The sequence below is a fragment of the Qipengyuania sp. NPDC077410 genome, from assembly GCF_044543405.1.
In the GTDB taxonomy this organism is placed as follows: Bacteria; Pseudomonadota; Alphaproteobacteria; order Sphingomonadales; family Sphingomonadaceae; genus Qipengyuania; species Qipengyuania pacifica.
The window spans coordinates 215,552-327,237 of record NZ_JBITWB010000002.1; the positions used below are offsets into that span (position 1 = coordinate 215,552).

Sequence of the window (111,686 nt, forward strand, 5' to 3'; positions counted from 1 at the left end):
CATCGGCGGTGATGATCGTCCCGACCGGGAGCGCACGTTGTGCAACAAGGACCTTGGGTCCCTGCGGTTCGACCTGCGCGGCAGCCTCGGCCTGCGGTGCGCCTGCACCCGCAAACATGCTCCGTGCGACAAGTGCCGTACCGACCGCGATGATCAGTGCAGCAACCAGCAGAACCAGCTTCTTCCTATCCATGGCTTTGTAGCCCCCTAGTTCAGCCCGCGAAATCCCAGTGCGGGCAAGTATGGTTTCAAGCTTTACGGGCGAATTGGTTAAAATCGCGTTGTCAGCCCGCGGCTATCGCGCCGACCGGCCGGAACATCTGGCCGCTTGCCATTACCCACAGAGCGGCGAGCGAAATCGCGGGACCGTAAGGGACCCATAAGTCGCGATCGTGCCGCCGGATGATGCGGATCGAACCAAGCGTTACGACAAGCAGGATGATGAAGGGTGCCAGCATCAGGCCGATAACCGCGATAGGGCTATTCGTTACGGAGCCGAGCAGATCGGCCGGAACTGAAAGTCGTGGTCCACCCAGAACGGCGCTTGCGAACAACGCAGCAATGGCCGTGCCCAGACCCAACAGTATGGCATCGCGCAAAGGGCGGGTCCGGACGGTAGTGGAATGGGCTACGCGCCAGGCGCCAATCGCCATGGTCAGCACCCAGCCGAGCATCGCCATGGCAACCAGCAGCAGAGTGAACTGCGAGGGCGGTACCCACAATGCTAGCGCCGAGAGCAGCTTCACATCGCCGCCGCCCATCTGACGGATAGCGAACAATATGCAGCACACGGCGAACACAATGGCGGCCAAACCGATCTGAAGGGCGACGCCCGGCCAGAGCGGCAAACCAGTCGATAGCCAGAATACCGGCGCGCCCAAGGCGACCGCCATCGTCAGCCGGTTGCTGATCGTACGACTCTTCAGATCCGTTACGATTACCCAGAGCAGTGCGATTGCCAATCCGGCGAGCAATACGTAGGTGGAAATTTCGCTTTGCATGTCGCCCCCGAGGCTTTCTTCGGGCCCGGTGCTACAGGAACGTGCTTACCAAACAGTAACCATACGAGGATGTCCGGTCACCGTTATGCAGGCAGAAAGGCAATCCATCGATCGGCGCGCGATGCCGGCCGGGGCTGTAGAGAGCGGGTTTGCGTTAGCGGATGGCCATGAAATCCGCCGGATCGATTTACCGGCTTGGGATGAGGGCAAGCGCGGGGCGATCCTTTTCATGCCCGGCCGCGGCGACTTCTACGAAAAGTATCTCGAAACCCTCGTCGAGTGGAGTCGCGCTGGCTGGCACGTGACCGCGGCGGACTGGCGCGGGCAGGCTGGATCGGGGCGTTTGGGCGACGATGCAATCACAGGACATGTCGGGGACTTTTCCGACTGGGTCGATGACCTGGCCTTTCTCTGGAAGACTTGGAAAACAGAGACGCGCGGGCCGCATATAGTCGTCGGTCACTCGATGGGGGGGCACCTCGTCACGCGTGCGCTGGTGGATGGGCAGATCGATCCCGACGCAGCGATACTCAGCGCGCCGATGCTCGGCATGTCGGGTCCTCCGCTGCCGCTGGGGGTATCGCACTTCGTCGCTTGGTTCATGACCAAGATCGGCAAGCCCACGCGGCCCGCATGGAAGTGGAGCGAGAAACCCGGCGAAATGCCGGCGAATCGCTCCGACCTGCTGACACACGATGCCGGTCGGTATGCGGACGAATTATGGTGGCGGGAGAGGCGACCCGAACTGGTCATGGGGCCGGGAAGCTGGGGCTGGGTCGAGCGGGCCTATGCCTCGACGCGCCAGTTGGAAAAGCGCGGCGCGATGGAGAACGTGGAGGTGCCTGTCCTCATCATCAGCACATCTGCAGACAAGCTCGTTCGTCATCCGTCCGCGGTGCGCGCCGCACAGCGATTTCCCAATGGAGAGTTGCTGGCGTTCGGCAATGAAGCGCGCCATGAAATCCTTCGGGAAGTTCAGCCCGTACGAGGGCGTGCAATGGCAGGCATCGCCGAATTTCTCGACCGGGTGGCTCCGCCAGAGGTTTCGTGAGTACATACGATTTCGCATTGATCGGCGCCGGGATCGCAGGCGCCAGCCTGGCCGCCGAACTCTCGCTAGGCGGTGCACGGGTCCTGCTGCTGGAAGCGGAGGACCGGCCGGGATATCATGCCACGGGGCGTTCTGCTGCATTCTGGGAGGAGTGCTATGGCGGCCCGGACATCGTTCCGCTTACGCTGGCATCCGGGGAATATCTGCGCAGCGGCGGCTTTCTGCGGCAACGGGGGGCCTTGTACGTTGCGCGCGATGAGGATGCGGCACTTGTCAGTGATTTTCTCGAGCGGTTCCAGGCAACGGGGGCGGTGCTGGAGCGGCTGGGGGCCGCCGAGGTGCAGCGCCGCGTTCCGGGGATACGTCCGGCATGGTCGGCTGCGGTTTGGGAACCGGCCTGCGCTGATATCGATGTAGCAGCGCTCCACGCCCATTACCTTCGACAAGCGCTCGATACCGGCGTGAACCTGCAATGCCGGGCGCGGGTCACCGGTCTCCAGCGGATATCGGGGTGTTGGCGTATCACCGATGTCCGCGGGCAAGACTATCACACCGATTGCGTCGTAAACGCGGCGGGGGCGTGGGCAGACGGACTGGCTGCGATGGCGGGAGCGCGGCAAGCGGGAATTACGCCCTATCGTCGTACGGTGGCCCAGCTCCGCCTCGGCAGAAACGTGCCGGAAGATTTGCCTCTCGTGCTCGACATTGAGGGCAAGTTTTATTTCAAGCCCGAAGCGGGAGGGCGGCTCTGGGTGAGTCCCCAAGACGAAGAACCGAGCGTGCCTTGCGATGCGGCACCGGAGGAATTGGCAGTTGCTCAAGCGATTGCGCGGCTTGAACAAGTGGTCGACTGGCAGATCGAGGCGGTCGAGCACAAGTGGGCTGGCTTGCGCAGTTTTGCTGCCGACCGCAGGCCGGTTTACGGATTCGACCCGAAGATCGACGGATTCGCGTGGTTTGCTGGGCAAGGTGGCTTCGGGATACAAACGTCCCCCGCTGCGGCACGGTTAGCGCGGCAATTGTTGCTGGGCGAAGGCAGGGACGAGATGACAGCGAATCTCGATGCGAACCTTTACTCGCCGGATCGCTTCGGCTGAACTTCTTACGAGGTTAGTTCCGCCCGGCTATCCGATCGGCCTCGTCACTTGCCAAGCGATCGACCCGGTCGTTTTCCACGTGACCGGAATGGCCCTTGACCCAGTGCCAATCCACTTTGTGCCGCGCGGTCAAGTCGATCAGTTCATGCCATAGTTCGGCATTGCGTACCGGCTTCTTGCTGGCGTTGACCCAGCCGCGTTTCTTCCAGCCGTGCACCCACTTCGTAATACCATCGATGAGATACTTGCTGTCGGTATAGAGATCGACCTCGCACGGTTCGATGAGAGCACTCAGGCCCTTGATCGCAGCCGTCATCTCCATGCGGTTGTTGGTAGTATCGGCTTCGCTTCCCGACAGTTCCTTCTCATGCGCCCCCATGCGCAGGAGCGCGCCCCAACCGCCGGGCCCGGGGTTTCCCTTGCAGGCTCCGTCGGTAAAAAGTTCGACTTTCTTCATGAGAACGCGCTCTGCCCCTTGTCGCGATAGAATTCCAGTCGATGCACGAAATCCATCGGGTCCTTGCGGCGGACGAGGGCGTCGGCAGGCGTGTCCAGCCAATCCTGGGCGCGGCTGGCAATAAAGCGCAGGCAAGCTCCCTGTGCGAGCAACGGCAGGTGATCGCGCTCGCTCTTATTCAAGGGCCGGACCGAATCGTACCCTTCTACCAGCGCAGCGCCGAGCGCCTGGTTCAGGTGCATGCCCGACCGATCAAAACACCAAGCCGCATGCGTAACTGCAAGATCGTAGGCCATCGCGCCGGTGCAAGCGAAATAGAAATCTATCATGCCCGTGACTCGGTCACCCAGCATCAGCACATTGTCGGGAAACAGGTCCGAATGAATAATGGAAAGCGGCAGATCGTTGGGCCAGTTTCGCGCGATGCCAGTGGCGACATCGAGGATGTCGGGAAGACTGGGGTCTATCGAAGCGAGCGCATCGGCGCCGCACTCATGCAGGATGGCTGAGGTCTGTTGGGGGCCGAGATCGTTCGGCCGGCTCATCGCGAAACTCCCGGCGGCGAGATGTATCTGCGCGAGTGCAGAACCGACCGCGCGCGCCTGGTCGGGATCGGGAGTGGTCGGCGACACGCCGGGAAGAAATTCAATCAGCGCTGCGGCTTTTTCACCCACCATGCGGAAAGGCGCTCCGCTACGATCATGTATGGTGCGCGGCACGGGGCAGCCCGCTTCGGACAGGTGGTCCAGCAGGGCGAGAAAAAACGGCAGATCGGCTAGTTCGATCCGGCGTTCATACATCGTCAGAATATAACGTGCTTGGGTCGTTTCGATCAGCCAGTTCGAATTCGAAACGCCTTCGGCAATACCTTTGGCCGAAACCAGTCGACCGGCATCGTATTTCGCGATCAGGCGCGCCAGGTCTTCAGCGCCCAGATGGGTGTAGACCGCCACCTATTCAGTTAGCTGACGCGGCAGCTTGAAGATCATGTTCTCTTCCGCTGCCGTGACAATATCCTCTTCCACGGCGCGCCAGTCGGACAGCCGGTCGACGACTTCGCGAACCAGTTTTTCAGGTGCGGATGCACCGGCCGTCAGCCCGACCGTGCCGACGCCCTCCAGCCAGCTAGGGTCGATTTCATCGGCGCGCTGGATCAAACGGGCGTCAGTCCCCATCCTTTCCGATACTTCGACCAAACGAAGGGAATTGGAGGAATTCGGTGCGCCGATAACCAGTACCAGGTCGCAGCTTGCTGCAATCTGTTTAACGGCCGCCTGCCTGTTGCTTGTCGCGTAGCAGATGTCTTCTGCCTTCGGGGCGACGATCTGCGGGAAGCGTTCTTGCAGCGCGGCGATGATATCGTGGGTATCGTCGACCGAAAGGGTGGTCTGCGACAGATAGGACAAATTGTCTTCTGGTGTGAAATCGAGATCGGCAACGTCCTCGACCGTCTCGACCAGAGTGATCTGACCCGGCGGTACCTGGCCCATCGTCCCAATGACTTCGGGGTGTCCGGCATGCCCGATAAACAGGATGTGTTGGCCCTTTTCGACCTGCCGCTCCGCCTGCCGGTGAACCTTGCTGACGAGGGGACAGGTCGCATCGACATACAGCATGTTGCGGCGTTCGGCTTCGGCAGGCACCGTCTTGGGGACGCCGTGAGCACTGAAAACCACCGGCGCATCGTCGGGTACCTCGTCCAGCTCCTCGACAAATATGGCCCCCTTGGCTTTGAGACTGTCGACCACGTACTGATTGTGCACGATTTCGTGACGCACATAGACGGGCGCGCCGAACTTGAGCAGCGCCCTCTCGACTATCTCGATCGCACGATCGACGCCGGCACAGAATCCGCGAGGCGCTGCGACAATGAGCTTCAAAGGCAGACGCGGATCGCGTCCGGGTATGGCAGGCGTGGATGGAAAGGGGGCGTTCATGTCCCGCCCTCTAGCGCTTTCGTGCAGGCCAAGCTAGGGCAAGCGCAGTCCCGAGGGGCGACGAATTCGAATGACCGTAAAAGGGAAACTAGCCGCATGACCATCCGTACCCGCCTTCTTCCCGCGCTCGCCTTGGGCCTAGCGTTGGCCGGATGCGCCAAGGAAGGGGACCTGGTGATCGATCAGGGTGTCGGCATTACCGCGGTGAGGAGTACCTGTCCTGCCGTTGGGATTCCCGATTACACGGGCGATATCACGACGTTCCGTACTCCCGGTTCGACCACCAGCGCCGATCTGGACGTGACGGCAGCGATCACGAACCTGCGTTCGACCTGCAATGAAAGCGCAGATGATCGGGTTTACACCGAAGCGACCTTCGATGTCGTGGCACGTCGTGCGGACACCAGTGGCAGCCGGACCGTTACGCTGCCTTATTTCTCCACCGTCCTGCGTGGCGGTTCTTCGGTTGTGACCAAGCGCATCGGCAGCGTGACCCTTCAGTTTGCCGATGGGCAGGAACGCGCTCAGGCACGCGGCACGGCTGGCGCTTATGTAAATCGCGCCGAAGCCACGCTTCCTGCTGAAATTCGCGACCAGATCACCCGCAAACGCGAAGCTGGCGATCCCGACGCGGCGCTTGATCCACTGGCCGATCCGACGGTGCGTGCTGCACTCCAGCGGGCTACCTTCGAACTGCTGGTGGGCTTCCAACTGACCGAAGATCAGCTGCGTTACAACGCTACGCGATAGTCGCTGCTATCTTGCCATTTCGCGTCGATAGGCTAGGCGCGCGCCATGGCTGAAATGCAGACACTTCACGCGGCCTTCGCGGCCCGGATCGACGCGGTATTGGATGCTCTCGAAATGGAGGGCTCGCTGCCTGCCGACGCGGCACGCGGCAATGTTACCGTGGAACCGCCGCGAGACCCGTCCCATGGCGACCTCGCGACAAACGCGGCGATGGTTCTTGCCAAGCAGGCGAAAAGCAATCCGCGCGCACTGGCGGAAAAGATCGTCGAACATCTTCAGCGTGATCCGGCGATTGCCGAGGCCGAGATCGCAGGTCCCGGCTTCATCAACCTGCGGTTGGAAAGCGACGTATGGCGGCGTGAAATCCAGGCGATTGCTTCGCTGGGCGCCGATTACGGCAGGTCGGACATGGGCAAGGGCCTCACGGTCAACGTCGAATATGTTTCTGCAAACCCTACCGGCCCCATGCATATGGGTCACTGCCGCGGTGCGGTGGTGGGCGACGCGCTTTGTGGCCTGCTCGAATGGGCAGGCTATCGCGTCACCCGCGAATATTACGTCAACGATGCCGGCGGTCAGGTGGACGTGCTCGCCCGGTCCGCGCACCTGCGGTATCGGGAGGCGTTGGGTGAAGAGATCGGGGATATCCCTGAAGGGCTCTATCCCGGCGACTATCTGAAGCCGGTCGGGGAACGACTCGCACAGGAATTCGGGCCGGCGTACAGGGATGGTGATGAAAGCGAATGGCTTGCGCTGTTCCGCCAGCGTTCGGTCGCCGCGATGATGGAAATGATTCGCGAAGACCTGTCGCTTCTGGGCATTCATCACGACCTCTTTTCATCGGAAGCGGAGTTGCAGGCGGCGAAGAAGCCCGAAGCAGCGGAAGCATGGCTGCGCGAACATGGTTTCGTCTACGATGGCGTGCTCGAGGCGCCCAAGGGCAAGGCTCCGCCGGAGGATTGGGAACCTGTTGAACTACCTCTGTTCCGTTCGACAGAATTCGGCGATGATCAGGATCGCCCGATCAAGAAATCGAATGGGGCATGGACCTATTTCGGCGCCGATCTCGCCTATCACTTCCAGAAGGCGGAGAAGGCGGATGCGCTTATCGATATCTGGGGTGCGGACCATGCAGGCACCGTCAAGCGTATCAGGGCTGCGGTCGCAGCGCTCACCAGAGGCGCCGGGCGCGATGTACCTTTCGACGTCAAGCTGGTGCAGATGGTCAAGCTCCTGCGCGACGGCGAGCCGGTCAAGATGTCGAAGCGTTCGGGTACCTTCGTCACGCTGGCCGATGTCGTCAACGAAGTGGGCAAGGACGTGGTGCGTTTTACCATGCTTACCCGCAAACCCGATGCGCAGATGGAATTCGATTTCGCCAAGGTCGTTGAGGCGTCCAAGGACAATCCGGTTTTTTATCTCCAATACGCCCATGCACGAATGCGCTCGACGCTGCGCAAGGCCGGGGTCGAGCCGGACGATGCGCATCTGGACCGGTTGGACGACAGCGAGTTGGCACTGGTGCGCGAAGCGGCGCAATTCCCGCGCGTGGTAGAAGCTGCCGCGAAGGCGCGCGAACCGCATCGCATCGCATTCTTCCTGGGCGATCTGGCTGCGGCCTTTCACAGCTTTTGGAATGCGGGTAATGACGATCCCTCGAAGCGGATCATTCAGGATAGCGATCCCGAATTGACCGCCGCGCGCCTGTTTCTGGTGGCGCAGGTCGGGCAGGTGATCCGCAACGGCCTCGCCATTCTGGGGGTCGAGGCGGTCGAGGAGATGTGAGCATGATGGGGTCCACGCCGTACGACACGGACGACGATTGGGAGAGCGAGGACGAACTCGATCTCGCCGATGATGAGAGCCTGCCCTGGCTCGAGGCGGCAGACGATGAAGGCGATGCCGCGGGGTTCGATACGTCCCGGCTTATCATGCTCGGAACACTGGCGATTACATTGCTGGCCGCGGTGGTCGGGGGAATATGGTTCGTAACCAGTCAGGTTTCCAACGAGCCAGAGGCGGATGGCAGCCTGATTGAAGCGCCTGACGGACCGTACAAAACAAGACCCGAAAATCCCGGTGGCAAGACTTTCGCCGGAACCGGTGATACCAGTTTCGCCGTGGGCGAAGGGCAAACGCGTGAAGGCAAGCTGGCCGATCGGCCCGCTTCGGCACCGATGGACAGCGTGGCAGCGAGCCCATCCATCGCATCCACGGTCAGTGAGCCGCCGGTCGAAACGACGCAGTCTTCCGCAGGTGCCGTCCAGGTCGGTGCTTTCCCGCGGCGCGAGGATGCGGAAGCTGCATGGTCTAACCTTATCCGCCAGACGGAGGCGTTGAACGGAGTGCGGCATCGCGTCGTCGAAGCGCAGGTCGATATCGGGCGAGTTTTCCGGTTGCAGGCTATGACCGGCGACCGTGCCGCCGCCAACAGGCTATGCAATGCACTGAAGGCCGATGGTCTGGCATGCTTCGTCAAATAGGCGCGCAGTAAGGCTCAATTTCCACACCCGCCAACGGCACCGATCTTGCGGGAAATCTGCAAAGGCCTCACTTTCCAGCCATGACACCCGCCATCTTCGGCATTTCCGGCCTCGAATTGACGGCCGACGAACGCGCCTTCTTCAAGGATGCCGATCCCGCCGGATACATCCTTTTCGGGCGTAATTGCGACAGCAAGGATCAGTTGCGCAAACTGACGGACAACCTTCGCGAAATTCATGGTCGCGAACGCTTGATTGTCTCGATCGATCAGGAAGGCGGGCGGGTCGCCCGGATGAAGCCGCCGGTGTGGCAACGCTATCCTGCAGGAGAGGCCTTCGCTGCGCTATGGAATGTCGCGCCGGCTTCCGCGATCGAGGCAGCGCGCGCCAATGCAGAAGCCATGGGCCGCGAACTCGCAGAAATGGGAATTTCGGTCGATTACCATGCGCCCTTCGACGTGCGCCGGCCCGAGACCGACGATGTGATTGGCGACCGTGCTCTCGGGACCGAACCGATGCAGGTGGCCGCACTCGGCCGGGCGGTGCTGGATGGATTGGGCCGGGCAGGTATCGTCGGGTGCCTGAAACATATGCCGGGTCACGGCCGAGCGACCAGCGATTCGCACAAGGAACTTCCGCGCGTCGACGCCAGCGATGAGGAGCTCGAGGTCGATATCAAGCCTTTTCGCACCTTGTCGTCGCACCCGCTCGGCATGAGCGCGCACATGGTGTTCGAAGCCTGGGACGCGGACCACCCGGCAACATTGTCGGCAAAAGTTATTCGTGAGATCATCCGCGGCCGGATCGGTTTCAATGGCCTGCTGCTATCCGACGATATCGACATGCAGGCGCTGGATGGGACCATCGTCGAGCGATCTATCCGCGCGCTCGATGCGGGGTGCGATATCGTACTTAACTGCTGGGCCAGGATGGACGACCAAGTCGCGATAGCTGAAAGCGGCAAGGCCATGGGGCAGAAGACGATCGAGCGGCTCGACCGGGTGCTCGCGGCAATGCACGAACCGGATGATGGGCCGGAAACGGCGGAATTGCTGGCGAATCGGGATACCTTGCTGGCTATCGCCCAAGAACAGCCGGCATGAGCGCAAACGGCCTGCTCTTCAGCGAAAATAAGGCCACTGACCATGATGGGTGGGAAGGCATCGCCAGCGAAAATGCTGCCGATGAAAATTCCCTGTATCTTGAACTCGATGGGTGGGAAGGGCCGCTCGATCTGCTGCTCGATCTTGCGCGGCGCCAAAAGGTCGACTTGCGTTCGATTTCGATACTTTCGCTGGTCGACCAGTATCTCGATTACATCGATACAGCCGAAGCACTGAAACTGGAACTTGCCGCCGACTACCTCGTGATGGCGGCATGGCTGGCATACCTTAAATCGGCGATGCTCCTGCCCAAGGAAGAGCAGGAGGATCCGAGCCCCGAGGAACTGGCTCTGAAGCTTCAGTTGCGGCTTCAGCGCCTTGGCGCAATGCGCGATGCGGCCGCGCGCCTGATGGGGGGGGACCGGATCGGGCGCGATGTCTTCCTGCGCGGCAGTCCGGAGGGGTTGGAAATAGCGCGCAAGAACCTTTGGCAGTGCGATCAATTCTCGTTGATAGAAGCGTACGGGAAAGTGAAGGCACGTACTGCACCGGCCATTCACATGGTCCGCGAACGTCCCGTCATGACGCTGGAATCGGCACTCGACCGGGTTTCGAACATGCTGGGTGTTACGCTCGACTGGATGGAGCTGCGCGAATTCCTTCCTCCCCATGCAGAGCCACGCCTCAAACGATCCGCGCTCGCATCCAGTTTCGTTGCCGCGCTCGAACTGGCCAGGTTGGGCAAAGCCGAACTGCAGCAGGAAGATACGTTCGGTCCGCTTCACCTTCGCCGGGTTTCCACCTGATGAACGAACTGGACCGCGCTGTAGAAGCTGCCTTGTTTGCGGCAGAGGAACCGATGACTGCAGAAGCGCTCGCGGGCTTCCTCGGCGGCGCTGCGGTAGGCGATGTCCGCGACGCATTGCGGAGCGTCGCCGATCATTACGAGAAGAGAGGCGTGCATCTGGTCGAGCGGGGCAAGCGCTGGCACTTCGAAACCGCGCCCGATTTGGCGCATCTCTTGCGGCGTGAGAAAGAACGGGTTCGCAGGCTCAGCCGCGCGGCCACGGAGGTCTTGGCGATAATTGCCTACCACGAGCCGGTAAGCCGCGCCGAAATCGAATCAATTCGCGGCGTACAGACCAGCGGCGGTACGCTGGATGTGCTGATGGAAGCCGGTTGGGTAAAAATCGCCGGGCGGCGTGAGGTGCCCGGGCGGCCGACTATATACGCCACCACAGCGGAATTCCTCGAACATTTCGGCCTGTCGAGCCGTCGGGATTTACCGGGAATTGCCGAATTGCGGGCTACGGGTCTGCTCGATCCTGTCGAGGATGCCTATGATGAGCTCGTTGGCGAGAGCCACGCCGACCAACAAAGCGATAACACAGACGGGAATCGCGACCCTACCGGCGAGGACTGACTGGTACAAACGTCCCACAACGCCTATAATCGAAACTGCATAACCGAGAAAGAAGGTCCCATGGGTCTCAGTGTCTGGCAACTTGCCATCATCGCCGTCGTCATCCTCGTCCTGTTCGGCCGTGGCCGCATCTCCGAGATGATGGGCGATTTCGGAAAAGGTATCAAAAGCTTCAAGCAGGGCATGAATGAAGAAGAAAAGCCCGCCAAGCAGATATCTCATGACGCAAAACCTGCTGACGAAGGCCTGACCGCAGATCAGGTCAAGCAGACCACCGACCCGAAATAATCCGCTAGCGGGCGGAGGCAGCCATGTTCGATATCGGTGCCAGCGAATTGCTGGTGATCGTCATTGTGGCGATCCTGGTGATTGGGCCAAAAGACATGCCCAAGGCGCTTCGTACGGCTGGTCGCTGGATCGGCAAGCTGCGCCGCATGTCCAACCATTTCCGTGCCGGGATCGACGAAGTCGTTCGTCAGGCCGAGATCGAGGAAATGGAAGAGAAATGGGCGGCACGGAACAAGGAAATCATGGCAAAGTATCCCGACGGCGCGCAACCGGAAGGCGGTGGGCCCGAAAATCTGTTGCCGAATGAGATGGAGCCTCTGTCGGCGGCAGGTGAAGTCCCCGATGCCGATGCCGCGGCGGAAGCTGCGATCAGGCGCGCTGCACCGGTGAAGGCGCCGGAGCATTCGGACGAGCCGCCACTGCCTCTCAATCCTCCCGCTTCGGGGAAGGACAGCTGACATGGCGGTGATAAGGGACATCGACGAAAGCCAGGCACCGCTTCTCGATCATCTGATCGAACTACGCTCGCGGCTCGTAAAATGCGTCCTCGCGTTGGTGGTGGCCTTCGGGGTGTGCCTGTACTTCGCCGATCCCATTCTCGGGTTTCTGATCCAGCCGCTCAAGAATGCCTTTCCCGAAGGGGAAGGCCAGCTCATCTTCACGAAGCTCTACGAAGTGTTCTTTGTCGAGCTGAAGGTGGCGCTGTTCGCCGGGTTCTGTCTGAGCTTCCCGGTTATCGCCAATCAGCTTTGGGCGTTCGTGGCCCCAGGGCTATATGCGCGCGAGAAGAAAGCTTTCCTGCCATTTATTCTGGCCACGCCCATCCTTTTCCTGATGGGGGCGTCGCTCGCCTATTTCGTCGTCATGCCCACCGCGTTTCGCTGGTTTCTGGGCTTTCAGGGGACGGCGGGCGGTCTCAAAATCCAAGCGCTTCCGACCGCAAACGAATATCTCGGTCTGGTGATGCAGTTCATTCTCGCTTTCGGAATGAGCTTCCTCCTGCCTGTCTTGCTTTTGCTATTACATCGGGCAGGGATCGTAACCCGCGACCAGCTTGTGGCGGCAAGACGGTATGTGGTCGTGCTCGTGGTTGCGGTTGCGGCCATCATCACGCCGCCCGATCCCGGCTCGCAATTGCTGCTCGCAATTCCGCTTCTGCTCTTGTTCGAAGGCTCGCTGGTGCTGATGCGTCTGACCGAGAAACGCCGGAAAGCAGTCGTCGAAAAGCCCGAAGAGCCTCAGTCCGCGTCGTAGACCTTCCGTCCACCCACCCAGGTTTCGATCACCTTGGTGGCCCGCAACTCTCCCGGACTGGAGATCAGGGGATCGCGATCGATGAGAACGAAATCGGCGCGTTCGCCGGGTAGCAGCTTGCCGAAGCGGCCCTCTGCAAACCCTGCGTAGGCGGCTTCGCTGGTGAAGGCCGCCAGCGCCTGTTCACGGTTCACGCGTTCTTCGGGGTGCCAGCCGCCAAATGGCTCGCCATTCGCATCCATGCGCGTCGTCGCAGCGGCCAGCGCTGCAAACGGGTCAGGCGATTCGACCGGAGCATCGGACCCGAAAGCCAGCCGTCCACCCGCCTTCAGGATCGAGTTCCATGCATAGGCGCCGGCGAGGCGGTCGGGGCCGAGCCGGGCTTCTGCCATGACGCGATCGCTCGTCTGATGAACAGGTTGCATGGACGCGATAATGCCGTCCTGACCGAACTTGGGCAGGTCGACCGGATCGACGATCTGCGCATGCTCGATGCGCCAGCGCCGATCACCCGGGAAGCTTTCGGCAATCTCTATGATCGCGTCCAGTGCATCCTCATTCGCCGCGGTCCCGATGGCGTGGATCGCGGGCTGGAAATTCCCCTGGGCGGCGCGCACCAGTACGTTGCGCAGTTTGGCGGGGCCAGTGAGCGGAAGTCCGGTATTGCCCGGATCGTCGGCATAAGGCTGCTTCAGCCATGCGCCCCGGCTGCCGAGTGCGCCGTCGAGATAGATCTTGATCCCGTTCATGCGCAGCTTGTCGTCATAAAGCCATGGCGAAGGCCGGGCGCCGGCAATAAGTTCCATCTGCTCGGGACCGCCGGCATAGGACATGATCCTCACCGTAAGGGCGCCTTTGTCGCCTGCCCTGCGATATGCCTGCCAGTCCTCGATAGTCGTTCCCATGTCCGCGACTGCAGTGATCCCGTAACTGTTCAGGACCTTTTGTGCTTCTGCAAAGGCAAGGTCGCGCTCGTTCGGGCGCGGCGCCGGAATGGCGCGTGTCATCAGTTCTTCTGCGGCATCGACGAACACGCCCGAGGGCTGCTGTGATCCCGCCATCCGTTCCACGCGGCCACCTTCCGGACTCTTCGTTTCTGCAGTGATGCCAGCAGCCTGCATGGCTATGCTGTTCGCCCAGCCGGCATGGCCGTCCACGCGCTGCAGATAAACTGGCCGGTCGGAGACCGCACTGTCGAGTTCGGCAGCCGTTGGAAATCTGCCAAGGCCCCATTTCTCCTGGTTCCAGCCACGTCCGAGAATCCAGGGCCGCGACTCGTTCTCGGCAGCAAAGCGACGGATCTTGTCCAGCGCTTCCTCCAGCGAATTGGTCTCCGACAGATCCAGCGTCAGCGCACCGATGCCGATGCCCATTACGTGCGCGTGAGCATCGATCAGCCCGGGGATCATGACCGCGCCCCTGCCGTTCTCGCGGTAATCGGTCTGGGGCTTCTTGTCTTTCGATGACAGGATCTGCGCGACCTTGCCGTCATCATCGATGACCAGCGCATTGAACCGCTTGATCTTGCCATCTTCGTCGAAGGTAATCCCTTCCACATTGTCGACCAGCACGTCGGCCGCGGCTGGCATGGCGAGTGCAAAGGCAAAGGTGGTGGCAAGGAGTTTGAACTTCATTTCAGGCGATCCAGTGCTCGTTTCCAGCGGCATCCGATAAGGCATAGCTTGCTGCAGGCAAACCCTTTCGGACGTTGCGTCGCATGGCGCCTAGCCGTAGGGCCGCTAACATGAACGAAGCATCTTCCGTCCGTGCTGCCGCCAAGGCGACCGAGCTCCTTACCCTCGACGATGTGCGCGCTGCCGCTGCGCGTATCGAAGGTGCCGTGGTCCGGACGCCGATGTTGCGCTCGCAGACCCTGTCGGAAATTTCCGGGGCCGACATCTGGCTCAAGTTCGAAAATCACCAGTTCACAGCCGCATACAAGGAACGCGGCGCGCTCAATGCGCTGCTCCATCTCAACGAGGAACAGCGCGCGCGGGGCGTGATCGCGGCATCCGCCGGCAATCACTCCCAGGGGTTGAGCTATCATGGCCGGCGTCTGGGCGTTCCGGTCACCATCGTAATGCCGCAGACCACACCCAGCGTTAAGGTCATGCAGACCGAAAGCGTGGGCGGGAATGTCACGCTCTTCGGCGAGACCTTCGACGAGGCCTATGCCCATGCGCGCGAACTGGAAGAGGAACGCGGCCTAACCTTTGTCCACCCGTTCGACGATCCTCTGGTTGCGGCCGGGCAGGGCACGGTCGCGCTGGAGATGATCGAGGACAAGGACGACTTCGATTGTCTTGTCGTACCGATCGGCGGCGGCGGATTGATGAGCGGGATGGCCACCGTGGCCAGAGCGCTCAAGCCCGATATCGAAATGGTCGGTGTTCAGGCCGAACTCTACCCATCGATGTATTCGGCAGTCACGGGTGACGAGCGTCCCTGTGGCGGCGATACGCTGGCGGAAGGCATTGCCGTGAAGGCGCCCGGGCAGTTCACCCGCCAGATTATCGCCGAACTGGTCGATGATGTGCTTCTGGTGCCAGAAGCGGCTCTCGAACATGCGGTCGCGCTCCTGCTGCAGATCGAAAAGACCGTTGTCGAAGGCGCGGGGGCTGCGGGCCTTGCAGCGATCCTGTCGAACCCGGACAAGTTCAGGGGAAAGACCGTCGGCCTCGTCCTGTGCGGCGGCAATATCGACACGCGCCTGCTCGCCAATGTGCTCCTACGCGACCTTGCGCGATCCGGGCGTCTCGCTCGCTTGCAGATCGTGTTGCAGGATCGACCTGGCGCATTGTTCAAGGTCATGCGCGAGTTCAACGAACACAACGTCAACATCATCGAAATCTATCACCAGCGCATTTTCACCACACTGCCGGCCAAAGGCCTCACGGCGGAAATCGAATGCGAAGCGCGCGACGGTGAACAGATCGACCGGCTCGTGAACTCGCTGCGCGACAAGGGATATGTAGTCGAAATGGCCGAACTGGCCTGACTAGCGGGCGGCATGCCGCCCATTCGAGCCTACCATTTTTCCCTCCGTTTCGAGTAATTCGACGGATGGCCTGTGCTTTTCATGGTTAAGAGGGTTTTAACGCTGGATCGCGTCTGGCATTGATGCGTCTAACAGGTAAGGATTTCTTAACCTCTGAAAGGATGCAGCCGAAAGTGACCGCACCGATTCGCTTCCCGCGCTTTTTCGTGACCAGCCCTGCGCCGTGTCCGTATCTGCCGGGCAAGAGCGAACGCAAGGTGTTCACCGAACTGCGCGGCGACAATGCCGACGAGCTGAACGAAGCGCTGGGCCGCATCGGTTTTCGCCGCAGTCAGACGGTGGCCTATCGCCCATCCTGTCTTGACTGCCAGGCTTGCGTCTCGGTGCGTGTCGTGGCGGATGAATTCCAGCCATCGTCGACACAGAAACGCACGCTGAAAGCCCATGACGATCTGATCGCCACGGAATGCCGCCCATGGGCCACGGCGGAACAGTTCGAATTGCTGCAGAAATATCTCGCTGCACGTCACCCCGGTGGCGGGATGACGCAGATGGAAGAAACCGATTTCGCAGATATGGTGGAACACACCAGCGTATCTAGCTATGTGATCGAATATCGTGAGCCGGGGATCGGTGCCGAGCAGGGGCGCTTGGTCGGAGCTTGCCTCACGGATTATCAGGGTGACGGGCTGTCGATGATCTACAGCTTCTACGATCCTGACCACGAGGGACGCGCCGGGCTTGGGAACTACATCATTCTCGACCACATCCGCAGAGCGGCGGAACGAGACCTGCCCTATGTCTATCTCGGCTATTGGGTCGAAGGGGCAGAGCGGATGCAGTACAAAGTCCGTTATCGGCCGCTCGAACGCCTTACCCGCGGTGGATGGGAACGCATGCCAGAAAGGGAGCAGAAGCGACTTATCGCCAATGCAACCGCTCCACGGGGCCGGCGCCGCGAAGAAGCTCTCCCCGCAAAGGACGGGCTCGCAGCGGAATATCGCATTACCGACTGATATTGCGGGGTCCGTTATCGGAACCTGTCTGGCAGCAATCGCGCTGGCGGGCGCCACTCCCTTGGCTGCGCAGGATAGTCCTGCCACCTCTTCGCTCGACGAGCTCATACCGGACAGCGCCGTCGAAAGCCCCGATGACTGGGCGCAGCAGGGCACGGACGAACAGGTCATCTCGCAAGCCGAGGCAGGATCTCAGCTCGATGCGGAAACTCCGATTTCCGAAGCGCCCGACATGTCGATCGCCTGGCCGGAAGATGTCGATCTCGATCCGCTGGTTCCGCTCGAGCCGGAAGAGGATATCGAATTCGTTCAGTTGCTCGACGATGCACCGCGGCTGGCATTCGACGAAACCGATGTAGAGGAACTGTCGGGCTCGCTGGTGCTCGGATTCCCGCAGAAGGAGCCGCCCTTCAGCGAGCGCGAGGATTTCGTCGACAGGTTCGAAGCACTTTCAACCATCGAGGAACTGGGCGACGGCGACGAAAATGTCGCACAGCTTGCCGCCCGTGCCCGAAAGGATGAGGAACTCCTTGAAACGCTGCTTCGGGTGTATGGCTATTACGAAGGCGAGGTCATCCGCACGATCGGTACCCGCCGGGCCGGAGAGGATTCGGCGGATCGGCGCCCTCGGGTGCGGTTCGATGTCATTCCGGGTGCACGATATACATATGGTGCGATCGATCTCGGCGATCTCGACACGGCAGTAGATGCCGGAACTCTGCGTCAGTCTTTCGATATCAAGGTTGGCGACTATCTTCAGTCGGACACGATTGTCACGCAGCGTTTCAACCTCGATCGGGCATTGGGCGAAACCGGATACGCCTTTGCCGAAATCGACGAACCCGAACTGCTGATCGATCACGAACGGGTGCAGGGCGACCTGACCATGCATGTGCGGCCCAAGGGCAAGTATGTGTTCGGGGATGTAGTCAGCAACGACGAGGAATTTCTTTCCGGCCGCCACCTCGCCACGATCGCCCGTTTCGACCCGGGGGATGTGTACAAGCGCAGTATCGAACTCGACCTGCGCCGTGCAATTACGGCTACCAGCCTTGTATCTACCGTCGATGTGCAGGCCCGCGAAGTCGTGCCTCCCCGTGGGGACGAGCCCGGTGTGGTCGCCATGGATGTCACGATGGAGCGGGCCAAACTGCGCACCATATCGGGCGCTGTCGGCTACGGTTCGGAAGAAGGTATCCGGCTTCAGGCAAGCTGGGAACATCGCAACCTGTTCCCGCCTGAAGGTTCTCTGCGCTTGCGCGGGATTATCGGAACGCGCGAACAGCTCGCCGGTGTAACCTTCCGCAAGAACAATCTGGGTGGCAGGGACAAGGTTCTTACCGCGGATGTCTATGCATCCAGTATCGACACCATTGCTTACGATGCCGACACGGTGGCGCTGACCGGCACATACGAACGCACATCCACCCTATTGTTCCAGAAGCCGCTGGCTTGGGGCATCGGCATGGAAATCCTCGCGACCGATGAACGCAACCGGGTGATTGGCGGCATTCCGCGCCCCCGTCAGACCTATTTCATCGCCTCGCTTTTTGGCAGGGCCACCATCGACACCAGCGATTCACTCCTCGATCCCACGCGTGGCTTTCGCCTGACCGGGTTCCTCGGTCCGGAAACCTCTCGCACGGGCGGCCAGCAATATTATTATCTGAGGAATCAGGCGGACGCGTCCTTCTATCAGTCCGTAGGCCAGAGGACGGTGATCGCCGCTCGCGCACGGTTTGCCAGCATTCAGGGTGCCGAACTGGCTGGCATCGCACCGTCACGCAGGCTTTACGCAGGTGGCGGCGGTTCTGTCCGTGGCTATGGTTTCCAGGCGATCGGACCGAAGAACGATCTGCTTGAACCGACGGGCGGGCGCAGCCTCGTCGAAGCATCCCTGGAAGCGCGTGTCGGCACCGGTCTGTTCGACGGCGCGCTCTCCGTCGTGCCCTTCATCGATGCCGGTAGCGTCTCGATCGACACAGTGCCCGACTTCCGCTTCATCAAGTTCGGCGCCGGTGTAGGTGTGCGATACACCACCGGTTTCGGCCCGATCCGGCTCGATGTGGGCATTCCGCTAAACCCCGAGCCAGAAGATTCGCCCGTTGGGGTCTACATTTCGCTGGGTCAGGCTTTCTGATGGCCACCGATCAACCGGCCGCTGACATCGAGGAGCGTCCTGTCCGGCGGCGCCTTCGCGTTGGGCGCGTTGGCAAGTGGCTGCTCAGCATTGCGGCCGCTTTCGTACTTCTGATCGTTGGGGCGCTTGTCGTTCTCAACACGCCGCTTGGTGAACGCTTCATCGCCAGCCGCATTGCGGAACGCACTTTCCCCAACGGCCTCAACATCCGGATCGGACGAATAGAGGGTAATCTCTACGGGGCGGCGGTCCTTCACGATGTGCGCCTGTCCGATCCCAAGGGCGTCTTTCTCACCATACCTCGCGCCGAAATCGACTGGAATCCGGGGGGCTGGCTTTCCAACCGGCTGGAAATCGACAGCTTCGCCGCTCGCCGGGCTACTCTCGCGCGCACTCCGGAATTCTTGCCAAGCGAAGAAGACAATCCCGTACTGCCCGGGTTCGACATCTCGATCGACCGGCTCGAAATAGACAATCTGACCCTTGCTCCCGGTATCGCCGGCAACCGTCCGCAGCGCGTCGATATCACCGGCGGTGCCGATGTCACCGACAGTCGCCTCATGGTCGATATCGATGGCCGTCTGGGCGAACGGGACCGGCTCGCGCTGCTGCTGGATGCCGAACCGGACGGCGATACCTTCGACCTGTCTCTGGATGTCGATGCATCGGCAGATGGTCCGATCACAGCCATGGCCGGTCTCGATGCCCCCTACACCGCACGCATTCGCGGGGATGGCACATGGTCGCAATGGTCCGGCAGCCTGCTGGTCCGTAGCGAGGACGCTCGCATCGCCGCGATGCGGATAACCAATGCATCGGGACGTTTGGGCCTTCTTGGAAAGTTCGATCCGTCGGATTTCCTCAGCGGCATCCCCGCGCGTGCGCTGGGCGATGATGTCGCGCTTAAAGCGGATATCGCGATAGACCAGCGCCGCTTTAATGGCCGTGTGATGATGGCCGGGCGCGGATTGATACTGGATGCCAACGGCCTGCTCGACCTTGCGGACAACAGGGCAGAAAATATCGAACTCGCCGCTTCCGTGCGCGACCCGGCCCTGCTCGGCGAAGGTATCGCCCTGCGCAACGGGCGGATCGATGCGACGGTCGACGGGGCCTTTTCAGATCTCGCGATCCGCCACGATCTGACGGTGGGCGAAGTCGACATCGGCGGTACGAAGTTGGCTGGCATCCGGCAGCAGGGCACTGCCCGGTACGATGGCACACGGTGGACGCTGCCCCTGGGGCTTGCGGTTTCACGGGTGACGAGCGGCAATGCCATGCTCGATCCGCGCCTGGTGAACGGCACCGGGCGCGGCACGCTTGTGCTGAGCGGGTCGACCCTTCTGTCGGACGATCTGTGTCTTGCGTTCCCCGGCACCTCGGCCAATCTGGCTCTTCGTGGCGACCTGTCCGCGGGCCGATACCAGATCCGCGGACCGATCCGCGCAGAACGGCTGGCCCTCGACAATGTCGGCACGTTGAACGGGACCGCGGTCATCCAGCTTGCCCTCGCACCGCAAGCGCCGTGGCGTCTCTCGGCCGATCTCGATGCGCGCATTGCCCCTGTTACCAACGCGACGCTGGCCAACCTCGCCGGCACACCCATCCGCGTGCGCGGCGGGGTCGCGGTGGGCGGCAATGCCCCGCTCGATTTCAATCGTCTGCGCATCGATGCAAGCAAGGTGCAGATGGCGCTCGATGGCAGCGTTCGGGACGGGACTACCAAGCTTGCAGGGGAGGGCACGCATACCGATTTCGGCCCCTTCACCGTAGAAGCCAGCCTCACCGACGCCGGGCCGAGCGCCGCGCTGGTTTTCGCACGGCCTGCGACCGGCCTCGACAACGTCCGCGTGGCGATCGCTCCGTCAGAAGAGGGTTTTGCCATCGATACCGAAGGCAATTCGGTGCTCGGACCCTTTGCCGGCCAGCTTGGCCTTATCGCACCGTCCGGCGGTCCGACCCGCATCACGATCGAGACCATGCGCGTGTCCGATACCAGTGTCACCGGCGCCATTGCGCTGGTGGATGGCGGCGCGGACGGCACGCTCGCTTTCGCCGGTGGCGGTCTCGACGGGACCGTGGCGCTGACGCCGCGCGGCGGCGGACAGGGCCTGCAGGTCGACCTGCGAGCCCGCAATGCGCGCTTCGGCGGCGATACGCCCTTGCGCATCACCCGCGCGGATATCGATGCGACGGGCCTCATTCGCGATGGCAACACGAGCTTTTCCGGCTCGGGTACGGCAGCCGGATTGTCTTACGGCACGCTGTTCATTTCCCAGCTTGCAGCCCGCGGCGAGGTCGAGAACGGCGTCGGGCGAGTGGATGCCTCGCTCTCGGGCAGGCGCAGCGGGCGCTTCGTGCTGGATGCAAATGCGACCATCCGGCCCGATCGCATCGCGCTCGCCGCACAGGGTCGGTTTGCCGGTCGCCGCATTTCCATGCCGCGCCGCGCCGTGCTCACAAGTCTGGACGGCGGGGGCTGGCGCCTCGCACCGACGCAATTCTCCTATGGCGACGGCGGGATGATCGTGTCCGGCGATTTCGGCGGCAGGGATCTCGATTTCGATTTCAAGCTCGCCCGCATGCCGCTCTCCCTCATCGATGTCGCGAAAGCCGATACCGGCCTTGGCGGGACGATTTCGGGCACGGTCCATTATCGCACCGGTGCCGACATGGTGCCGGTGGGCGAAGCCAAGGTGAAGATCGAAGGGCTGACGCGCTCCGGCCTCGTGCTGACGTCGCGCCCGGTGAACGTCTCGCTGGTTGCGGAACTGACCGAGAGCGATCTTCAGGCGCGTGCCCTGTTGCAGAACGAGGATATCCAGCGCGGGCGTGTGCAGGCGCGGATCACCGGTCTGCCGCAGCAGGGTATCCTTATCGAACGGCTGCGGGCAGGCCGCCTGTCGGGCCAGCTACGCTATCGCGGTGCGGCCGAAAGCCTGTGGCGGCTCGCCGCTCTCGATACGTTCGACATAACCGGCCCCATCGCCATCGCCGCAAATGCAACCGGCACGTTGCGCGATCCCACGGTGCGCGGCTCCATCTCGGGCGACAGCCTGCAATTGCGCAGTTCGCTGTCGGGCACCGACATTCGCGATATTGCCATGCGCGGCCGGTTCCAGGGGTCGCGCCTTCAGCTTACGCGCTTTGCTGGTACGGCGGTCAACGGCGGCAGCGTCAGCGGCAGCGGCATCGTCGATCTGCGGACCCTGGGCGAGACGGTTCAGGGCAGGGTACTGGAAATCCGCGGGCCGATCATCGATCTGCGCGCCTCGGCCAAGAATGCGCGCCTGCTCGATACGGGCGGCCTCAGCGCCACGGTCACCGGACCGCTGCGGATCGTCTCGGACGGGCTCGGCGGGACGATTGCAGGTAAGGTCCGCGTCAACCGGGCCAGCTGGACGCTGGGCACGGCGGCCGACGATCTGCGTGTCCCGCAAATCGCCACGCGCGAAATCAATACGCCCGCCAACCGCGATCCGCAGGTGGCGGCCGGCCGCCCCTGGCAATATCTCATCAATGCCAAGGCGAGCAGCCGCATCGATGTCGATGGCATGGGGCTGGACAGCGAATGGGCTGCGGACATCGTCCTGCGCGGCAATACGTCCGATCCGCGCATCGGCGGGCGTGCGGAAGTGGTTCGCGGCAATTACACCTTTGCCGGAACCCGCTTCGAACTGACCCGCGGCGAGATCGAATTCGATGTGGACGCGCCGATCGATCCCCTGCTCGACATTCGTGCGGAAACGGACCGGGATGGCCTCAACGTCGAAGCGAACGTCCGGGGCAGCGCAACACAGCCCGAAATCACCTTCACATCCAACCCCTCCCTGCCGGAAGAAGAACTGCTGGCCCGCCTGCTCTTCGGCGGTTCGGTCACCAGCCTCTCGGCGACCGACGCTCTGCAGCTTGGCGCGGCCGTGGCCAGTCTGCGCGGCGGGGGCGGCATGGACCCGATCAACCAGTTGCGCTCCGCAATCGGGCTCGATCGCCTGCGTATCGTCAGCGCCGATCCCGCATTGGGCCGCGGCACGGGCGTCGCATTGGGCAAGAATTTCGGGCGCCGCTTCTACGCGGAAATCATCACGGATGGACGCGGCTACAGCGCTACGGAAGTGGAATTCCGTGTGACCAGCTGGCTGTCGCTGCTCGCTGCCGTGTCGACGGTCGGGCGCGAAAGCGTCGTCGCCGAAATCAGCCGCGATTACTGACCCGCGCGGTCAGTCCTTCGGCGGCATCAGCACCTGGCTGATCGGTATGACGACACCGTTGTTGGTGGCGGTCGCCGTCCCGGCAAAACTGGCGCTGCCGCCATCTTCCAGCTCCGCCTTGATGCCGTCGCCTTCCCGGGAGAAGATGACATCCGTCTCGCCGAGTGTGGCCATCGTTACCGGGCCGCCCTTGCGGTCGATGGCTTCCCCAATCGATTCCGGCGTCAGATGGCCGGGCAACAGATGGTCGCGCAATAGCGCCACCAGAACCGGGCGTTGCTCGTCTTCGAGCAGCGTTTCGCCTTCCTTGCCCAGGGCTTCGAATGCGGCGTCGTCGGGCGCCAGAATTGTGTAGCTTGCCGGGCCGTCGAGCACGCCGGACAGTTCGGATTCGTCCATCGCCTCGCGCACGATATCCAGATCCTTCTCGGCCCCCAGGGCGGCCGCCAGCGTAAGGGTTCCATCGTCCCGCGTGGCGCCTTGTGCAGTATGTTCTTCCGTATCGCTGCATGCTGCAACCAGGGGAAGGGTAACGAGAGCGATTGCGGCAAGGCCGCTTTTCCATGCTTCGGTCATGTTCTGTCCCTTCAGACCAGCAGGTCGATGGCGGCGGAAATCAACTGGGTCTGGGGGTCGATCTGATAGACATAACCATCCGAATATCGATACCACGCGTCGTCACTGTCGTTGTACCGGTCCCGATACGGGTAGGGCACGTTATAGACGTCATAGCCTGACGGCATCGGCTCACCGATGGTAAAATCATCACCGGTCAACAGGGCAACCACCGACTGGATCGCTGAATCGCTCGGGTTCACCCGGTAAATGACGTTGTCGGCATAGCGGTAGGAATCTCTAGGCCCCAGATCGTAATAATCGACGTAATAGTCGGGCACCGAATGGCTCGAATAGCTCGACGGCCACTGATTGCCGATTGCCAGCGCTCCTCCCAGCAGGGGGATATATCCAGCTATTCCGCCATCGCTCGCCGGACGCAGAAGATAGCCCTCGTCGTAATAATACCGGCCCGAGCTGTAATTCTTCAGACCGAACAGGCGGGGCCGATAATCGTACCCGTTCCAGGTGCGGTAATTGTCGTACCGCTTCTTGGCCTGTCCCGGCGGCATGCAGCCATTGTACTTCTTCGCCAGACCCGGCGGACAGCCGGCGATTGCTCGCCGGTCCCTGTCGCGCACGAGAAAGGTCCGGTCCTGGTCGTACCGCACGCGGTCGACATAATTGATAAGGTTGCGATCGCCCCGCCGGACATCGCGGCGTCCGTCCCTTCGGTCCACGCGTCGCTCGACGGATCGCTCGATGCGACGCTCGGCCCGCTGCGACAGATCCCTGCGGTCATCGCGCCGGTCCACCCGCCGTTCGACAGCGCGCTCTTGAGGTCGCTGACTGACCCGGCGTTCGATTTCACGGGAGACATTCTGGCGGGCATCTCGTCTGTCGGGCTGCTGGGCCATGCGTTTGTCAGGCCTGGCATCCCTGTTGCCGTTGCCTGGACGCTGGGGACCGCGATCCGGCGGACCACGCTCGACCTTGGCGGCATTATTGTGCTTGCCGTTACCCGGGCCGTTGCCGTTGTCTCCGTTCTTGCCCGGTTGGGCATAGGCGCCACTTGCTGCCAAGGCGATCGCGGCTGCTCCTGCTAGCAGGATACGCATCATTAGAACTCCTTTGCCGGGCTAACGGGGGATGGAGGCTTCCGGTTCCGGTTAACCTACGCGCAAGAATTGGCAGAACTCTGCGGTTTTCAAGCTGCCCCATAAAGCGCAGCCTCGGCGCGCCGGCGGCGGATCAGGCCTTTCAGCACTCGTCCGGCCGCGTAAACCCAACGGTGGAATTCTTTGGCCGCGCCTGCATGATCGCCCGCCAGGTGCCGTTTGAGCAGTGTCGAACGGGCAATCGCGCCGGTGTTGTAATGGAAGCTCACCAGCGCATCGAATTGCGCCTGGCTGGTCGGCGCATCGCCGATGGCCTGCACCACATCGCGGGCATGGCGCTCGATATCGGCAGCAAGGCGCCGGTCGCATTCCTCCTGGGTCCACACCGTGCCGGGGCCGATATCGGTTCCCGTTGCCCCCCATCCGATCGTCCACGGATCGCCGCCGCTACCGGGATCGGGATAGGCCTCGACCATGCCATCGTCCCGCACGCGCGCACAGCCTTCGAACTCCTGAATCAGGCGTATGCCTGCCGGGCTGACCTCATGCGGTGCCCCGGCCACGCCGGTCATCGTGTCGATCGCCTTGTCCAGTGCGTCGACCTCTGATTGGCGCAAGCCGCGGCCAAGCAGGTTTCTCACGATGTCGAACAGGGGTTTGCGGTTCATCAGGGCCTCCATGAAAACGAGGCAACCTGATTAGGCATCGAATGGGCGTGTAGGAAAATGGTTTTTCACCGGGCGCGCGAAAAAGGCCGCCCGGTCGCCCGGACGGCCTTTCCTCGGTGAAATAACAGGGCCGATCAGGCGCTGTAATACATGTCGAATTCGGCGGGGCAGGGCGTCGTATCGACGCGCAGGACTTCTTCCCACTTCAGTTCGGCATAGGCCTCGATCTGGTCCTTGGTGAAGACGTCGCCCTTCAGCAGGAACTCGTGATCGGCTTCCAGCGCTTCCAGTGCTTCGCGCAGCGATCCGCAAACCGTCGGGACCTCGGCCAGCTCCGCCGGCGGCAGGTCGTACAGGTTCTTGTCCATGGCTTCGCCCGGGTGGATCTTGTTCTGGATCCCGTCGAGACCGGCCATCAGCAAGGCGGCATAGGCAAGGTAGGGGTTGGCCATGGCGTCGGGGAAACGGAATTCCACGCGCTTTGCCTTGTCGCCCGCACCGTAGGGGATGCGGCACGAAGCGGAACGGTTGCGCGCCGAATAGGCCAGCAGAACCGGTGCTTCGAAGCCGGGGACCAGCCGCTTGTAGCTGTTGGTCGTCGGGTTGGTGAAGGCGTTCAGGGCCTTGGCATGCTTGATGACGCCGCCGATGTAATAGAGGCAGTTTTCGCTCAGGCCGCCGTACTGGTTGCCGGCGAAGGTCGGCTTGCCGTCGTCCCAGATCGACATGTGCGTGTGCATGCCGCTGCCGTTATCCGCCTTGATCGGCTTGGGCATGAAGGTCGCGGTCTTGCCGTAGATGTGGGCCACCTGATGCACGACATACTTGTAGATCTGCATGTTGTCGGCGGTTTCGACCAGCGTGCCGAAGGTCAGGCCCAGTTCGTGCTGCGCCGCGGCCACTTCGTGGTGGTGCTTGTCGCAGTTCAATCCCATTTCGATCATGGTCGAAACCATTTCGCCGCGGATGTCGACGGCGCTGTCGACCGGGGCAACGGGGAAATATCCGCCCTTGGCGCGGGGGCGGTGCGCCATGTTGCCGCTTTCGTATTCCTTGCCGCTGTTGGTTGGCAGTTCGATGTCGTCGATCGCATATCCCGAACCGGCATAACCGTCTTCGAAACGCACATCGTCGAACATGAAGAATTCGGCTTCGGGACCGACATAGATCGTGTCGCCGATGCCCGTCGACTTCAGGAAGGCTTCGGCGCGCTTGGCGGTCGTGCGCGGATCGCGCGCATACCATTCGCCCGTCGAAGGTTCGACGATGTCGCAGAACAGGATCATCATCGGCTCGGCGCTGAACGGATCGATATAGACCCGTTCCAGGTCGGGCTTCAGGATCATGTCGCTTTCGTTGATGACCTTCCAGCCGGCGATGGACGAACCGTCGAACATCAGGCCGTCATCGAGTTCGTCTTCGGTCAGGATCCCGGCCACCATCGTCAGGTGCTGCCACTTGCCCTTGGGATCGGTGAAGCGCAGATCGACCCACTCGATGCTTTCGTCCTTGATCTGTTTCAGGACGTCGCTTGCACTTGCCATTGGTATTGCCTCCGTTTGAACTGAAAATTCCTGCGGGTTTTTCCCGCGCTAACTCAGATTGCGTCGTCGTCGCGCTCGCCTGTGCGGATGCGCAGGGCGCCTTCGATCGACGAAATGAAAATCTTGCCGTCGCCGATGCGGCCCGTCTGGGCGGCGGCGGCGATGGCTTCCACCGTGCGGTCCGCGATGCCGTCTGCCACCACGACCTCCAGCTTCACCTTGGGAAGGAAATCGACGACGTATTCGGCGCCGCGATACAGCTCGGTATGGCCTTTCTGCCGCCCGAAGCCTTTCGCCTCGGTCACGGTGATTCCCGACACGCCGATTTCGTGCAGGGCTTCCTTCACCTCGTCGAGCTTGAATGGCTTGATGATCGCTTCGATCTTTTTCACGTCGTCTCCGAACCCCTGAGGAATGGTGTCGCTCCACCCTTCGCGCGTTTCTTTCCAAGAATCGTGCCAAGGCCTTGGCGGAGGGGCCTAACCGAAGAATCGATGCGCGCCAAACTGAGTTGGCGCAATTTTTGCGATGACTGGCGTGCAACTGGCGCAACTGCCTCGATGCGAGCGCAGAGTGCTGCTTACACGGCAGTCACGACTTGCCTAATTTTTGGGCAGGATGAGGCCGGCGGTCTCGGGCAGGCCGCACATCAGGTTGAGGTTCTGCACGGCTGCACCGCTCGCGCCTTTGCCCAGATTGTCGAGCCGGGCGATCAAGCGCGCATTCCATCCGCCTTCGTTTCCGAACACGAACAGTTCCAGCCCGTCGGACGGTGCGGCATCGGTGTCGAGCAGTAGCTCGCTCACCGGGGTGGCATCATGAACCGCGACGACGTCCGATCCCGCGTAGAATTCGGCCAGGGCCGTTCGCAGGTCGTCCGCATGACGCTCGCCGTCCATGGCACCGAGGTGCAGCGGCACCTCGACGATCATGCCGCGATAGGCCGGGACGACCGACGGTGCGAACAGCACGGGGTGTTCCAGTTCGGCATGCGCCTGCATTTCCGGCAGGTGTTTGTGCGCCAGATCGAGCGCATATGTCCGAAACGCTATGTTCGGCTCCTCGATCATACGTTTGATTAGCATGCTTCCGCCGCCGGAATATCCGCTCACGGCGTTGACCGTGTACGGCCAGTCGGCCGGCAACAGCCCCGCACGCACCAGCGGCGCGACCAGCGCGAGGAAGCCTGTGGGGTAGCATCCGGGGTTGCTCACCCGCCGCGCATCGGCCACCCGCTCGCTGCCGATCAGCTCGGGAAAACCATAGCACCAGCCCTCGCTCGTGCGGTGCGCGCTGGACGCGTCGATCACTCTCGTGCCGCCGGAAGTGTCAATCATTTCAACGGCTTCGCGCGCCGCATCGTCGGGCAGGCACAGGATGGCGATATCCGCTTCGTTCAGCGCTTCGCGCCGCGCAGCAGGGTCCTTGCGCTTCGCATCGTCCAGCCTCAGCAGCTCGAACTCGCTGCGTTCGGCCAGCCGGTCGGCAATCTCGAGGCCGGTCGTGCCTGCAGCGCCGTCGATGAAGATTTTATGCGTCACTCGCTCGCAGCCAGCATGCCCAGCCGGATATATCCGCTCGGCCCTTCCGGCCCGCACGCCACCCACGCCCAGTCGCCCGCGCAGTCCAGCACCTCGACTTCCTGTCCGGCATCCAGTGTAGCGCCCACTTCGGCATCGTCGCGCATAGCGAGCATCAGCGTTGCAGGCGTATCTCCGATATTGCGGAGCTGGGGGATGACATAATGGGCGGCCAGATAATGTTTCGCCAAGGCAATATGCGCGAGATCGCCGCGCAACGGCAAAGTGCCGGGCGCGGGCTTTTCCACCGGACCGGTAAGTCCGACGATACCTTCGGGAAGAGAGTAGCTGGCTTGAGCAGTCACGCTGAGGGCAGAATCCGGAAATGAACGTTGCGCGCGCTTAACGCCGCGGCTCACTTCAGGCAAGGCGGCGAGCCTCAGCCTCCACCGAAACGCGCCTGCAACATGTGCCATGCGGCCCTCAACCCATAGGCATCGCCGCCCTTGGGACGTCCCGGTTTTGCCTGCGGGCGCCAGGCAAAGGTATCGAAATGCGCCCAGTCGATCCCTTCGCCGACGAACTTGTCGAGGAACAGGCCTGCGACGCTCGCCCCTGCAAAGGCATTGCCGTGGGCATTGTTGGTGTCCGCAATTTCCGAGACCAGCCATTCACGATAGGCATCGGGAAGGGGCAGGCGCCAGGGTTCGTCGTCATGAGCCTTGCCTGCAGCGATCAGCGCCTCCGCGGTTGCATCCCTGCGCGTCATGAGCGCCGGATATTCAGGCCCGAGCGCCACCCGCGCAGCGCCGGTGAGCGTAGCGAAATCGATAATAAGGTCGGGCTTCTCTTCGCTTGCCCGCTGCAGCGCGTCGCCCAGGATGAGCCGGCCTTCGGCATCTGTATTGCCGATTTCGACAGTCAGTCCCTTGCGGCTCTTGAGGACATCGCCGGGGCGAAAGCTGTTGGAACTTATGGCATTTTCAACTGCCGGAACAAGCAGGTGCAAACGGACAGGAAGACCTGCATTCATAACAAGGCCTGCCAGCGCGATGGCGTGCGCCGCGCCGCCCATATCCTTTTTCATGAGCAGCATGCCGGTGGAGCTTTTTACATCCAGGCCGCCGCTGTCGAAACACACGCCCTTACCGACGATGGCCAGGACCGGATCGCTTTCCTTGCCCCATGTAAGATGCATGATACGCGGTGCATGATGGCGCGCGGCGGCGCGTCCCACGGCATGGACCATGGGATACTCCTGTTCGAGTGCATCGCCCTTAGTGACGCTCAATTTGGCGGAATGCTGCTTCGCCAGCTTTTCGCATTGCTCTTCAAGCGCTGCCGGCCCCATATCTTCTGCCGGTGTATTGACCAGATCGCGCACCAGGCACACGGCCTGCGCTTCTGCGACGGCGCTATCGATCGCTTTCACGTCCCTGGTCAGGAGCACCCGGGGGCCCGTCGGCCGTTCGGGTTTCTTGTAGCGATCGAATATATGCTGCGCCGTCTGCCATCCATGCAGGGCGGGGCCCGGTTCGCCCTCAGCCCTGCGATACGTCCCTTCGGGAAGGTTTTCCGCGAGCTTGGCCATGCACCAGCTGGAAAGTTCCTTCGGATCAGCAACCCCGCCGACGGCGAACCAACCGTCACCATCCGGTACGATGCCGACCTGATAGCCGCTCCCGTCGAATTTCTGGCCTTCCAGAGCCGCGCGTTGGCTGGTCGAGAGTTTTTTGCGCCAGTCCGAGTATCCGTCGCGGTTGACGAGATGAATGGAAATCGCTTCCTGTCCCTGGTCGGGCTGGATAAGCGTTTGCTTGTCGGCCATATTCAAGACGTACCCCTGACTATCGTTGTCGCAAAGGAAACCGTGATGCGCGCGCCCCTGTTCCTGATTTCGCTCGCCCTGTCGAGTGCAGCCTGCTCCGACGGAGCCGAGTACGCCGACAAGACGGGGACGTCCAATCCGTCCGCGCAGGCGAGTGCTTCGGCCAGTTCAAGCACCAAGGCGGAAGCGGTCAACATCGCGAAAACCGCCGAGAAAGATGGCGGAACCTGGGAGTTTTCCTACAAATGGCCCGCTGCAGTAAGCGCCATTCCAGAACTCGCAAAGCAGTTGGGGGCAGAGCGTGATCAGCGCGAGAAGGAAGACCGCGCCGAATGGGATGCAACACTGACCGAACTCGCCGGTGACGGCGATTGCGGTGGTTGCCGTAGCCGCAGCTTCGCAAAGGATTGGAAGGTCGTCGCCAGCCTGCCCGATTTCCTCAGTCTGTCGGCCGACTATTCCGATTATACCGGCGGCGCGCACGGAATGTATGGCAAGCAGTCGCTGGTATGGGACAAGCAGGCCAAGGCGTCTCTTGCCGGGGTCGAAATGTTCAATTCGCCGGTCGCCCTGGAGCAGGGGCTTGGCGCGCGGCTTTGCGATGCGCTCAACAAGGAGCGGGAAAAGCGGCGAGGCACGGCGGTCCAACCCGATAGCGACAGCATGTTCGATAATTGCCCTGGGCTCGACGAAGCCACGGTGCTGGTCGGATCGTCGAATGGCAACACCTTCGATCGGATCGGGATCTATTTCGGCCCGTATGTTGCCGGGCCCTATGCAGAAGGCGCCTATGAGCTGGATTTCGATGTTACAGCCAGTGTGATCGATGCAGTGAAGCCTGCATATGCGAGTACGTTCAGCGTTCGCCGATAGGCATCTCGCAATTCCGGCCCAAAGACACTATGTGCACGGCATGACGGAATATCAGGTAATCGAGGCGGACGAGACCGTCTATCGCGATGGGACAATCAAGCTGCATGGCCCGGACGGGTATGAAGGCATGCGCAAGGCAGGGCGTCTTGCGGCGAAAATCCTCGACGAGCTGACCACTTTCGTCCAGCCAGGTGTGACGACCGGCGAGATAGACGACAAGGCGCGCACCATGATGCTGGATGCAGGTGCTGTGCCTGCAACCATGGGTTATCGCGGTTATGCGCATAGCTGCTGCACGTCGATCAATCATGTGATCTGTCATGGCATACCGTCCGACAAGGCTCTCAAGGACGGCGACATCGTCAATATCGACGTCACGCCGCTGCTGGATGGCTGGCATGGCGATACAAGCCGGATGTATTTTGCCGGCGAACCTTCGCTCAAGGCGCGCAAGCTGGTCGATGTGACCTATGAATGCCTAATGTTGGGGATCGATGCTGCGTCGAAACCGGGCGCACGCCTTGGCGATATCGGGGCAGCGATCGAAGAACATGCGCGCCAGTTCCGTTATGGCGTCGTGCAGGAGTTCTGCGGTCACGGCCTTGGCCGGTTGTTCCATGATGCGCCGGAAGTGATCCATGCGGCGCGCGCCGGAACGGGGCCGGAACTGAAACCCGGGATGTTCTTCACCATCGAACCGATGATCAACGCGGGCCGACCGCACGCCAAGATCCTGCGCGACGGCTGGACTGCAGTGACGCGCGACAAGTCGCTATCGGCGCAGTTCGAACATTCCATCGCAGTCACCGACGATGGTGTGGAAATCTTTACCGAAAGTCCCAAGGGGCTGCACAAGCCGCCGTATTAGGTTTCGCGGGTTGCCTTCAGCGCAGCCCCGGCGCCGAAGGGTGCCACGGCGCACAACCCCAGACTGATCGCCCCGGCGAGCAATAGACCACCGGGATCGGGACGCGCGAGGGCGCCAGCGCCGAAAATGAGGATCGGCACCGCCAGGGGGATGACCATCAATCCTGCCAGTGCCGCGCCGCCGCGCATGCTTGCGGTAAGCGCGGCGACGATAAGGCCCACCGCCGCCAGTCCCGGAGTGCCTGCCACTAGTCCCAAGAGCACTGTCTGCGTGGTCTTGCCATCAAGGCCAAGCAAAGCGGCTGCCGGTAAGGTTGCGAGCAGAAGGAACGGCGCAAAGGCCAGCCAGTGTGCGAGCAATCTGACGGCCATCGCCGTTTCTTCGCTGATGCCGCGCAGACGCAGCTGATCGAAGATCCCGGCGTCGAGATCGCCCGACACCAGCTTTTCCAGCGGCAGGATCGCGGCGAGGAGCGCTGCGATCCAGATTACACCTCCGCCGGTCCGTGCGAGCAATTGCGCGTCGGGGCCGACGGCAAAGGGATATAGCATGGCGACGGCAAGAAAGAACAGCAGCGGCAGCAGCCCGCTGCCGCCGCGTCCGCCCGGCAGCAAGGTGGCCAGATCCCGTCTGAGCAGCGCAGCGATCATGCGGCAAAGTCCGCCAGAGCGATGGCTTGCGGCGCGGGTAGCGCGATTGGCTGGTGCGATGCGGCAATAGCGATCCCACCGGCACGGCAATGCTGATCTATCAGCGCTTCGAAAACCGTTTGCGCATGATGGTCCAACCCGTTCAGCGGTTCGTCCAGCAGCCAGATCGGGCAATTGGAGTTGATCAGGCGGGCAAGGGCAGCGCGCTTTTTCTGCCCGGTCGAGAGATATCGAACCGGAATGTCCAGCAACGGCGCGAGCTGGAGCAGGTCGCCCGCGCGTCCCATATCGGCATTGCCATCCAGTCGTTCCCAAAAGGCCAGGGCCTTGCCCAACGGCAGATTGGCGTCGAGTGCCAACCGTTCATCGACCAGGCCCCTTCCGCCGTAATGCTGCACATCCCCTGCATAGGGACGGAGCAAGCCGGCAAGAATACGGATCAAGCTGGATTTGCCGACGCCGTTGGGCCCCGTAACGTGCACGGCATCGCCGGCGACGCAGTCTATCGACAGCTTGCGGAAAAGCAGTCTTTCGCCCCGACGGCAGGCAATGTCCTTTGCGGCGAGGCGAGCTTGCATGGGCGGGAGCGATAGGCAAAAGGCGCCCACGCGACAAGCGAGAGGAGATTCGTGCGTTATGGCAGTAGAACAGTTGAGCGAGGAAGAACGCGATAGCTGGCTGAGGGCGCTGCCGAAGTGGTCGTCGTGCCGCGATGGCGCTGCGATCGAGCGCAAGTTCGAATTCTCCGATTTCTCCGAAGCGTTTTCGTTCATGACGCGGGTGGCCATGATTGCCGAAACGCGCGATCACCACCCCGAATGGTTCAATGTCTATAATCGGGTCGAAATCACACTGACGACGCATGATGCAGGCGGGTTGAGCCTGCGCGATGTGAAAATGGCGCGCAAGATCGACGCGCTGCTGGCCTGACCTTCGTTATTCGCCCATCGGCCTGGTCAGCGCGCGCGTCTGCTTGCGAACCCGGCCAGGCAGCCAGCGTGCGCCGAACGCCAGCGTTTTAGCGGTCTTGCCGACGACGGTATGCAATTTGTCGCCGTGGATGGCGGCCCATGCCGCAGCAGCGACATCCGCGACCGGTGTGATTTCGAGCCCTGCACCGGTCACCCGCTGGCGAATATCCTCGTTCGATCGCGCATTGGGGTTGTGATCGAGCAGGGGGGTGTCGATGAAACTGGGCATGAGAGAGCGGACATTGATCCCATCCACAGCCCATTCCCCATCCAGGCTTTCCGTCACGGCACGAACCCCGAACTTGGTCGCCGAATAGACGCTTGCCCCGGGTGTTCCGTACAAGCCCGCTGCACTCGCGGTATTAAGCAGGCACGAGCCGGGGGCCGTCTGCTTGAGGTAGGGGTAGGCCGCCTGTGCGCCGAATAGTACGCCCTTGAGATTGATGTCGAGCGTGCGTTCGATTTCCTCGGCGCTGTTTTCGGTCAGCGATCCGCCCAGTGGTACGCCTGCGTTGTTGAACAGCACATCGATGCGCCCGCCGGCAGCCACGGAAAATGCATCCAGCGCTTCGTCCCAAGCGGAGCGGTCACGCACATCGAGGGGGTGCGAATAGACAAAGCCGTTTCCGATCATTTCTTCGGTTTCGCGCATGCCCGCCTTGTCGATATCGCCAAGGCCGACAAACCAACCGCGCTGGCCGAAATAAACGGCAACTGCACGTCCGATTCCGGATCCACCGCCAGTAATGAAAATGGCCCTGCGATCACCCATGCTGTCTCTCCCTCACGCGCGTCTAAAGCGCGGCGTTATTATATGTGTGCCAGGTGAAGATGGCCATTGCGCCGCGATGGGGCCGCCATCTTTCCCCCAACTCACGCGTTTCCTTTTCGCCCGGTCTTGCCGGCAATTCGAGCATGCGTCCGACGGCTTCCTGCACCGCCAGGTCGCCCGCAGGCCAGATGTCCTGACGCCCTTCCGCAAACAGCAAATATATTTCCGCCGACCAGCGGCCAATACCCTTGATCCTGGTGAGTTCGGCAATGGCCGCTTCATCGTCTTCGGGCAGGTTGTCAAAGGCCAATTCTCCACTCGCCACCAATTCGCACAGGCTGCGGGCGTAGCCCTGTTTCTGACGGGACAGTCCGCAGGCGCGCAATGTATCGAAGTCGCGGGCCAGCAAATCCTGTGGAAGCATGTCCTCGCCAAGTTCCGCCTCCAGCTTGTTCCAGACTGCTGCAGCAGACGCGACGCTCACCTGCTGGCCTACGATCGTGCGCAGGAGCGTGCGGTAACCCGTGGAGCGAATGCGCTCCTCGGGATAGCCGCACCGCTCGATTGCGGCGGCGACGATGGCGTCATCTGCGGCTACAGCGTCGAGATGTTCGCGCAATTGTGCGTTGGTCAGGCCCATGGCGAGTGTGCTTGCCTTCCCTTTCCCGATTGAATAGCAGCGCGACGCATAGGTTGGGCCAGTGGCCCTTTGCAACCGAGGAAAGACGTAAAATGCCGAAACTGATCGTCACCACGCGCGAAGGCGAAACCAGCGAAATCGACGTATCCGACGGCCTGACCGTGATGGAAGCAATCCGCGATAACGGTTTCGACGAACTCCTGGCCTTGTGTGGTGGCTGTTGTTCCTGCGCAACCTGCCATGTTCACGTCGACGAATCCTTCGCCGGCAAATTGCCGGAAATGAGCGAGGACGAAGACGATCTGCTGGAATCGACCGATCATCGCAGCCCGACATCGCGCCTTTCCTGCCAGATACCCTTCACGCCGGAACTCGACGGATTGAAGGTTACTATCGCGCCTGAAGATTGATGTTGTTTGCGGGTTAAGGTGGCTGCGCCTACCTCGCCAGACATGACTTCAATTCCAGTACGCGAGCACACGCTCGATCTCATCGGCAACACGCCGCTCGTGCGCCTCGAAGGGCCGAGCGCGGAAGCCGGCTGCGACATCTTCGGGAAATGCGAATTCGCCAATCCAGGCGCAAGCGTGAAGGACCGGGCTGCCCTGTATATCATTCGCGATGCGGAAGCGCGCGGAGACCTGAAGCCTGGCGGCACTGTGGTCGAAGGAACCGCGGGCAATACCGGCATCGGTATCGCGCTGGTGGCCAATGCGCTGGGCTATCGGACCATCATCGTGATGCCCGACAACCAGAGCCACGAGAAGATGGACACGATCCGCGCGCTCGGGGCGGAACTGGTCACCGTGCCGCCGACCAAATATGCCGACTGCAACCATTTCCAGCACGTGTCGCGCCGGATGGCGGAGGAAATCGACGGTGCGATCTGGGCAGGCCAGTTCGACAACACCGCCAATCGCAAGGCGCACATCGAAACAACGGCCAAGGAACTGTGGGAGCAGCTCGAAGGCCGGATCGACGGCTTTACCTGTGCCGCAGGAACCGGCGGGACCATCGCCGGTGTCGGTATGGGCCTGAAAGAGTTCGACGAAAACATCGTCATTGCGCTGACCGACCCGCACGGCGCAGCTCTGTACAACTATTTCGCCAATGGCGAGCTTAAGGCTGAAGGGTCCTCTGTCGCCGAAGGGATCGGGCAGGGGCGTATAACCGGAAATCTGGAAGGCGCGCCGATCGATACGCAGTTCCGCGTTTCGGATGAAGAAGGCCTAGAATGGGTGGCCCGCCTGCTGCGCGAAGAAGGGCTGTGCCTCGGTCTGTCGAGCGGTATCAACGTTGCCGGTGCCATCGCCCTGGGCAAACAACTGGTCGAAGAGGGGCGCGAAAATCCGCGGGTGGCCACGATATTGTGCGATACCGGCTTCCGCTACCTCTCCACGCTCTACAATGCCGAATGGCTGGCGTCCAAAAAGTTGCCGGTTTTCGATTGGTTGCAATCCGGCGATTGACTGGCAGGCAGGGGTGCCTAGGCTAATGCGCGTGCCGCAATTTTTCGACATGAGCCGCAAGCCATCGGTGCGCGAGCTGCCCGACGTCAACGGGGGCGTAGACGCGCGCCGCGAGCGGACGGTGCAACGTCTGCAGATCGGCGCGACCGGGATCGTCATGATGATCCTGCTCGTCGGTCTGGCTAGCATCATCCAAGACCGTGCTGCCGAAACAGATGCGACGACGGTGCCCGAGGCTGCCCCTACTACCGAGCCGACGCAGACAGCTCCGAGGAACGATCCGTTGGTAGAGGCCGGTGTGGTTCCCGATCTCGCAGTCGAGCCGACGGCCGTTCCAGATACCGTTTTGACGCCGCCGCCACGGGTTGAGAGCAATGCTTCGCCTGCCGAGAACTAAAGGCGTTCTTACATTGCTGACGGTGCTGCTTGCAGCCTGTTCCACGGGCAAGGTCAGCGAAGAGGTCGCTCACAAACACCCTGTCGGTCTGTTCTCGACCCTGCCGATTTACTGGGGCGAGGGCGACATGGCGGCAATACTCGATGGCTCAAACCACAGCGACTGGGTCCGCGACCTTATCGAACAGCGATTCGACATCGAGCCGCTCGACACTGTGGAGCCCGATGCGATCGACGGGCTCGATCGCATAATTATGGCGCAACCGCGACCGCTTGCTCCGTCCGAGAATGTGGCACTCGACAATTGGTTGCGCGCGGGAGGTCGGCTGCTGATTTTCGCCGATCCGCTTCTTACACGTCACAGCGATTTCGCGCTCGGCGATCGTCGCCGCCCGCAAGATGTTGTGCTCCTTTCTCCCATCCTCACCCGCTGGGGACTCGAACTGCGCTTCGACGATGCCCAGCCAAGCGAGGAGCGCCTGATATCTGCTTCCGGCAATCAGTATCCCGTCAATCTTGCGGGCCAGTTCGTCGCGACGGGAGATGGCAAATGCACAATTTCGGAAGCGGGACTTTTCGCTTGGTGCAGTGTCGGGAACGGGCGCGTCACATTGATGGCGGATGCAGCGATATTGGATAGTGAAGAGACGGCGGCGATCTCAGCGCAAAGGCAAGTCTTGCTGGCGACCCTGATCGGCGATGCACTAAACTGATCCCAAGGGATTTTACGGGAAAGATTCGGGATCATGACGCGAGTCCATCGATGGACTCGCGCAAATCCGTGTTTTTGCTGACATCCAATGGGACGCTCGGTAATGAGATCAATTCTGCTCGAACGAATTATATATAGTTAATTCAATGCTTTACGAGCTTATCCCGTAAAATCCCGCAATTTTCCCTTCCATCCCGGCTCTGCCCGCGATAAACCAAACACACATCGGACAAGCACTGTCTATTTGCGCTCGGTCAACGGGGCGGGCGCCTCGCCCACCTGTGTGGGCGAACGGGGAAGTGTTGCCTGATGGGGAGGTAATCGAAACCGTATTTGGGGTTTGGGGACAGTGTCTTTCGGAGGGTATAGCGGACAGGCCTATTCGCCCGCGGGCGACAAGGGCCGCTTCGTGCTTCCCCCCCTTTTCCGTAAGGCTGTTAAGGAATCGAGCGACGGGCGCGTCCTGTGCCTGATGAAGCATCCGTCATGGAACTGCCTCGTCGGCTTCGGCCTGTCGCGCAAGCCCGAGCTCGAGGCCCAGCTCGATCGCGAAGAAGAACTTGCGGTTCGGCTTGGCAAGGAATTCGATCGCGATACCCGGTCCAGCCAGCTCTTCGGCTTCATCGAAATGCCGTTCGACGACAGCGGTCGCTTCGTCATGCCCGATCACCTGCGCACGCTCGGCAACATCGACGATGGCCTCTATTTCCAGGGTGGCGGGCGCTTCTTCACATTGTGGAATCCGGAAGAGCTTGCCCAGATGGGCGACGACTGGGCCGGCGCCAAGGCGGCATGCGAAAGCTTTCTGGCCGATGCGAAGGATAAGGGCGCTGCCAAAGGTGCTGGCAAGTGACCGGGGCGCCGCACATCCCCGTCCTTCTCGACGAAGTAATCGAAGCGCTTGACCCGCAGCCGGGCGACTTCGTGATCGACGCGACCTTCGGGGCGGGCGGTTATACGCGCGCGCTGCTGGAACGCGGTGCCATCGTCCATGCATTCGACCGGGATCCCGACGCAATCGCCGCAGGCCGCGGCTGGAGCGAAGCGGAAGAAAATCCACCCCGTCTGGTTCTGCATCCCCATCGCTTTTCCGAAATGGTCGACGTCATGGCGGCGGCGGGTATCGCGCGGGTCGACGGCGTGGTGATGGATATCGGCGTATCATCGATGCAGCTCGACCAGGCGCATCGCGGATTTGCCTTCTCGTCGGATGGTCCGCTGGACATGCGCATGAGCCAGGAAGGGGTGAGCGCGGCGGATTTTCTCAACGGTGCCGACGAGAAGGCGATCGCCGATGTTCTCTATACATATGGAGAAGAACGCCAGTCCCGCCGGGTTGCCCGCGCCATCGTAGCAGCACGTCCGCTCGAAACGACCGGCGAACTGGCGCGTGTCGTACGCAAGGCGCTGGGCCACAAACCGCACGATAAGAAAGACCCGGCCACCCGCACTTTTCAAGCCATCAGAATTCACGTGAACGGCGAGCTGGACGAACTGTCCCAAGCACTGTCCGCCGCCGAGCACGTGCTGCGTGAAGGGGGCCGCCTCGTGGTGGTCAGCTTCCACAGCCTCGAAGACCGGATCGTCAAGCGCTTCCTGCGCGAGGCGTCCTCAACCCCGAGCGCCTCGCGTCATGTCCCTTTGGCAGCGCAGGACGATCCGGTTTTTTCGAAAGTCAGCAAGGCCATCAAGCCGGGTGAGGCCGAGATCGAAGGCAATCCGCGCGCCCGTTCGTCTGTCCTGCGCGCTGCGACGCGGACCGCAACGCCCGCACGGGAGGCCGCGTGATGGTCGGAGGATCGCGTATTCGTCAGATCGGCTGGGCGCTTGTTCTCGCCGTTTGTTTCGCCCTGCTACTGGCGTTGACGTTCAAGGTGAACGCCGTGAAGAGCGACGTGCGCCTCGCCGAGCGCCAGATCATCGCCGCACAGCAGGCCAAGCTCATGCTCGAAACCGAATTCGAAACCCGCGCCAGCCAGCAGCAGTTGTCGGATTGGAACGCGGTCGAGTTCGGGTATTCCGCTCCACGTGCCGACCAATATCTCGAGAGTGAACGCCAGCTTGCGGCTTTGGGCACTCCGCGCGGTATCAACGCGCCATCTCCGGTGCGCGTGGCCTTGAACCGACCGGAACCTGAATCGGAAAGCCTCTTCGCCGACTGGATCGACGATGACGAGGAAAGCGCCGCCCATCGTCCGGACCGGCGCGAACTGGCAGCGGTAACAGCCGGGGGGCTCGCCGAGCGCCTGTCCAGCCCGGCGGTCGGCATCGCCGCCGTGGCGGAGGTCAGCCAGTGAACGCTTTTTCCGGCTTTGGCCCCGCCATTGCCGCGGGAAAAAGCGGGCATGGTGCAGTCAGCATGGCGGTGGCCTCCGGCCGGGTCCAGCTTGTCACCATTCGCCAGCAATCGCTCACACTCGCTCGTTGGCGGGTGTTGTGGGTGGTTCTGGGGTTTGCCTTCATCGCGATGCTGGCGCTGGTCCGCATCGCTTATCTCGGCATGTCGGACGAAGGCCTCAGGGGGACATCGCTTGAAGAAGCGCTCCTTCCGCCCCGGGGCGAGATTACGGACCGCAACGGTATTCCGCTGGCGCGTGCATTTCCGGCTTACGCTTTGTGGTTCAATCCCGAAGCGCTGGGCGAGGGCGGTACGCCGCTGGTGCGCGAACCGGCGGTCGTTGCTGCGAAACTCAAAGCGATTTTCCCCGATCTGAACGAAAAGGCCGTCGCTGCGCAATTTGCGGCCGGCAAGCAGGGCTACATTCGCCGTCGCGTGTTGCCCGAAGAGGCGAACCGGGTTCAGGAAATCGGTGAGCTGGCGCTCGAAATGCCGACGGAAACAGATCGCCATTACCCGCAAGGATCGATGGCGGCTCACGTCCTCGGCTATGTTGCCGCCGACGGTGACGGGCGCGTGGGGATGGAACAGGTCTTCAACAAACATCTGTCCGATCCGGCTACGCGCGGCACGCCCATCGCCCTGTCGATCGATTCCCGTGTTCAGGGCGCACTCGAAGATGAACTGCGCCGCGGGATGAAGCTCGTACAGGCGCAAGGCGGGGCCGGCATCGTTCTGGATGTGAATACCGGCGAGGTGCTGGCACTCGCATCTTTGCCCGAATTCGATCCCAACAAGATCGACGCGCGGGGCGAAAAGCTGATGTTCAACCGCGTTACAAACCAGGTCTACGAACTCGGATCGACATTCAAGCCGTTGTCGGTCGCCGCGGCGATCGACGCTGGCGTGGTCCGTGACCTTGGCCGACGGTGGGATGCAACCCCGGTCAAAGCGGGACGCTTCCGCATCAAGGACAGCCACGACATGGGCGCGACCCTGAATGTCGTGGAAACGCTGATCCATTCGTCCAATACTGTAACGGCCCGCGTCGTCGACGAGCTCGGACCTGAGCGGATGCGTCGTTACATGATGGATCTGGGCATGAACGAACGGCCCTATATCGAACTGCCGGCAAAAGGCTTCCCGATCTGGCCCGGTGAGAAATGGCCACGTCTGCGGTCGATGACCGTGGGATATGGGCATGGCATCGCCGTGACCCCCCTTCATCTGGCCAGTGCCTATGCGGCAATGGTCAACGGCGGCATCTGGCGCCCGGCCACGCTGAAGAAACTGGGCCCGGGCGAGGCGCCGAAGGGTCGCCGCGTGTTCAAGGCGTCCACGTCCAGCCGCATGCGCCAGTTGCTGCGCGCTATCTCGATCTACGGCACGGGACGCAATGCGGATGCACCCGGCTACCGCGTCGGCGGCAAAACGGGTTCGGCTGAAAAGCCGGGCGGTTCGGCGGGCTATCGTCGCACTGCACTGGTTTCGACCTTTGCGGCCGCGTTCCCGATGGATCGTCCGCGCTACGTGGTCATCGCCATGCTCGACGAACCGCGCGGGACGGTCGCTAGCTCCTATCAGCGCACCGCCGCATGGAACGCCGCGCCGATCGTGGGCCGTCTGGTGCCGCGTATCGGACCTCTCATTGGCGTGCGCCCCGACGATACGCGCGATGTCGACATCTCCGACATCAAGCCGCTTATCCCGGAGGCCAACCGGTGAAGCTGTCCAAGCTCTGTGCTGCTGCGGGGATCGCGTGCGATGCCGACGTCAATGTGACGGGTTTCGCGATCGACAATCGCAAGGTTGCCCCGGGAACGGTTTTCGGTGCGTTTCAAGGCGCGCAGGTCAATGGCGAGGATTTCATTGCCGCAGCGATAGAAAGCGGCGCGGTCGCCATTGTGGCTCGGCCCGAAGCTGTCGTGAATGGTGCCATCCACATTGCCGACGACACCCCCCGCCGTGCCTTTGCAGCGCTGGCGGCCCGGTACTTCACCCCGGTGCCGCAGCATATCGTCGCGGTAACAGGTACGAACGGCAAAACCTCGACTGTCGAAATGACTCGCCAGATCTGGCGTATGGCAGGTGAACGGGCCGCGAGCATCGGTACGTTGGGCGTCACCACCCCCGATGGTAGCGTCTCCACTGGCCTGACCACCCCGGATATCGTGACCTTCCTGTCGAACTTGAGCGGCCTGGCGCGTGAAGGTGTGACACACGTGGCTTTCGAAGCGTCGAGCCATGGTCTCTCGCAATTCCGCAACGAGGGCGTGTCCGTCGAAGCAGCGGGCTTCACCAATTTCAGCCGCGATCATCTCGATTACCACGCGGATATGGAAGACTATTTCGCCGCCAAGATGCGGCTCTTCGACGAGGTTGTGGCGGACGATGCGACCGCAGTCGTGTGGATGGGATCTGGCGATAGCGGCTGGAATGCCCGCGTGGTGAAGCATGCCGAGGCGCGCGGCTTGAAGATCATGACTGTCGGCGAACAGGGCGAAACGATCCGCCTTACGAAAAGAGAGCCGACCCAGCTTGGGCAGTCGCTGAGCGTTGAGCATGAGGGCAAGATCCGGACGATCAATCTGCCGCTGATCGGCGCCTATCAGGTTTCCAACGCGCTCACCGCAGCAGGACTTGCACTCGCGTCCGGTCTCGATGCGGGGTTGGTTTGGGATGCCGTTGCCCGTCTGCAACCCGTTCGCGGCAGGCTCGAACGCGCGGTCATCGCGCCTTCGGGCGCGCCGGTGTATGTCGATTACGCCCATACCGCCGATGCGCTCGAAGCGGCGATCCAGGCGCTCGAGCCGCATGTTTCGGGCCGGCTCATCACCGTGTTCGGCGCCGGCGGGGATCGGGATCACGGGAAGCGGGCACCCATGGGCGAGGCGGCGGCCAAGGCAAGCCATGTCGTAATCGTGACCGACGATAACCCCCGCGGTGAGGATCCTGCGGATATCCGCCGCCAGGTGCTTGAGGGAGCGCCGCAGGCACGCGAAATAGGCGACCGTCGCGAAGCCATCCTTGTAGCCATCGCCGAAGCAGGTGCGGACGATATCGTCCTCATCGCCGGCAAGGGACATGAAACGGGTCAGATCATCGGATCGGGAGAAAATATGCGGGTCCTGCCTTTCGACGATGTCGAGGTTGCGCGCGAGTGCGCTGCGCAGATCGCCAGAGGTGATGCATGAGCGCGGCCATCCTGCGACATCCGGCCTATATTGAGTGGCCTGCCGATCCGCGCGACCGCCTTCCGCTGACGCTGTGGACGGCAAAGGATATTGCCGACGCTGTAGGCGGTACGGCCAGCCATGACTTTCAGGTTGCCGGGGTCGAAATGGACAGCCGGGACGTGGTCAATGGCGATTTGTTCGTCGCGCTCAGGGGCGAAGCGATGGATGGCCATCGCTTCCTCGAAAAAGCCTTCGCCAACGGCGCTGCGGGCGCGATCGTCGATCGCCCGATCGACTGGCCCCACATCCTTGTCGATGACACGACTGAAGCGCTGAAGGCGCTTGCCCGTGCAGCGCGCAGCCGTGTGGAAGCGAAGATTATCGGCGTGACCGGATCGGTCGGCAAGACTGGCGTGAAGGAAGCCATCTTCGCCAGTCTCGAACGCGCGAGCCGCGGCGCGGCCCATCGTTCTACCCGCAGCTACAACAACCACGTTGGTGTGCCGCTGAGCCTGACGCGTATGCCTGCGCGCAGCCGCTTCGGCATTTTCGAAATGGGCATGAACCATGCTGGCGAGATCGAAGGGCTGACTACCCAGGTTCGCCCGCATGTAGCGGTTATCACCACGATAGCCCCGGCACATATCGAAAATCTCGGCAGCATGGAGGCGATCGCTGCAGCCAAGGCCGAGATCTTTGCCGGTCTGGAGCCAGGCGGCACCGCCGTCATCCCGGCCGACACCGAGCATTACGAACAACTCAAGCTGGCCGCCCTGCGCGCGGGCGCAAAGGTCGTCAGCTTCGGAAGGGCACGTTTCGCCGACGTTCGCTTGCTGGATGCCATTCCGAGCGCCAACGGCGGCAGCCTCGTGACGTGCGAATTCCCTGAAGGACGGCTGTGTTACACCGTTGCCGAACCCGGCGATCACTGGGTCGTGAACTCGCTAGCCGTGATGGCTGCTGTACGCGCTGCGGGCGGCGATATGGCGGCAGCCGGGCTGGCGCTTGCCGAGATGGGTGGGCTCAAGGGGCGGGGTGCGCGTCACGGCATCGATGTGCCCGGCGGCAAAGCGCTGCTGATTGACGAAAGTTACAACGCCAACCCGGCCAGTATGCGCGCCACTTTGGCGCAGCTAGGCCAGACGCCGTCGGGGCGCCGCATTGCCGTGCTTGGTGCGATGAAGGAACTGGGCGATTTCGGTCCCCAGTTTCATGCCGCTCTGTCCGAGCCGGTGCTGGCTGCCGATGTCGATTATGCCATTCTGGTTGGCGAAGAGATGTCCGCCCTCGCACGCGAACTGGGGAAACCGGAGAGTTCCGTCCTTGGCAAGCCCATTGCGTGGGCGCATTGCCGAACTGCCGACGAGGCGATCGAGCTGCTCGAAGACTTCGGTGTCGTCGCAGGCGATGCCGTGCTGGTCAAGGGCTCCAACTCGGTCGGTCTTGGCCGGCTCGTGGATCATTTCATCCGCGCCCGCTAGGCGCGACGAGAGGCCGATTTGCTATACCTCCTCGCCGAATGGTTGAATTTCGAAGGCATCTTCAACCTCGTGCGCTACCAGACGTTCCGCGCCGGGGCGACGCTGATGACCGCGCTCGTGATCGGGCTCGTCATCGGCCCGCGCTTCATCGACATGCTTCGGGTGCGGCAGGGCAAAGGGCAGCCGATCCGCGAAGATGGCCCGCAGAGCCATCTGGCCAAGCGCGGTACGCCGACAATGGGCGGCTTGATGATCCTGATCAGCCTGTCGCTGGCCGTTCTGATCTGGATGGATCTGCGCAATCCGTTCATCTGGGCCGTGCTCGCGGTGACGCTCGGCTTCGGCCTGATCGGATTCCTGGACGATTACGACAAGGTGACGAAGTCGAGCCACAAGGGGGTTTCCGCCCGGGTCCGGCTATTGATGGAATTCGCGGTTGCGGGCGTGGCGAGCTATCTCGCCGTCAGCCAGATCAACACGTTTCTGTACGTCCCGTTCTTCAATAATCTCGGCCTGGAAATGGGCCCGTTCTACTATGTCTTCGCGGCCATCGTGATCGTAGGGGCGGGCAATGCGGTCAACCTGACTGACGGGCTGGACGGGTTGGCGACGATGCCGGTCATTATCGCGGCCGGGACATTCGCCCTTATCTCCTATCTCGTAGGCCGCGTGGATTTTTCTAGCTATCTCGGCATCCCGCATGTTCCCGGTGCGGGCGAACTGGCGATATTCTGTGCCGCTATCATGGGCGCTGGCCTCGCTTTCCTCTGGTTTAATGCGCCGCCCGCTGCCGTGTTCATGGGCGATACGGGGTCGCTGGCGCTCGGCGGCGCACTCGGCGCAGTAGCGGTCTCCACACACCACGAGATCGTTCTCGCGGTGGTCGGCGGGCTGTTCGTGTTCGAGGCGCTGAGCGTCATCATCCAGGTCTTCTGGTTCAAGCGGACCGGCAAGCGGGTCTTCCGCATGGCGCCGATCCATCATCATTTCGAGCAGCTTGGCTGGTCGGAGAGCAAGGTCGTGATCCGGTTCTGGATCGTGGCGATCGTGCTTGCACTCATGGGGCTGGCGACGCTCAAGCTGCGATGATCACTTCATCCGCCTGGAAGGACAAGAAGTACGCCGTTCTCGGACTGGCGCGTTCCGGCCGGGCCACGGTCGAGGCGCTGCTGGCGGCAGGAGCCGAGGTGCTGGTATGGGACGACCGCATAGAGGCGCGCGAGCCTTTTGCCGGGCGCTGCGCCATCGGGGATCCGCTGGAGGCGGACCTAACCGGTTACGCGGGCGTCGTCGTCAGTCCCGGCGTTCCGCTCAACACGCACCCGATCAAGCCGCATGCGGACGGTTATGGCGTGCCGGTCATCGGCGACATCGAACTCTTTGCGCAGGCGCGGTCGGAATTGCCGTCGCACAAGGTTGTCGGCATAACCGGTACGAACGGGAAATCGACTACCACCGCGCTGGTTCATCACATCCTGAAGGCGGCGGGCGTGCCCACGGCGATGGGTGGGAATATCGGTCTGCCGATCCTCGAGCAGGAGCCGTTGCCCGAAGGCGGGGTCTATGTCCTGGAGCTGTCGAGCTATCAGATCGACCTGACCTTTTCGCTCGCTTGCGATGTGGCGATCCTGCTGAATATCACGCCGGACCATCTGGACCGGTATGACGGTTTCGACGCCTATGCGGCGAGCAAGTCACGGCTGTTTGCGATGCAGAAGCGAGGCCAGCATTCCATCGCGCGCTTTACCGATGCGCGCTCGCTCGGCCAGTTCGCGGAAGGATCGATCGCCAGCATTCTGGAGGACGTCTTCCAACATAGAGGGATTGCGCCGGACGAGCAGAATGGTTGGAAATCCCTGGCAGGATCCCACAACCGCGAGAACGCGGCGGCCGCGATCGAGGCGTGCGACATCCTTGGCATTCCGATCGATCAGATCCGCGAAGGCTTGCGCACGTATCCAGGCCTTCCGCACCGTATGGAGCGGGTCGCGGAGATCGGCGGGGTGGCGTATGTCAACGACAGCAAGGGCACAAATACGGCCGCTTCGGCCCCGGCGCTGGCGGCTTTCGAGAACATTCACTGGATCGTTGGCGGGCTGGCGAAAGAGCCGGGCCTGGGCGAGTGCGAGGCCGAACTGGGCCATGTGAAGGCCGCCTATACCATCGGCAAATCGGGCGACGAGTTCGCCCGACTGTTGGAAAAAAGGGTGTCGATCAAACGTTCAGTTACGCTCGAACAAGCGTTGTTCGACGCGTCGAACGCAGCCGTGTCGGGTGATACCGTCCTGCTGTCGCCCGCCTGCGCCAGTTTCGACCAGTATCGCGACTTCGAAGCGCGCGGCGAACATTTCCGCGAACTGGTGGAGGCGCTCAGATGAGCACCATGCAGCCCTATGTTCCCGGCAAGCGTCAACCGGCGCATATGCCGAAAGGCAAGTTGTCGCGCTGGTCCGAACTGAAGATCTGGTGGCGCGAGATCGATCGCGTGCTGCTGCTGCTCGTGCTGCTGCTGATGGGGCTGGGCACGGTGGCCGTTGCCGCGGCGAGCCCGGCGAGCGCCAACCGGCTGTCGACCAGCAGCGAGACGCTGAACCCGCTGTATTTCTTCTATCGCCATCTGGCCTGGCAGGTGCTGGCCATCGGAACCATGCTCGGCATATCGATGCTCACGCGGGAGAATGCGCGGCGCTTCGGCCTGCTGCTGGCCGCGGGAATGACGGCGCTGCTGTTCATCGTCCCCTTCGTCGGGGTCGAGATCAATGGCGCGCGGCGCTGGATAAGCCTGGGCATGCAATTCCAGCCGTCCGAGTTCCTCAAGCCCGGTTTCGCCATTGCGACCGCATGGATCCTGTCATGGCGGATGCGCGATCCGAACATGCCGGTGGCCGGCATCGCGACCGGATATGTGGCGCTGATCGCGGCGCTGATGATGATGCAGCCCGATTTCGGCGGCACGATCCTGTTCGGCGGCGTCTGGTTCGTCGCCATGATCCTGGCCGGGATCGACGTGAAGCGGCTGGGCGCGGTCATCGGCGGCGTGCTGGCCGTGCTGACGGCGACCTATTTCCTCTATGACAATGCGCGCCACCGTATCGACAGCTTCATCGGCGGCGGGACCGCATACGATCAGGTGGATCTAGGTGCGCGCACGATCGTGGCGGGCGGCTGGCTGGGCGCTGGTTATGGGCTGGGCATCCGCAAGATGAGCCTGCCCGAGGCCCATACCGACTATATCTTCAGCGTCATCGGCGAAGAATTCGGCCTGATCGCCTGCGGACTGATCGTCCTGCTGTATCTGGCAATCGTGGCGCGGGTGCTGCTGCGCCTGATCGACGAGGAAGACCTGTTCGCGCTTCTGGCCGGAGCGGGCCTGACGGCCCTGCTGGGCGGGCAGGCGTTCATCAACATACTGGTCAATCTGCAGCTGTTCCCGTCGAAGGGGATGACGCTGCCGCTGGTGAGCTATGGCGGGTCTTCCACGATCGCCATCTGTCTGAACATCGGATTGCTTCTGGCAATCACGCGGCGAAATCCGTTCCTGAAAAGCCGGACCAAGGGGCTTGGCGATTTGTTCGGCATGGGGCAGACGGCCCCGATGAAAGACCAGACGAACCCGATCAGAAGCCAGACGGGCAGTGTTCGCCGGGAGATCCACCCATGACCGGCGCCAATCGCCATTACGTCCTTGCCGCGGGCGGGACCGGCGGGCATCTGCTGCCCGCCTTCGCACTTGCCACCGAACTGGAACGGCGGGGCCACCACGTCGCGCTGATCACCGATACGCGCGGGGCGGAGATTCCCGGCAAGCCCGATTTCCTGCCCGCCCATGTCATCCCGGCCGGCCGGTTCGGCAAGAACCCGCTGACCTGGATCAAAGGGATCAAGGCGGTACTGGAAGGGCGGCGCATGGCGCTGCGCCTGTTCGAAAGCTTCGAGCCGAGCGCCGTCGTTGGCTTCGGCGGTTATCCTTCGCTGCCGACCATCCTTGCCGCGAGCAGTGCAGACGTGCCTATCGTGGTGCATGAACAGAATGCCGTTCTGGGCAGGGTGAACCGCCTGTTTGCCCGGCGGGTCAATGCGATCGCCACGGCCTATCCCGAAGTGCAGCGGCTGGATGCCAAGCACGCCGAGAAAGTGCATCTTGTCGGCAATCCGGTGCGCGCGGGCGTACTGTCGCTGCGTGAAGAACCTTTCCCGGCGTTCGGTGAAGACGGCCTGCTGCGCGTACTGGTGACCGGAGGAAGCCAGGGAGCGCGTGTGCTGTCCGAAGTTGTGCCCGATGGGCTGTCCATGCTTCCGCCCGCGCTGCGCCAGCGGTTGCAGGTGACGCAGCAGTGCCGCCCGGAAGATCTGGATGCCGTACGCGAACGCTATCGCAATCATGGCATACCGGCCGAACTGGCGACCTATTTCGAGGACATGGCCGCGCGGCTTGCCGATACGCATCTGTTTATCGGCCGGGCCGGGGCATCGACCATCGCGGAACTGACCGCTGTGGGGCGGCCCGCCATACTGGTGCCGCTGCCGATCGCGACCGACGATCATCAGGCGGCCAATGCGCGCGAACTGTCCAAATCGGGCGGGGCACGGATGATCCGCCAGGAACGCTTTACGGGCAAGGAACTGGCCAAGCAGATCAAGGCGCTGGCCGAAAATCCGCAGGGGCTGGCCAATGCCGCCCATGCGGCCTGGAATTGTGGGCGGCCCAAGGCCGTCGAAGACCTGGCCGATCTGGTCGAAAGCTTCGGCGGGGCAGAGATGATGGATGTCATCCGCGTGGGCGGAAACAATGCGCGCGGCGCATCGCAAGGCATCGCTGCCGGTCAGGCGATGAGGCAGGCCCATGGCAAGCGTGCGGCACGGGAGATGTCGGAATGAGAGGCGTCCCGACAGATATCGGCACGATCCACTTCGTCGGCATCGGCGGCATCGGCATGTCCGGCATCGCCGAGGTGATGGCGAACCTGGGCTATACGGTGCAGGGTTCCGACATGAAGGAGAGCGCGACCGTCGAACGGCTGCGCCAGCGCGGCGTAAAGATCGCCATCGGCCATGCCCCCGAAAACGTCGAAGGCGCTGCGGTCGTCGTAACATCTACCGCGGTGAAGCGTACCAACCCCGAAGTCGCCTTTGCGCTGGAAAACCGTATTCCCGTGGTGCGCCGTGCGGAAATGCTGGCCGAGCTGATGCGGTTGAAATCGACCGTCGCCGTGGCCGGTACGCATGGCAAGACGACCACGACCAGCATGATCGCGGCCCTGCTGGATGCAGGCAACATCGATCCGACCGTCATCAATGGCGGGATCATCGAACAATATGGTTCGAATGCACGGCTGGGCGACAGCGAATGGATGGTGGTCGAGGCCGACGAAAGCGACGGCAGCTTCCTGCGGCTGGACGGCACCATCGCGGTAGTCACCAATATCGATCCCGAGCATCTGGACCATTACGGCGATTTCGACGGGGTAAAGGACGCGTTCGTGGAGTTCATCCACAATGTCCCCTTCTATGGCGCGGCGATCCTGTGCATCGATCACGAGGAAGTGCAGGCCGTGATCGGCAAGGTCCGCGACCGTAACGTCGTGACCTATGGCTTCAATCTGCAGGCCGATATCTGCGGTGTGAACGTGCGCCCGGATGCCGGGGGCAATGTGTTCGACGTCATCGTGCGCCGGCGCGGCAAGGAAGACCGCCGGATCGAAGGCGTGCGACTGCCGATGCCCGGGCGCCACAATGTCCAGAATGCACTGGCTGCGATAGCCGTGTCGATCGAAATGGGCTGCCCCGACGAGATCATCTGCAATGGCTTTTCCGCATTCGGCGGTGTCCGGCGGCGGTTCACCAAGGTGGGCGAAGTTCCCAGCGGCGGCGGCGTTGCGACAATCATCGACGATTACGGCCACCACCCGGTGGAGATCAAGGCCGTGCTGGCCGCCGCACGCGAGAGCGCAGGCGAAGGCCGCGTCATCGCGGTGGTCCAGCCGCACCGTTACACCCGCCTGCGCGATCTGATGGATGACTTCCAGAGCTGCTTCAATGCGGCGGACGAAGTCTATGTCACCCCGGTCTATGCCGCGGGCGAGGATCCGATCGACGGCGTCGATGCGGACGCACTTGTCGCAGGGTTGAAGGCACGCGGCCACCGGGCGGCACGCACGGTGACGGACGAGACCGATCTGGCGGAAAAGCTGGTCGAGGATCTGCGCGCCGGCGATTTCGTGGTCTGCCTTGGTGCAGGCGATATCACCCAGTGGGCCGCCGGACTTGCCAATGGCATCGCGAAGGCGACGACATCGTGAGCGAGATGGAGCAGCCCGACGATGTGTGGAACTGGGATAGCGGCATGGCGCCCGACTGCGAAGTCGAAGGCAGCGTCATCGCGCCCATCGACACCTACGGTCTGCGCGGCAAGCTGACGCCCGATGCGCCGCTGGCCAAGCTGGTCTGGTTCAAGGCGGGTGGCCACGCCGACTGGCTGTTCGAGCCGGCCGATACGGACGATCTGAAGCTGTTCCTGGAACGGCTGGACGGCGATCTTCCGGTGATGGCGCTGGGGCTGGGGTCGAACCTGATCGTGCGCGACGGCGGCGTGCCGGGCGTGGTCGTAAAGCTGGGCAAGCCCTTTGCCAGTATCGAAGTGGGCGAGGACCATACGCTGACCTGCGGGGCCGGCGCGCACGGCATACTCGTCGCTTCCACCGCCCGCGATGCAGGAATTGCAGGCGTCGAGTTCATGCGCGGTATTCCCGGCACTGTCGGCGGGTTCGTGCGCATGAACGGCGGCGCCTATGGCCGCGAAGTCAGCGACGTGCTGATCGATTGCGACGTGATCCTGCCGGGCGGCCGGCTGGTGACGCTTCCCGCGGCCGATCTGCGCTATACCTATCGTCATTCGGCCTTGCCCGACGCGGCTGTGGTCGTCCGCGCGCGGTTCCAGGGCGAGCCCGGCGATCCTGCGACAATCGGCGCGAAGATGGACGAAATCGGCGAAGCGCGCGAAAATTCGCAGCCGCTGCGCACCAAGACCGGCGGATCCACTTTCAAGAACCCGCCGGGAAAGAAGGCGTGGGAGCTGGTGGATGCAGCCGGGTGCCGCGGGCTGAGGCTGGGCGGCGCGCAGGTGAGCGAGAAGCACACCAACTTCCTGCTCAATGTCGACAATGCCACCAGCGCCGACATCGAAGGGCTGGGCGAACTGGTGAAGCGCCGCGTCTACGAAGATTCGGGCGTGCTGCTGGAATGGGAAATTCAACGAGTGGGGCGACCGTGATCAGGTTTGTGTTCAGGAATCTGTTTGGATTGGGAATCGTAGCGTTTGGAACGCTGATCCTGTGTTTCACCGCGCTTGCGAGCGCGTTGGCCGACTTTCGCAATCTCGATCTGGTCGCTGCGTGGAAGGTTGGCAGTGGCTCCTTCCTCATGTCCTTGGGTTTCTACGCCGCAACCGTGTGGGGATTTTGGCTCGCTTACGTGGGCGTGGGGCTGATGGAGCGCGGGAATGACTAGCCTCCCTAAACTCCACGTCGCGGTTCTGATGGGTGGCTGGGCCAATGAACGGCCGGTCAGCCTGATGTCGGGCGAAGGCGTGGCCAAGGCACTGGAAGAGCGCGGCCACACGGTCACGCGCATCGACATGGATCGCAAGGTGGCCGCGCGCATCGCCGAGGTGGCGCCGGACGTCGTCTTCAACGCGCTGCACGGCGTGCCGGGCGAAGACGGGACGGTGCAGGGCATGCTCGACCTGATGGGCGTGCCCTATACGCATTCGGGCCTGGCGACATCGGTCATCGCGATCGACAAGCAGCTGACCAAGCAGGCACTGGTGCCGCATGGCATCCCCATGCCCGGCGGGCGGATCGTGAAAAGTGCGGAACTGCACGAGCGCGACCCCATGCCGCGCCCCTATGTGCTGAAGCCCGTCAACGAAGGCAGTTCGGTGGGTGTCGCCATCGTCACAGATGAAGGCAATTACGGCAATCCGATCATGCCCGATGCCAAGGGCCCGTGGCAGGAATTCGCCGAACTGCTGGCCGAACCCTATATCAAGGGGCGCGAGCTGACGTCGGCCGTGGTCGATTTCGAGGGCGGGCCGCGCGCGCTGGGCGTGACCGAGCTGAGGCCCAAGAGCGGGTTCTACGATTTCGAAGCCAAATATACCGATGGGATGACCGATCACATCTGCCCGGCGGAAATCCCCGAGCATATTACCGATCTGTGCCTCGAATATGCGCTGAAGGCGCACAAGGCGCTGGGGTGCCGGGGGACCAGCCGGACCGATTTCCGCTGGGACGAGGAGCAGGGCGAAGAGGGCCTGTTCGTCCTGGAAACCAATACGCAGCCCGGCATGACGCCGCTGAGCCTGGTGCCCGAACAGGCGCGCTTTGCCGGCATCGAATATGGCGAATTGTGCGAACTGGTGGTTGCCGCTGCATTGCGCGATCACGCGGTGAAGCCCGGGGGCGGCGATGGCTAAGGTCACGCGCAAACCCACCGGGGTGCGCCGTTCCGCAGCGGCGCGCAACCGCAGCCAGAAAGCCCGCGCTGCGCGCAGCCACACCAGCGGGCTGTTCGATCGCGCCATGGCCGCGCTGCCGTTTACCGAAGAGCAGTGGCACAGGTTCTTTCTGGGCGCGATCATCGTCGCCGGGCTGGCGATTGCCTGGACCATCGCCAGCTATGCCGGCGTGCCGGAACTGGCCAAGGCGGAACTGTCCAAATCGGCCGCGCGATCCGGATTCGAGGTCAGCCGGGTGCGGGTTTCGGGCGTGGAGCGCATGAACGAGCAGCTGGTCTACGAGCGGGTACTGGCGGAACAGGACCGCCCGATGCCGCTGGTCGATCTGGAAGATGTGCGCGCGCGCCTGCTGGAGCTTCCCTGGGTCGAGGACGCGCGCGTTTCGCGCCAGCTGCCCGATACGCTGAAGGTGGATATCGTCGAGCGGGTGCCGCATGCGGTGCTGCGCAAGCCCGACCGCCTGGTGCTGATCGATGCCGAGGGCCACGAGCTCGAGCCGATCAGCGCGAAGGCAGCCGAAGGCAAGCTGCTGATCGAAGGGCCGGGCGCGGCGCGCCAGGTGCAGGAACTGGGCCGGCTGCTCGATGCAGCGCCCGCGCTGAAGCCGCAGATCGCGTCTGCCCAGTGGGTCGGTAACCGGCGCTGGAACCTGACGTTCAAGACTGGGCAGTTGCTCGCGCTTCCCGAAGGCGATCTCGGCGCGCCGGCGCTGGTGAAATTCGCCCAGCTCGACGGGATGCACCGCCTGATCGGAGGCAAGCCGATCGCGATCGACATGCGCGTTCCCGACCGGGCCTATCTGCGCTGTGCGGACGGGCCGTGCCCGAAGCAGATGGCGTTGAACGGAAGGGCTCAATAGTGGCAACCCAGCAGCCGCGCATTACCCGGGTCTTCGGGGCGGTGAATATCGGTTCGTTCAGGGTTTCGGCCATGATCATGGGGCAGGCGGAGGGCGGCGAGATGGTCGTCCTCGGCTCCAGCCACCGGGCCAGCGAAGGCATCAAGCGCGGCTATGTCGCCGACATGCGCGCGGCAAGCCATGCGATCCGCACCGCGGTCGAGAAGGCGGAAGCCAATGCCAACACATCGGTCCAGAGCGTGTGGATCGGCTGTGCGGGCGCGGGCCTGTCGAGCAAGATATCCAGCGTCGAGATCGCCATCGGCGGGCGGCGCATCGAAGAAGACGATATCGAACACCTGCTGTATGCCGCGCGCGACCATCTCCATCCCGACGGGCGCATGGTGCTGCACGCGCAGCCGGCGCATTATACGCTGGACGGGGCGCATGGCGTGGCGAACCCCAAGGGCCTGCACGCCGAAGCGCTGGGCGTGGATGTCCATGTGACGCTGGCCGAAGGCGCGCCGGTGCGCAATCTGATCGAGGCGGTGCAGACCGCGCATCTCGATGTCGAGGGCGTGGTAGCGAGCCCGCTTGCCGCGGCCTATGCCTGCCTCACCCGCGAAGAGCGCGATCTGGGTGTGGCGCTGGTCGAGATCGGGGCGCAGGTGACCAATGTCTCGGTCCATGCGGCAGGCATGCTGCTGGGGCTGAAATCCATTCCGATCGGTTCGAACGACATCACCGATGCGATCGCATCGTCGCTGGGCATCCGGCGCAGCCAGGCGGAACGGCTGAAATGCGTATCGGGTTCGGCCATCGCTACCCCGACCGATCACCGCGAGATGATCCCTGTGAACGGCCCCGGCGAGGACCCCGGCGGGCGGCTGGCGCGCGGCGCGGACGAACACAACCGGATCGCCAGGGCGGAACTGGTGTCGATCGTCACCGACAGGCTGGGCATCATCACGACGGAAATCGGCAAGGCGCTCAAGTCGATGGGCTTTACCGGCGCGCAAGGCGGACAGGTGGTGCTGACCGGCGGGGGCGCGGAATTGCACGGCGTCGCAGAATTCATGCAGGGCGCGCTGGGGCGCCCGGTCCGGATCGGCAAGCCGCCGGCATTGCAGGGCCTGCCCGAAGCGCATGCGACGCCCGGATTCGCGACGCTGGCGGGCCTGTGCCTTTATGCCGCGGACGACCCGGTCGACATCCGATCGGTCGGCCCGCGCTATCAGCCGACCAACCGCTATCGCGGCATCGGTCTGGTCAACCGTGTGTTTCAAGCGGTGCGTGAGTATTTTTAAGGTTGTATCACAGCGTTACTGCGCCATTAGCCCTTGTGGATAAGGCAAGTATCGCTTCGACCTGCGATTAGCTTTATGCCAGAGTTGTGACATAACGCCCACGGGCGACTTTTGAATTCTACGGGGACTCTTGAATGAGCATCAATATCGGACCGGCATCGGACGACGACCTTCGTCCCAAGATCATGGTCGTGGGCGTCGGTGGTGCCGGCGGCAACGCGATCGCCAACATGATGCAGGCACAGATCGAAGGCGTCGAGTTCATCGTCGCCAATACCGACGCGCAGGCTCTGAGTACCTCGCCTTCCGACAAGCGGATCCAGCTCGGCCCCGACATCACGGGCGGCCTTGGTGCGGGCGCGCGCCCCGAAGTGGGCAAGGCCGCGGCTGAAGAAACGGTCGAAGAGATCGAAGACGCGATGGACGGCGTCAACATGGTCTTCATCGCAGCCGGCATGGGCGGCGGCACCGGGACAGGCGCCGCACCCGTCATCGCAGAAGCGGCGCGCAAGAAGGGCGTGCTGACCGTCGGCGTCGTGACCAAGCCGTTCCTGTTCGAAGGCACGCGCCGCATGCGCGCTGCCGAAGCAGGCATCGACGAGCTGCAGAAGCACGTCGATACGCTGATCGTCATCCCCAACCAGAACCTGTTCCTGGTGGCCAAGGCCGAAACGACCTTCAAGGAAGCGTTCATGCTTGCCGACGAGGTGCTGCAGCAGGGCGTGCGGTCGATTACCGACCTCATGGTCATGCCGGGCCTCATCAACCTCGACTTCGCCGACGTGCGTTCGGTGATGAGCGAAATGGGCAAGGCGATGATGGGCACCGGCGAAGGCGAAGGCGACAACCGCGCTCTCGAAGCTGCCGAGCGCGCCATCGCCAATCCGCTGCTCGACGGCGTGTCGATGACCGGTGCCAAGGGCGTCATCATCTCGATCATCGGCGGCGAGGACATGAAGCTGCTCGAAGTCGACGAGGCGGCCAATCACATCCGCGAACTGGTCGATGAAGATGCGAACATCATCTGGGGCTCGGCGTTCAATCCCGATCTCGATGGCAAGATTCGCGTATCGGTCGTTGCGACAGGTATCGAACATGACGGTTCGATCGCGGCAGCCCCTTCGCGTTCGTTCTCGATGCGTGAAAGCAGTGCGCCGAAGCGCCCCGTGCTCGACCTGCCGAACCGCAGCGAACCGGAAGACGAGCCGTTCGAACTGAACGAAGGCCTGTCCGCCGATCCGGAGCCGGCCGAAGCCGATGCTTTCGACCTTACGGACGAGGCCGATGACGATAGTGCACAGCCATTCGGCCTGTCGCCCGCTACGTCGCGCTCGCTGAACGACGACGCCGAAGACGAATATGACGATGTCGACGATATCGTCGATCCTCTCGCCGGGCTGCGTAACGAACGGACCGAGCGTTTCGACGACGAAGATTCCGTCCCTGCGCCGGCTGACGACAGCGGCTTCGGCGGTGCGCCGACCGACGATGGCTGGGGCGACGAGCGCGAACCGCTCAACCTTTCCGACCCGGCGGGCAATTCGCAGGACGAATTCGAACTCGGTGACGAACATGTCGCGGGCGAAAGCCCGTTGGCAACCAAGCCGGGACGCCGTCGTCCGCTGGTGCCCGGCGAATCCGGCGGGAACGAAGAAGGCGGTTCGGGCGGCGGTTCCGGCTCCGGCGAACGTGGCGGCGGCTCGCTGCCGGGCAATACGCTGTTCGAACGCATGGCCAATCTGTCGCGCGGAGCAACGCGTCCCGAAGACGATAGCGACGACGATGATGACGATGGCAATGGTTCGGGGCTCAACATCCCGCGTTTTCTCGGTCGCCAGAACAATCAGTAATTGCGACCGCGTCAGCGCTGGTTAACGCCTGGGCTGCCAAGGACAGGACATGATTTCGAAAGGGCAATTCGGTGCTGCTGTGGCGCTGCTGGCATTGGCAGCGCAGTCAGAGCGCGTGTCCGCTCAGCGCGAGATCGTCCAGCCGCTTCCGGCGCCTGCCGAAGGTCGGCTGGGTGATGCGCTGTCCCGCCTAGCGCAGGACGCCACGGACGTGTCCGCCCTGCTCGATGCGGGCGAGGCGTCGCTGGAGTTGGGGGACATAGAAGCTGCAATCGGCTTCTTCGGCCGTGCCAACGATCTGTCGCCCAACAATGCGCGAATGAAGCTGGGACTGGCGAAAGCCTATACTCGCTCGCGCAGACCGGTCGAAGCCTTGCGGCTCTTCGCAGAAGCCGAACAAGCGGGCGTGACGACGGCGCAGATGGCCGAAGACCGTGGACTCGCTTTCGATCTTGTGGGCGACGCAGCCAGTGCGCAGCAGCTTTATCGCGTCGCGCTGGCCAATGGTTCAGGCGACGAGATCACTCGGCGCCTTGCCTTGAGCCAGGCAATTTCCGGCGATCGCGAGGGATTCGAGGCGACCTTGCTGCCGCTGCTCCAAAAACGCGACGTATCCGCATATCGCACACGTGCTTTCGGCCTGGCGATCATGGGCAAGGCGCGCGAAGCGAAGGAAATCGCGAACACCATGCTGTCATCCGGCATGGGCGCGCGAATGGCGGCCTATTTCGAGTATATGCCGCGCCTTACCAAAGCCCAGCAGGCTGCGGCAGGCAATCTTGGCATATTCCCGCGCGCTGCTGCCATCGGCACGGACGACAGGCGTATCGCGAACTATTCCGGTACATCGGCACAAACGGCGCAGCCTGCGCCGCAACCGGCCAGAGTGGCGCAGGCCGATATGCGTCCGGCGACGGCATCACTTACGGCGCCTGCGCCCACGCCCACACCGACGCCAAGGTTCGTGCCTTCACCGGCACCCACACCGACGCCAGGTCCTGCGCCCACCCCAACGCCGTCGGGTGAATTGCCTCCTGCACTTTCGCCGCAACCGGCAACAGCAACGCTGAGCGGACAGCGGCCTTCGCTGGCGACGACGGTAACCGAACGTGATCCGCCCCGCGCAATGGAAGAGGCGGCTGGTTTGGCGCGTGCAGGCGAGGCCGGGGCGTTCCCCAATTCGCAATCCGCTTCGCCCTTGCCATCCGCGCAGGAGGAGCCCGATCTCGCTTCGGTCGAAGAGGCTTTCAGCAGCTTTTCGCTGGCGCCCGAAAGCAGGGTGCCTGCGGCAAACGGTGCGGTCGACATCACCAAGATCAAGATCCCGCGTGAGCGGGACGAACCCAAGCCACCACCGCCGCCCGCGCATCCTTCGCGACATTGGGTTCAGGTTGCCACTGGCAAGGATACCGATGCCCTGGGGTTCGACTGGCGGCGCATTTCACGCAAGGCGGAAGGCAAGCTCGAGGGCAAAGGGCCGTTCGTGACCCCGTGGGGCGAAGCGAACCGCCTCTTATCCGGTCCCTATGACAGTGCTGCCAAGGCCCGTGAAATGGTGAAGGAACTCAAGGAGTTGGGGGTCGATTCCTTTACGTTTACCAGCGCGGCCGGCGAAGCGATCGAAAAGCTGTGACACGGGCGCGGCAGGGGCCGCGCGAAGATTTGTTCACAGGCTTTGCACAGGCCTTAACGGTTCTCCCCAGCGTCGACGCCCGGTTCCATTGCCAAGGTGCCCATCGCTTCTGCATCCAGCCGTCATGACTTGGATGGAACAGTTTCGATGAGACCGTCGGAAGAACGCTACGAGGTAGACCAGGGCGCGGCACCTCTCGAAATGCTCATCGCCTTGTTCGAGGCCCGGGGCTGGCCCTGCGAATCGACGCAAACCGAAATGAGCGGCGAAATCCAGGGAAGCTGGACCAAATATCAGTTGCGCGGAATCTGGCGACCCGACGACATGGTCCTGCAGATCCTGTGCCTGCCGGACATTCGCATTTCCAAGGACAAGATGGCGTCGGCGCATGAACTGGTGTCGCTGGTCAACGAACAGATGTGGCTGGGACATTTCGACATCTGGTCCAACGGCGGGGTGCTGCTGTATCGGAACGGCACCATGCTGGGAGATGACGGATTGCTGAGCCTGGGCCAGGCGCAGGCGCTGGTGGAAATTGCGGTCGATGAGTGTGACCGGTTCTACCCCGCGTTCCAGTTCATTCTATGGGGCGGGCGCACGCCGGAAGAGGCGCTGGAAGATGCCATGGTGGATGCGGCAGGCGAAGCCTGAGAATATTCCCTGTAACCGTTAACCGGTATTAAGACTGGAATGTCCGGTTTCGCTTGAAATCGGGGAGCTAAATGTCGATATTCCCGTTGAGGAGTAGGGCGTATTTCCGCTCTGCCAGAAGGAGTTTTAAACAGATGGCCAATTGGAACGACACCGACCAGAGGCAGGGCTTCGGCTCGGTGCCGCGCGCTGGCGACGCCGTTGCCAGGCAGGAGACCTTCGACGCTGGGCTGCGCAAGCACATGCTGTCGATCTACAACTACATGACTTCGGGCGTTTTGCTGACCGGCGTCGTGGCCTTGCTGGCCGCGCAAAGCGGGCTGGCGGTGTCCTTCGCCAGCGGGCCGATGATGTGGATCGTCGCACTCGCACCGCTCGGCTTCGTTCTGGCCATGAGCTTCGGCCTGAACAAGATGAGCAAGGGAACGCTGCAGATTCTGTTCTGGTCGTTCGCGATCGTCATGGGTCTGTCCATGTCCACGATTTTCCTGCGCTTTACGGGTGAATCGATCGCCGCCACCTTCTTTGCGACCGCGGGTGCCTTCGCTGGTCTCAGCCTGTACGGCTATACTACGAAGAAGAACCTTCAGGGCTTTGGCACCTTCCTGGTGATGGGTGTGATCGGCCTGCTGATTGGGATGGTGATCAATATCTTCCTGCAGTCGAACACGATGGCGATGGCAATCAGCTTCATCGGCGTGCTGATCTTCGCGGGTCTTACGGCTTACGATACGCAGCGCCTGAAGATGGAATATCAGTATCTGCGCGGTACCGAATTCGCCGGCAAGGCGATCATCATGGGCGCGCTGAGCCTGTACCTCGATTTCATCAACATGTTCATGTTCCTGCTGCAGTTCATGGGCAATCGCGAATAGAGTTAACCTACTCGTCGCACACAGGAATCGCTTGAACGTGCCCGGGGTGTAATCGACACTCCGGGCATTTTCTTTGGCCGAACAACCGTCTACGGAAAGAACCGCTTCATCCCCCGTCAAGGCGTGACGGCGCAGGGTGAATGTCAGCTTTATCGAGGAGGGTCAGCGCGCCATGAGCCGCGGTTCAAATATCACCATTCGTATGGCAGCCGTGGCTGTCGGAATATCCGCTCTGGCTGCCTGCGCCACGCCTCCTCCTCCACCGCCCCCACCGCCGCCTCCGCCGCCGGTCGAAGCAGTGCCCATCAGGCCGCTGCCGCCGAGCCAGGCGTCCTATGTCATGGATATTCCTCAGGTGAACGCGCTGGGCATGCGCGAGACGGTCAATCTCGGCATTTCGGACGACGAGAAGGTCTGGCATTTCCGGTCGGCATGGAACGTTGCGGCGCTGAACTGCCTCGATCCGCAGTATCAAACCGTACTCGATAGCTACAGCAGCTATATAAAGGATCACGCGCGGACGCTGAAGCAGGTAAACGACCGCATCGATGCCCAGTATCGCAAGGAATATGGCAAGGGCCGTCCCGCCATCCAGGCTCGCGAAGGCCAGATGACGATGGTCTACAACTATTTCGCCCTGCCGCCGGCACGCGCGGATCTCTGTCGCACGGCGCTGGGCATTTCCCAGCAATATGCGGCAGCCGAAGATCTGGATGCGCAGGCCTTTGCCCTGGCAAATTTCGCGGCGCTCGAAGGGCCGTTCGAACGATTCTTCGTGGCGTACGAGCAGTATGAGAAAGACGCCGCTGCCTGGGATGCGAAATATGGCGAGCGTTACGGTGCCTCGCAGCCCGGTTATGTTGCCGTCAAGAACGCACGGGCGTTCGACCGGCCGAAGCCAGGGGCCGATCCCTCTACGCTGAGCGCGGCCCCTGTGGCCGAAACCAAGGTTATCGATCCGGATACCGGAGCGCAGATACCGGTGGCACCGGTTGACGAAACGCGGTCTTCCGTGCCGATCGTGCAGCCCATTCCCAACGATGCGGGCGACGACGACACGCCGCAGAACTGATCTCAACGATGCTTTTCAGGCGCGCCGTCATCCGCTAGACGGCGCGTCTAGCATCGCTTCATGTCGCGGTGCCGCAAACCTGGAACGGGGCCGTAGCTCAGTTGGGAGAGCGCGTCGTTCGCAATGACGAGGTCAGCGGTTCGATCCCGCTCGGCTCCACCAGGAAATCCGCCAGAGTGTCATATCGCGCCGAAGGTCCAGCCTTCGGTTCGGGCAAGGTCCAGGGTAAGGCTGGCAGGCTTCCATCGCGCGCTGTCATTGCCTGCCGTGCGCAGCCATGCGGCCGTCAACAGAGCGTCTGACGAGTGATCGTCGATCGGGCCGGTGCCCGCGACCTGTGCGCTGCCCAGCGATGCCAATGCTTCATTCAGAGCTTGGAAGCTGCGCATCTTGGCCTTTGAAGCGCTGCGCCCGGCCTCCAGCGCGGCAAGGCTGGTGTAGATCTCCGCAACAACCGAGCCGTTCGAAGGCAGGCTATCTATCGGCCACACCGGAAGATGGCCGCGAAGTCTGTGCAGCATGCGCATACCGGTGAGGCTCGACTTGCCGACCTGTGCGGCGCCGACGAGGTTGAAGTTTGAATAGGGTTTGCATCCCATAGCCGCCTGCGCATGTTCGGTGACGCGGAAGCGCCCGCGGCCATGCGCGGCCCCATCGCACGCGAAATGCATTCCGGTATGAACGCCGTCGCGAAAGTACGGTTTGAATTCGGGATGGTCGACGAAGGTCTGGGCTCCCAGATTGAGATCGCCTGCACAGATATCGTCGATCAGCGCCCACAGCGACGGTGCATCGGGCACGGCCGAACCGCTGCCGGGAAAATAAGCGCCGCAATCGGCAAAGGGCAGCGCGATGCCCAGATCCAGGCCGACCAGCGTATCGTCCGGCAAATCGTTGCGAAGAAGGGCGAGGACGTCCTCGCGCGACCAACCCCGGCCGGGTTCAACCAGAACCGGCGCCCCGCCATCTGTGTGCGAGAGCGCGAGCGCTATGCCTTTCTGAACAGGCCCCTTGGCACCGGACCAGTCGATGGCGAGAAAATGACTAAACCTCCCCACGATCGCGCCGTAGCTTCTCCCAATAGTCGAGCCGCTTCTTCACCTCGCGCTCGAACCCGCGTTCGACGGGTTGATAATAGTGCTGGGGTTCCATTTCGTCGGGCCAGTAATTGTCGCCCGAGAAGCCTTCCTGCGCGTCGTGATCGTAGGTGTAGCCCGAACCATAGCCGATGTCCTTCATCAGCTTGGTAGGGGCATTGAGGATGTTCTGCGGCGGCATCAGGCTGCCCGTCTCTCGCGCGGATTTGAAGGAGGCCTTCTGAGCCTTGTAGACCGCGTTCGATTTGGGCGCCGTGGCGAGATAGGTGCAGGCTTGAACCAGTGCGAGCTCGCCTTCCGGACTGCCGAGAAATTCGAACGCGTCCTTGGCTGCCATGCACTGGACCAGCGCCTGCGGATCGGCCATGCCGATATCCTCGACCGCCATCCGGATGAGGCGGCGCGCGAGAAAGCGCGGCTCTTCCCCGGCAGTCAGCATCCGGGCGAGGTAGTAGAGGCTTGCCTGGACGTCGCTGCCGCGCACCGCCTTGTGAAGCGCGGAAATGAGGTTGTAGTGACCTTCGCGATCCTTGTCGTAAACCGCAACGCGCCGCTGCAGAAACTGGCCGAGCGCCGCGGGGTCTAGCGGCTCTTCGATCTTCGCATTGTATAGCGTTTCCGCTTGGTTGAGTAGAAAGCGGCCGTCACCGTCGGCGCTGGCGACAAGGGCGTTACGCGCCTCGGCGGTGAGGGGAAGGGGGCCTTCGAGCTCTTCAGCCTTGTCGAGCAGCGTACCGAGCGCTTCGTGGTCGAGCCGTTGCAGTATCAGCACCTGCGCGCGGCTGAGCAATGCGGCGTTGAGTGCGAAGCTAGGATTTTCGGTGGTCGCGCCGACCAATGTAACGGTGCCGCGTTCGACGAATGGCAGGAAGCCGTCCTGCTGCGCGCGGTTGAAACGGTGAATCTCGTCAACAAACAGCAGCGTGCGTTGGCCCGCCTCGGCGGCCTGGTCTGCGGCGGCGAAAGCCTTCTTCAGATCGGCGACACCGCTAAAGACCGCGCTGACGCTTTCGAAGCGCATACCGACGCTGTCCGCGAGTAGCCGGGCAATAGTCGTCTTGCCCGTCCCGGGCGGGCCCCACAGGATCATACTAGAAAGGCACCCTGCCGCGACCATCCGCCCGATCGCGCCTTCGGGACCAGTCAGATGGTGTTGACCGACTACCTCATTAAGCGAGCGCGGGCGCAGGCGATCGGCCAGCGGCGCATCTTCGCGCGGAGCATCGTCCGGTGTGGAAGCGGGAAGGCTATCGGGAAACAGGTCGGCCATTGGTCGACTGACATAGTGTCTTCATCCGGGTTTTGCATGACTCTCTTACGGGAGCTTCATAAGATATATCGTAGGCATATCTTATAGGAGACTCGATATGACTAATGACAAGCGCAGAGATGAACCCGACGAAGGACATATTCCCGATTATCCCGAGGGCCGTGACTTCGATGTGGATGTCGAAATAGACATCGATGCCGACGATGATCGGGATGGGAGGCTCAGGAAATCGTTCAGTACGAACAGCTTTTTCGGGCCCGATGGGATCTTCGGTCCGAAAGGTCCCTTCGGGCCCGACGGACCGTTCGGACCCGGTGGGCCGTTCGGCGCGGGTGGCCCATTCTCAACCGGCCACCGCCGGGACAAGAAGCAGCGTACACGCGGGCGGCGCATGTTTGCTCCCGGAGAGTTGCGGTTGCTGCTTCTACACCTGATCGCACAGGAGCCGCGCCATGGTTACGAGCTGATCAAGGCGGTCGAAGATATGACAGGCGGCAGCTATTCGCCGAGCCCCGGTTCGGTCTATCCCACCCTGTCGCTGCTCGAAGACGAGGGACTTATCCGCGAGGTCGAAGGCGACGAACCGCGCAAGGCCTACCGCGCCACCGAAAAGGGACGTGGCGAGTTGACCGACAGGAAGGACGAAACCGACGGACTGATCGAGCGGATCGAAGGGCAGCGGGAGCGGCGCGCCAAATCGGGGAAGGCCTTCGCGACGCCGGAAATGTTCCGCGCGATCGGGAATCTGGCGACCGTGCTGAAAAATCGTGCACGGTCGGGCAAACTAGAAGAAGAGACGATGCGCGAAATCGTCGATCTGGTTGACGACCTCGCCAAGAAGATCGAACGCCTCTGACCGGCGTCTCTCTTTGCTCCCGGTGCCGCACGTGATATTCTGCTGCACCGGGTCGCGAGGGGAGGGTTCAGTCATGAATACATCCATCACGACGCCGTGGCACTTGTGGGCAGTCGGCATAGTCACGCTACTTTGGAACGGGCTTGGGATCACAAGTTACCTGATGACCGAACTGGGGCAGCTTGACGCCTTGGGAATGTCGTCCAGCCAGATCGCCTATTTCGATACTTTTCCGGCTTGGGCGACCGGCTTCTGGGCATTGGGCGTCTGGGGGGCGTTTCTAGGTTCGATCCTGCTTCTGGCCCGGTCGAGATTTGCGATCCATTCGCTGGCAATTTCGATTGTCGGCCTAGTTGGGACGACGTATTTTCAGCGCGTCGCAATCGATCTGCCGGAAGACATGAACAATCCGGCGCTCGACGCGGCAATCTGGATCATCACGTTTTTCACCTTGTGGTACGCGATCAGGATGCGCGCGCAGGGCGTCCTCAGCTAGATTAGCGTCCGCGCTGCCTTTGCAGGCGAAGGTATGTGTCGACAACAGATTGGTTGATGGCGTCCCAGGAGTAGGCGCGTGAGGCTTTTTCGCCATTCGCGCCGTGTTCGAGGCGCAAGGCGTCGTCCATGCAGTAGGGGGCAAGTGCTTCCGCACAGGCTTGCGCGAAGGCATCGGGCTTGTCGGGTTCAACGAGCCGTCCGGTTTCGCCATCGTTCACGAGACTGGCCGCGCCTGTCGCCCCAGCCGCAACGACCGGCAGACCGCTGGCCATGGCTTCCAGAGTGACATTGCCGAAGGTTTCGGTAATCGAAGGGTTGAAGAAAATGTCTCCGCTGGCGAGCGCCTGGCTGAGATCGGCGCCGGTTCTGAAACCGACGAAGGTTCCCCCGGGTAAAGCCTTTTCGAACCAGCTGCGAGCGGGACCATCGCCAATGACCAATACCTTGTGAGGTATCTGGCGCCTGCGTAGCTGGACAATGGTCTCGGCGAAAACGTCGAGACCTTTTTCCATCACAAGTCGGCCAAGGAACACGATGGCCACATCGTCGTCGGCGAGGCCATTTGCTCTTCTCCATTCCAGATCGCGCTTCGACGGATCGAATACGGTCCGGTCCACGCCGCGCGACCAAAGGGAAATGTCGTTGTGCATGTCCTGCGCCTTGAGCTCTTCGATCTGGCTCTGCGAAGGCGCAACCAGAGCATCGCAACGGTGGTAGAAGCGACGAAGGAAGGATTCGACCACTGGCTCCAGGAACCCGACGTTGTAATAACGCGGATAGGTTTCGAACCGGGTATGCACCGATGCGAGAACGGGAATGTCCCGCTTTCGCGACCATTTCAACGCCGAATGGCCGGTAAAATCGGGAGCGGAAAGATGCACCATATTGGGAGCGAAGGCCGCCAAGTCCGCTCGCGCTTTTGAATCGAGAGGCAGGCCGAGTCGGTATTCCCCCCGACGGGGCACCGGCATCCGCATATTCGGCACGTCCACCAGATCACCCGTCGGAGGGAAATCCGGCTTTTCCACTACCGGCGAATACACTCGCAAGGCCGCTCCCTGCCGCAGCAGGTAGTCGGCGAGGCGATTGAGCGCCTGATTGCAGCCGTCGCGGGTATAATTGTAGTTTCCGCTAAACAGCGCGATGCGAAGATCGGTCACGTCCATTGCGGGCGGCCATAGTCCGGCACGAGGGTTTTGGCGAGTGGTCGCTTGTCGATACACAGACCCGGTTTGCCGCTTGTCCAGCATTTCGCATTGACTTGCTCACGCGCAACTATATTGCCGCCGACGGGCCACGCGGTCCCAACGCCGCGCGAGCTCTCTGCAAGGAGAGAATACATGACTGCCGAACCGACGCTCAAACCCGAGCGCCCTTTCTTTTCGTCCGGACCGACCGCCAAGCACAAGGGCTGGTCTGCCGCCGATCTCAAAACCGAATCGCTCGGCCGCTCGCATCGCAGCGCGCTTGGCAAGTCACGGCTGAAACATGCCATCGACCTGTCCAAGGAAATGCTGGGCGTTCCCGAAGACTATCTGGTCGGCATCATGCCTGCCTCGGACACTGGGGCGCTGGAATGCGCAATGTGGACGATGCTGAAGCCCGATCGCCCGGCGACTGTCGCGGCATGGGAAAGCTTTGGCAACGTCTGGATCCAAGACGCGGTCAAGCAGCTCAAGTTGCCCAAGCTGACCACGCTGGATGCCGATTACGGCGAGATCCCGGACCTGGCATCCATCCCGCAGGATAACGACGTCGTCTTTACCTGGAACGGGACCACTTCGGGTGCGAAGATACCGGACACGGACTGGCTCGCGAAGGATCGCGAAGGCGTGACGATCAACGATGCCACCAGCGCCATCTTCGCCATGGAGATGGACTGGGCGAAGCTCGATGCCACCACGTACAGCTGGCAGAAGGTGATGGGCTCGGAAGCCCAGCACGGCATGCTGATCCTCAGCCCCAAAGCCGTGGCCCGGATCGAGGAATACGATCCCGATTGGCCGCTCCCCAAGCTCTTCCGTCTCAAGAAGGGCGGAAAGATCAACACCGGCATCTTCGAAGGCGCGACGATCAATACGCCCTCGATGCTTGCGACCGAAGATTATATCGACGCACTCGAATGGGCGCAGTCGATCGGCGGCCGCAAGGCGATGTTCGAGCGGGCCGATGCCAATGCGAAGCTGGTCAAGGACTGGATCGAGGCGACGCCGTGGCTGCGCAACATGGTTGCCGATCCGGCCAAGCGGACCAACACCGGCGTTTGCTTCGTCTTCCAGGGCGACTGGTACGATAGCCTGTCAGAAGAGGATAAGGCTGGCGTTCCGAAAAAGATCGTCAAACTGCTGGAAGACCGCGACGTCGGGTACGACTTCAACGGCTATCGCGATGCCCCGCCGTCCCTGCGCATCTGGTGCGGCGGCACGGTCGAGCAGGAAGACCTCAAGCGCCTGCTGCCGTGGATCGAGTGGGCCTACGAGAAGGTCAAGAACGGTTGATCCGGTTGGCGGCAGGGGCCCCCTGCCGCCACCAGCCCTATTTCCAATTCATGACCCGGCCTCATGGCCGGAGGCAACGACAGGAGCATCTGTCATGAGCAAGCCCAAAGTCCTCATTTCGGACAAGATGGACCCGAACGCCGCCCGCATTTTCGAAGAACGTGGCTGTGACGTCGACGTGAAGCCGGGCATGACGCCCGATGAACTGAAGGCGGTCATCGGCCAGTATGATGGCCTTGCCATCCGTTCAGCTACCAAGGTTACCAAGGATATTATCGATGCCGCGGACAATCTGAAGGTTGTCGGGCGTGCAGGCATCGGGGTCGACAATGTCGATATTCCCGCCGCCAGCGCCAAGGGCGTGGTGGTGATGAACACGCCTTTCGGCAATTCGATCACCACGGCCGAGCATGCCATCGCCATGATGTTCGCACTTGCGCGCCAGATCCCGGCCGCAAACGCACGGACGCAGGCCGGCGAATGGCCCAAGAACGACTTCATGGGCGTCGAGGTGACCGGCAAGACGCTGGGCCTTATCGGTGCGGGCAATATCGGATCGATCGTCGCTGCGCGCGCTTTGGGACTGCGGATGAAGGTCGTAGCTTATGATCCCTTCCTCACCGAAGAGCGCGCAGTAGAAATCGGTGTGGAGAAAGCAGACCTCGACACGCTGCTCGGCAAGGCGGATTTCATTACGCTCCACACGCCGCTGACCGACGAAACGCGCAATATCCTGTCGAAGGAGAATCTTGCGAAAACGAAGCCCGGTGTCCGGATCGTCAATTGCGCACGAGGTGGGTTGATCGACGAAGCAGCGCTGGCAGAAGCCCTCGACAGTGGGCAGGTCGCCGGGGCGGCCCTGGACGTGTTCCAGACGGAGCCGGCCAAGGATAGCCCACTGTTCGGCAAATCCAATTTTATCTGCACCCCGCATCTTGGTGCGAGCACGACCGAAGCGCAGGTCAACGTCGCGCTGCAGGTGGCGGAACAGATGGCTGATTATCTGGTCAGCGGCGGCGTTACCAATGCCCTCAACATGCCATCGCTAAGCGCCGAAGAAGCGCCCAAGCTAAAACCCTATATGAAGCTGGCGGAAAACCTCGGCAGTCTCGTAGGTCAGCTTGCACATGGAAATCTGACCAAGATCAGCATCGAGCGCGAGGGTGCCGCTGCAGAACTTTCCGGTAAGCCGATCGAGGGCGCGGTTCTGGCCGGCCTGATGCGGCAGTATTCGGACACGGTGAACATGGTCAATGCGCCTTTCCTGGCCAAGGAACGTGGCCTCGACATCCGGTCCATTCGCCACGAGAAGGAAGGCGCCTATAACACGCTGCTGCGTGTCACGGTGGGCACCGAGGCTGGCGACCGTTCGGTCGCCGGTACGCTGTTCGGTGCCGATGCGCCGCGTCTGACGGAAATCTTCGGCGTCCGGATCGAAGCCGAACTCGATGGCCATATGCTCTATATCGTAAATGAGGACGCGCCCGGTTTCATCGGCCGCATCGGTTCTCTTCTGGGCGAGAACGGCATCAACATCGGTACATTCAACCTTGGCCGCCGCGCGGCCGGGGGGGAAGCGGTGCTCCTGCTGAGTGTCGACCAGCCGATCCCGGACGACGTCGTAAAGGCGGCCTGTGCGCTGGAAGGCGTGAAGACCGTGATGCCGCTGGCGTTCTGATAAACGATAGGGCAGGGGGCGCGTCATTATGACAACAGCTGACGACCTCCTGCCTGTCGGTCTCGAAGACGCTCTCCCGGATCGCGCCCGCAAGATCACTTCTGCGATGCGCGCAGTGCTCGATGCGATGGATGGCCACGGCTATGACCGCGTCCGCCCTCCACTGGTCGAGTTCGAACAGTCGCTGGCCGGCCGCATGGACGGCGTGGCGACGCGCCGGATGGTGCGTTTTACCGATCCCGACAGTTTGCGAACGCTCGCGCTTCGCAGCGACATCACGGTGCAGATCGGGCGTATCGCGGCGACGGGTATGGCACATGCGCCGCGCCCCTTGCGCCTGTGTTATGCAGGTGACGTCGCCTTTCTCAGCGCGAGCCAGCTGGATCCGGCACGCCAGCGGCTGCAAATGGGCGCGGAGTTGATCGGAACGGACAGCGTGGCAGCGGCCAGCGAAATCGTCTCGGTCGCGATCGACGCGCTCACGGCTGCGGGCGTTACCAATATCTCGGTCGATTTTACCTTGCCAGACTCGGTCGACGCTCTGGCGCAGGATGCCATGCCCCTGGCACCGGACCAGCGCGAAGCGGTGCGGCGCGAACTCGACACGAAGGATGCGGGCGGTCTGCGCGAAGCGGGCGGCGATGCCTACCTTCCGCTACTCTATGCCACGGGTGACTTTGCGACGGCCATCGACAAGCTCGCCGCGCTTGATGCCGGCGGGGCGCTGGCCAGCAGGATCGAGGGTTTGAGGACGATTGCGGCGACGATCGGTGAGCGAGCACGGGTAACGCTCGATCCCACGGAACGGCATGGTTTCGAATACCAGAGCTGGTTCGGCTTCACGCTTTATGGCGACGGAGCGCGCGGCGCGCTTGGGCGAGGTGGGACTTATACTATTCGCGGGAGCGAAGAAGCTGCGACAGGTTTTTCGCTCTACATGGACCCGTTGCTCGATGCGCTAGGTGCCACGAATGGCGATGGCGGGAAGAAGCTTTTTCTCCCGCTCGGCCATGATCGTGGGACGGCAGCTCGGCTGCGAGCGATCGGCTGGCGTACGGTGGCGGCGGTTGAACCGACCGACGACCCGCAGCAGCTGGGATGTTCGCATGTTCTGGATGGGGACGCCCCCCGGACGCTCTAATCCGCTGACTTCCATTGCGGATGTTTCCGCATCACCCCGGCGAAAAGGTCCGAGACGAGGAGTCCTTCCAGCCACTTTTGGAGAGCGGGCAGGTCCAACGCGTCGAACCAAGCACGGTCGGCATTGGCAAACTGACGGATGAAGGGAAAGATTGCGATGTCTGCCAAGCCGCGCCGAGCTCCGCATAGATAGGTGGTACCGGCCAGCCGCTCGTCGAGTTGCTTGAGGATATCGAACGCTGCCGCCCGGTGCTCTTCAGGGTCCACGTCATCATAGCGGGTCGCGTATTTGTAGCGATCCAGATGGTGCTTGAAGGGGCCATCATTGGTCTCGATCAAGTGCGGATCGTTTCGATCGAGCCAGCCTTCCGGATCGTTTTGTCCCAATGCCCAGTGCATGATGTCCAGGCTTTCTTCCAAAGGCGGGGCACCCGACACGACCAGAACAGGGACCGTTCCCTTGGGTGACACCTCCAGCATCTCGGGCGGCTTGTCGCGCAACACCACTTCGCGGTGTTCGTAACTGGCACCGCTCACGCTCAACGCCATGCGTGCGCGCATCGCATAGGGACAACGACGGAAACTGTAGAGGATCACCTCAGTCATCCGTTTCGATATCATCCCTGCGACCGATATGATTCTGTCCGCGCGCACCGGCCAACGTCGCCTGCCGGTGCCGCTCGCTGTAACGAGCTCGCTGTTCTTCGCTGCGTTCGCCATGGCAGCGGTGGCACGATACGCCTTCGACGAAATGCTCGTGCGCCATATCTTCCCTGCTCAAGGGCCGCCTGCACGCACGACATAGTGAATGATCGCCAAGCTTGAGACCATGGCCCACGCTGACCCGTTCATCGAAGACGAAGCATTCGCCGCGCCACAGGCTTTCCTGTTCCGGAACATGTTCGAGGTAGTTCAGAATGCCGCCTTTAAGGTGGTAGACTTCCTTTACCCCTTCGGAACGAGCGAAGGCGGTCGACTTTTCGCAGCGGATTCCGCCGGTGCAGAACATGGCGATTTTTGGTGAGCGACCTGTGTCTTCGATCTCCGCCCGCTTGGCTCGGAACCAATCGGGGAACTCTCCGAAGCTTTTCGTTTCAGGGTCGATCGCCCCTTCGAAGGTGCCAATCTGCACTTCGTAATCGTTGCGAGTATCGATCACAATCACGTCGGGATCGGCGATCAGCGCGTTCCAGTCTTGGGGATCGACATAGGTACCCACTCCAGACAACGGATCGAGATCGGGCTGGCCCATTGTCACGATCTCCCTCTTCAGACGCACTTTGGTGCGATGGAAGGGCATCGTGTCGGAACGCGATTCCTTGACCTCGATGTTGGAGCAGCCGGGCAAGGTGCGGACATGAGCGAGAACGGCGTCGATACTTTCGTCCGACCCTGCGATGGTGCCATTGATCCCTTCGCGGGCCAGAAGCAGAGTGCCGCGCACGCCAGCCTCTTCCATACACGCCGACAAATCGGGCTTGATGGAGGCGGGATCGTCAAATCTCGCGAACTGGTAGAGCGCGGCAATGCGGATCGGTAGAGGGGCGGGTACGGTTTTCACGGCACCGCCTTTAGCAGTCTCTTTAGCAGGCTGCATCCCCGGCTTTCTCCAACCTCACTCGTTCAGTTTGCTCGGCTCTGGACCTATCCGGCCATCAGCATCGTCCAATGCGTCGATCCGTGCCATCTGTTCATCCGACAGCGTGAAAGAGATCGCCGAGAAGTTTGCTTCGATATGGTCACGGCTGGAAGCCTTGGGAATTGGGCAAAGCCCGTGCTGCAGATGCCACCGCAAGATCACGGCGCTGGCTGAATGACCAGTCTCTTCGGCAATGCTCGCAATCGTTGAATTTTCCATTCCCGCGCCTTGTCCAAGCGGGGACCAGCTTTGCGTGACGATACCCATATCGCTATGCTGCTTGCGTAGTTCGCGTTGCTGAAAGGACGGATGCAGTTCTATCTGGTTGAGAGCGGGCGTCACCCCAGTATCGTCCGCGATCCGCTTCAGATCTTCCGTCCGGAAGTTCGACACGCCGATGGATTTGGCTTTGCCCTGATCGCGAAGCTCGATCAGTGCTTTCCACGTTTCGACGAACAACCCTTTCTCCGGACAGGGCCAGTGAATGAGCAGCATGTCGACGTTATCACGCCCTAGGCGATCAAGGCACTTATCTGCCGCTTTCAGAGTCCTGTCATACCCTTGGCTCGCGTTCCAGATTTTCGTCTGCAGGAAGATGTCCGGAGTTTCGGTCAGGCCGTCACCGACGCCGTCTTCATTCTGATAAACGGCTGCCGTATCGACCATTTTGTAACCAACATCGACGGCCGTTCGCACAGCTTCTGCGGCTTTGTCATTATCGATCTGATACGTACCGAAGCCGATCTGCGGAAGCTGGCGGTCATCGTTCAGGGTGAGCATGGGATAGTCTGTCATGAAATCTCCTTGTGTTCAGTCAATGGTAGAGTGCAGCAAAGTTTCCGCGGCTTGACGGAAAACCCATGGCCCCCTAGGTCGCGCACCGCATTTGAAGCGGGTTTCCGCTTCTCCATTCCATCCCTTGGTCGAGTCCTGTCGAAGGACCTCGTGGATCCCCTGGCAGGGGAAAAGGCGTAATCATGGCAAATGTGACCGTAATCGGTGCCCAGTGGGGCGATGAGGGCAAAGGCAAAATCGTCGATTGGCTTGCCAGTCGGGCCGATGCCGTCGTGCGTTTTCAGGGTGGCCACAACGCTGGCCACACGCTCGTGGTTGGCGATACGACGTACAAGCTCTCGCTATTGCCGAGCGGTATCGTCACCGGTACGTTGAGTATTGTCGGCAATGGCGTGGTGCTGGATCCCTGGCATCTCAAGGCCGAGGTGGAAAAGCTCGAGGGGCAGGGCGTCGAGATCAATCCCGACAACTTCGCTGTCGCAGACAACTGCCCGCTGATCCTGCCGTTTCACCGCGACCTCGACGGATTGCGGGAAACGGCTGCCGGATCGGGCAAGATCGGGACAACCGGTCGCGGGATCGGGCCGGCTTACGAGGACAAGGTTGGCCGCCGAGCCATTCGGGTATGCGACCTTGCGCATCTCGACGATCTCGACCCTCAACTGGACCGTCTCTGCGCCCATCACGATGCGCTTCGTGCGGGTTTCGACCAACCACCCATCGATAGGGAGCAACTGCTTTCGCAATTGCGCGAAATCGCTCCGTTTGTGCTCCAGTTCGCCCAACCGGTGTGGAAGCGGCTCAAGAAGGTTCGCAAGGCAGGAGCCAAAATTCTGTTCGAGGGGGCGCAGGGCGTACTGCTCGATATTGATCACGGAACCTATCCGTTCGTTACCAGCTCAAATACTGTCAGCGGCACTGCGGCAGCGGGTAGCGGCCTCGGGCCCAATGCGACCGGTTATGTGCTCGGTATCGTCAAGGCTTATACCACTCGCGTAGGTAGTGGGCCGTTTCCGACCGAGCTGGAAGACGAAATTGGCCAGGGCATCGGGGAGCGTGGTCACGAGTTCGGCACCGTTACCGGGCGCCAGCGCCGTGTGGGTTGGTTCGATGCGGTGCTTGTGCGTCAGAGCTGCGCGATCAGCGGTGTCACCGGAATCGCCTTGACTAAAATCGACGTGCTGGATGGGCTGGACGAGGTGAAAATCTGTACGGGTTATCGCCTGCGCGGCCAGGTATACGATTACTTCCCAAGTCATTCGGCCGACCAGGCGGCACTCGAGCCGATCTATGAAACTATGGATGGCTGGACGGAGTCCACTGCCGGCGCGCGTAGCTTTGCCGACCTTCCGGCCAACGCCGTGAAGTATATCCAACGCATACAGGAATTGATCGAAACCCCCGTCTCGCTGGTGTCGACCAGTCCGGAGCGCGACGATACCATACTGATGCGCGATCCGTTCATGGATTGAGGCCGAAAATGCGCTATGGTGGCGAAGCCATGCGCTTCGCCGCCATCTCGTTTTGCCTGCTAGCCGCGGCCCTGCTGCTTCCCGCGCCGCTTGTTCAAGCCCAGGAGGCCCGAGCGGGGGAGCGAGCCGATTTCGTTCTGATCGACAAGTCCGACCGCAAGTTATGGCTCTATCAGGACGGCAAGGTCATTCGCGCTTATTCAGGTCTGCAATATGGCGATGCGCCAGTGGGTCACAAACAGTTCGAAGGTGACGAGCGAACGCCGGAAGGGCGTTATACGATCAGCTACGGTAACGAACAGTCGAGCTATTATCTCAGCCTGTATATCGATTATCCCAATGCGCAGGACAGGGCCTTCGCAAATGCCCACGGGCGGTCTCCGGGCGGGCTGATCTTTATTCACGGACAACCCAACGGCCTGCCGTTCGATGCGCGCGTACCAGGTGACTGGACCGATGGTTGCATCGCAATGTCCAACGCGGAAATAGCGGAGGTGTGGAGCCTCGTGCCTGATGGCACACCGATCGAAATCCGGCCGTAGTTCGACAAAGCAATCCGGCCACTCCTCCGCCCCATATCGCTGCTGGATTGCAAATAGCATCTACCACATTCTTGACTCAACCTCGCTTTGTTCTCATTCTGTTCGCGTCAAGGAAATGGAGCGCGATTCGATGCAGCAGGATTTTCTGTACGAGCCGATATGCAATGCTGCTGGATGCCAGCTGACCGTAACGGTGCTGGCTGATCGCGATTATTTGCGGGAAGAAATGTGTGCGGATGCATCTTCGGCCGGTTTCCGCGTGCTCGATAGCTGCAGTCTGGAAGAATACGCACAAGGGCCTCTGACGGCGCTGGGGGATCTGGTGCTCGTCGATTGTTCTGAAGCCACTGCGGATGCGATGGCGCTCTTATCCCGGCTGGATATGCGCGGCGGCAAGGCCGGTGCCCATCTGGTCATTTCCACAACGATGGGGGCGCTCGACAGCGTCTTTGGATGTCTATCGATGTCCGCAGTACAGATTCTCGTGGACCCGGCCCGTGCAGAGCGCGTGATTGCCATTGGCCGTGTGCTTGCGCTTCTTCCAAATCTGCGTTTGCGCGAAATGGGGGAAGACGACCGTTTGATGCTGCTCCGTCTCACCGAACAGGTGGGGCGCATTGCCGAAAGGCTGGAATTAATGTCGCCGGGACAGCGAGTCGGGGGCGGCGCATTTCGATTTGAATCTCCGTCTCCCGGATGGCGAGGTGAGGAAGACGATCATTCAGGCTCTCGAAAACGGACCGAGCGGGTCCAGTTGCCTGACTCTTCCATTATCCGCAGGCTGATAAAGGCCCGGCAATTGCGCGCGCAGTATTTCGATGCCGGTTTGTTTGCCGATCCGGCCTGGGATATTCTGCTCGACTTGGCGGCTGCCCGATCAGAGCGGCGACGGGTTAGCGTCACTTCGCTTTGTATCGCAGCGGGCGTGCCAGCGACCACGGCCCTGCGCTGGATTGGCCAGATGGTCGATGCCGATCTACTGATGCGCGTTTCCGATCCCCACGATCGCCGCCGCGCTTATATCGCTCTTGCAGATACAACGGCCGACGCGATGGCCAGCTATCTTGCGGAAGTAGGCGCTGCGGAACTGGCGAGCGTCTAGCCCTTACGGCGTAGAATTACAGTCAATCCCTCGGCCGGCGGGTCGGCGGGCAGTGCTTTCCTAACAGCGTCGGCGCGAGCGCGCGCCAGAATGGTATCCGGAATGTGTGCATCATGCAGAATGATGTCGGCCTTTCCCAGAGCGCGTGCCTGACGCAGCGTCAAATCTTCGGGGTCGTCGCTCGCAATAGTAAATTCAACGACCTGTGAACTCGCGTTTTCTTGTGCGCCATCCAGCCAGTTTTCAACTGAAGCGGCGCTCGCTTCTTCGAACGGATCCAGCACGCCATGTTCCTGGAGTGCTGCATCGATCGCTCGCCTGCGCGCATTGCTTTCGGGAAAGCGGGTGCGGATCCTGTCACGGGCGGTGAACAAGGCCGTAGCCAGTGTACCGAGGGTCTGGGGCAGTACCGCTTCGAGACGGAGGCGAAGGTGCTTGGCAAGGCCGGCAGACGCCCCGCCCGTACTTACTGCGACCAGTACTGGATCGCGGTCGAGCACGCTGGGCAAGGTGAAATCGCAAAGGTCGGGACGGTCGGCGACATTCACCAGCAAACCGGCCTGCTTAAGCCGGCGGGCCGCGCTTTCGGAAGCGCGCTCGTCCTCCAGCGCAACGAAGGCAAGCTGCGCATGATGCGCTTCGGTTTCAGCGCATGGAATGCCGCCCGCCCGTTCGACAAGCCGGGCTTTGGCGTCGGCCATATCACCAACGCCTACCACGACGACGCGCTTCCCCGAAATGCGATGGAAAAGCGGGAGCGAATGCATCAGCCGAGCCAGTCCGGCACGCGTTCGGCATCCATTATGGCAGCCGCCGCAATGCGGTCCGCGACCACGGCAAAGCGATCGCCGTCTACCAGCACTTCGGCCACGAAACCGCGGGAATTATACGAAGACGCCATGGTCGCACCGTATGCGCCCGCCGTGCGGAAGACGGCGAGATCGCCCGCCACCAGCGCGTCGCATTCGCGGTCCATCGCGAAGGTGTCGCCGGTCTCGCAGATCGGACCCACGATATGTGCGGTCATGCGATTGCCGGTCGGCGCGACTGCATCGAAATCATGCCAGGCACCATACATGGCCGGTCGCGCAAGATCGTTCATTGCGGCATCGACCACCACGAAAGGCGGCCCGTTCCCGCTGCGCTTGGACCGGATGACCCGCGTTAGCAGGACGCCGGCATTGCCTGCGATGACGCGGCCCGGTTCGAACATCAGGCGGACATCCCATTTCGCAGTGACCCGGGCGACCATCGAGCCGTATTCTTCGGGCGAGGGCATTTTTTCACCCGCCTTGTAAGGAACACCCAGACCACCACCGAGGTCGGCATGCGTCACGGCGCAGCCCTTATCCCGCAGTTCCGCAATGAGCGCGCCGACTTTCTCGAAGGCGGTTTCCAAGGGTTCGAGAGTTGAAAGCTGGCTGCCGATGTGGACGGCCACGCCGCGCATATCGAGGCCGTCTACCTGCGCAAGCCGGGTATATATTTCGGCAGCCCGATCGAGCGGGACACCGAACTTGTTTTCCCGCTTGCCGGTCGAGATTTTTTCATGGGTGCGGGCATCCACATCAGGATTGACGCGAAGGGCGCAGGCTGCGCGGCTGCCATGCCGTTCAGCGATTGCAGCCAGTTCGTATCCCTCTTCCTCGCTCTCGATATTGAACTGGCCGATGCCTGCTTCCAGTCCATGCAGGAGTTCCGCATGGGTTTTTCCGACACCTGAAAAAACGATGTCCGCAGGTTTCATGCCGGCTGCCAACGCGCGCGCCAGTTCGCCGCTGGAAACTACGTCCGCGCCATAGCCTTCGTTGGCCAAGACCTTGAGAACTGCAAGGTTCGGATTCGCCTTAACCGCGAAGGCGATATGCGGATCATGGAGGCCGGAAAGCGCATCCCGGAAGACCCGAGCATGGCGTTCGAGAGTAGCGCGCGAATAGACGTAAACCGGTGTGCCCACCTCTTCCGCGATACGGGACAGGGCAACGTCTTCGGCGTGGAGGACGCCGTCTTTAAGCTGGAAATAGTCCATGGCTGACGCCTGTGCCGAAAGCGCGGGTCACTGTCGAGCAAGCCTTGCTTCGGGCGCTGAAATTACTGGGGAGGGAGGTCGAACGGATCGTCCTCGCGTTCCTCCGAGCGAGTGCGCAGTTCGACGTTACGATCGGGCGCCGCTTCCGGATCCAGTTCAAGGAGTTCGTCCGCAGTCGGCTGAACCTGCGCGCCATAGGGTGCGGGCGGAAGCGACGATCCTTCAACCGGTTCCAGTGCGGATTTCTGCCCGCAAGCACCGAGCATGAGCAAAGCGGCAAGTACAACCCAGTTACGCATCAATCCTCCAGCCCGAGGCGCTTTTTCGCCGCGGCTACCTGTTCCCTTACGCGAACCGGGGCGGTGCCGCCATAGGACGCGCGTGCCGCGACGGAAGCATCGACCGACAGCGCGTCGAACACGCGCTCATCGATCCGGGAATCGATCGCCTTAAGATCGCCGATGGACAAACCGTCCAGCGCCACGCCTTTTTCGTCGGCCAGTTTAACCGCCGCGCCCGTGATATGATGAGCCTCGCGAAACGGGATGTCGGCCTGCCGCACCAGCCAGTCGGCCAGATCGGTGGCGGTCGCATGTCCTGCTTCGGCCGCCTGGCGCATGCGAGCCGTTTCAAAGCGGCTGTCCGCCACCATCCCCGCCATCGCCGCCAGGCTGAGATCGAGCAGACCGGCAGCTTCGAAAACCGGCGGCTTGTCGTCCTGCATGTCTTTCGAATAGGCGAGGGGGAGGCCCTTCATGGTGATCATCAGACTGGTCGCGCAGCCGATGACCCTGCCCGCGTGCCCACGCACCAGTTCGGCCGCATCGGGATTGCGCTTCTGCGGCATGATCGAACTGCCGGTCGAAAGCGTATCCGGCAGCTTGACGAAACCGAAGGGCTGGCTGGCCCAGATGATGAATTCTTCCGCCAGGCGGCTGAGGTGAAGCGAGCACTGGCTCGCAGCCATCAGGTAATCGAGCGCGAAATCACGGTCGGACACGGCATCGAGACTATTGCGGGTCGGCATCGCAAAGCCGAGCGCGTTTGCCGTCATGTCGCGATCGATATCGAACCCCGTTCCGGCCAGTGCTGCCGAGCCGAGCGGACATTCATCCATCCGTACCAGGGCATCATTAAAGCGCGAGCGATCGCGGATCAGCATTTCGAAATAGGCGAGCAGGTGATGTCCCAGAGTTACCGGCTGCGCCGTCTGCAAATGCGTGAACCCGGGCATGATGCTATCGGCATGCTCCTCGGCTCTGCCGACCAGCGCGGAAAGCAGGGCATCGATACCCGCAATGGAGCGCTGCATGGCGCTGCGCACCCACATGCGGAAATCGGTCGCCACCTGATCGTTGCGGCTGCGGGCCGTGTGCAAGCGCCCGGCAGCGGGGCCCACGATCTCGGTCAGGCGGGCTTCGGCGGTCATGTGGATGTCCTCGAGGTCCCAATCCTCGGGTACGCCGCCGCGTTCATATTCGGCCGCGACTTGCTGCAAGCCTTCATCGATCGCCTTCGCGTCAGCCTCGCTCACAATGCCTTGTTGGGCCAGCATGGCCACATGCGCCCGGCTTCCCGCGATATCCTCGCGCCAGAGCGCCTTGTCGAAAGGGATTGAGGCATTGATTTCGCGCATGATCGCGCTAGGCCCTTCGGCGAACCTGCCTCCCCACATGCTGTTGGAGTTTTTCGTGTCCCGTACGTCGTTCACGCTAGCCATCGTCCTCGGTCTTGCTGTCGCGGCCTGCGATAGGGGCACGTCCGAAGACGCGCAAGAAAGCAGCGCTTCATCCGTGCCTACCGGAGAAATCGATACAAGTGAGGCCGGCGCGCTGATGCCCGCGGTCAACCTGAGCAACCCGGATGGGCGCACGCTCAATCTCGGGGCGTTGCAGGGCACGCCGGTCCTGCTCAACCTCTGGGCAACCTGGTGTGCTCCGTGTGTGAAGGAAATGCCGCTGCTGGACGATCTGGCGAGCGAGTACGACGGTCGGCTCAGGGTGGTGACGGCGAGCCAGGACATGCAAGGCGCCGAGAAGGTTGCGCCATTCTTCGCAGAAAAAGGCTACGCCCGGCTTGAACCTTGGATGGACCCGGAAAACGAACTCAGCTTTGCGATTGGGGGCGGGGTCATGCCGACGACCGTCCTGTACGATGGTGCCGGTCAGGAAATCTGGCGCGTACAGGGCGATTACGATTGGTCCAGCGAGGACGCGCGAGCGGCCATCGACGCGGCGATCGCCGAATAGTCGGGCACTTCCAGGCCGAGCATGGGGAGCGGAAATCCGAACAATCCGCTCATCAGCTGTGCCTGTATCCGCGCCACCGGGCCAAAACGGGATAGCGGCGCGACGATGCGGTCGCGGATCCACGGCCATAAGTCATCGCTCGATTGAAACAGGGGCGTGAACGCGGCCGTCACCGCCTGATACAGCGCGACATGATCGCGCCGCCAGCTGGCGGACAGTCGTAATCCTTCGGTTAGAGTGCGTCCTTCGCGCAGACCTGCTGCGAGCCCCCATGCATCGAGCAAGGCCATGTTCGCTCCCTGGCCGAGTTGCGGACTTGCTGAATGCCAGGCATCCCCGATTCGTACCAGACGTTCACGATACGGGCGATGCGAGCTGCGATGGGCGTAGCGTGCAAAGGTAAGGTCGTCGTGACAGGAAATTCTGTCCAGGAGGAAATCGGCCTCGGGCCACAGAGTGCGGACCTGGCTTTTCCATACAGCGAGGGGTGAGGACCTCCACTGAGAATACGCGTCACGCTTCAACGACCAGAACAGAGCCACCTCGTCGGGCAAGCCCGGGCTGCGCGAGCCGATTGGCAGTATGCCGATCATCTGGGAGGCGCGGCGATAGCGCTGTTCGAGGAGGTTTTTCGCGTGCCGGTCACTTGGTTCGACAGGAATTGCCGCCCATAGTGCGCCGAACGGGAGCAGGCCCCGCTGCTCGCCGAACTCGATACGTGATGCCCATCCGCTTGCGTCTACGACCAGATCGAAGGGTCCCGCACGGGTGCCGTCACGCGCGATAATGTGACGTCTTCGCCCTTCCAATACGCTGTTGTGGATTTCCGACCCGGTGCGAATGGATATGCCCGCTGCGATTGCCCGCGCATACAGCACCGCGAACAGGCTTGCCCGGTGGATACCGATTCCGAACGCCTCACCTGACCCGAGCTTGGAATAGGGGGCGTCCAATGCCGTTCGACCGTGTTCGTCGAGACCGAACAGTGCATCGATCCGCGCGCCGCGGGCAGCGATTTCATTCGACAGGCCCATTCGGTCGAGAACGGCCATGCCCGAAGGTTGCAGCATCAGGCCGGAGCCAAGAGGTTGTGGCTGATCGAATCGCTCGAACAGCGTCACCTGGTGACCATCGCCATGCAACAGGATGGCCGCGGCAAGGCCTGCCGGACCACATCCAACGATCGCGATGTCGTAAGTCTGGCGGATACCCTCTCCCGCGCTACCGCCTGTGTGGCCCCTGTCGGGGAATGGTGGGCGCTGACGGGCTCGAACCGCCGACCCTCTCGGTGTAAACGAGATGCTCTACCAACTGAGCTAAGCGCCCGCTCCATGTGCGGAGGTGCTGCTAATAGCGTCCAAATCTTCAAAATCAATTGCCGAGATTGCATGGGCGCCGCTAGGCGGCTGCATATGAAGAGCAAGCTCACCGTATTGGCTACCGGTGGCACGATTGCCGGGATAGCTGGCAGTGCCATCGCGAAGGATTATCGCGCGGGAGAGATCGGAATCGAGGATTACCTCGAGCGGGTCGGGGGGCTCGGTCTTGAAGCTGAGCTTTCGGGAACGCAGATCGCGAATATCGATTCGGCCGATGTCGGACCCGCCGTCTGGCACCCGCTGCATGCGCGCGCGATGGAAGCCCTTGCTGACGAGGAATGCGACGGGCTTATCGTTACGCACGGTACCGATACGCTGGAAGAAACCGCTTTCCTGCTCGATCTGACTTTGCCGGCGAACAAACCGGTCGTGGTGGTGGGTGCGATGCGGCCTGCCGACGCTGTGGGCTACGACGGTTTGCGAAACTTCGCCAATGCCGTGCGCGTGGCCAGCGATGCGCAGGCTGCGGGGCGTGGGGTGCTGGTGGTCATGGGCGATCGCATGTTCGCAGCGCGAGATGTCTACAAGGTCCGCACACGCGGCACCGAAGCGTTTCGTGGCTTCCCTCGCGAATCGGTAGGCATGGTGACACCCGCCTCGCTTGAGTGGTTCGGAGCGCCTTGGCGCAGCGATACGCCGGCTCGGTTCGACCTGCCGAAAGACCTGCCGGAAGTTGCGATCGTGTATGTTTACGCCGGGCTGGATGCGCAAAGCGTATCCCGCCAGCTCGGCACCACGACGCGCGGCGTCGTGGTGGCGGGCGTGGGTGAAGGCAACTTGCCGGAATGTGTGCGCCAGGAACTGGTCAGGCTCGCAAAGGAGGGCACATTGGTCGTGCGCGCCAGCCGCGCGGACGAGGGCATGGTCGATCGCGAACCCGACGACGATACGAACGCTTTTGTTGCTGCTCGTGCGCTGAACCCGCAGAAGGCACGCATTCTGCTGCAATTGCTGCTGGCGGGCGGCGAGACCGAACCCGCCGCCATCCAGCGCGCTTTCGACGGACGCTAAGTCAGCCGTTGGGCATAACCAGATATTTCTCGCCGGTTTTCATCTGGCGGTAATCCAGAATAGCTTCCTTTGTCAGCATGCCTTCAAGGTCGACCTTCGACTTGTAGCTGCTGGCAAAGGTGGTGGTCAGATTGTCCAGCACGCGCTTGCGCATTCGGGCGACAGTCTCGCCACCGGCCATCTGCAGGAACGGCGTCAGCAGCCATCCCGACAGGGTCCACCCGAAACCATAGGAGGGGGTGAGGGTGGTGGGCCCCATGTCCAGCCGGCCGTAAATGAACATCCGCTTCTGCTGGTTCGAACCATAGCGCGAATATTCGCTCATCTTTTTCGAAGCGACCTGCTCCATCGCCTTGAAACAGCTGTCGACCATCTTGCCGCCACCGATAGGGTCGAAGCCATAAAAGGCGTTGGTTTCATCGATCGCGGATTTTAGCTGATCCATGAAATCGCCATCCGCAGAATTGACGATGTGCTTCGCGCCGAGATCCTTCAGCAAGTCGACCTGATCGCTCTTCCGCACGATATTGACCAAACCAAGGCCATCTTCCCGGCAGATTTTCACGAGCATCTGACCCAGATTGGAGGCGCCGACAGTGTGAAGGATTGCTTCCTGACCATCCATCTTCGCGTTCTCCGCAAAACCGAGGGCGGTCATGGGATTAACGAAGCTCGATGCGCCGTCCTCTGCACTGTGATCGCCCAGCGGCAGGCACATCGAAGCGTCGGCGATTGCGTACTGGCTGTAGGCCGTGCCCGGCACGCAGGCGACGCGCTGGCCCATCAACGCCTTGGCCATGTCGGAATCGCCCGTGGCGACCACCGTGCCCGCACCTTCGTTACCGGCTGGCAGGCGCTGGCCATGGCGCGCTTTCTGCCCGCTGTTGAACGGCTCGGGCATCTTTGCGACGACCTTGCCCGGCGAATATTCGGCATTTTCGAAATCCGCAGCGCCGGTCAGAATTGCGAGGTCGCTCGGATTGATCGGCGCGGCCTCCATTTTAACCAGCACCTGATTGCCGGTGGGATCGGGAAACTCGCTATTTGCGATCTCAACGGTGAGGGTGCCATCGCTCGTCAGAGTGGTGAAAAGTTGTTTGCCTGTAGTCGTCATCCTCGTGCCCTTTCGTTGCGATACGAAACGTATTGGGCGTGTCGCTACGCCGCGAAATCGGCCTTGGCTAGGGTGACGTTAGGTCAAGTATCGTCGGGATAGACGGCCCGAACGAAATAAAGGCCGTGCGGAGGAGCATTGAGCCCAAGCGCTTGTCGATCGCGCGCTTGCAGCGCTTCGGCCAATCGTGTTTCGCGCCACCGGCCCATTCCCACAAGCGCCAGACAGCCGACCATCGATCGTACCTGATGATGAAGGAAACTGCGCGCTGCTGCATGAATGCGAACTTCATCACCATCCCGCTCAACGTCTAGCCGGTCGAGAGTTTTTATCGGGCTTTCCGCCTGACAGTGCACGGAACGGAACGTGGTGAAATCATGTAAACCGACCAGCGCTTGCGCCGCCCGGTGCATGGCTTCGTGGTCCAGATCCTGCGGGATCTGCCAGAGTCGATCTTTCTCCAAGGTCAGCGGCGCGCGGCGATTTGCAATGCGATAGACATATGCGCGGCCAGAGCAGGAAAAGCGTGAATGCCAATCGTCCGCCACCACTTCGCAATGCGTCACCGCTATGGGATCGGGGCGTAAATGAGCGTTGAGCGCCTCCATCAGTCGGAAAGGCTCTATATGCTTCTCGATGTCTAAATGACTGCGCATGGCGAGTGCATGAACACCGGTGTCCGTGCGGCCGGCGCTGTGCAGCCGGACTTCTTCACCAAGAACGCGATATGCCGCTTCCTCTACTGCCTGCTGCACGCTCGGCCCGTCCTTCTGCCGCTGGAGGCCGAAGAACGGGGTTCCGTCGAATTCGAGGGTCAGAGCAAAACGGGTCAAGCGAGCCGGGTTCCTTTGGCAACCGATTTGCCGCGCAGAAAGGTGTCGAGATTCATCTTCGGTTTGCCAGCACGCTGTAGTTCGACCGGACGAATAGCGCCTTCCCTGCAAGCAATCGTCAGGCGATCGTCGGTCACTTCGCCGGGCGAACCGGCGGCTTCGACACATTCGGCACGCAGCACTTTGACACGGGTTTCGTCGAGCTCGAACCATGCGCCGGGGAAAGGTGACAGACCATGGATGTGCCGGACCACATCCCCGGCAGGACGGTTCCAGTCGATCCGCGCCTCTGCCTTGTCGATCTTGTCGGCGTAGGTCGCGTCCTTGTCGTCCTGCTCCAGCGGATGCAGCGCGGTCAGATCGATCAACGTGCCGACCATCAGTTGCGCCCCGATCTCGGCAAGTTCGTCAGTGAGTTCGCCGGTTGTCTTGTCTTCGATAGGGGTTCGCGCAAATGTAATCATCGGGCCGGTATCGAGGCCCGCTTCCATCTGCATGATCGTGACCCCCGTCACCGGATCGCCCGCCATGACCGCCCGGTGAATCGGCGCGGCACCGCGCCAGCGCGGCAGGATCGACGCATGTACGTTGAGACAGCCATGTGCGGGCGCATCGAGTATCGGCTGGGGCAGTATCAGGCCATAGGCCGCGACGATTGCCACGTCGGCTTTCAGGGCGGCAAAGGCCTCCTGCTCCTCTGCAGACTTGAGCGATTTGGGATGGCGCACCTCGATCCCGAGATCGCTTGCGCGCTGGTGCACGGGTGTTTTGGTCAGTTCTTTTCCCCGCCGACCGCCCGGACGCGGCGGCTGGGTATAGACGCAGACCACCTCATGCGCGGCATCGACCAGCGCCTGAAGCGTTGGCACTGCGAATTCCGGCGTTCCCATAAAGATTGTGCGCATGAACGGCTCTTGTGGTCTTTCTCTGTTCTTATCGCGCCCCTATCTGTGCAGCTATGGCATCGCAAGAGATCGAGACGCTGGCCTCCGTGCTGGCGCGGCTGCCCGGCCTTGGCCCACGTAGTGCACGGCGGGCGGTGTTGTGGCTGGTCAAACGCAGGGAAAGCGCGTTGCCGGCACTGCTCGAAGCGCTCGCGACCGTTGGCGAGGCGCTCGTCGAATGCGACACCTGCGGCAATGTCGACACGACCAATCCGTGCGCGATTTGCGCCGATCAGCGGCGCGATGTGAAATCGCTCTGCGTGGTCGAGGACGTGGCCGATTTGTGGGCTCTCGACCGGGCAAAGCTTTTTACCGGCAAGTATCACGTACTCGGCGGCAAGCTGTCCGCGCTCGACGGGGTGCGACCCGAAGATCTCAACATCGCATCACTACTGGCGCGTGTGGAAGAAGGCGGGGTAGACGAGATCGTCCTTGCCATGAACGCCACTCTAGAAGGGCAAACTACTGCCCATTATCTTGCGGAAAGGCTGGAGGCCTTCCCCGTGCGCATCACGCAGTTGGCCCATGGCCTGCCGGTCGGCGGCGAACTCGATTATCTGGATGAAGGCACGCTTGCTCAGGCGTTGCGGGCGCGCAGACCGATGGGCTGACCGATCACAGTATGCGCCCTATTCAGATTGAATAAACGGCGCGACGCGCATATCTTGCGGCCATGGCGATAAGACAGATTCTCGAAGTGCCGGATCCCCGGCTCAAAACCGTGTCCGAACCGGTTACCGAATTCAACGACGAGCTGAACGAGCTCGTCGCGGACATGTTCGAAACGATGTATGCGGCACCCGGCATCGGGCTTGCGGCGATCCAGGTCGGCGTTCCAAAGCGGGTGCTGGTGATCGACCTTCAGCCGGAAGACGAGGAAGCCGAGGGCGAGGTCTGCAATCACGGCGGCCACGAGCATGTGCATTACCCGACCGTCAAAGAGCCGCGGGTCTTCATCAATCCGGAAATCCTCGACCCGGCGGAAGAGTTGGCGAGCTATCAGGAAGGGTGCCTGTCGGTGCCCGACATCTTCGCGGATGTCGATCGTCCGGCCACCTGCCGTGTGCGGTACCAGGACCTCGAAGGCGAAACGCATGAAGAGGATCTTGAAGGCCTCATGGCGACCTGCATCCAGCATGAGATGGACCATCTTGAAGGTATTTTATTCATCGACCATCTTTCGCGGTTGAAGCGGAATATGGCGCTCAAGAAGCTGAAGAAGCTGCGCGAAGCGGCGTAGGCTTCCTACATAATCACGGATTCCGAAGAGGCGATTCGCGGTAGCGGGTCGCCTTTTTGCTGGGCTGGTTGATGAAGTACATTCGCTGGCACCGCTTTGTTCGAGAAAAACGGGCGCGTGGACGTGCCTTTGGAATAGAGGGACCCGATGCGAACATAGCGTCGGGGATTGCTGTAGGAAAGGGGTGGTGTTCCGTATGTGTTCCGCCTAGCCTGCACCCATGGAAATGGCAGTCATTGCAATCGTGGCGCTCCTCGCAGGAGCGGGCCTGGGATGGTTTTTGGGATCGCGGCCCGTGGCCGAATGGAAGGCGCGCCATGGGGAGCGCGATGCGGAAGCGCGCGAGACGGAAGAGAAGTTTCGCAAGGCGATCGTCGATCTGGAAAATGCGACCGTGCGGGCAGGGCGGGCCGATTCGCTCGACGCCGAATTGCGCGATACGCGCAGGAACCATGAGGCGGCGCTCGACAATCTGCGGCGCAGCAATGGCGAACTGGGCGCCGAACTCGCAACGCTGAAGGAAAAGACCGCCAATTTCGACGAGCAGAAACGGCTGCTGATCGAAGCGCGCGAAGAATTGCTCAAGGAATTCCAGAACACCGGCTCGGCCGTGCTGTCGAGGGCGCAGGAAGCCTTCCTAGAGCGGGCGAACGAGCGACTTGGCCATTCGGAAAAGACCAGCGAGGAAAAACTGCGCGCATTGCTCGACCCGGTCGGCAAGCGGCTGGAAGCCTATGAAAAACAGGTCGCGGCGCTGGAGGAAAAGCGCACCGATGCATTCGGCCGGCTTTACCAGCAGATCACCGAAATGCAGCGTGGGCAAGAGGAAGTGCGGCGCGAGGCGCAGCGGCTCGGCAATTCCCTGACCAATGCCCCCAAGGCGCGGGGGCGCTGGGGTGAGCGGGCATTGCAGAACGTGCTGGAGCAATGCGGCCTGTCGGAACATACCGATTTCAATCTGGAGCATTCGATCGAAACCGACGAAGGCCGCCTGCGGCCCGATGCGGTGGTCCACGTTCCGGGTCAAAAGAAACTGGTGATCGATGCCAAGGTATCGCTGAACGCCTATCAGGCCGCATTCGAGGCCGATGACGAAAACGAGCGTATCAGAAACCTCGATCTGCATGCGAAGTCCATGCGCAATCACGTCCAGACGCTGGGTTCGAAAAGCTATCAGAGCCAGTTCGACGATACGCCCGATTACGTGGTCATGTTCGTCCCGGGCGAGCATTTCGTGGCCGCCGCGCTCGAGCACGATCCCGAATTGTGGGATTTCGCGTTCCGCAACAAGGTGTTGCTGGCGACGCCGACCAACCTCGTCGCGATCGCGCGCACCGTTGCGCAGGTCTGGCGGCAGGACACCATCGCGCGTGAAGCGGTAGAGATCGGCAAGGCGGGGGCGGAACTGTACGATCGCCTGGCCGTGGCTGCCGAACATATGAAGCGCGTGGGTGGCGGGCTGGAGACAGCCGTCAACAATTACAACAAGTTCGTCGGCAGTTTCGAGCGCAATGTACTGTCCGCCGGACGCCGGCTGCACGATAAGGGCATCGAGATTGGCAAGCGCGAGATCGACGAGGTGCCGATAGTCGAGGCGACACCGCGCTATAACGCCGAAGATGCCGCCCTGATCGGCAATGACAGACAGCCGGATCGCGAAGCTGCGGAATAGCCAAGGGGAAAAAACCGGGACCCCGCCGGCGTTTTTGGCGTTGCTACTGCAATAGTTACCGGCATATGCCGGGTTAACAGACAGGTTGAAGTAGCAGGAAACACTTACATGCATCGCGGCAACGGCGATGGGTCGCGCAAAACTTTCGAACAGGCCCAACATACCGGGCGGCCTTTCAACGCCGAGGAGGACAACTTCCCCGGCTCGTCAGGCCTGCTTTTCGAACAGGCAATGGCGCAGACCCGCATGGCGGTTTGCCTGACCGACCCGCGCCTGGAAGACGACCCTATCGTCTTCTGTAACAAGGCGTTCGAAAAACTTACCGGTTACAAGCAGGCCGAGATCGTCGGCAGAAACTGCCGTTTCCTGCAGGGCCCCAAGACCGACCAGTCGCAGGTCGCGAAAATCCGCGATGCCATACGCACGGAAGAAGTGCTGGTCGTCGAGCTGCTGAATTACCGCAAGGATGGCTCGACATTCTGGAATGCTCTCCATCTCGGTCCGATTTACGACGAAGAGGGCAAGCTGCGGTATTTCTTCGGCAGCCAGTGGGACGTCACCGACATCCATCTGGCCCGTGCGGAAGAAAAACACGCCAAGGCGATGGCCCGCGAAGTTTCACACCGGCTGAAAAACGTCTTTGCCGTAATCGGCGGAATCGTGAACATAACCGGGCGCGCGATGAATGCGCGCAACGTATCGAGCAAGATCAACGAACGCGTCCAGGCACTGGGCCGCGCGTATGAGCCGACGCTGGACGATGCCGCGCTGGGCACGATTGAGGTCGGGCAGGCGATCCGGTCGGTATTGAATCCCTACGATCCCGAAGGCGATCGCATCCTGTTCGAAGGCAATGGCGCCCGGACCGAGCCGAATGCGGTTTCCGCCATGGGGCTGACGCTGCACGAACTTGCGACCAATGCGTCGAAATATGGCGCGCTGTCCAATGAGGACGGCAAGATCACCGTATCCTGGCATCACACGCAGGACCGGCACGAACGCCAGGCGCTGGTGATCGACTGGAAGGAAACCGGCGGTCCCCGCATTTCGGGCGAGCCGGAAATCACCGGTACGGGGTTCGACATCGCAGAAAGATTACTGGCCTACTCGCGCGGAACGCTCGACCGGACATGGGAGGAAGACGGGTTGCGGGCCAAAATCTCGCTGCCGCTGAAATCATGAAGTGCATTCTGATACTTGAAGATGAGCCATTGATCGCGATGGACCTGCAACTTGCATTTGAAGATGCAGGGGCCGAGGCGGTCGTGACGGTATCCTGCGATGAAGCCTTCGAAGCCATGGACGGAGCGGAGTTCGACGGCGCGGTGCTCGACGTCAATCTGGGCAAGGGGGAAACCTGCGAGCCGGTGGCGGTCGAGCTACGCGCACGCGGCGTGCCGTTCCTGCTGCATACCGGCGACCTCGACCGGGCCGGAGAAGCATTGCGCGATCTGGATGCACCGATACTGGCCAAGCCCAGCGGTGCCGACGATGTCGTGTCGCGTCTGTTCGGCCTGAACGGCCAGCTTCAGCCAGCCTGATTGCGCGGGCGCCTCAGGCGTCGAGCGCTGCCAGAACTTCGTATCCCAGAACAGCCGCGGCTACCGCAGCATTGAGGCTGTCTGCGCGCCCTTTCATCGGCATGGTCACTCGCAGATCGCAGGCCATTTCGTATTCTTCGGGAAGGCCGCGACTTTCATTCCCGACCATGACGAAGCAGGGCGCGGCGTAAGGTGCGCTGCGATAGGGTTGGGCATCACGAAGACTGGCCGCAACCAGCTGACCCGTGCCTGCCCGCAGCCAGCTTTCGAATTCATCCCAGCGCGCGAGCGCGATGGATTGCGTAAACACCGCGCCCATGCTGGCGCGCACCGCCTCCACACTGAAAGGGTCGGCGCAATCGTCGATCAGGATGACCCCGCCTGCGCCGATGGCATCGCCGGTCCGCAACATCGTGCCCAGATTGCCGGGATCGCGAAGGGCCTGCGCGACGAGCCAGATATCGCTCCGTGACCGGTCGAGAGCGCCGAGCGAGGTATCGAATTCTGCAAATACACCGGCTACCGCCTGCGGATTGTCCTTGCCCGTAATCTTGGAAAGGATGTCCGGCGTGGTTTCGATCACCTCGCCGCCACCTGATTCAACTGCGGCTTCCAGGGCGCTGAGCAAGGGGTGCGGATCACGGCGATCGGCGAGAACGAGTGTTTCGGGCACATGCCCGCATTCGCGCGCATCGGTCAGCAATCGCAGCCCTTCGGCCAGGAACCTGCCCGAAGCCTTGCGGTGTTTCTTTTCCCGCAAGGCGCGCAGAGCCTTGACGGTGGGATTGGAAAAACCGGTGATGTGACGGCGGTTCATTTCGCTTGAAGCCATGATCCTACGGCTCTCCGAAGCCATCCTGGACCATGGCGGACAGTTCGGCCATCACCGCTTCGGCATTATCGCCTGCCACGATGATTTCGATCGTGTCGCCTTTGGCCGCACCAAGCATCATCAGGCCCAATATCGAGCCGCCGGCCGCTTCGTTGTCGCCCTTGGCAACGCGAACGGTGCACGTGTCCGGAAGTTCGGCAACCGCGTTGACGAATTTGGCGCTGGCCCGTGCATGCAGGCCCCGCTGGTTGACGACCTCGATTGACCGGCGCAGCTCGCTCAAGAGGCTTTCCGCGCGCTCTGGATGTCCTGGCCCAGAAATTCGCTGGCCACGGTGATGTAATTGCGCCCGGCGGTCTGCGCCGCGTGCACTGCATCGACCACATCCATGCTTTTGCGGGCGCCAGCCAGGCGGATCAGCATGGGCAGGTTGATCCCGGCGATGACTTCCACCCGCCCCGTATCGAGCAGCGAGATTGCCAGATTGGACGGGGTACCGCCGAACAGATCGGTTAGAATGATGGCGCCCTTACCGCTATCGACCTCTTTGATCGCATTGGCGATATCGGCGCGACGCTGTTCCATGTCATCGTTCGGGCCGATGCATATGGTTGCCACATGCTCCTGCTTGCCAACGACATGCTCCATAGCGTCGATGAAATGTTCGGCCAATTTGCCGTGGGTGACGAGGATCATGCCGATCATGCAGCTTCAGTTCCGTTGCGATGCCCGAAGAGTGTGCCTGCGTGGCCCTTAACCATTCCTTGCCCTTGGGTCTAGCGGCGCTCCAGCCGGTCGGCGGGACGCGACCCAAGGTTGCGATGCAGAACCGTGGGCGAAAATCCATCTTCGCGCAAGACCTCTGCCGCCCGTTCCGCACTGTAAACCGAGCGGTGTCTCCCTCCGGTACACCCGAAAGCTATATTGAGATAGCTGCGCCCCTGGGCGGCATAGCGCGGCATGACTTCGCGCAGCAGATCGATGATGCGGTCAAATGCGGGGGTAAAGGCGGGGTCGGCGGCGATATGTTCGGCCACCGGTGCATCGAGGCCGGTCAATTCGCGCAGGCCGGGGACCCAGTGCGGATTGTCGAGAAACCGCATATCGAACAGCAGATCGGCCAGAGGCGGCATGCCGCGGGCAAAGCCGAAACTGGAAATCGTGATCGTCATGTGGCGTTCGGTGTCGTCGGCAAAGCGTTCGCGCACGACCTGCTGCAGCTGATTGGTTGCATAGGTGGTGGTGTCGACGACGATATCGGCCCAGCGCCGTAGCGGTTCGAGCAGTTCGCGTTCGGCCTTTATGCCGTCCAGCACGGGGCGGCCGCGAGCCATGGGGTGGAGCCGGCGCGTTTCATTGTAGCGCCGTTCGAGTTCCGTACTGCCGCAATCGATGAACAGGGTGGTCAGTTCAACATCGTCGCGCGCCTCGAGTTGTTTGCACAGCGCGATGATTTCCGCGGGGACGAAACCGCGTGTCCGCGAATCGAAACCGATGGCCACGGGCAAGGTGTTGTCCCCGCTATCGACGAGGCTGCCGAGCATGCGGATCGGGAAATTGTCGAGCGCTTCCCAGCCGAGATCTTCGAGCACCTGAAGCGCAGTCGATTTGCCCGCGCCCGAAAGGCCGGTGACGAGCAGGATGCGCTGCGGAGAGGGCGATTCGTCGGGCATGTGCGCCATCTCTATTGTGTTGCACCCGAATTGGGGAAGGGGAGACCGTGATGCGCCAGTGCATATTCCGCGCGCAGGGCCTGCACGGCATCGCCCGGCGCGAAGGGCAGGGACGGAATATCGACCCCCGCAATCGTTCGCATTGCCGGATCGAGCGGGAAGCGGGGCGCTTCGGGATCGAGGGTGAGGAAGAGGGCCAATGGACCGCTCGACACGGGCAATTCGGCGATACCGACGTTGCGGATTTCGATGAGGCCGCAGGTATTGGGGGGCGGGGAGGCGATCAGCGCCGCGCCGTCATGCGCCAGATGCACCGCATCGTCGCCGATCAGCAGGGCGCCGCGATCGATCAGGGCGAGGGCGAGGGAGGACTTGCCCGATCCCGGCGGACCTTCGATCAGCAAGGCACGGCCACCGATCGCGACAGCCGTGACATTGGCAAGGACCGTCACCGCTTGGCCGGGAGACTGAGCTGGAGGCAGGCGCCTTCTTCGCCGTCGGCACGCGATGTCGCGACCAGCGTGCCATCATGCGCTTCGGCAATGGTGCGGGCGATGGCGAGGCCGAGCCCGGAATGGTTGCCGAAATCCTCTTCCTCGGGACGGTCGGAGTGGAAGCGCTGGAACACCCGCTCGCGCTTTTCTTCCGGAATGCCCGGCCCTTCGTCGGAAATGGAGAGGGTGATGCGATTGTCGCTCCGAGTGATTTCGGCCACGATCCTGCCGGCCGGCGGCGAGAAGGACACGGCGTTGTCGAGCAGGTTCTGGATGACGCGTTCCAGCCGCGCGGGGACGCCCATGATCGGCACGGACCGGTCGTCACCGGTGATGACGACCATGCGGCCCTCGTTCTCGTCGCGCGTCTCGCGATTGTCGACGATGGTGCGCAGCAGCTGCGCAAGGTCCACCGGTTCGAATTCGGTCCGCGACATTTCCGCATCGATCCGGCTGGCGTCGGAAATCTCGGTCACGAGACGATCGATCCGGCGCACGTCATGGATGGCGATATCGATCAGTTGCCCGCGCAGCTTGGGGTCTTCCACCTTGGCGAGCGATTCGGTCGCACTGCGCAGGGAAGCGAGCGGGTTCTTTATCTCGTGCGCGACATCCGCCGCGAAATGTTCGACCGCGTCGATACGCTGGCGCAGGGCCGCAGTCATGTCGGAGATCGAGCGGGCGAGCATGCCGATCTCGTCGCGGCGCTGGGGCAGGCGCGGAACCTCCACCTGACGGTCGCGCCCCTGCCGCACGCGCACGGCGGCCTGGACCAGCTCGCGCAAGGGGCGCACGATGGTCTGCGCCAGAAACAGCGACAGCAGCGTGGAAATGACGAGCGCGAGGAAGACCACCAGCGCGACCGTGGAGCGTGCCGTCCGCACCCGGGCGGTGATGTCGACCGGATTGCGGGTGAGCAGGAGCGTGTCGCCATCGAGCCCGACAGGGGCCGCGGCGTTGATGACATGCGTGCCGTCGGGCGCATCGCGCAGGACGATCTGGGTCAGGCTTTCTCCGCGGGCCCGCAGCAGCTCGGGCCAGTCGTTGATGTCGTCCGTCTCCGGCTCGCGGTAGTCGGGAACGGCCGGCGCGCCGACCACCCGGTCGAACCAGCGGTCCATCCGCAGCGCGAAGGCGTTGGGGTCGATATCTTCCTTGCGCGCCAGTGCGAAGCTGGGCGGGGCGAGCTTGAAACTGTCGGCTTCGAGCGAACCGTCGGGGCTGTAGACCCGCAGGCGCAGGCGCTGTTCCTTGCCGATCTGGATCAGCAGGGCTTCCTGGCGCTTGGGCGAAGCGCCGGCCAGCGCCTCTGCCGTGATCTGCGCTTCGACGAGGGCGAGCTTGAAGCGTTCGTCGAGGAGCTGCTTGCGATAGGCGTCGACATAGATGACGCCGCCGCCCAGCAGGACCAGCGGCAGGATGTTCACGAACAGGATGCGGCTGGTGAGCGAGAGCCGCCGCGACCAGCGCAGCTTTTCCAGCCGCGGATCGCCTTTCAATACGCTACCGATTTCCGACATCAGCCTTCGTTGAAACTGTAGCCTGCGCCGTAAAGCGTTTCGATGGCGGAAAAGGTCTTGTCGACGGCGCGGAACTTGCGCCGCATGCGCTTGATGTGACTGTCGACCGTTCGATCGTCGACGAAGACATCGTCGGGATAGGCGGCATCCATCAACTGGTTGCGGCTCTTGATCACGCCGGGGCGCGTGGCCAGCGCCTCGAGCAGGAGAAATTCGGTCACCGTCAGCGAAACGGCTTCACCCTCCCACGTGACGTGGTGCCGGGCAGGGTCCATGTACAGGCGACCGCGTTCGAGCACTTCGCCCGGCTTTTCGTCGAACTGTTCGGAGAGGATCAGGGGATGGTCGCTCCCGCTACGCCGGAGGATGGCGCGGATGCGGGCCAGCAGCAGGCGCAGGCTGAAAGGCTTGGCGATGTAATCATCCGCGCCCATTTCGAAGCCGGCTTCCTCGTCGGTTTCGTCATCCTTGCTGGTCAGGAAAATGACCGGCAGCGGCGATTTTTCGCGCAGGCGGCGCAAAAGTTCCATCCCGTCCATCTTGGGCATCTTGATGTCGAAGATGGCTAGGTCGGGCGGATTGGACAGCAGCGCGCCAAGAGCAGCCTCGCCGTCTGAATAGACGCGTGTGGCAAAGCCTTCGCCCTGCAACGCGATCGAGACGGTGGTCAGAATATTGCGATCGTCATCGACCAGCGCGATGACCGTCCGGTTGCTTTCGCCCTGCGGCGCGGCATCTGCTGTCATGCTCTCCATAAGGAGAGTGACTAGCGACATTGAAAGAGCAAAACAACGTGGCCCGCGCATACGCCACAACATATTGTTCGATGGCGATTTGACGCCGAGTTACGGCAGGACTATTGGCATCTGAGCAAGCCACGCATTCGTATGCGCCGGCGATTCCAGAACGAACCCGCACACGCGCCGGAGAATTCAGTGACCTTTTCGCTTTCCCACTCGCTTGCCGCGCAGGGCATCGAGACTTCCGCAACCATTCACCCGAATCTCACGTCGGAAGAGCTGACCGCCGCTGCATTGAAAAATGGCGAAGGCCGCAAAGCCAAGCATGGCCCGCTGGTCGTGGAAACGGGCAAGCACACAGGCCGCAGCGCGAAGGACAAGTTCATCGTTCGCGATGGCGAAACCGAAGATACCGTGTGGTGGGACAACAACGCTTCGATGTCGCCCGACCATTTCGCGGCACTCAAGGAAGATTTTCTCAAGGCCGTCGCCGAGAAGGGCGACCTCTACGTCGCCGACCTGTTCGGCGGCTCGCAGCCGGAATATCGCGTCAACGTGCGCGTCATCAACGAACTCGCCTGGCACAACCAGTTCATTCGCACGCTGCTGGTGCGCCCTACCGAGGCTGAACTGGACGGGTTCGTGCCCGAATACACGATCATCGACCTGCCGAGCTTCCGCGCCGATCCGGAACGCCATGGCACGCGCAGCGAAACCGTGATCGCGGTCAATCTCAGCGAAAAGCTGATCCTCATCGGCGGCACGCGCTATGCGGGTGAAATGAAGAAGAGTGTCTTCGGCATTCTGAATTACCTGCTGCCGGTGAAGGGCGTCATGCCGATGCATTGTTCGGCGAATATCGGACAGGACGGCAAGAGCGCCGTGTTCTTCGGCCTGTCCGGCACCGGAAAGACCACGCTTTCCGCCGATGCCAGCCGCACGCTGATCGGCGATGACGAGCATGGCTGGTCGGATACTGCAGTCTTCAATTTCGAAGGCGGCTGCTATGCAAAGATGATCCGCCTGAACCCGGAAGCCGAGCCCGAAATCTACGCCACCACCAAGATGGAAGGCACCGTGCTCGAAAACGTCGTGATGAACGATGCGGGCGAAATCGACCTTGACGACAACAGCCTCGCGGAAAACACCCGCGGTGCCTATCCGCTGTCGTCAATTCCCAATACCTCCGCCGAGAACATGGGGCCTCCGCCCAGCAACGTGATCATGTTGACCGCCGATGCGTTCGGCGTTCTCCCCCCGATCGCGCGGTTGACCCCCGATCAGGCGATGTATCACTTCCTGTCGGGCTATACGGCCAAGGTTGCCGGGACCGAAATCGGCGTGACGGAACCCGAAGCGACTTTCAGCACCTGCTTCGGCGCGCCCTTCATGCCTCGCCATCCCAGCGTCTACGGCAATCTTTTGAAAGAGCGGATCGCGAAGGGCGAAGTCGCCTGTTGGCTGGTCAACACCGGCTGGACTGGCGGCAAATACGGCACGGGTAGCCGCATGCCGATCAAGGCCACGCGTGCACTGCTCAACGCCGCGCTCGACGGCAGCCTGAACAATGCGGAATTCCGCAAGGATCCCAATTTTGGTTTCGAAGTCCCGGTCAGCGTCGCGGGCGTGGATGATGGCATCCTCGACCCCCGTTCGACCTGGACCGACAAAGACGAATACGACCGTACCGCGCGCAAGCTGGTGCAGCTGTTCGTCGACAATTTCGAGCCCTTCGCGGCCCATGTCGACCAAGGCGTGCGCGATGCCGCGCCGAACACGGCTGTCGCCGCCTGATGAGATCGGTTCCGCTGTCCAGCGGAACCCGAGCGTTGGAGAGGAGACCCCCGGCCGCTGAAAAGCGGACCGGGGGCCGTTGATTCCGGGCGCCGATCAATTCATGCAAGGCTAAGCCCCGGAAACGGATGGGAGAGATCATGACGCACCGTGCCATCCTGTTCATTGCCGCCGCTTTCACGTGGCTAACCCCGGCCATGGCTCCCGTGGCGACAGCTCAGGACGCTGCCCCGTCAGCAGAGAGAACGCCAGCCCCTGAGGTTTATAGCGGGCCGGCAGTCTATCGCGCAGAAATCGTCGCGACATATCCGCACGATACCGCAGCGTTCACGCAAGGCCTCGTCTGGCACGACGGGCATCTGTTCGAGAGCACCGGACAGGAAGGGCAGTCCGAAGTCCGCAAGGTCGATCTCGAAACGGGCAAGGTCCTTAACAGAAGTGCTATCCCCGCAGACCAGTTCGGAGAGGGGCTGGCCCTGTCGGGGCGGGAATTCATCAGCCTGACCTGGCGAAACGGTGTGATCCACCGCTGGCATGCAAAAACCCTCAAGCCCGCAGGCTCGAAAGATGGAGTCCCCTTCGAAGGGTGGGGCCTTACAACGTCGGATGAAGGTCTCATTCACTCCGATGGCACTGCTACCTTGCGCGTTCTGGACCCAGAGAGCTTCGAGGTTCTGCGCATGATCCCGGTCACGATGAATGGCCAGCCCCTGCCAAACCTCAACGAACTCGAGATGATTGACGGTCTGGTCTACGCCAATGTGTGGCAATCCCCCTTCATCGTCGCCATCGACCCGGCCGATGGCGTGATCAAGCGCCTCGTCGACTTGCGAGCGATCGTCGATAGCATCCCAATGACGGACCGCGACACGGTGCTCAACGGCATCGCCTGGGACCCGAAGAAGCGACGTCTTTTCGTGACCGGAAAACGATGGCCGAGCCTATTCGAAATCAACCTGGTCGAAACCGAAGCGCAGGTCCGCTAGACTGAATTACCCTTGCGCGGAGGCAATGTACCGACCGACATTCTTTTCCAGCACATCCATCGGCACGTTGCCGCCGAGCACGACTGCGTCGTTGAAGGCCTTGAAGTCGTAAGCGGTGCCCATGGTTGTTTCCGCCCTGGCACGTTGATCGACAATGCGGCTGTGGCCGAGCTTGTAGCCGGTGGCCTGTCCGGGCCAGCTGCAGTATCGATCCACTTCGCTTTCGACTTCTGCCGGTTTGCTGCCATTGCGTTCGACAAAGAAGTTGACCGCCTGAGCGCGGCTCCAGCCCTTGGCGTGGAGGCCGGTGTCGACCACCATGCGGCAGGCCCGGAACGCGAGGCTCTGGAGATAGCCGAGGCGGCCAACGACAAATTCGTCATATGCCCCCAGTTCGTCGGCCAGCTGTTCGCCGTAAAGAGCCCAACCTTCGCTGAAGGGATTGAAGGCCAGCACCGAGCGGATCAGCGGCAGGCGGTTGGAGTATTCGCCTTCCCACACATGGCCAGGGATGGCTTCGTGATAGGTCAGGTCGGCGAGATCGTATTTGCGATGGAGGTCGGTAGTCCTCAGGTTGATCCAGAAACGGCCCGGGATCGTGCCATCCTTGCTGCCTGCCCCGCCATAGGCGCCGGGTGCCCCAACCTCTTCCGCCGGCGGGATGCGGCGTACTTCCATGTTGGGATCGACAAGTGTGTGGAAAGCGCGCGGCATCTGGCCGCGAATCCAGTCCAGCCGCTCTGCGATGAAGTCCATGATCTGCTTGCGGCCAGGATCGCCTTCGGCAAATTTGTACCGCGGATCTTGCGACAATGCCTGCATCCGATCGCCAACCGAACCGGAGGTATAGCCGATCTCGCGAAGGATCGGATCCATGCGGGCATGCAGTTCTTCGAGCTCTTCGAGACCCTGCTGGTGGACCTCTTCGGGTGTAAGCCGGGTCGTCGTGCTGGATCGTAACGCCCAATTGTAGAATGCATCGCCCTGCGGCCGGGCGGAAATGCCGGGCTCCGCCGTCGCCACGGCCCGTTCCGCGCGCAGTTCCCGAAGTTGGCGATCGAGTGCTTCTGCGATCGGCCCGGTTTCGAGAATCTTTGCCCGGTTCGCGTGACTTTCAGGCATGCCCATGGCGGTGAGTTTGGCGCGCAGATCGTCGGCAAACAGTTCGCCCTTGCCTGCACTGGCGATGGTCTGTTCCATCTGACCGATTGCCTTGTCGAGCAGGAAATCGGGCGGAACCACGCCCATGCCTCGGGCAGCCTTGATCCGTTCCAGCTCGCCATCGAAGACGGCGGGCATCTGTTCCATACGTTCGATATAGGCGTCGGCATCATTGCCATTTTCGACCTTGTGATCCGATTGCATGAAGCGCGGCAGGGCGAGGTACTGGCCGACATTCTGGATCACGACGTAGGGCGCCGTGCGCCAGTTGCCGACCGGCGTATCGCCATAGGGCAGGGCAAATCCATCGAGCGCCACTTCGTAAGCGCTTTCGACGACTTCCAGATTGGTCAGATTTTCGCTGTCGAGACCGTCCCGCGGAACGGACCGGACCAGTTCGAGGTCTCTGCGAAGGGTTGCTGCGTAGGCTTCCTGTCCGGCAATCGACTGATCTTCGAGCTTGCTGCGCAAGCCGTAATGGCGGCCCGTATCGACACCCAGCGATGTTGCCCGCTCCGGCTCGTGTTCGAGCAGATTATACCCGACGATCTCGAGCAGCCGTTCCACGCCCATGGACTGGGCCTGGGCAACCGCTCCGGTGCGTCCGGTGGTAGCACATCCGGTCAAAGCAAGGGCGGAGGTTGCGCCGAGGCCTGAAAGAGCCTGTCGGCGGGTTATGTCGAAGCGTGACTGGTTCATGCACGCGGGTGTGCGGCCCGCGTGCAAGTCTGTCAAATCAGTCGAGGAATTCGGCTGGAACCCTGCCGCCGCTTGCGGCCAGTTCCTTCATGACACGCCGGTGCAGCCACATATTGTCTTCCGCACTGCCCGAATAATCCTCGCGCCCCAACTCTACCGCGAGCGCCTTGCGGCTGTCGTAATCGCTGTCGACGCCGATCAGCTTCATCAGGTCGACGATCGATGTGCGCCAGTTCAGCCGGTCGGCGCCAGGCATGTTGTCGAGATTGTTCTCGATATCGATGACGGGTCTGGCCTGCTGTTCCACGACAGGAGCATCGGCCCAGGCGTTACCGGTGGGTTGCGGCGCTGCCTTGGTGGCCGGTGCGGTCGCAGGTGTTTCCTGCGGCTTCGGCTTCTCGCCGAAAATCGAATCCTTGATCTTTCCGAATATGCTCATGGTCGTCTCCTTGCATCTTCGAACGGGCAAGGGGTGGGCGCGTTCCGCATTGATGGCTTGCGATGAAAATGGGGGAAGCTATGGCAAGACCATGCTCGACGCCGTGCTCTCCATCACCGTTCTCGCTGCAATCCTGCTGGTCGCGGGCGCCTATTTCATGTGGCGCCGAACCGGGAACGTAAAAAACGCGCTGCTGATGGTCGTGCTGGCCGCCATCGCGCTGATGAACGTGGCGATATGGACCGTTCCCGACGCAGGGGGCAGTGCCCCGCTCGACAAGCTCGAGCAGGGCACCCGATAAGCCTAGTTAGGCAATTCCCACTTCACCGCGCTGGAGAAGGTACCGGCAACCGGCTCGCCGTTCGATCCGCGTGCAGGTTCGAACCGCGCTCTTTTCGTAACAAGCGCACAGGTCGCAGCGTCGAGCTCCGAATGGCCTGTCGACCCAGTTACAGTGCAACTGGTGACCTTGCCGGTAGCCGCAATTTCCAGCCTGAACCGGGCCGTGCCGGTCAATTCGCGCCGGGCCCAGCTTGGGCGGTAATCGTTATCGGTCAGCCAGCGCGCCGGATCGTTGCGCGGCTTTGCGCTTACGGGGTCGAAACTTGGCTGCGGCGTCGGGGCCGGTAATTCAAAGGCTGTTCCCGACGGGACGGTTGGCAGGTTCGGAACAGGGATCGGGGTAGTGTCGAATGGCGTATCAATGGGATTGATGTCGAACTGGGTCGGCGGCGCTTGAACAATGGTCGGTGTGGATTCGCTGGTGCTTGGTTCGACCGGATCGGCCGGCGGGGGCGGCGGCGGGATCGGTATGTTGGTCGCCCCGATCTTGTTCACGATTTCCGGCATTGCGCCGCTGACGGTCAGGCCGGCGACAAGCGCGGCACCGATAGCTGCATGAACCCCGATTACCGCTGCCATACTGGCGGGGGAGGGTCGGCGGGATTGGTCAACGAAGGACATGAGTGTTGCGCCTCTTCCAAATCGAAGTCGCTTTTGCGAGTCTTTGACTGGCAATGTTACAACGTAACAAAAAAGAGGCAAGCGGTATCGTTCAGCATCTGGCTGCCGACTGAATGTGTATGTGGGAAGCGGGCTGTCGGCCCGATCAGATCACTTGATCGGGCAGCTCGGATCGAGGCGAAAGTCGAGGTAATTGTCGACCGACTTCATTAGTTCTTCCTGCTCGTTCTCGAAGAAGTGATTGGCGCGCGGGATTTCTTCGTGATGCACTGTGATATGCTTCTGCGTGCGAAGCTTTTCGACCAGCTTGGTAACCGCCTGCGGCTGCACCACAGTATCCTGTGCACCATGGATGAAAATACCGCTGGCAGGGCACGGAGCGAGGAAGGAGAAGTCGTACATGCTCGCCGGTGCACCGATGCTGATCCAGCCGCGAATTTCGGGGCGACGCATCAGGAGCTGCATGCCGATCAGGGCACCGAAGCTGACACCTGCGACCCAGGTCACCTGCGCTTCCGGATGGATCTGCTGCACCCAGTCGAGCGCGCTTGCAGCGTCCGACAATTCGCCGACGCCGTTGTCGAAGCTGCCCTGGCTGCGACCGACGCCGCGGAAATTGAAGCGAAGCGTCGCGAAACCGCGGTTGACGAACGTCTTGTAAAGACGCTGCGTCATCTGCTCGTTCATGGTGCCGCCGCCCTGCGGATGCGGGTGCAGGATCATGGCCACAGGCGCCCGGGGACGCGGGGCGGGAGAGAAACGGCCTTCGAGGCGGCCTTCGGGGCCGGGAAAGATCACGGTCGGCATGGGAGGGGTACCCTAAGCAAAAGTCGAAGCGCTTGCACCGGACAGGGCTTTGCGCGAAGTGGCGCGCTATATAGGGTTTGTCGTCCAAATCGCAATCATTTCGAGCACGTATCATCCCGAAACGCATCTATCTCGACCATGCCGCCACCACACCGCTGCGCCCCGAAGCGCGTGCGGCGATGGATGAAGGCTTCGCGCTGTGGGCCAATCCGTCCAGTCCCCATGCCGAGGGGCGCAAGGCGCGCAGCCTCCTCGAGGACGCTCGTGAGCGGGTGAAAGCTCGGCTGGATTGGAGTGGCGAAGTAATCTTCACCAGCGGCGCGAGCGAGGCTGCGATCATGGCGCTTCGCCATGCAAAGGCAGGTGCGCGCCTGGTATCGACAGTGGAGCACGATTGCCTGCTCCAAGCCGCGCCGGAGGCGGAAAGGCTGCCGGTTCTCAGGGATGGCGCGCTCGACCTCGACGTGTTGATCGAAGCGGTGGAGCGCGAGCGCCCACTGGTCGCTGTGCAGCATGTCAATTCGGAGACAGGCAACCGCCAGGACCTGTCCGCCGTTGCCGACACCGTTCGAAACGCCAGCGGACTGTTGTTGGCCGACTGCGCGCAAAGCGCCGGCAAGATGATGCTGCCGCCCTGCGATATGGCGATCGTGTCGGCGCACAAATTCGGCGGCCCGATCGGAGTCGGCGCGCTGCTGGTAACCGATTACGCCCTTCTCGAACCATTGGGTGGGCAGGAGCGTGGTTATCGGCGCGGGACTGAAAACCTGCCTGGCGTGCTCGGCATGGCAGCAGCCCTCGAAGCCTGTGGTGATCCGTACATCACGCCGGATGTTCTCGAACCGCTCGATGCGCTGGCACATGAATGTCGCAGGATCGGCGGCACATGGCTGTCCGATAGTCTTGCGGAACCAACGCCGTTTATCCGGGCCATCGCGATGCCCAGAATGAGCGCGACGGCACAGGTCATGCGCTTCGACATGGCAGGTATCGCAGTATCGCAGGGATCGGCCTGTTCCAGCGGGACGATGAAGACCAGCCGCGTGCTCGAGGCGATGCAGGTCCAGCCCGAGATTGCGTCAAACACCATCCGGGTCTCGATCGGCTGGAATACCTCTCGCAAGGAAGTTGAACGCTTTTGCGAAGTCTGGCTCGATCTGGCAGGCGCCTAGTTCTCCTTTCTACGGCCAAAGGGGGGCATGAGGTGGAACTTCGCCGTGCACCCTTCGCTTCGCTGGTAATGACTGTATGAGGGTGAAGTGATCTATCTCGACTATCAGGCGACTACCCCGCTCGCGCCCGAGGCGCGGGACGCGATGCTGCGGTGGCTCGACGGGCCCGGCGGTACCGGCTTCGGTAATCCGCACAGCGCGCACCGCATGGGACGGCAGGCGAATGCCGCAGTGGAACTGGCTCGAGATCAGGTGGCCGCGCTGTTTCCGGCCGGCGGCAAGATCGTGTTCACGAGTGGCGCGACCGAGGCGCTCAATCTGGCGATCCGCGGGTCGGGGCGTGGCGGCACCGTGTCCTATTCGGCGATCGAGCATTCTGCTGTGGGCGATACTGCACAGGCCGCGGGGCCGAGCCATGTCTTGAACGTCGCAAAGGATGGCCAGTGCAACACGCGGCAGGACGTGCCAGACGATACGCGGCTGATCTGCGTTATGCAGGTCAATAACGAGATCGGCACGATCCAGCCGACCATCGAATGGTATCGCAAGGCCAAGGAAAACAATGCGTTGTTCCTGTGTGATGCAGTTCAGGCCTATGGGCGGATCGAGCTGACCGGCGCAGACATGATCGCCATTTCGGCCCACAAGTTCCATGGACCCAAAGGCGTTGGCGCGCTGTGGGTGCGCGACGGGCTGGACCTCGAAGAGGTGCAAACCGGCGGCGGGCAGGAGTTCGGTCTGCGATCGGGAACGCTGTCGCCAGCATTGATCGCCGGCATGGGGGCGGCGGCACAACGTGCGAATGAGACGTTTGATCAGGACGCCGAACACGTCCGAACACTGTGGAACAGTGCCCGCGAACTGTTTGATGACTGGACGCTCAACGGCAGCGCCGAAGCGCGCTGGCACGGCAATCTCAACATCCGCCGAGAAGGACTGGATGTGGGCAGGTTGATGAGCGATGTGCGCGATGTGATGTTTTCCGCTGGCAGCGCCTGTGCCAGCGGATCGGGTCGCCCGAGCCATGTGCTGAAGGCCATCGGCCTATCGGACAAGCAGGCGAAATCCTCGATCCGGCTAGGCTTCGGGCGCTATACCACGCTCGACGAGATCGAGGAGGCCGCTGCCAAGATCAATGCTGCTGCGGAGGCGCAAGGATTGTGAAAATCGAATTCGTCACGTCGAACGGTGACACCGTCAGCGCACAAGCCGAAGCGGGCGACAACCTCCTGCGTGTGGCGCAGGCGGCTGGCCTGCCGCTGGAAGGGACCTGCGAAGGGCAGATGGCCTGTTCCACATGTCATGTCATCGTTGCAGGCGAATGGTTCGACCGCCTCGAAGAAGCGAGCGAAGAGGAAGAGGACATGCTGGACCTTGCAGCAGGTGTTGCGCGCACCAGCCGCCTGTCGTGCCAGATCGACCTGACCGAAGAGATGGACGGCCTTACTGTTACCATTCCGGCTGAAAGTTATGACATGCGGCGTTGACCGCCGGTCCCTTTTCGATTGCCCTTGGTCGATTGGCCTTTGCCCCGGTCCCGCTGCCATGTAGCGATGTCGCCACCAAACACCGGGACTTTTGAGGGATTGTCATGCGTTTCCAGAATACTCTGCTGCTCGCCGCAGCACCTGTCGCACTGTTCGCGGTCACCGCGCCTGCCTTTGCGCAAACCGCCCCAGCCGAGACGAGCGAAGCGTCCAGCGAAAATCACAATGCCGAATTGCGCGCCTGGTTCGATGCGAAATACGAAGAGCAGGTGATGGACAGCCCACTGTGGCTCACTTCGCTGGGTCGCAAGGAACGCTACGGCGAAATCGATGATTTTTCGCTCGCCGCGCAGGACAAGGATCTGGCGTGGAAGAAGGCTACCGTCGAGGAGATGGAGCGTACCTTCGATTACGATAGCCTGAGCAGTGCCGACAAGCTGTCCTACGACCTCTGGAAATACGAGTACGAACAGGCGGCAGAATCGGCCAAATGGCGCGACGATGGCTATGTCTTTACCCAGATGCACGGGGCGCATACCTATCTCCCGACGCTACTGATTTCGCAGCACCGCGTGGATACGGCGCAGGACATGCGCGATTATATTTCGCGCGTGTCGGAAATCGGGCGTGCTCTGGGCCAGCTGGTCGACATCGCGGAACCCCGTGCAGCCGCTGGCGTACGTCCGCCCTATTTCGCGTATGACTTCGTGATCGACGAATCGAAGAAGCTGATTTCCGGTGCGCCGTTCGATGATACTGCCGACAACGCATTGTGGGAGGACGGCAAGAAGAAGATCGCCGCTCTGGTCGAAGCTGGCACGATCACCGCTGCCGATGGCGAAACGATGCAGGGCGAGCTCGAAGCTGCGCTGAAGGGCGGGTACAAGGCAGGCTACGACAGGCTGATCACGTTCATGACCGCAGACCGCCCCAATGCCCCCGAAATCGGTGTCGGTGTCGGGGTGCTGCCCAATGGGGACGGGTATTACGCCCATCGTCTGTCGAACAGCACGACCACCGATCTTACCGCGGAGCAGGTGCACCAGATCGGTCTTGACGATGTGAAGCGCATTCATGCCGAAATGGAAGCGATCAAGGACCAGGTGGGCTTCGACGGCGATCTCCAGTCATTCTTCACCTATATCAAGGAAGACAAGGACAATTACTTCCCGCAGGGCGACGAAGGCGCACAGATGTACATCGACGCTGCGACGGCGGCGCTGGACAACATCGAATCCAAGCTGCCCCAGTATTTCGGTCTGCTGCCCAAGGCCGGGCTGGAAGTGCGGAGGGTGGAGCAGTTCCGCGAGCAGGATGGCGGGGCGCAGCATTACAATTCTGGCACGCCCGACGGATCGCGGCCGGGGATCTATTACGCTCACCTGTCCGACATGAGCGCGATGCCGAAGAACATGCTGGAGGTGATCGCCTATCACGAAGGCCTGCCAGGCCATCACATGCAAATCTCCATCGCACAGGAACTGACCGGCGTACCGAAATTCCAGACTCAGCAATTCTACGGTGCCTACACGGAAGGGTGGGGCCTGTATTCGGAGCGTTTTGCCAAGGAAATTCCGGGGACGTATCAGGACCCATATTCGGACTTCGGGCGGCTAAGTTCGGAACTGTGGCGCGCGATCAGGCTGGTCGTGGACACGGGACTGCATTCCAAGGGCTGGACTGAAGATCAGGCCATTGCCTATTTCACCGAGAATTCTCCCCAGAATGCGGAAACGATCCGAAACGAGGTGCGACGCTATCTGGTCATGCCGGGGCAGGCGACAAGCTATAAGATCGGGATGAACAAGATCCTCGATCTGCGTGCGAAGGCGGAAAAGGAACTCGGCGATAAATTCGACATTCGCGGGTTCCACGATGTGGTGCTGGGCGACGGCGCTCTGCCGCTTTCGCTGCTGGAACGCCGCGTCGATGCCTGGATCGACGAGCAACAGACAAGCTGACGAGCAAATACTGTCTGGGACTTTCGGCTGAAGAACTTAGTCCCAAACGAAAAGCCCCGCCGCAGTGATGCGGCGAGGCTCTCGTTGTTACAGGGTATTTAGGTTCAGGCGGCTTCGAGCTCTGCCTTGTCGGCCGTTTCGCCGAGCATTTCGATCAGTGCCTTGCTGAAGGCAGGGATGTCGTCAGGGTTGCGGCTGGTGATAAGGTTGCCGTCCTGGGCAACTTCCTGATCGACCACGTTGGCGCCGGCATTCTTCAGATCGGTGCGGATCGATTTGTAGCAGGTTGCCGTCTTGCCTTCGACGATGCCGGCTTCGATCAGCATCCAGGGGGCATGGCAGATAGCTGCAATCGGCTTACCCGCATCGTTGAATTCACGCACGATCGCGACTGCGCGGTCGTTCACGCGGAGAAGGTCGGGATTGATCTGGCCCCCGGGGATCAGCAGTCCATCGAAATCGGAACAATCGGATACATCATCGATGACTTTGTCGACCTTGACGCTGTTGCCCCAGTCATCCTGGTCCCAGCCCTTGATTTCACCGCTTTCGAGGCTGACGACGACGGTTTCGATGCCCGCCTTTTCGAGGTTCGCTTTGGGCTTTTCGAGTTCGGACTGTTCGAAGCCATCGGTGGCGAGGATCATTACGCGCTTGCTCATGGGAAACTCCTTGATTTGCTGTTACTCATGCAATGCGTGGGGAAAGCGGGTTGTTCCGTTCTTCTAGGCGGGGCGTGGCGGTGGTAGGGCGAGTGTCATGGCCGCCAATGAAACCACGCTCGACAGTGACAAAGACCCGTTCGACGCGATCGTCGACGCCCCGTTCGACAGCGCTCTGTCCGAAAGGTATCTGGTCTACGCGCTGAGCACGATCACCGCGCGATCGCTGCCGGACCTTCGCGACGGGTTAAAGCCCGTGCATCGCCGCCTGCTGTGGGCGATGCGCCAGCTGAAGCTCGACCCTTCCAGCGCGTTCAAGAAGTCCGCACGCGTGGTGGGCGACGTGATCGGCAAGTATCACCCCCACGGCGATGCCAGCGTCTACGATGCAATGGTCCGCCTCGCGCAGGATTTCGCGCTGCGATATCCGCTGGTCGAAGGCCAGGGCAATTTCGGCAATATCGATGGCGATAACGCCGCGGCCTATCGGTACACCGAAGCGCGGCTGACGAAGACCGCGCTGCGGCTGATGGAGGGGCTCGACGAAGGCACGGTCGAGTTCATTCCTACCTACAATGGGGAAGAGCAGGAGCCGGAGATATTTCCCGGCCTGTTCCCCAATCTGCTTGCCAACGGCGCGAGCGGCATCGCCGTGGGCATGGCGACCAACATACCCAGCCACAATGTCGCAGAGATCGTCGACGCTACGCTTGAAGTAATCGACAACCCGCATGTCGAACATGCGCGGCTGATGGAGCTGTTCAAGGGCCCGGACTTCGCCACCGGAGGCATCGTAGCCGAAAGCGCGGAACTTGTAGCTGCGGCGTATGAGACCGGCCGCGGGTCATTCCGTGTGCGCGGGCGTTTTCACGCGGCAGAAGCAGCCAGCGCAGAAGATCGCGAAGCGGGGATCGAGCGAATGGGTGGCGGGCAATGGCAGCTCGTGATCAGCGAGATCCCCTATCAGGTGGCCAAGGGCAAGCTGATCGAACAGATCGCGCAGGCAATCGCAGACCGGAAGCTGCCCATCCTGGAAGACGTGCGCGACGAGAGCGATGAAAAGATCCGCATCGTGCTGGTCCCGCGCAGCCGCAATGTCGACCCCGAGCTGCTCAAGGAAAGCCTGTACAAGCTGACCGATATGGAAACGCGGTTCGGGCTCAACCTCAACGTGCTCGACGCCAGCCGCACGCCGATGGTGATGGGGCTAAAGGAACTGCTGAACAACTGGATCGCCAGCCAGATCGACATTCTGCAGCGCCGCAGCCAGCACCGGCTGGACCAGATCGCGCGGCGGCTGGAGCTGGTCGAAGGCTACATCATCGCCTTCCTCAACCTCGACCGGGTGATCGAGATCATCCGTTACGAGGATGAGCCCAAGGCGGTGATGATGGAGGAATTCAGCCTGACCGACCGGCAGGCCGAAGCGATCCTGAACATGCGGCTGCGCAGTTTGCGCAAGCTTGAGGAAATGCAGCTTCGCCAGGAAAAGGACGACCTGCTCAAGGAACAGGACGAGCTGGACAAGCTGCTCGGCTCGCCAGCACGCCAACGCACGCGGCTGAAGCGCGATCTCAATGCGCTGCGCAAGGAATATGGCGAAGACACCGCATTGGGGGCCCGCCGGACGAGCATTCGGGAAGCAGCGCCCGCGGTCGAATTCAGCATGGACGCGATGATCGAGAAGGAGCCGGTAACGGTGATCCTGTCGCAGAAGGGCTGGATCCGCGGTGCAAAGGGACATCTGCCGCTGGATCAGGATTTCAAATACAAGGAAGGCGATGGTCCTGCCTTCGTGATCCATGCGCAGACTACCGACAAGCTGCTGCTGGCGACCGACAAGGGGCGGTTCTTCACGATCGGGGCGGACAAGCTGCCCGGCGCGCGCGGCTTTGGCGAACCGGTGCGCAATACGCTGGATATCGATGCCAGTGCGCATATCGTGGCGCTGATCGTCCACAAGCCGAAACAGCGCCTGCTGCTGGTGGCGGACACGGGCAAGGGCTTCGGTACGACCACCGACGAACTGCTCGCCGAAACACGCAAGGGGCGGCAGGTCGTCAACCTCAAGGGCGATGCGAAGATGGTGGTGGCGCGGACGATAGAAGAAGGTCATGACCACGTCGCCTGCGTGGGGGACAATCGCAAGCTGGTGGTCTTCAATCTCGAGGAACTGCCCGAACTTGCCCGCGGTCAGGGCGTGACCTTGCAGCGTTATCGCGACGGGGGCCTGTCCGATGCGACCACCTTCACTCTGGCAGAGGGGTTGAGCTGGACCATGGGCGGCAAGGAAGGCCGTACACGCACGGAAGGCGAGATGTGGCAATGGAAGGTGGCCCGCGGCGGGGCAGGGCGGATGCCGCCGCAGGGTTTCCCGCGCGACAACAAGTTTACCTGACGCAACGGTTCCGATGACTGCCGCGGCAGAGGTGAATTGACCGCATGAGAAAAAGGCCGGAAGCGCTTGCGCACTCCCGGCCTTTCGCGACCCTGAAACAGGCTCAGGGATTATTCGCTAGACGATTACTCGCCGGCGCTTTCGGCAGCGGGTGCCGAGGCGCCCATGGCCGCATCGATCTGCGCATTGGTCAGCAGCGCCATCAGGGTGCCGGTCGGGCTGGCAGCGAAATGTTCGCGCAGCAGGGTGACCTTCTTGGTCTCGTCGCCGCCACGGGCGATGATCACATTGTCACCGTCGATTTCGAGAACGGTGCCGAGCGGCGCGTTCTTGGCAGTGACGGCGTTGGCACCGACGACCAGGGCAGCGTCACGCTTTGCGAAAGCTTCCTTCTGGGCTGCCTGCAGCATGCCGACGATCTGCGCCTTGGTGGCGTTGAGCGAAACCTTGTCCTCGGTGGTGCCGAAGGCATTGGCAGGTACAGGTGCCTTCATGTCATCGACGGCCAGAAGGACGGTGTCGCCCTGAACGGCTTCGATGGTGCCGATTTCGGCGCCGTCATTGCCATAGACGGTTGCGCCAGCTGCGACGGAAGCGGTGGCTTCCTGCGCGACGGCAACGCCGGGGGCAACGGCTGCGGTGGTGGTGAGGGCGACGGCGGCAAGCGCCAGCTTCGCGATTTTCATATAAAACTCCAAGGCTTGTTATTCGAAATACGCGGCTCCCCCACACGCGAAACGCGCGATCGAGCCGATCAAGAATGGAAAGAGCGGGCGAGAGTGTGGTTCCCGACACCCGCAAGTCCCCCCACGGGAGAACGGGTACTGTATGTCACGGACTGCGTTTTTTTGCAACCGCGAGGCCTTTATGCTGCAGTGCACCTTAAGCGAGGCTGAAGCGCGCATTGAGTGGATGTTCAGCGAGCGGCGAGTTCCTCGTCGAGCAATTCTTCAACCCTGGTGCGCGTCGGGAATTGTTCATCCACCCAGCGCTTTTCGATCCGCTGCAGTATGCGCGCGACCTCGGGTCCCTTGCCCACGCCGCGTGCAACGATCTCGCCCCCTCTCAGCGGAAAGCGGGGCGCTTCCCATCCGACGATCGACGACGGGTCTTTTCCTGCGATCAACAGGCGATCAAGCGCGCAATCCTTGCCAACCTCATAAGCTAGTCCGCGAGGACGATCACCGTCGCGGGGATCGCGGCGGGCCACGCACATCAGGCGATCGCGCTGGCTGCGGGACAGACGCAGGCGGGCCGATACAGCCTCTGCAACCGGCGGCACGGCCGGCAAAAGCGCAGCCATCCGCCGCATGGCATCGGGTTCTATGTCGGCGGCCCTTTCCGCCTCGATCAGGCGACCCAGCTGATCCACCTCGCGCCTGCCGCATTCGGGCAGCACTTCCTGCAACACCCCAAGGGCGCGCATCTTCGCAATTGTCGCGGACGGATCGGGTAGGGCGAGCAGGTTCTGCATTTCCCAGCCCACGCGTTCGCGGCTCAGGCCCTTCAGGGTCGGGGCGAGGGCGCTGCATGCGGCCGTGGCCTCTTCATCCCAGCCATCACCGAAGCGCGTGGCGAAGCGGAAATAGCGCAATATGCGCAGGTGATCTTCCTGTATGCGCGTTTCGGCATCGCCGATGAAGCGCACACGCCTGGCGGAAAGATCGGCAAGGCCGCTGAAATAATCCGAGATTTCGAGGGTTTCCGGGTGGGCATACAGCGCATTGATGGTGAAATCGCGCCGCGCCGCATCGTCTTTCCATTCGTGGG

Annotated in this window: 112 protein-coding genes and 2 tRNA genes (2 of these 114 running past the window's edge); 67 read left to right on the plus strand and 47 right to left on the minus strand. The window is 61.9% G+C overall.

Annotated features, from left to right (window positions below; genetic code table 11):
* A protein-coding gene (cpaB, locus tag ACIGGE_RS08985; RefSeq protein ID WP_397490097.1) for a Flp pilus assembly protein CpaB crosses the window boundary here: on the minus strand, positions 1-193 show its 5' portion. Its footprint begins 875 nt before the window's first position; only the first 193 of its 1,068 coding nucleotides appear in the window; the start codon lies at positions 191-193; its stop codon lies beyond the left edge, outside the window.
* Positions 194-284: 91 nt separating this feature from the next.
* Positions 285-1,001: a prepilin peptidase gene (locus tag ACIGGE_RS08990; RefSeq protein ID WP_397490098.1), complete on the minus strand. Its 717-nt coding sequence runs from the start codon at positions 999-1,001 to the stop codon at positions 285-287.
* Between the two features lie 85 nt (positions 1,002-1,086).
* Between ACIGGE_RS08990 and ACIGGE_RS08995 the strand changes: the two genes are divergently transcribed.
* Both ACIGGE_RS08995 and ACIGGE_RS09000 read left to right on the plus strand, forming a co-directional pair.
* Positions 1,087-2,052, plus strand: coding sequence for an alpha/beta fold hydrolase (locus ACIGGE_RS08995; protein ID WP_397490099.1), 966 nt, complete (start codon positions 1,087-1,089; stop codon positions 2,050-2,052).
* On the plus strand, positions 2,049-3,149 hold the full coding sequence (locus tag ACIGGE_RS09000; protein WP_397490100.1) for an NAD(P)/FAD-dependent oxidoreductase: 1,101 nt from the start codon (positions 2,049-2,051) through the stop codon (positions 3,147-3,149). The genes ACIGGE_RS08995 and ACIGGE_RS09000 overlap by 4 nt, the downstream gene beginning before the upstream one ends.
* A 13-nt stretch (positions 3,150-3,162) precedes the next feature.
* Here the strand turns inward: ACIGGE_RS09000 and rnhA are convergent, their stop codons facing one another.
* Genes rnhA through ispH form a run of 3 tightly spaced genes read right to left on the minus strand, consistent with a single transcriptional unit; the run spans position 3,163 to position 5,543 of the window.
* Positions 3,163-3,606 carry a ribonuclease HI gene (gene rnhA / locus ACIGGE_RS09005; protein ID WP_103022552.1) on the minus strand — a complete coding sequence of 148 codons (444 nt, stop codon included), beginning with the start codon at positions 3,604-3,606 and terminating at the stop codon, positions 3,163-3,165.
* Positions 3,603-4,559, minus strand: coding sequence for a homoserine kinase (thrB, locus tag ACIGGE_RS09010; RefSeq protein ID WP_397490101.1), 957 nt, complete (start codon positions 4,557-4,559; stop codon positions 3,603-3,605). The genes rnhA and thrB overlap by 4 nt, the downstream gene beginning before the upstream one ends.
* The gene (gene ispH / locus ACIGGE_RS09015) at positions 4,560-5,543 is read right to left on the minus strand and encodes a 4-hydroxy-3-methylbut-2-enyl diphosphate reductase (protein ID WP_222827563.1); all 984 of its coding nucleotides are present in this window, start codon (positions 5,541-5,543) and stop codon (positions 4,560-4,562) included.
* Between the two features lie 96 nt (positions 5,544-5,639).
* Between ispH and ACIGGE_RS09020 the strand changes: the two genes are divergently transcribed.
* From ACIGGE_RS09020 to tatC, 9 genes are all read left to right on the plus strand, one after another.
* On the plus strand, positions 5,640-6,293 hold the full coding sequence (locus tag ACIGGE_RS09020; protein ID WP_196846714.1) for a hypothetical protein: 654 nt from the start codon (positions 5,640-5,642) through the stop codon (positions 6,291-6,293).
* A 45-nt stretch (positions 6,294-6,338) separates the two neighbouring features.
* Positions 6,339-8,078 (plus strand): arginine--tRNA ligase, encoded by a 1,740-nt coding sequence (argS, locus tag ACIGGE_RS09025; protein ID WP_397490102.1) that lies wholly within the window; start codon positions 6,339-6,341, stop codon positions 8,076-8,078.
* A 2-nt stretch (positions 8,079-8,080) separates the two neighbouring features.
* Complete coding sequence (locus tag ACIGGE_RS09030) at positions 8,081-8,776, plus strand: SPOR domain-containing protein (protein WP_397490103.1); 696 nt, start codon at positions 8,081-8,083, stop codon at positions 8,774-8,776.
* A gap of 80 nt (positions 8,777-8,856) precedes the next feature.
* Positions 8,857-9,879, plus strand: a complete 1,023-nt coding sequence (gene nagZ / locus ACIGGE_RS09035) for a beta-N-acetylhexosaminidase (protein ID WP_397490104.1) — start codon at positions 8,857-8,859, stop codon at positions 9,877-9,879.
* Positions 9,876-10,685 carry a segregation and condensation protein A gene (locus tag ACIGGE_RS09040; RefSeq protein ID WP_397490105.1) on the plus strand — a complete coding sequence of 270 codons (810 nt, stop codon included), beginning with the start codon at positions 9,876-9,878 and terminating at the stop codon, positions 10,683-10,685. The genes nagZ and ACIGGE_RS09040 overlap by 4 nt, the downstream gene beginning before the upstream one ends.
* Complete coding sequence (scpB, locus tag ACIGGE_RS09045; RefSeq protein ID WP_397490106.1) at positions 10,685-11,302, plus strand: SMC-Scp complex subunit ScpB; 618 nt, start codon at positions 10,685-10,687, stop codon at positions 11,300-11,302. The genes ACIGGE_RS09040 and scpB overlap by 1 nt, the downstream gene beginning before the upstream one ends.
* A gap of 60 nt (positions 11,303-11,362) precedes the next feature.
* Positions 11,363-11,590: a twin-arginine translocase TatA/TatE family subunit gene (tatA, locus tag ACIGGE_RS09050; RefSeq protein WP_103022561.1), complete on the plus strand. Its 228-nt coding sequence runs from the start codon at positions 11,363-11,365 to the stop codon at positions 11,588-11,590.
* 23 nt (positions 11,591-11,613) lie between these two features.
* Positions 11,614-12,048, plus strand: coding sequence for a Sec-independent protein translocase protein TatB (gene tatB, locus ACIGGE_RS09055; RefSeq protein ID WP_397490107.1), 435 nt, complete (start codon positions 11,614-11,616; stop codon positions 12,046-12,048).
* A gap of 1 nt (position 12,049) precedes the next feature.
* On the plus strand, positions 12,050-12,844 hold the full coding sequence (gene tatC, locus ACIGGE_RS09060) for a twin-arginine translocase subunit TatC (protein ID WP_397490108.1): 795 nt from the start codon (positions 12,050-12,052) through the stop codon (positions 12,842-12,844).
* Here tatC and ACIGGE_RS09065 read toward each other — a convergent pair.
* A complete protein-coding gene (locus ACIGGE_RS09065; protein WP_397490110.1) occupies positions 12,829-14,478 on the minus strand; it encodes an amidohydrolase in 1,650 nt (549 codons plus the stop codon). The genes tatC and ACIGGE_RS09065 overlap by 16 nt on opposite strands.
* Before the next feature lie 110 nt (positions 14,479-14,588).
* On the opposite strand from ACIGGE_RS09065, the gene ACIGGE_RS09070 reads away from it, so the two are divergent.
* The 4 genes from ACIGGE_RS09070 (at position 14,589) to ACIGGE_RS09085 (ending at position 23,209) form a co-directional block, all read left to right on the plus strand.
* Positions 14,589-15,842, plus strand: a complete 1,254-nt coding sequence (locus ACIGGE_RS09070; RefSeq protein WP_397490111.1) for a threonine ammonia-lyase — start codon at positions 14,589-14,591, stop codon at positions 15,840-15,842.
* Positions 15,843-16,015: 173 nt separating this feature from the next.
* The gene (locus tag ACIGGE_RS09075) at positions 16,016-16,858 is read left to right on the plus strand and encodes an arginyltransferase (RefSeq protein ID WP_103022735.1); all 843 of its coding nucleotides are present in this window, start codon (positions 16,016-16,018) and stop codon (positions 16,856-16,858) included.
* Positions 16,773-18,998: an autotransporter assembly complex family protein gene (locus ACIGGE_RS09080; RefSeq protein ID WP_397490112.1), complete on the plus strand. Its 2,226-nt coding sequence runs from the start codon at positions 16,773-16,775 to the stop codon at positions 18,996-18,998. Before ACIGGE_RS09075 ends, ACIGGE_RS09080 begins: the two co-directional genes overlap by 86 nt.
* Positions 18,998-23,209, plus strand: coding sequence for a translocation/assembly module TamB domain-containing protein (locus ACIGGE_RS09085; protein WP_397490113.1), 4,212 nt, complete (start codon positions 18,998-19,000; stop codon positions 23,207-23,209). Before ACIGGE_RS09080 ends, ACIGGE_RS09085 begins: the two co-directional genes overlap by 1 nt.
* Before the next feature lie 9 nt (positions 23,210-23,218).
* On the opposite strand, the gene ACIGGE_RS09090 is transcribed toward ACIGGE_RS09085, so the two are convergent.
* The 8 genes from ACIGGE_RS09090 to ACIGGE_RS09125 all read right to left on the minus strand — a co-directional run bounded on the left by ACIGGE_RS09090 (position 23,219) and on the right by ACIGGE_RS09125 (position 30,442).
* Positions 23,219-23,785, minus strand: a complete 567-nt coding sequence (locus ACIGGE_RS09090) for a fasciclin domain-containing protein (protein ID WP_397490115.1) — start codon at positions 23,783-23,785, stop codon at positions 23,219-23,221.
* An 11-nt stretch (positions 23,786-23,796) separates the two neighbouring features.
* Positions 23,797-24,885, minus strand: a complete 1,089-nt coding sequence (locus ACIGGE_RS09095; RefSeq protein ID WP_397490116.1) for a hypothetical protein — start codon at positions 24,883-24,885, stop codon at positions 23,797-23,799.
* Positions 24,886-24,971: 86 nt separating this feature from the next.
* Positions 24,972-25,550 (minus strand): lysozyme, encoded by a 579-nt coding sequence (locus ACIGGE_RS09100; RefSeq protein ID WP_397490118.1) that lies wholly within the window; start codon positions 25,548-25,550, stop codon positions 24,972-24,974.
* A gap of 134 nt (positions 25,551-25,684) precedes the next feature.
* A complete protein-coding gene (gene glnA / locus ACIGGE_RS09105) occupies positions 25,685-27,094 on the minus strand; it encodes a type I glutamate--ammonia ligase (RefSeq protein ID WP_397490119.1) in 1,410 nt (469 codons plus the stop codon).
* Between the two features lie 53 nt (positions 27,095-27,147).
* Positions 27,148-27,486, minus strand: coding sequence for a P-II family nitrogen regulator (locus tag ACIGGE_RS09110; RefSeq protein WP_103022570.1), 339 nt, complete (start codon positions 27,484-27,486; stop codon positions 27,148-27,150).
* 210 nt (positions 27,487-27,696) lie between these two features.
* A complete protein-coding gene (gene argC / locus ACIGGE_RS09115) occupies positions 27,697-28,635 on the minus strand; it encodes an N-acetyl-gamma-glutamyl-phosphate reductase (protein WP_196846699.1) in 939 nt (312 codons plus the stop codon).
* Positions 28,632-28,979, minus strand: a complete 348-nt coding sequence (locus ACIGGE_RS09120) for a hypothetical protein (RefSeq protein ID WP_221597841.1) — start codon at positions 28,977-28,979, stop codon at positions 28,632-28,634. Before ACIGGE_RS09120 ends, argC begins: the two co-directional genes overlap by 4 nt.
* Before the next feature lie 74 nt (positions 28,980-29,053).
* Positions 29,054-30,442 (minus strand): leucyl aminopeptidase family protein, encoded by a 1,389-nt coding sequence (locus ACIGGE_RS09125; RefSeq protein WP_397490120.1) that lies wholly within the window; start codon positions 30,440-30,442, stop codon positions 29,054-29,056.
* Positions 30,443-30,487: 45 nt separating this feature from the next.
* Between ACIGGE_RS09125 and ACIGGE_RS09130 the strand changes: the two genes are divergently transcribed.
* Positions 30,488-31,315: a PdaC/SigV domain-containing protein gene (locus ACIGGE_RS09130; protein WP_397490121.1), complete on the plus strand. Its 828-nt coding sequence runs from the start codon at positions 30,488-30,490 to the stop codon at positions 31,313-31,315.
* A 40-nt stretch (positions 31,316-31,355) separates the two neighbouring features.
* Positions 31,356-32,183: a type I methionyl aminopeptidase gene (gene map / locus ACIGGE_RS09135; RefSeq protein WP_397490122.1), complete on the plus strand. Its 828-nt coding sequence runs from the start codon at positions 31,356-31,358 to the stop codon at positions 32,181-32,183.
* On the opposite strand, the gene ACIGGE_RS09140 is transcribed toward map, so the two are convergent.
* The gene (locus ACIGGE_RS09140) at positions 32,180-32,833 is read right to left on the minus strand and encodes a heme exporter protein CcmB (RefSeq protein WP_397490123.1); all 654 of its coding nucleotides are present in this window, start codon (positions 32,831-32,833) and stop codon (positions 32,180-32,182) included. The two genes, map and ACIGGE_RS09140, sit on opposite strands and share 4 nt — an antisense overlap.
* Positions 32,830-33,411, minus strand: a complete 582-nt coding sequence (gene ccmA / locus ACIGGE_RS09145; RefSeq protein WP_397490124.1) for a heme ABC exporter ATP-binding protein CcmA — start codon at positions 33,409-33,411, stop codon at positions 32,830-32,832. Before ccmA ends, ACIGGE_RS09140 begins: the two co-directional genes overlap by 4 nt.
* A gap of 58 nt (positions 33,412-33,469) precedes the next feature.
* On the opposite strand from ccmA, the gene ACIGGE_RS09150 reads away from it, so the two are divergent.
* The gene (locus ACIGGE_RS09150; protein WP_103022578.1) at positions 33,470-33,763 is read left to right on the plus strand and encodes a 4a-hydroxytetrahydrobiopterin dehydratase; all 294 of its coding nucleotides are present in this window, start codon (positions 33,470-33,472) and stop codon (positions 33,761-33,763) included.
* Positions 33,764-33,769: 6 nt separating this feature from the next.
* Here ACIGGE_RS09150 and ACIGGE_RS09155 read toward each other — a convergent pair whose 3' ends face one another.
* Together ACIGGE_RS09155 and ACIGGE_RS09160 are read right to left on the minus strand one after the other, a co-directional pair.
* Positions 33,770-34,576, minus strand: a complete 807-nt coding sequence (locus ACIGGE_RS09155) for an SDR family oxidoreductase (protein ID WP_397490125.1) — start codon at positions 34,574-34,576, stop codon at positions 33,770-33,772.
* A gap of 22 nt (positions 34,577-34,598) precedes the next feature.
* Complete coding sequence (locus ACIGGE_RS09160; protein WP_222827584.1) at positions 34,599-35,216, minus strand: DNA-3-methyladenine glycosylase; 618 nt, start codon at positions 35,214-35,216, stop codon at positions 34,599-34,601.
* Positions 35,217-35,308: 92 nt separating this feature from the next.
* Between ACIGGE_RS09160 and ACIGGE_RS09165 the strand changes: the two genes are divergently transcribed.
* The 26 genes from ACIGGE_RS09165 to ACIGGE_RS09290 all read left to right on the plus strand — a co-directional run bounded on the left by ACIGGE_RS09165 (position 35,309) and on the right by ACIGGE_RS09290 (position 61,691).
* A complete protein-coding gene (locus ACIGGE_RS09165) occupies positions 35,309-35,626 on the plus strand; it encodes a 2Fe-2S iron-sulfur cluster-binding protein (protein ID WP_196846691.1) in 318 nt (105 codons plus the stop codon).
* A 42-nt stretch (positions 35,627-35,668) separates the two neighbouring features.
* Positions 35,669-36,685, plus strand: coding sequence for a cysteine synthase A (locus tag ACIGGE_RS09170; protein ID WP_196846690.1), 1,017 nt, complete (start codon positions 35,669-35,671; stop codon positions 36,683-36,685).
* 31 nt (positions 36,686-36,716) lie between these two features.
* Positions 36,717-37,082: a hypothetical protein gene (locus ACIGGE_RS09175; protein WP_196846689.1), complete on the plus strand. Its 366-nt coding sequence runs from the start codon at positions 36,717-36,719 to the stop codon at positions 37,080-37,082.
* Positions 37,060-37,794, plus strand: a complete 735-nt coding sequence (locus ACIGGE_RS09180) for a Gldg family protein (RefSeq protein WP_397490126.1) — start codon at positions 37,060-37,062, stop codon at positions 37,792-37,794. The genes ACIGGE_RS09175 and ACIGGE_RS09180 overlap by 23 nt, the downstream gene beginning before the upstream one ends.
* A 348-nt stretch (positions 37,795-38,142) precedes the next feature.
* Positions 38,143-38,646: a division/cell wall cluster transcriptional repressor MraZ gene (locus tag ACIGGE_RS09185; protein ID WP_221597829.1), complete on the plus strand. Its 504-nt coding sequence runs from the start codon at positions 38,143-38,145 to the stop codon at positions 38,644-38,646.
* Positions 38,643-39,581, plus strand: coding sequence for a 16S rRNA (cytosine(1402)-N(4))-methyltransferase RsmH (gene rsmH, locus ACIGGE_RS09190; RefSeq protein ID WP_397490127.1), 939 nt, complete (start codon positions 38,643-38,645; stop codon positions 39,579-39,581). The genes ACIGGE_RS09185 and rsmH overlap by 4 nt, the downstream gene beginning before the upstream one ends.
* On the plus strand, positions 39,581-40,090 hold the full coding sequence (locus ACIGGE_RS09195; protein ID WP_103022587.1) for a hypothetical protein: 510 nt from the start codon (positions 39,581-39,583) through the stop codon (positions 40,088-40,090). The genes rsmH and ACIGGE_RS09195 overlap by 1 nt, the downstream gene beginning before the upstream one ends.
* A gap of 62 nt (positions 40,091-40,152) precedes the next feature.
* The gene (locus ACIGGE_RS09200) at positions 40,153-41,856 is read left to right on the plus strand and encodes a penicillin-binding protein 2 (RefSeq protein ID WP_103022588.1); all 1,704 of its coding nucleotides are present in this window, start codon (positions 40,153-40,155) and stop codon (positions 41,854-41,856) included.
* Positions 41,853-43,325, plus strand: coding sequence for a UDP-N-acetylmuramoyl-L-alanyl-D-glutamate--2,6-diaminopimelate ligase (locus ACIGGE_RS09205; protein WP_397490128.1), 1,473 nt, complete (start codon positions 41,853-41,855; stop codon positions 43,323-43,325). Before ACIGGE_RS09200 ends, ACIGGE_RS09205 begins: the two co-directional genes overlap by 4 nt.
* The gene (gene murF / locus ACIGGE_RS09210; RefSeq protein WP_397490129.1) at positions 43,322-44,788 is read left to right on the plus strand and encodes a UDP-N-acetylmuramoyl-tripeptide--D-alanyl-D-alanine ligase; all 1,467 of its coding nucleotides are present in this window, start codon (positions 43,322-43,324) and stop codon (positions 44,786-44,788) included. Before ACIGGE_RS09205 ends, murF begins: the two co-directional genes overlap by 4 nt.
* Before the next feature lie 18 nt (positions 44,789-44,806).
* Positions 44,807-45,877, plus strand: coding sequence for a phospho-N-acetylmuramoyl-pentapeptide-transferase (gene mraY, locus ACIGGE_RS09215; protein WP_103022591.1), 1,071 nt, complete (start codon positions 44,807-44,809; stop codon positions 45,875-45,877).
* Positions 45,874-47,166 carry a UDP-N-acetylmuramoyl-L-alanine--D-glutamate ligase gene (murD, locus tag ACIGGE_RS09220; RefSeq protein ID WP_397490130.1) on the plus strand — a complete coding sequence of 431 codons (1,293 nt, stop codon included), beginning with the start codon at positions 45,874-45,876 and terminating at the stop codon, positions 47,164-47,166. The genes mraY and murD overlap by 4 nt, the downstream gene beginning before the upstream one ends.
* A gap of 5 nt (positions 47,167-47,171) precedes the next feature.
* Positions 47,172-48,449 carry an FtsW/RodA/SpoVE family cell cycle protein gene (locus ACIGGE_RS09225; RefSeq protein WP_234003058.1) on the plus strand — a complete coding sequence of 426 codons (1,278 nt, stop codon included), beginning with the start codon at positions 47,172-47,174 and terminating at the stop codon, positions 48,447-48,449.
* Entirely contained in the window at positions 48,446-49,666 is a 1,221-nt protein-coding gene (gene murG, locus ACIGGE_RS09230; protein ID WP_103022594.1) for an undecaprenyldiphospho-muramoylpentapeptide beta-N-acetylglucosaminyltransferase, read from the plus strand. The genes ACIGGE_RS09225 and murG overlap by 4 nt, the downstream gene beginning before the upstream one ends.
* Entirely contained in the window at positions 49,663-51,087 is a 1,425-nt protein-coding gene (gene murC / locus ACIGGE_RS09235; protein ID WP_272020155.1) for a UDP-N-acetylmuramate--L-alanine ligase, read from the plus strand. Before murG ends, murC begins: the two co-directional genes overlap by 4 nt.
* Positions 51,088-51,131: 44 nt before the next feature.
* Positions 51,132-52,058: a UDP-N-acetylmuramate dehydrogenase gene (murB, locus tag ACIGGE_RS09240; protein WP_397490750.1), complete on the plus strand. Its 927-nt coding sequence runs from the start codon at positions 51,132-51,134 to the stop codon at positions 52,056-52,058.
* Positions 52,059-52,087: 29 nt separating this feature from the next.
* Positions 52,088-52,294 (plus strand): hypothetical protein, encoded by a 207-nt coding sequence (locus ACIGGE_RS09245; protein ID WP_397490131.1) that lies wholly within the window; start codon positions 52,088-52,090, stop codon positions 52,292-52,294.
* Positions 52,287-53,261, plus strand: coding sequence for a D-alanine--D-alanine ligase (locus ACIGGE_RS09250; RefSeq protein WP_397490132.1), 975 nt, complete (start codon positions 52,287-52,289; stop codon positions 53,259-53,261). The genes ACIGGE_RS09245 and ACIGGE_RS09250 overlap by 8 nt, the downstream gene beginning before the upstream one ends.
* On the plus strand, positions 53,254-54,162 hold the full coding sequence (locus ACIGGE_RS09255) for a cell division protein FtsQ/DivIB (RefSeq protein ID WP_221597819.1): 909 nt from the start codon (positions 53,254-53,256) through the stop codon (positions 54,160-54,162). The genes ACIGGE_RS09250 and ACIGGE_RS09255 overlap by 8 nt, the downstream gene beginning before the upstream one ends.
* A complete protein-coding gene (ftsA, locus tag ACIGGE_RS09260) occupies positions 54,162-55,448 on the plus strand; it encodes a cell division protein FtsA (protein WP_103022598.1) in 1,287 nt (428 codons plus the stop codon). The genes ACIGGE_RS09255 and ftsA overlap by 1 nt, the downstream gene beginning before the upstream one ends.
* A 134-nt stretch (positions 55,449-55,582) precedes the next feature.
* Entirely contained in the window at positions 55,583-57,298 is a 1,716-nt protein-coding gene (gene ftsZ, locus ACIGGE_RS09265; protein WP_103022599.1) for a cell division protein FtsZ, read from the plus strand.
* Between the two features lie 49 nt (positions 57,299-57,347).
* Positions 57,348-58,931 carry a tetratricopeptide repeat protein gene (locus ACIGGE_RS09270; RefSeq protein WP_397490133.1) on the plus strand — a complete coding sequence of 528 codons (1,584 nt, stop codon included), beginning with the start codon at positions 57,348-57,350 and terminating at the stop codon, positions 58,929-58,931.
* Between the two features lie 147 nt (positions 58,932-59,078).
* Positions 59,079-59,582 (plus strand): YbjN domain-containing protein, encoded by a 504-nt coding sequence (locus tag ACIGGE_RS09275; protein ID WP_103022601.1) that lies wholly within the window; start codon positions 59,079-59,081, stop codon positions 59,580-59,582.
* 134 nt (positions 59,583-59,716) lie between these two features.
* Entirely contained in the window at positions 59,717-60,457 is a 741-nt protein-coding gene (locus tag ACIGGE_RS09280; RefSeq protein ID WP_397490134.1) for a Bax inhibitor-1/YccA family protein, read from the plus strand.
* A 172-nt stretch (positions 60,458-60,629) separates the two neighbouring features.
* Entirely contained in the window at positions 60,630-61,529 is a 900-nt protein-coding gene (locus ACIGGE_RS09285) for a hypothetical protein (RefSeq protein WP_397490135.1), read from the plus strand.
* Positions 61,530-61,615: 86 nt separating this feature from the next.
* Positions 61,616-61,691, plus strand: a tRNA-Ala gene (locus ACIGGE_RS09290).
* A 17-nt stretch (positions 61,692-61,708) separates the two neighbouring features.
* On the opposite strand, the gene ACIGGE_RS09295 is transcribed toward ACIGGE_RS09290, so the two are convergent.
* Both ACIGGE_RS09295 and ACIGGE_RS09300 read right to left on the minus strand, forming a co-directional pair.
* A complete protein-coding gene (locus tag ACIGGE_RS09295) occupies positions 61,709-62,587 on the minus strand; it encodes a hypothetical protein (RefSeq protein ID WP_397490136.1) in 879 nt (292 codons plus the stop codon).
* The gene (locus ACIGGE_RS09300; protein ID WP_397490137.1) at positions 62,574-63,896 is read right to left on the minus strand and encodes a replication-associated recombination protein A; all 1,323 of its coding nucleotides are present in this window, start codon (positions 63,894-63,896) and stop codon (positions 62,574-62,576) included. The genes ACIGGE_RS09295 and ACIGGE_RS09300 overlap by 14 nt, the downstream gene beginning before the upstream one ends.
* Positions 63,897-63,993: 97 nt before the next feature.
* Here ACIGGE_RS09300 and ACIGGE_RS09305 point away from each other — a divergent pair, with 97 nt between their 5' ends.
* Both ACIGGE_RS09305 and ACIGGE_RS09310 read left to right on the plus strand, forming a co-directional pair.
* Complete coding sequence (locus ACIGGE_RS09305) at positions 63,994-64,752, plus strand: PadR family transcriptional regulator (protein ID WP_397490138.1); 759 nt, start codon at positions 63,994-63,996, stop codon at positions 64,750-64,752.
* Between the two features lie 73 nt (positions 64,753-64,825).
* The gene (locus ACIGGE_RS09310; RefSeq protein WP_375246794.1) at positions 64,826-65,248 is read left to right on the plus strand and encodes a hypothetical protein; all 423 of its coding nucleotides are present in this window, start codon (positions 64,826-64,828) and stop codon (positions 65,246-65,248) included.
* A 1-nt stretch (position 65,249) separates the two neighbouring features.
* Here the strand turns inward: ACIGGE_RS09310 and ACIGGE_RS09315 are convergent, their stop codons facing one another.
* Positions 65,250-66,416 (minus strand): glycosyltransferase family 4 protein, encoded by a 1,167-nt coding sequence (locus tag ACIGGE_RS09315; RefSeq protein ID WP_397490139.1) that lies wholly within the window; start codon positions 66,414-66,416, stop codon positions 65,250-65,252.
* A 174-nt stretch (positions 66,417-66,590) separates the two neighbouring features.
* Between ACIGGE_RS09315 and ACIGGE_RS09320 the strand changes: the two genes are divergently transcribed.
* From ACIGGE_RS09320 to ACIGGE_RS09330, 3 genes are all read left to right on the plus strand, one after another.
* A complete protein-coding gene (locus tag ACIGGE_RS09320) occupies positions 66,591-67,748 on the plus strand; it encodes a phosphoserine transaminase (protein WP_397490140.1) in 1,158 nt (385 codons plus the stop codon).
* A 94-nt stretch (positions 67,749-67,842) separates the two neighbouring features.
* A complete protein-coding gene (serA, locus tag ACIGGE_RS09325; RefSeq protein ID WP_103022610.1) occupies positions 67,843-69,426 on the plus strand; it encodes a phosphoglycerate dehydrogenase in 1,584 nt (527 codons plus the stop codon).
* 28 nt (positions 69,427-69,454) lie between these two features.
* Positions 69,455-70,567, plus strand: a complete 1,113-nt coding sequence (locus ACIGGE_RS09330; RefSeq protein WP_397490141.1) for an ATP phosphoribosyltransferase regulatory subunit — start codon at positions 69,455-69,457, stop codon at positions 70,565-70,567.
* Here ACIGGE_RS09330 and ACIGGE_RS09335 read toward each other — a convergent pair.
* Genes ACIGGE_RS09335 through ACIGGE_RS09345 form a run of 3 tightly spaced genes read right to left on the minus strand, consistent with a single transcriptional unit; the run spans position 70,564 to position 73,000 of the window.
* Positions 70,564-71,172, minus strand: a complete 609-nt coding sequence (locus ACIGGE_RS09335; RefSeq protein WP_397490142.1) for a glutathione S-transferase — start codon at positions 71,170-71,172, stop codon at positions 70,564-70,566. The two genes, ACIGGE_RS09330 and ACIGGE_RS09335, sit on opposite strands and share 4 nt — an antisense overlap.
* Positions 71,165-72,127 carry a rhodanese-related sulfurtransferase gene (locus tag ACIGGE_RS09340; protein WP_397490143.1) on the minus strand — a complete coding sequence of 321 codons (963 nt, stop codon included), beginning with the start codon at positions 72,125-72,127 and terminating at the stop codon, positions 71,165-71,167. Before ACIGGE_RS09340 ends, ACIGGE_RS09335 begins: the two co-directional genes overlap by 8 nt.
* Before the next feature lie 54 nt (positions 72,128-72,181).
* Positions 72,182-73,000, minus strand: coding sequence for an aldo/keto reductase (locus ACIGGE_RS09345; RefSeq protein ID WP_397490144.1), 819 nt, complete (start codon positions 72,998-73,000; stop codon positions 72,182-72,184).
* 182 nt (positions 73,001-73,182) lie between these two features.
* On the opposite strand from ACIGGE_RS09345, the gene ACIGGE_RS09350 reads away from it, so the two are divergent.
* The 3 genes from ACIGGE_RS09350 to ACIGGE_RS09360 all read left to right on the plus strand — a co-directional run bounded on the left by ACIGGE_RS09350 (position 73,183) and on the right by ACIGGE_RS09360 (position 76,116).
* Positions 73,183-74,472: an adenylosuccinate synthase gene (locus ACIGGE_RS09350; protein WP_397490145.1), complete on the plus strand. Its 1,290-nt coding sequence runs from the start codon at positions 73,183-73,185 to the stop codon at positions 74,470-74,472.
* An 8-nt stretch (positions 74,473-74,480) separates the two neighbouring features.
* Positions 74,481-75,014, plus strand: a complete 534-nt coding sequence (locus ACIGGE_RS09355) for a L,D-transpeptidase family protein (protein WP_272020172.1) — start codon at positions 74,481-74,483, stop codon at positions 75,012-75,014.
* Between the two features lie 130 nt (positions 75,015-75,144).
* A complete protein-coding gene (locus ACIGGE_RS09360; protein WP_397490146.1) occupies positions 75,145-76,116 on the plus strand; it encodes a MarR family transcriptional regulator in 972 nt (323 codons plus the stop codon).
* Here ACIGGE_RS09360 and ACIGGE_RS09365 read toward each other — a convergent pair.
* From ACIGGE_RS09365 to argH, 4 genes are all read right to left on the minus strand, one after another.
* Positions 76,113-76,817 (minus strand): NAD(P)-dependent oxidoreductase, encoded by a 705-nt coding sequence (locus ACIGGE_RS09365; RefSeq protein WP_397490147.1) that lies wholly within the window; start codon positions 76,815-76,817, stop codon positions 76,113-76,115. The two genes, ACIGGE_RS09360 and ACIGGE_RS09365, sit on opposite strands and share 4 nt — an antisense overlap.
* A 65-nt stretch (positions 76,818-76,882) precedes the next feature.
* Positions 76,883-78,145: a diaminopimelate decarboxylase gene (gene lysA, locus ACIGGE_RS09370; RefSeq protein ID WP_397490148.1), complete on the minus strand. Its 1,263-nt coding sequence runs from the start codon at positions 78,143-78,145 to the stop codon at positions 76,883-76,885.
* Between the two features lie 62 nt (positions 78,146-78,207).
* On the minus strand, positions 78,208-78,444 hold the full coding sequence (locus ACIGGE_RS09375) for a lipoprotein (protein ID WP_196846613.1): 237 nt from the start codon (positions 78,442-78,444) through the stop codon (positions 78,208-78,210).
* Entirely contained in the window at positions 78,444-79,820 is a 1,377-nt protein-coding gene (argH, locus tag ACIGGE_RS09380) for an argininosuccinate lyase (protein WP_397490751.1), read from the minus strand. Before argH ends, ACIGGE_RS09375 begins: the two co-directional genes overlap by 1 nt.
* Before the next feature lie 16 nt (positions 79,821-79,836).
* Between argH and ACIGGE_RS09385 the strand changes: the two genes are divergently transcribed.
* Positions 79,837-80,394 carry a TlpA disulfide reductase family protein gene (locus ACIGGE_RS09385; RefSeq protein WP_234036408.1) on the plus strand — a complete coding sequence of 186 codons (558 nt, stop codon included), beginning with the start codon at positions 79,837-79,839 and terminating at the stop codon, positions 80,392-80,394.
* Here the strand turns inward: ACIGGE_RS09385 and ACIGGE_RS09390 are convergent.
* Both ACIGGE_RS09390 and ACIGGE_RS09395 read right to left on the minus strand, forming a co-directional pair.
* Positions 80,337-81,602, minus strand: a complete 1,266-nt coding sequence (locus tag ACIGGE_RS09390; protein WP_397490752.1) for an FAD-dependent oxidoreductase — start codon at positions 81,600-81,602, stop codon at positions 80,337-80,339. The genes ACIGGE_RS09385 and ACIGGE_RS09390 overlap by 58 nt on opposite strands.
* A 42-nt stretch (positions 81,603-81,644) precedes the next feature.
* Positions 81,645-81,720, minus strand: a tRNA-Val gene (locus ACIGGE_RS09395).
* 86 nt (positions 81,721-81,806) lie between these two features.
* On the opposite strand from ACIGGE_RS09395, the gene ACIGGE_RS09400 reads away from it, so the two are divergent.
* Complete coding sequence (locus ACIGGE_RS09400) at positions 81,807-82,784, plus strand: asparaginase (RefSeq protein WP_397490149.1); 978 nt, start codon at positions 81,807-81,809, stop codon at positions 82,782-82,784.
* Between the two features lies 1 nt (position 82,785).
* On the opposite strand, the gene ACIGGE_RS09405 is transcribed toward ACIGGE_RS09400, so the two are convergent.
* From ACIGGE_RS09405 to fmt, 3 genes are all read right to left on the minus strand, one after another.
* A complete protein-coding gene (locus tag ACIGGE_RS09405; RefSeq protein ID WP_103022622.1) occupies positions 82,786-83,898 on the minus strand; it encodes a zinc-binding dehydrogenase in 1,113 nt (370 codons plus the stop codon).
* An 83-nt stretch (positions 83,899-83,981) separates the two neighbouring features.
* Positions 83,982-84,731 (minus strand): tRNA pseudouridine(38-40) synthase TruA, encoded by a 750-nt coding sequence (gene truA / locus ACIGGE_RS09410; RefSeq protein WP_397490150.1) that lies wholly within the window; start codon positions 84,729-84,731, stop codon positions 83,982-83,984.
* Positions 84,728-85,636, minus strand: a complete 909-nt coding sequence (fmt, locus tag ACIGGE_RS09415; protein WP_397490151.1) for a methionyl-tRNA formyltransferase — start codon at positions 85,634-85,636, stop codon at positions 84,728-84,730. Before fmt ends, truA begins: the two co-directional genes overlap by 4 nt.
* A gap of 53 nt (positions 85,637-85,689) precedes the next feature.
* Between fmt and recR the strand changes: the two genes are divergently transcribed.
* The 5 genes from recR to ACIGGE_RS09440 all read left to right on the plus strand — a co-directional run bounded on the left by recR (position 85,690) and on the right by ACIGGE_RS09440 (position 90,128).
* Positions 85,690-86,286 carry a recombination mediator RecR gene (recR, locus tag ACIGGE_RS09420; protein WP_397490152.1) on the plus strand — a complete coding sequence of 199 codons (597 nt, stop codon included), beginning with the start codon at positions 85,690-85,692 and terminating at the stop codon, positions 86,284-86,286.
* A 62-nt stretch (positions 86,287-86,348) separates the two neighbouring features.
* The gene (locus tag ACIGGE_RS09425) at positions 86,349-86,915 is read left to right on the plus strand and encodes a peptide deformylase (protein WP_196846607.1); all 567 of its coding nucleotides are present in this window, start codon (positions 86,349-86,351) and stop codon (positions 86,913-86,915) included.
* A gap of 220 nt (positions 86,916-87,135) precedes the next feature.
* A complete protein-coding gene (gene rmuC, locus ACIGGE_RS09430) occupies positions 87,136-88,587 on the plus strand; it encodes a DNA recombination protein RmuC (RefSeq protein ID WP_397490153.1) in 1,452 nt (483 codons plus the stop codon).
* Between the two features lie 108 nt (positions 88,588-88,695).
* A complete protein-coding gene (locus ACIGGE_RS09435) occupies positions 88,696-89,769 on the plus strand; it encodes a PAS domain-containing protein (protein ID WP_301642427.1) in 1,074 nt (357 codons plus the stop codon).
* Positions 89,766-90,128: a response regulator gene (locus ACIGGE_RS09440; protein ID WP_103022629.1), complete on the plus strand. Its 363-nt coding sequence runs from the start codon at positions 89,766-89,768 to the stop codon at positions 90,126-90,128. Before ACIGGE_RS09435 ends, ACIGGE_RS09440 begins: the two co-directional genes overlap by 4 nt.
* Before the next feature lie 13 nt (positions 90,129-90,141).
* Here ACIGGE_RS09440 and ACIGGE_RS09445 read toward each other — a convergent pair whose 3' ends face one another.
* The 7 genes from ACIGGE_RS09445 to ACIGGE_RS09475 all read right to left on the minus strand — a co-directional run bounded on the left by ACIGGE_RS09445 (position 90,142) and on the right by ACIGGE_RS09475 (position 95,393).
* Positions 90,142-90,945, minus strand: a complete 804-nt coding sequence (locus ACIGGE_RS09445; protein WP_196846604.1) for an RNA methyltransferase — start codon at positions 90,943-90,945, stop codon at positions 90,142-90,144.
* Positions 90,946-90,964: 19 nt separating this feature from the next.
* Positions 90,965-91,243 (minus strand): HPr family phosphocarrier protein, encoded by a 279-nt coding sequence (locus ACIGGE_RS09450; protein ID WP_397490154.1) that lies wholly within the window; start codon positions 91,241-91,243, stop codon positions 90,965-90,967.
* Positions 91,240-91,665, minus strand: a complete 426-nt coding sequence (locus ACIGGE_RS09455; RefSeq protein WP_103022631.1) for a PTS sugar transporter subunit IIA — start codon at positions 91,663-91,665, stop codon at positions 91,240-91,242. Before ACIGGE_RS09455 ends, ACIGGE_RS09450 begins: the two co-directional genes overlap by 4 nt.
* A 71-nt stretch (positions 91,666-91,736) precedes the next feature.
* Complete coding sequence (rapZ, locus tag ACIGGE_RS09460; RefSeq protein ID WP_103022742.1) at positions 91,737-92,633, minus strand: RNase adapter RapZ; 897 nt, start codon at positions 92,631-92,633, stop codon at positions 91,737-91,739.
* Between the two features lie 11 nt (positions 92,634-92,644).
* Positions 92,645-93,085, minus strand: coding sequence for an HPr kinase/phosphorylase (locus ACIGGE_RS09465; RefSeq protein WP_397490155.1), 441 nt, complete (start codon positions 93,083-93,085; stop codon positions 92,645-92,647).
* A complete protein-coding gene (locus tag ACIGGE_RS09470) occupies positions 93,082-94,647 on the minus strand; it encodes an ATP-binding protein (RefSeq protein ID WP_397490156.1) in 1,566 nt (521 codons plus the stop codon). Before ACIGGE_RS09470 ends, ACIGGE_RS09465 begins: the two co-directional genes overlap by 4 nt.
* Positions 94,647-95,393 carry a response regulator transcription factor gene (locus tag ACIGGE_RS09475; RefSeq protein ID WP_103022743.1) on the minus strand — a complete coding sequence of 249 codons (747 nt, stop codon included), beginning with the start codon at positions 95,391-95,393 and terminating at the stop codon, positions 94,647-94,649. The genes ACIGGE_RS09470 and ACIGGE_RS09475 overlap by 1 nt, the downstream gene beginning before the upstream one ends.
* 189 nt (positions 95,394-95,582) lie before the next feature.
* Here ACIGGE_RS09475 and ACIGGE_RS09480 point away from each other — a divergent pair, with 189 nt between their 5' ends.
* Both ACIGGE_RS09480 and ACIGGE_RS09485 read left to right on the plus strand, forming a co-directional pair.
* Positions 95,583-97,181 (plus strand): phosphoenolpyruvate carboxykinase, encoded by a 1,599-nt coding sequence (locus tag ACIGGE_RS09480; protein WP_397490158.1) that lies wholly within the window; start codon positions 95,583-95,585, stop codon positions 97,179-97,181.
* 140 nt (positions 97,182-97,321) lie between these two features.
* Positions 97,322-98,167, plus strand: a complete 846-nt coding sequence (locus ACIGGE_RS09485) for a glutaminyl-peptide cyclotransferase (RefSeq protein ID WP_397490159.1) — start codon at positions 97,322-97,324, stop codon at positions 98,165-98,167.
* 6 nt (positions 98,168-98,173) lie between these two features.
* Here the strand turns inward: ACIGGE_RS09485 and ACIGGE_RS09490 are convergent, their stop codons facing one another.
* Both ACIGGE_RS09490 and ACIGGE_RS09495 read right to left on the minus strand, forming a co-directional pair.
* The gene (locus ACIGGE_RS09490; protein ID WP_397490160.1) at positions 98,174-100,027 is read right to left on the minus strand and encodes a DUF885 domain-containing protein; all 1,854 of its coding nucleotides are present in this window, start codon (positions 100,025-100,027) and stop codon (positions 98,174-98,176) included.
* 37 nt (positions 100,028-100,064) lie between these two features.
* Positions 100,065-100,466 (minus strand): DUF3597 domain-containing protein, encoded by a 402-nt coding sequence (locus ACIGGE_RS09495; protein ID WP_397490161.1) that lies wholly within the window; start codon positions 100,464-100,466, stop codon positions 100,065-100,067.
* Positions 100,467-100,518: 52 nt separating this feature from the next.
* Between ACIGGE_RS09495 and ACIGGE_RS09500 the strand changes: the two genes are divergently transcribed.
* Positions 100,519-100,767: a hypothetical protein gene (locus tag ACIGGE_RS09500; RefSeq protein ID WP_272019903.1), complete on the plus strand. Its 249-nt coding sequence runs from the start codon at positions 100,519-100,521 to the stop codon at positions 100,765-100,767.
* A 2-nt stretch (positions 100,768-100,769) separates the two neighbouring features.
* Here ACIGGE_RS09500 and ACIGGE_RS09505 read toward each other — a convergent pair whose 3' ends face one another.
* On the minus strand, positions 100,770-101,429 hold the full coding sequence (locus tag ACIGGE_RS09505; RefSeq protein WP_397490162.1) for an energy transducer TonB: 660 nt from the start codon (positions 101,427-101,429) through the stop codon (positions 100,770-100,772).
* Positions 101,430-101,579: 150 nt separating this feature from the next.
* The gene (locus ACIGGE_RS09510; protein WP_103022639.1) at positions 101,580-102,236 is read right to left on the minus strand and encodes an alpha/beta hydrolase; all 657 of its coding nucleotides are present in this window, start codon (positions 102,234-102,236) and stop codon (positions 101,580-101,582) included.
* 77 nt (positions 102,237-102,313) lie between these two features.
* Between ACIGGE_RS09510 and ACIGGE_RS09515 the strand changes: the two genes are divergently transcribed.
* The 4 genes from ACIGGE_RS09515 to ACIGGE_RS09530 all read left to right on the plus strand — a co-directional run bounded on the left by ACIGGE_RS09515 (position 102,314) and on the right by ACIGGE_RS09530 (position 106,856).
* Positions 102,314-103,408, plus strand: a complete 1,095-nt coding sequence (locus tag ACIGGE_RS09515) for a cysteine desulfurase family protein (RefSeq protein ID WP_397490163.1) — start codon at positions 102,314-102,316, stop codon at positions 103,406-103,408.
* Between the two features lie 87 nt (positions 103,409-103,495).
* On the plus strand, positions 103,496-104,572 hold the full coding sequence (locus tag ACIGGE_RS09520; RefSeq protein ID WP_397490164.1) for a cysteine desulfurase family protein: 1,077 nt from the start codon (positions 103,496-103,498) through the stop codon (positions 104,570-104,572).
* Positions 104,569-104,895 carry a 2Fe-2S iron-sulfur cluster-binding protein gene (locus tag ACIGGE_RS09525; protein WP_103022641.1) on the plus strand — a complete coding sequence of 109 codons (327 nt, stop codon included), beginning with the start codon at positions 104,569-104,571 and terminating at the stop codon, positions 104,893-104,895. Before ACIGGE_RS09520 ends, ACIGGE_RS09525 begins: the two co-directional genes overlap by 4 nt.
* A 104-nt stretch (positions 104,896-104,999) precedes the next feature.
* The gene (locus ACIGGE_RS09530; protein ID WP_397490165.1) at positions 105,000-106,856 is read left to right on the plus strand and encodes a DUF885 domain-containing protein; all 1,857 of its coding nucleotides are present in this window, start codon (positions 105,000-105,002) and stop codon (positions 106,854-106,856) included.
* A gap of 104 nt (positions 106,857-106,960) precedes the next feature.
* Here ACIGGE_RS09530 and ACIGGE_RS09535 read toward each other — a convergent pair whose 3' ends face one another.
* Positions 106,961-107,518 (minus strand): type 1 glutamine amidotransferase domain-containing protein, encoded by a 558-nt coding sequence (locus ACIGGE_RS09535; protein WP_397490166.1) that lies wholly within the window; start codon positions 107,516-107,518, stop codon positions 106,961-106,963.
* A 97-nt stretch (positions 107,519-107,615) separates the two neighbouring features.
* Between ACIGGE_RS09535 and parC the strand changes: the two genes are divergently transcribed.
* Positions 107,616-109,916 (plus strand): DNA topoisomerase IV subunit A, encoded by a 2,301-nt coding sequence (parC, locus tag ACIGGE_RS09540; RefSeq protein WP_397490167.1) that lies wholly within the window; start codon positions 107,616-107,618, stop codon positions 109,914-109,916.
* Between the two features lie 125 nt (positions 109,917-110,041).
* Here the strand turns inward: parC and ACIGGE_RS09545 are convergent, their stop codons facing one another.
* Both ACIGGE_RS09545 and ACIGGE_RS09550 read right to left on the minus strand, forming a co-directional pair.
* The gene (locus tag ACIGGE_RS09545) at positions 110,042-110,602 is read right to left on the minus strand and encodes a DUF2171 domain-containing protein (protein ID WP_103022646.1); all 561 of its coding nucleotides are present in this window, start codon (positions 110,600-110,602) and stop codon (positions 110,042-110,044) included.
* A gap of 230 nt (positions 110,603-110,832) precedes the next feature.
* Positions 110,833-111,686, minus strand: the 3' portion of a protein-coding gene (locus tag ACIGGE_RS09550) for a CCA tRNA nucleotidyltransferase (protein ID WP_397490168.1). Its footprint extends 325 nt past the window's final position; the window shows 854 of its 1,179 coding nt (coding positions 326-1,179); its start codon lies off the right edge, out of view; its stop codon occupies positions 110,833-110,835.

What these genes read in the sequence shown, in the direction of transcription:
- ACIGGE_RS08990 (WP_397490098.1), bottom strand. Translation starts at nt 1,001, where the DNA reads ATGCAAAGCGAAATTTCCACCTACGTATTGCTCGCCGGATTGGCAATC.
- ACIGGE_RS08995 (WP_397490099.1), top strand. Translation starts at nt 1,087, where the DNA reads ATGCAGGCAGAAAGGCAATCCATCGATCGGCGCGCGATGCCGGCCGGG.
- rnhA (WP_103022552.1), bottom strand. Translation starts at nt 3,606, where the DNA reads ATGAAGAAAGTCGAACTTTTTACCGACGGAGCCTGCAAGGGAAACCCC.
- ispH (WP_222827563.1), bottom strand. Translation starts at nt 5,543, where the DNA reads ATGAACGCCCCCTTTCCATCCACGCCTGCCATACCCGGACGCGATCCG.
- ACIGGE_RS09020 (WP_196846714.1), top strand. Translation starts at nt 5,640, where the DNA reads ATGACCATCCGTACCCGCCTTCTTCCCGCGCTCGCCTTGGGCCTAGCG.
- argS (WP_397490102.1), top strand. Translation starts at nt 6,339, where the DNA reads ATGGCTGAAATGCAGACACTTCACGCGGCCTTCGCGGCCCGGATCGAC.
- ACIGGE_RS09030 (WP_397490103.1), top strand. Translation starts at nt 8,081, where the DNA reads ATGATGGGGTCCACGCCGTACGACACGGACGACGATTGGGAGAGCGAG.
- nagZ (WP_397490104.1), top strand. Translation starts at nt 8,857, where the DNA reads ATGACACCCGCCATCTTCGGCATTTCCGGCCTCGAATTGACGGCCGAC.
- ACIGGE_RS09040 (WP_397490105.1), top strand. Translation starts at nt 9,876, where the DNA reads ATGAGCGCAAACGGCCTGCTCTTCAGCGAAAATAAGGCCACTGACCAT.
- scpB (WP_397490106.1), top strand. Translation starts at nt 10,685, where the DNA reads ATGAACGAACTGGACCGCGCTGTAGAAGCTGCCTTGTTTGCGGCAGAG.
- tatA (WP_103022561.1), top strand. Translation starts at nt 11,363, where the DNA reads ATGGGTCTCAGTGTCTGGCAACTTGCCATCATCGCCGTCGTCATCCTC.
- tatB (WP_397490107.1), top strand. Translation starts at nt 11,614, where the DNA reads ATGTTCGATATCGGTGCCAGCGAATTGCTGGTGATCGTCATTGTGGCG.
- tatC (WP_397490108.1), top strand. Translation starts at nt 12,050, where the DNA reads ATGGCGGTGATAAGGGACATCGACGAAAGCCAGGCACCGCTTCTCGAT.
- ACIGGE_RS09065 (WP_397490110.1), bottom strand. Translation starts at nt 14,478, where the DNA reads ATGAAGTTCAAACTCCTTGCCACCACCTTTGCCTTTGCACTCGCCATG.
- ACIGGE_RS09070 (WP_397490111.1), top strand. Translation starts at nt 14,589, where the DNA reads ATGAACGAAGCATCTTCCGTCCGTGCTGCCGCCAAGGCGACCGAGCTC.
- ACIGGE_RS09080 (WP_397490112.1), top strand. Translation starts at nt 16,773, where the DNA reads ATGCAACCGCTCCACGGGGCCGGCGCCGCGAAGAAGCTCTCCCCGCAA.
- ACIGGE_RS09085 (WP_397490113.1), top strand. Translation starts at nt 18,998, where the DNA reads ATGGCCACCGATCAACCGGCCGCTGACATCGAGGAGCGTCCTGTCCGG.
- ACIGGE_RS09090 (WP_397490115.1), bottom strand. Translation starts at nt 23,785, where the DNA reads ATGACCGAAGCATGGAAAAGCGGCCTTGCCGCAATCGCTCTCGTTACC.
- ACIGGE_RS09095 (WP_397490116.1), bottom strand. Translation starts at nt 24,885, where the DNA reads ATGATGCGTATCCTGCTAGCAGGAGCAGCCGCGATCGCCTTGGCAGCA.
- ACIGGE_RS09100 (WP_397490118.1), bottom strand. Translation starts at nt 25,550, where the DNA reads ATGAACCGCAAACCCCTGTTCGACATCGTGAGAAACCTGCTTGGCCGC.
- glnA (WP_397490119.1), bottom strand. Translation starts at nt 27,094, where the DNA reads ATGGCAAGTGCAAGCGACGTCCTGAAACAGATCAAGGACGAAAGCATC.
- ACIGGE_RS09125 (WP_397490120.1), bottom strand. Translation starts at nt 30,442, where the DNA reads ATGGCCGACAAGCAAACGCTTATCCAGCCCGACCAGGGACAGGAAGCG.
- ACIGGE_RS09130 (WP_397490121.1), top strand. Translation starts at nt 30,488, where the DNA reads ATGCGCGCGCCCCTGTTCCTGATTTCGCTCGCCCTGTCGAGTGCAGCC.
- map (WP_397490122.1), top strand. Translation starts at nt 31,356, where the DNA reads ATGACGGAATATCAGGTAATCGAGGCGGACGAGACCGTCTATCGCGAT.
- ACIGGE_RS09140 (WP_397490123.1), bottom strand. Translation starts at nt 32,833, where the DNA reads ATGATCGCTGCGCTGCTCAGACGGGATCTGGCCACCTTGCTGCCGGGC.
- ccmA (WP_397490124.1), bottom strand. Translation starts at nt 33,411, where the DNA reads ATGCAAGCTCGCCTCGCCGCAAAGGACATTGCCTGCCGTCGGGGCGAA.
- ACIGGE_RS09150 (WP_103022578.1), top strand. Translation starts at nt 33,470, where the DNA reads ATGGCAGTAGAACAGTTGAGCGAGGAAGAACGCGATAGCTGGCTGAGG.
- ACIGGE_RS09155 (WP_397490125.1), bottom strand. Translation starts at nt 34,576, where the DNA reads ATGGGTGATCGCAGGGCCATTTTCATTACTGGCGGTGGATCCGGAATC.
- ACIGGE_RS09160 (WP_222827584.1), bottom strand. Translation starts at nt 35,216, where the DNA reads ATGGGCCTGACCAACGCACAATTGCGCGAACATCTCGACGCTGTAGCC.
- ACIGGE_RS09165 (WP_196846691.1), top strand. Translation starts at nt 35,309, where the DNA reads ATGCCGAAACTGATCGTCACCACGCGCGAAGGCGAAACCAGCGAAATC.
- ACIGGE_RS09170 (WP_196846690.1), top strand. Translation starts at nt 35,669, where the DNA reads ATGACTTCAATTCCAGTACGCGAGCACACGCTCGATCTCATCGGCAAC.
- ACIGGE_RS09180 (WP_397490126.1), top strand. Translation starts at nt 37,060, where the DNA reads ATGCTTCGCCTGCCGAGAACTAAAGGCGTTCTTACATTGCTGACGGTG.
- ACIGGE_RS09195 (WP_103022587.1), top strand. Translation starts at nt 39,581, where the DNA reads ATGGTCGGAGGATCGCGTATTCGTCAGATCGGCTGGGCGCTTGTTCTC.
- ACIGGE_RS09200 (WP_103022588.1), top strand. Translation starts at nt 40,153, where the DNA reads ATGGCGGTGGCCTCCGGCCGGGTCCAGCTTGTCACCATTCGCCAGCAA.
- murF (WP_397490129.1), top strand. Translation starts at nt 43,322, where the DNA reads ATGAGCGCGGCCATCCTGCGACATCCGGCCTATATTGAGTGGCCTGCC.
- murD (WP_397490130.1), top strand. Translation starts at nt 45,874, where the DNA reads ATGATCACTTCATCCGCCTGGAAGGACAAGAAGTACGCCGTTCTCGGA.
- ACIGGE_RS09225 (WP_234003058.1), top strand. Translation starts at nt 47,172, where the DNA reads ATGCAGCCCTATGTTCCCGGCAAGCGTCAACCGGCGCATATGCCGAAA.
- murG (WP_103022594.1), top strand. Translation starts at nt 48,446, where the DNA reads ATGACCGGCGCCAATCGCCATTACGTCCTTGCCGCGGGCGGGACCGGC.
- murC (WP_272020155.1), top strand. Translation starts at nt 49,663, where the DNA reads ATGAGAGGCGTCCCGACAGATATCGGCACGATCCACTTCGTCGGCATC.
- murB (WP_397490750.1), top strand. Translation starts at nt 51,132, where the DNA reads ATGGCGCCCGACTGCGAAGTCGAAGGCAGCGTCATCGCGCCCATCGAC.
- ACIGGE_RS09250 (WP_397490132.1), top strand. Translation starts at nt 52,287, where the DNA reads ATGACTAGCCTCCCTAAACTCCACGTCGCGGTTCTGATGGGTGGCTGG.
- ACIGGE_RS09255 (WP_221597819.1), top strand. Translation starts at nt 53,254, where the DNA reads ATGGCTAAGGTCACGCGCAAACCCACCGGGGTGCGCCGTTCCGCAGCG.
- ftsZ (WP_103022599.1), top strand. Translation starts at nt 55,583, where the DNA reads ATGAGCATCAATATCGGACCGGCATCGGACGACGACCTTCGTCCCAAG.
- ACIGGE_RS09270 (WP_397490133.1), top strand. Translation starts at nt 57,348, where the DNA reads ATGATTTCGAAAGGGCAATTCGGTGCTGCTGTGGCGCTGCTGGCATTG.
- ACIGGE_RS09275 (WP_103022601.1), top strand. Translation starts at nt 59,079, where the DNA reads ATGAGACCGTCGGAAGAACGCTACGAGGTAGACCAGGGCGCGGCACCT.
- ACIGGE_RS09280 (WP_397490134.1), top strand. Translation starts at nt 59,717, where the DNA reads ATGGCCAATTGGAACGACACCGACCAGAGGCAGGGCTTCGGCTCGGTG.
- ACIGGE_RS09285 (WP_397490135.1), top strand. Translation starts at nt 60,630, where the DNA reads ATGAGCCGCGGTTCAAATATCACCATTCGTATGGCAGCCGTGGCTGTC.
- ACIGGE_RS09300 (WP_397490137.1), bottom strand. Translation starts at nt 63,896, where the DNA reads ATGGCCGACCTGTTTCCCGATAGCCTTCCCGCTTCCACACCGGACGAT.
- ACIGGE_RS09305 (WP_397490138.1), top strand. Translation starts at nt 63,994, where the DNA reads ATGACTAATGACAAGCGCAGAGATGAACCCGACGAAGGACATATTCCC.
- ACIGGE_RS09310 (WP_375246794.1), top strand. Translation starts at nt 64,826, where the DNA reads ATGAATACATCCATCACGACGCCGTGGCACTTGTGGGCAGTCGGCATA.
- ACIGGE_RS09315 (WP_397490139.1), bottom strand. Translation starts at nt 66,416, where the DNA reads ATGGACGTGACCGATCTTCGCATCGCGCTGTTTAGCGGAAACTACAAT.
- ACIGGE_RS09320 (WP_397490140.1), top strand. Translation starts at nt 66,591, where the DNA reads ATGACTGCCGAACCGACGCTCAAACCCGAGCGCCCTTTCTTTTCGTCC.
- serA (WP_103022610.1), top strand. Translation starts at nt 67,843, where the DNA reads ATGAGCAAGCCCAAAGTCCTCATTTCGGACAAGATGGACCCGAACGCC.
- ACIGGE_RS09330 (WP_397490141.1), top strand. Translation starts at nt 69,455, where the DNA reads ATGACAACAGCTGACGACCTCCTGCCTGTCGGTCTCGAAGACGCTCTC.
- ACIGGE_RS09335 (WP_397490142.1), bottom strand. Translation starts at nt 71,172, where the DNA reads ATGACTGAGGTGATCCTCTACAGTTTCCGTCGTTGTCCCTATGCGATG.
- ACIGGE_RS09345 (WP_397490144.1), bottom strand. Translation starts at nt 73,000, where the DNA reads ATGACAGACTATCCCATGCTCACCCTGAACGATGACCGCCAGCTTCCG.
- ACIGGE_RS09350 (WP_397490145.1), top strand. Translation starts at nt 73,183, where the DNA reads ATGGCAAATGTGACCGTAATCGGTGCCCAGTGGGGCGATGAGGGCAAA.
- ACIGGE_RS09355 (WP_272020172.1), top strand. Translation starts at nt 74,481, where the DNA reads ATGCGCTATGGTGGCGAAGCCATGCGCTTCGCCGCCATCTCGTTTTGC.
- ACIGGE_RS09360 (WP_397490146.1), top strand. Translation starts at nt 75,145, where the DNA reads ATGCAGCAGGATTTTCTGTACGAGCCGATATGCAATGCTGCTGGATGC.
- ACIGGE_RS09365 (WP_397490147.1), bottom strand. Translation starts at nt 76,817, where the DNA reads ATGGCCGACGCCAAAGCCCGGCTTGTCGAACGGGCGGGCGGCATTCCA.
- lysA (WP_397490148.1), bottom strand. Translation starts at nt 78,145, where the DNA reads ATGGACTATTTCCAGCTTAAAGACGGCGTCCTCCACGCCGAAGACGTT.
- ACIGGE_RS09375 (WP_196846613.1), bottom strand. Translation starts at nt 78,444, where the DNA reads ATGCGTAACTGGGTTGTACTTGCCGCTTTGCTCATGCTCGGTGCTTGC.
- argH (WP_397490751.1), bottom strand. Translation starts at nt 79,820, where the DNA reads ATGTGGGGAGGCAGGTTCGCCGAAGGGCCTAGCGCGATCATGCGCGAA.
- ACIGGE_RS09400 (WP_397490149.1), top strand. Translation starts at nt 81,807, where the DNA reads ATGAAGAGCAAGCTCACCGTATTGGCTACCGGTGGCACGATTGCCGGG.
- ACIGGE_RS09405 (WP_103022622.1), bottom strand. Translation starts at nt 83,898, where the DNA reads ATGACGACTACAGGCAAACAACTTTTCACCACTCTGACGAGCGATGGC.
- fmt (WP_397490151.1), bottom strand. Translation starts at nt 85,636, where the DNA reads ATGCGCACAATCTTTATGGGAACGCCGGAATTCGCAGTGCCAACGCTT.
- recR (WP_397490152.1), top strand. Translation starts at nt 85,690, where the DNA reads ATGGCATCGCAAGAGATCGAGACGCTGGCCTCCGTGCTGGCGCGGCTG.
- ACIGGE_RS09425 (WP_196846607.1), top strand. Translation starts at nt 86,349, where the DNA reads ATGGCGATAAGACAGATTCTCGAAGTGCCGGATCCCCGGCTCAAAACC.
- rmuC (WP_397490153.1), top strand. Translation starts at nt 87,136, where the DNA reads ATGGAAATGGCAGTCATTGCAATCGTGGCGCTCCTCGCAGGAGCGGGC.
- ACIGGE_RS09435 (WP_301642427.1), top strand. Translation starts at nt 88,696, where the DNA reads ATGCATCGCGGCAACGGCGATGGGTCGCGCAAAACTTTCGAACAGGCC.
- ACIGGE_RS09440 (WP_103022629.1), top strand. Translation starts at nt 89,766, where the DNA reads ATGAAGTGCATTCTGATACTTGAAGATGAGCCATTGATCGCGATGGAC.
- ACIGGE_RS09445 (WP_196846604.1), bottom strand. Translation starts at nt 90,945, where the DNA reads ATGAACCGCCGTCACATCACCGGTTTTTCCAATCCCACCGTCAAGGCT.
- ACIGGE_RS09455 (WP_103022631.1), bottom strand. Translation starts at nt 91,665, where the DNA reads ATGATCGGCATGATCCTCGTCACCCACGGCAAATTGGCCGAACATTTC.
- rapZ (WP_103022742.1), bottom strand. Translation starts at nt 92,633, where the DNA reads ATGCCCGACGAATCGCCCTCTCCGCAGCGCATCCTGCTCGTCACCGGC.
- ACIGGE_RS09470 (WP_397490156.1), bottom strand. Translation starts at nt 94,647, where the DNA reads ATGTCGGAAATCGGTAGCGTATTGAAAGGCGATCCGCGGCTGGAAAAG.
- ACIGGE_RS09475 (WP_103022743.1), bottom strand. Translation starts at nt 95,393, where the DNA reads ATGACAGCAGATGCCGCGCCGCAGGGCGAAAGCAACCGGACGGTCATC.
- ACIGGE_RS09485 (WP_397490159.1), top strand. Translation starts at nt 97,322, where the DNA reads ATGACGCACCGTGCCATCCTGTTCATTGCCGCCGCTTTCACGTGGCTA.
- ACIGGE_RS09490 (WP_397490160.1), bottom strand. Translation starts at nt 100,027, where the DNA reads ATGAACCAGTCACGCTTCGACATAACCCGCCGACAGGCTCTTTCAGGC.
- ACIGGE_RS09495 (WP_397490161.1), bottom strand. Translation starts at nt 100,466, where the DNA reads ATGAGCATATTCGGAAAGATCAAGGATTCGATTTTCGGCGAGAAGCCG.
- ACIGGE_RS09500 (WP_272019903.1), top strand. Translation starts at nt 100,519, where the DNA reads ATGGCTTGCGATGAAAATGGGGGAAGCTATGGCAAGACCATGCTCGAC.
- ACIGGE_RS09505 (WP_397490162.1), bottom strand. Translation starts at nt 101,429, where the DNA reads ATGTCCTTCGTTGACCAATCCCGCCGACCCTCCCCCGCCAGTATGGCA.
- ACIGGE_RS09510 (WP_103022639.1), bottom strand. Translation starts at nt 102,236, where the DNA reads ATGCCGACCGTGATCTTTCCCGGCCCCGAAGGCCGCCTCGAAGGCCGT.
- ACIGGE_RS09530 (WP_397490165.1), top strand. Translation starts at nt 105,000, where the DNA reads ATGCGTTTCCAGAATACTCTGCTGCTCGCCGCAGCACCTGTCGCACTG.
- ACIGGE_RS09535 (WP_397490166.1), bottom strand. Translation starts at nt 107,518, where the DNA reads ATGAGCAAGCGCGTAATGATCCTCGCCACCGATGGCTTCGAACAGTCC.
- parC (WP_397490167.1), top strand. Translation starts at nt 107,616, where the DNA reads ATGGCCGCCAATGAAACCACGCTCGACAGTGACAAAGACCCGTTCGAC.
- ACIGGE_RS09545 (WP_103022646.1), bottom strand. Translation starts at nt 110,602, where the DNA reads ATGAAAATCGCGAAGCTGGCGCTTGCCGCCGTCGCCCTCACCACCACC.